General features: G+C 71.8%; 113 protein-coding genes, 1 tRNA gene and 1 pseudogene (2 of these 115 running past the window's edge). 42 read left to right on the forward strand and 73 right to left on the reverse strand.

Going from position 1 to position 110,257, the window contains the following annotated elements:
* Positions 1 to 81: the final stretch of a phosphorothioated DNA-binding restriction endonuclease gene (locus tag DBP14_RS15330; protein WP_129307756.1), read on the forward strand. The gene continues 819 nt to the left of window position 1, outside the view; 81 of the gene's 900 nt are visible here — the last part of the coding sequence; its start codon lies off the left edge, out of view; it ends in the stop codon at positions 79 to 81.
* 28 nt (positions 82 to 109) lie between these two features.
* Here DBP14_RS15330 and DBP14_RS15335 read toward each other — a convergent pair whose 3' ends face one another.
* Positions 110 to 883: a TIGR03943 family protein gene (locus tag DBP14_RS15335; RefSeq protein WP_129307757.1), complete on the reverse strand. Its 774-nt coding sequence runs from the start codon at positions 881 to 883 to the stop codon at positions 110 to 112.
* Positions 880 to 1,821 (reverse strand): permease, encoded by a 942-nt coding sequence (locus tag DBP14_RS15340; RefSeq protein ID WP_241741239.1) that lies wholly within the window; start codon positions 1,819 to 1,821, stop codon positions 880 to 882. The genes DBP14_RS15335 and DBP14_RS15340 overlap by 4 nt, the downstream gene beginning before the upstream one ends.
* 245 nt (positions 1,822 to 2,066) lie before the next feature.
* On the opposite strand from DBP14_RS15340, the gene DBP14_RS15345 reads away from it, so the two are divergent.
* Positions 2,067 to 3,935: an NAD-binding protein gene (locus tag DBP14_RS15345; RefSeq protein ID WP_129311885.1), complete on the forward strand. Its 1,869-nt coding sequence runs from the start codon at positions 2,067 to 2,069 to the stop codon at positions 3,933 to 3,935.
* Between the two features lie 398 nt (positions 3,936 to 4,333).
* On the opposite strand, the gene DBP14_RS15350 is transcribed toward DBP14_RS15345, so the two are convergent.
* On the reverse strand, positions 4,334 to 6,109 hold the full coding sequence (locus DBP14_RS15350; RefSeq protein WP_129311886.1) for a prolyl oligopeptidase family serine peptidase: 1,776 nt from the start codon (positions 6,107 to 6,109) through the stop codon (positions 4,334 to 4,336).
* Positions 6,110 to 6,279: 170 nt separating this feature from the next.
* On the opposite strand from DBP14_RS15350, the gene DBP14_RS15355 reads away from it, so the two are divergent.
* A complete protein-coding gene (locus DBP14_RS15355; protein WP_129307759.1) occupies positions 6,280 to 7,203 on the forward strand; it encodes a class I SAM-dependent methyltransferase in 924 nt (307 codons plus the stop codon).
* 42 nt (positions 7,204 to 7,245) lie between these two features.
* Positions 7,246 to 8,064 (forward strand): SURF1 family protein, encoded by an 819-nt coding sequence (locus tag DBP14_RS15360; protein WP_129307760.1) that lies wholly within the window; start codon positions 7,246 to 7,248, stop codon positions 8,062 to 8,064.
* Positions 8,065 to 8,121: 57 nt separating this feature from the next.
* Here DBP14_RS15360 and DBP14_RS15365 read toward each other — a convergent pair whose 3' ends face one another.
* From DBP14_RS15365 to DBP14_RS15380, 4 genes are all read right to left on the reverse strand, one after another.
* Positions 8,122 to 9,180, reverse strand: coding sequence for a hypothetical protein (locus DBP14_RS15365; protein WP_129307761.1), 1,059 nt, complete (start codon positions 9,178 to 9,180; stop codon positions 8,122 to 8,124).
* Positions 9,181 to 9,328: 148 nt separating this feature from the next.
* On the reverse strand, positions 9,329 to 9,907 hold the full coding sequence (locus DBP14_RS15370) for a SigE family RNA polymerase sigma factor (protein WP_129311887.1): 579 nt from the start codon (positions 9,905 to 9,907) through the stop codon (positions 9,329 to 9,331).
* 568 nt (positions 9,908 to 10,475) lie between these two features.
* Entirely contained in the window at positions 10,476 to 11,531 is a 1,056-nt protein-coding gene (locus DBP14_RS15375) for an aspartate-semialdehyde dehydrogenase (protein WP_129307762.1), read from the reverse strand.
* Positions 11,528 to 12,805 carry an aspartate kinase gene (locus DBP14_RS15380; protein WP_129307763.1) on the reverse strand — a complete coding sequence of 426 codons (1,278 nt, stop codon included), beginning with the start codon at positions 12,803 to 12,805 and terminating at the stop codon, positions 11,528 to 11,530. Before DBP14_RS15380 ends, DBP14_RS15375 begins: the two co-directional genes overlap by 4 nt.
* Before the next feature lie 262 nt (positions 12,806 to 13,067).
* On the opposite strand from DBP14_RS15380, the gene DBP14_RS36050 reads away from it, so the two are divergent.
* Positions 13,068 to 13,376, forward strand: coding sequence for a hypothetical protein (locus DBP14_RS36050; protein ID WP_164992208.1), 309 nt, complete (start codon positions 13,068 to 13,070; stop codon positions 13,374 to 13,376).
* A 17-nt stretch (positions 13,377 to 13,393) separates the two neighbouring features.
* On the opposite strand, the gene DBP14_RS15390 is transcribed toward DBP14_RS36050, so the two are convergent.
* From DBP14_RS15390 to DBP14_RS15400, 3 genes are read right to left on the reverse strand one after another with little or no spacing between them, the layout of a single operon-like run.
* Positions 13,394 to 14,065 carry a DUF5063 domain-containing protein gene (locus tag DBP14_RS15390; protein WP_129307765.1) on the reverse strand — a complete coding sequence of 224 codons (672 nt, stop codon included), beginning with the start codon at positions 14,063 to 14,065 and terminating at the stop codon, positions 13,394 to 13,396.
* Positions 14,058 to 14,657 (reverse strand): recombination mediator RecR, encoded by a 600-nt coding sequence (gene recR, locus DBP14_RS15395; protein ID WP_129307766.1) that lies wholly within the window; start codon positions 14,655 to 14,657, stop codon positions 14,058 to 14,060. Before recR ends, DBP14_RS15390 begins: the two co-directional genes overlap by 8 nt.
* Positions 14,658 to 14,706: 49 nt before the next feature.
* Complete coding sequence (locus DBP14_RS15400; protein WP_129307767.1) at positions 14,707 to 15,051, reverse strand: YbaB/EbfC family nucleoid-associated protein; 345 nt, start codon at positions 15,049 to 15,051, stop codon at positions 14,707 to 14,709.
* Between the two features lie 245 nt (positions 15,052 to 15,296).
* Here DBP14_RS15400 and DBP14_RS15405 point away from each other — a divergent pair, with 245 nt between their 5' ends.
* On the forward strand, positions 15,297 to 16,046 hold the full coding sequence (locus tag DBP14_RS15405; protein WP_129307768.1) for an SLATT domain-containing protein: 750 nt from the start codon (positions 15,297 to 15,299) through the stop codon (positions 16,044 to 16,046).
* Positions 16,047 to 16,406: 360 nt separating this feature from the next.
* Here the strand turns inward: DBP14_RS15405 and DBP14_RS15410 are convergent, their stop codons facing one another.
* Positions 16,407 to 18,275 (reverse strand): serine/threonine-protein kinase, encoded by a 1,869-nt coding sequence (locus DBP14_RS15410; RefSeq protein WP_129307769.1) that lies wholly within the window; start codon positions 18,273 to 18,275, stop codon positions 16,407 to 16,409.
* Positions 18,276 to 18,530: 255 nt separating this feature from the next.
* Here DBP14_RS15410 and DBP14_RS15415 point away from each other — a divergent pair, with 255 nt between their 5' ends.
* From DBP14_RS15415 to DBP14_RS15430, 4 genes are all read left to right on the forward strand, one after another.
* Positions 18,531 to 19,889 carry an aspartate aminotransferase family protein gene (locus DBP14_RS15415; RefSeq protein WP_129307770.1) on the forward strand — a complete coding sequence of 453 codons (1,359 nt, stop codon included), beginning with the start codon at positions 18,531 to 18,533 and terminating at the stop codon, positions 19,887 to 19,889.
* A gap of 605 nt (positions 19,890 to 20,494) precedes the next feature.
* Positions 20,495 to 21,187 (forward strand): GntR family transcriptional regulator, encoded by a 693-nt coding sequence (locus DBP14_RS15420; protein WP_129307771.1) that lies wholly within the window; start codon positions 20,495 to 20,497, stop codon positions 21,185 to 21,187.
* 14 nt (positions 21,188 to 21,201) lie between these two features.
* On the forward strand, positions 21,202 to 23,625 hold the full coding sequence (locus DBP14_RS15425; RefSeq protein ID WP_129307772.1) for a dolichyl-phosphate beta-glucosyltransferase: 2,424 nt from the start codon (positions 21,202 to 21,204) through the stop codon (positions 23,623 to 23,625).
* 91 nt (positions 23,626 to 23,716) lie between these two features.
* Positions 23,717 to 24,367, forward strand: coding sequence for a hypothetical protein (locus tag DBP14_RS15430; protein ID WP_129307773.1), 651 nt, complete (start codon positions 23,717 to 23,719; stop codon positions 24,365 to 24,367).
* A 14-nt stretch (positions 24,368 to 24,381) separates the two neighbouring features.
* Here the strand turns inward: DBP14_RS15430 and DBP14_RS15435 are convergent, their stop codons facing one another.
* On the reverse strand, positions 24,382 to 24,672 hold the full coding sequence (locus tag DBP14_RS15435; RefSeq protein WP_129307774.1) for a hypothetical protein: 291 nt from the start codon (positions 24,670 to 24,672) through the stop codon (positions 24,382 to 24,384).
* Positions 24,673 to 24,812: 140 nt separating this feature from the next.
* Between DBP14_RS15435 and DBP14_RS15440 the strand changes: the two genes are divergently transcribed.
* Together DBP14_RS15440 and DBP14_RS15445 are read left to right on the forward strand one after the other, a co-directional pair.
* On the forward strand, positions 24,813 to 25,058 hold the full coding sequence (locus tag DBP14_RS15440; RefSeq protein WP_129307775.1) for a DUF6400 family protein: 246 nt from the start codon (positions 24,813 to 24,815) through the stop codon (positions 25,056 to 25,058).
* Positions 25,045 to 25,275 carry a hypothetical protein gene (locus tag DBP14_RS15445; RefSeq protein ID WP_129307776.1) on the forward strand — a complete coding sequence of 77 codons (231 nt, stop codon included), beginning with the start codon at positions 25,045 to 25,047 and terminating at the stop codon, positions 25,273 to 25,275. Before DBP14_RS15440 ends, DBP14_RS15445 begins: the two co-directional genes overlap by 14 nt.
* 884 nt (positions 25,276 to 26,159) lie before the next feature.
* On the opposite strand, the gene DBP14_RS15450 is transcribed toward DBP14_RS15445, so the two are convergent.
* The gene (locus tag DBP14_RS15450; RefSeq protein WP_129307777.1) at positions 26,160 to 28,001 is read right to left on the reverse strand and encodes a 5'-nucleotidase C-terminal domain-containing protein; all 1,842 of its coding nucleotides are present in this window, start codon (positions 27,999 to 28,001) and stop codon (positions 26,160 to 26,162) included.
* Between the two features lie 226 nt (positions 28,002 to 28,227).
* On the opposite strand from DBP14_RS15450, the gene DBP14_RS15455 reads away from it, so the two are divergent.
* Complete coding sequence (locus DBP14_RS15455) at positions 28,228 to 28,683, forward strand: VOC family protein (RefSeq protein WP_129307778.1); 456 nt, start codon at positions 28,228 to 28,230, stop codon at positions 28,681 to 28,683.
* Between the two features lie 20 nt (positions 28,684 to 28,703).
* On the opposite strand, the gene DBP14_RS15460 is transcribed toward DBP14_RS15455, so the two are convergent.
* Both DBP14_RS15460 and DBP14_RS15465 read right to left on the reverse strand, forming a co-directional pair.
* A complete protein-coding gene (locus tag DBP14_RS15460; RefSeq protein WP_129307779.1) occupies positions 28,704 to 29,555 on the reverse strand; it encodes a helix-turn-helix transcriptional regulator in 852 nt (283 codons plus the stop codon).
* 12 nt (positions 29,556 to 29,567) lie between these two features.
* Entirely contained in the window at positions 29,568 to 30,320 is a 753-nt protein-coding gene (locus DBP14_RS15465) for a DUF6879 family protein (RefSeq protein ID WP_129307780.1), read from the reverse strand.
* 211 nt (positions 30,321 to 30,531) lie between these two features.
* Between DBP14_RS15465 and DBP14_RS15470 the strand changes: the two genes are divergently transcribed.
* Entirely contained in the window at positions 30,532 to 31,032 is a 501-nt protein-coding gene (locus DBP14_RS15470) for a hypothetical protein (protein ID WP_129307781.1), read from the forward strand.
* Between the two features lie 71 nt (positions 31,033 to 31,103).
* Positions 31,104 to 31,760 carry a class I SAM-dependent methyltransferase gene (locus tag DBP14_RS15475; RefSeq protein ID WP_129307782.1) on the forward strand — a complete coding sequence of 219 codons (657 nt, stop codon included), beginning with the start codon at positions 31,104 to 31,106 and terminating at the stop codon, positions 31,758 to 31,760.
* 51 nt (positions 31,761 to 31,811) lie between these two features.
* Here the strand turns inward: DBP14_RS15475 and DBP14_RS15480 are convergent, their stop codons facing one another.
* From DBP14_RS15480 to DBP14_RS15505, 6 genes are all read right to left on the reverse strand, one after another.
* Positions 31,812 to 32,282 carry a pyridoxamine 5'-phosphate oxidase family protein gene (locus tag DBP14_RS15480; protein WP_129307783.1) on the reverse strand — a complete coding sequence of 157 codons (471 nt, stop codon included), beginning with the start codon at positions 32,280 to 32,282 and terminating at the stop codon, positions 31,812 to 31,814.
* Positions 32,283 to 32,421: 139 nt separating this feature from the next.
* Complete coding sequence (locus DBP14_RS15485) at positions 32,422 to 32,640, reverse strand: hypothetical protein (RefSeq protein WP_129307784.1); 219 nt, start codon at positions 32,638 to 32,640, stop codon at positions 32,422 to 32,424.
* A 20-nt stretch (positions 32,641 to 32,660) separates the two neighbouring features.
* Complete coding sequence (locus tag DBP14_RS15490) at positions 32,661 to 33,020, reverse strand: hypothetical protein (protein WP_129307785.1); 360 nt, start codon at positions 33,018 to 33,020, stop codon at positions 32,661 to 32,663.
* Between the two features lie 155 nt (positions 33,021 to 33,175).
* Positions 33,176 to 33,364, reverse strand: a complete 189-nt coding sequence (locus DBP14_RS15495) for a DUF397 domain-containing protein (protein ID WP_241741241.1) — start codon at positions 33,362 to 33,364, stop codon at positions 33,176 to 33,178.
* A gap of 13 nt (positions 33,365 to 33,377) precedes the next feature.
* On the reverse strand, positions 33,378 to 34,232 hold the full coding sequence (locus tag DBP14_RS15500; RefSeq protein ID WP_129307787.1) for a helix-turn-helix transcriptional regulator: 855 nt from the start codon (positions 34,230 to 34,232) through the stop codon (positions 33,378 to 33,380).
* Between the two features lie 92 nt (positions 34,233 to 34,324).
* Positions 34,325 to 35,608 (reverse strand): adenylosuccinate synthase, encoded by a 1,284-nt coding sequence (locus DBP14_RS15505; RefSeq protein WP_129307788.1) that lies wholly within the window; start codon positions 35,606 to 35,608, stop codon positions 34,325 to 34,327.
* 196 nt (positions 35,609 to 35,804) lie between these two features.
* Here DBP14_RS15505 and DBP14_RS15510 point away from each other — a divergent pair, with 196 nt between their 5' ends.
* Positions 35,805 to 36,656: a diacylglycerol kinase gene (locus tag DBP14_RS15510; protein WP_129307789.1), complete on the forward strand. Its 852-nt coding sequence runs from the start codon at positions 35,805 to 35,807 to the stop codon at positions 36,654 to 36,656.
* Positions 36,657 to 36,831: 175 nt separating this feature from the next.
* Here DBP14_RS15510 and DBP14_RS15515 read toward each other — a convergent pair whose 3' ends face one another.
* Positions 36,832 to 37,341 (reverse strand): MarR family transcriptional regulator, encoded by a 510-nt coding sequence (locus tag DBP14_RS15515; RefSeq protein ID WP_129307790.1) that lies wholly within the window; start codon positions 37,339 to 37,341, stop codon positions 36,832 to 36,834.
* Positions 37,342 to 37,415: 74 nt separating this feature from the next.
* Between DBP14_RS15515 and DBP14_RS15520 the strand changes: the two genes are divergently transcribed.
* Both DBP14_RS15520 and DBP14_RS15525 read left to right on the forward strand, forming a co-directional pair.
* Positions 37,416 to 38,330, forward strand: a complete 915-nt coding sequence (locus DBP14_RS15520; protein ID WP_129307791.1) for an ABC transporter ATP-binding protein — start codon at positions 37,416 to 37,418, stop codon at positions 38,328 to 38,330.
* The gene (locus DBP14_RS15525) at positions 38,327 to 39,895 is read left to right on the forward strand and encodes an ABC transporter permease (protein WP_129307792.1); all 1,569 of its coding nucleotides are present in this window, start codon (positions 38,327 to 38,329) and stop codon (positions 39,893 to 39,895) included. The genes DBP14_RS15520 and DBP14_RS15525 overlap by 4 nt, the downstream gene beginning before the upstream one ends.
* Positions 39,896 to 39,931: 36 nt before the next feature.
* On the opposite strand, the gene DBP14_RS15530 is transcribed toward DBP14_RS15525, so the two are convergent.
* From DBP14_RS15530 to DBP14_RS15610, 16 genes are all read right to left on the reverse strand, one after another.
* Positions 39,932 to 40,534: a Uma2 family endonuclease gene (locus DBP14_RS15530; RefSeq protein WP_129307793.1), complete on the reverse strand. Its 603-nt coding sequence runs from the start codon at positions 40,532 to 40,534 to the stop codon at positions 39,932 to 39,934.
* 103 nt (positions 40,535 to 40,637) lie between these two features.
* Positions 40,638 to 41,858, reverse strand: a complete 1,221-nt coding sequence (locus tag DBP14_RS15535; RefSeq protein WP_129307794.1) for a cytochrome P450 — start codon at positions 41,856 to 41,858, stop codon at positions 40,638 to 40,640.
* A gap of 54 nt (positions 41,859 to 41,912) precedes the next feature.
* Complete coding sequence (locus DBP14_RS15540; protein WP_129307795.1) at positions 41,913 to 42,578, reverse strand: response regulator transcription factor; 666 nt, start codon at positions 42,576 to 42,578, stop codon at positions 41,913 to 41,915.
* Positions 42,575 to 43,924, reverse strand: coding sequence for a histidine kinase (locus DBP14_RS15545; RefSeq protein WP_129307796.1), 1,350 nt, complete (start codon positions 43,922 to 43,924; stop codon positions 42,575 to 42,577). The genes DBP14_RS15540 and DBP14_RS15545 overlap by 4 nt, the downstream gene beginning before the upstream one ends.
* Positions 43,925 to 44,596: 672 nt before the next feature.
* Positions 44,597 to 45,502, reverse strand: coding sequence for an alpha/beta hydrolase (locus tag DBP14_RS15550; RefSeq protein WP_129307797.1), 906 nt, complete (start codon positions 45,500 to 45,502; stop codon positions 44,597 to 44,599).
* Positions 45,503 to 45,942: 440 nt separating this feature from the next.
* Positions 45,943 to 47,136 carry a kynureninase gene (kynU, locus tag DBP14_RS15555; RefSeq protein ID WP_129307798.1) on the reverse strand — a complete coding sequence of 398 codons (1,194 nt, stop codon included), beginning with the start codon at positions 47,134 to 47,136 and terminating at the stop codon, positions 45,943 to 45,945.
* Positions 47,129 to 47,977 (reverse strand): tryptophan 2,3-dioxygenase family protein, encoded by an 849-nt coding sequence (locus DBP14_RS15560; RefSeq protein WP_129307799.1) that lies wholly within the window; start codon positions 47,975 to 47,977, stop codon positions 47,129 to 47,131. Before DBP14_RS15560 ends, kynU begins: the two co-directional genes overlap by 8 nt.
* Positions 47,978 to 48,147: 170 nt before the next feature.
* A complete protein-coding gene (locus tag DBP14_RS15565) occupies positions 48,148 to 48,561 on the reverse strand; it encodes a DUF3151 domain-containing protein (RefSeq protein WP_129307800.1) in 414 nt (137 codons plus the stop codon).
* 505 nt (positions 48,562 to 49,066) lie between these two features.
* Positions 49,067 to 50,089 carry a class II fructose-bisphosphate aldolase gene (gene fbaA, locus DBP14_RS15570; RefSeq protein ID WP_129307801.1) on the reverse strand — a complete coding sequence of 341 codons (1,023 nt, stop codon included), beginning with the start codon at positions 50,087 to 50,089 and terminating at the stop codon, positions 49,067 to 49,069.
* Between the two features lie 141 nt (positions 50,090 to 50,230).
* Positions 50,231 to 50,782 carry an orotate phosphoribosyltransferase gene (gene pyrE / locus DBP14_RS15575; protein ID WP_129307802.1) on the reverse strand — a complete coding sequence of 184 codons (552 nt, stop codon included), beginning with the start codon at positions 50,780 to 50,782 and terminating at the stop codon, positions 50,231 to 50,233.
* 10 nt (positions 50,783 to 50,792) lie between these two features.
* Entirely contained in the window at positions 50,793 to 51,581 is a 789-nt protein-coding gene (locus DBP14_RS15580; protein ID WP_129307803.1) for an aldose 1-epimerase, read from the reverse strand.
* Between the two features lie 70 nt (positions 51,582 to 51,651).
* Positions 51,652 to 52,494: an SRPBCC family protein gene (locus DBP14_RS15585; protein ID WP_129307804.1), complete on the reverse strand. Its 843-nt coding sequence runs from the start codon at positions 52,492 to 52,494 to the stop codon at positions 51,652 to 51,654.
* 71 nt (positions 52,495 to 52,565) lie between these two features.
* On the reverse strand, positions 52,566 to 54,209 hold the full coding sequence (locus tag DBP14_RS15590; RefSeq protein WP_129307805.1) for a polyamine aminopropyltransferase: 1,644 nt from the start codon (positions 54,207 to 54,209) through the stop codon (positions 52,566 to 52,568).
* Between the two features lie 144 nt (positions 54,210 to 54,353).
* Positions 54,354 to 54,878, reverse strand: a complete 525-nt coding sequence (locus tag DBP14_RS15595; protein ID WP_129307806.1) for a DUF2617 family protein — start codon at positions 54,876 to 54,878, stop codon at positions 54,354 to 54,356.
* Positions 54,879 to 55,271: 393 nt separating this feature from the next.
* Positions 55,272 to 55,646: a hypothetical protein gene (locus tag DBP14_RS36385; RefSeq protein ID WP_206739275.1), complete on the reverse strand. Its 375-nt coding sequence runs from the start codon at positions 55,644 to 55,646 to the stop codon at positions 55,272 to 55,274.
* A 160-nt stretch (positions 55,647 to 55,806) separates the two neighbouring features.
* The gene (locus DBP14_RS15610) at positions 55,807 to 56,145 is read right to left on the reverse strand and encodes a helix-turn-helix domain-containing protein (protein ID WP_164992334.1); all 339 of its coding nucleotides are present in this window, start codon (positions 56,143 to 56,145) and stop codon (positions 55,807 to 55,809) included.
* Positions 56,146 to 56,275: 130 nt separating this feature from the next.
* Here DBP14_RS15610 and DBP14_RS15615 point away from each other — a divergent pair, with 130 nt between their 5' ends.
* Both DBP14_RS15615 and DBP14_RS15620 read left to right on the forward strand, forming a co-directional pair.
* Positions 56,276 to 56,683, forward strand: coding sequence for an STAS domain-containing protein (locus DBP14_RS15615; protein WP_241740928.1), 408 nt, complete (start codon positions 56,276 to 56,278; stop codon positions 56,681 to 56,683).
* A 36-nt stretch (positions 56,684 to 56,719) separates the two neighbouring features.
* Positions 56,720 to 57,910 carry a pyridoxal phosphate-dependent aminotransferase gene (locus tag DBP14_RS15620; RefSeq protein WP_129307808.1) on the forward strand — a complete coding sequence of 397 codons (1,191 nt, stop codon included), beginning with the start codon at positions 56,720 to 56,722 and terminating at the stop codon, positions 57,908 to 57,910.
* A gap of 676 nt (positions 57,911 to 58,586) precedes the next feature.
* On the opposite strand, the gene DBP14_RS15625 is transcribed toward DBP14_RS15620, so the two are convergent.
* Together DBP14_RS15625 and clpB are read right to left on the reverse strand one after the other, a co-directional pair.
* Positions 58,587 to 59,117: a YbjN domain-containing protein gene (locus DBP14_RS15625; protein ID WP_129307809.1), complete on the reverse strand. Its 531-nt coding sequence runs from the start codon at positions 59,115 to 59,117 to the stop codon at positions 58,587 to 58,589.
* A gap of 352 nt (positions 59,118 to 59,469) precedes the next feature.
* Complete coding sequence (gene clpB, locus DBP14_RS15630) at positions 59,470 to 62,067, reverse strand: ATP-dependent chaperone ClpB (RefSeq protein ID WP_129307810.1); 2,598 nt, start codon at positions 62,065 to 62,067, stop codon at positions 59,470 to 59,472.
* 138 nt (positions 62,068 to 62,205) lie between these two features.
* Here clpB and DBP14_RS15635 point away from each other — a divergent pair, with 138 nt between their 5' ends.
* Positions 62,206 to 62,619 (forward strand): TIGR03618 family F420-dependent PPOX class oxidoreductase, encoded by a 414-nt coding sequence (locus DBP14_RS15635; RefSeq protein WP_164992335.1) that lies wholly within the window; start codon positions 62,206 to 62,208, stop codon positions 62,617 to 62,619.
* A gap of 216 nt (positions 62,620 to 62,835) precedes the next feature.
* Here the strand turns inward: DBP14_RS15635 and DBP14_RS15640 are convergent, their stop codons facing one another.
* Complete coding sequence (locus DBP14_RS15640; protein ID WP_164992518.1) at positions 62,836 to 63,132, reverse strand: (2Fe-2S)-binding protein; 297 nt, start codon at positions 63,130 to 63,132, stop codon at positions 62,836 to 62,838.
* Between the two features lie 40 nt (positions 63,133 to 63,172).
* Positions 63,173 to 63,340 (reverse strand): hypothetical protein, encoded by a 168-nt coding sequence (locus DBP14_RS36055; RefSeq protein ID WP_164992209.1) that lies wholly within the window; start codon positions 63,338 to 63,340, stop codon positions 63,173 to 63,175.
* Between the two features lie 104 nt (positions 63,341 to 63,444).
* Between DBP14_RS36055 and DBP14_RS15645 the strand changes: the two genes are divergently transcribed.
* The gene (locus DBP14_RS15645) at positions 63,445 to 64,506 is read left to right on the forward strand and encodes a helix-turn-helix transcriptional regulator (protein ID WP_129307813.1); all 1,062 of its coding nucleotides are present in this window, start codon (positions 63,445 to 63,447) and stop codon (positions 64,504 to 64,506) included.
* Positions 64,507 to 64,561: 55 nt separating this feature from the next.
* Positions 64,562 to 65,551 (forward strand): helix-turn-helix transcriptional regulator, encoded by a 990-nt coding sequence (locus tag DBP14_RS15650; protein ID WP_129307814.1) that lies wholly within the window; start codon positions 64,562 to 64,564, stop codon positions 65,549 to 65,551.
* A gap of 3 nt (positions 65,552 to 65,554) precedes the next feature.
* Here DBP14_RS15650 and DBP14_RS15655 read toward each other — a convergent pair whose 3' ends face one another.
* The 8 genes from DBP14_RS15655 to DBP14_RS15685 form a co-directional block, all read right to left on the reverse strand.
* Positions 65,555 to 66,580 carry a LuxR C-terminal-related transcriptional regulator gene (locus tag DBP14_RS15655; RefSeq protein WP_129311890.1) on the reverse strand — a complete coding sequence of 342 codons (1,026 nt, stop codon included), beginning with the start codon at positions 66,578 to 66,580 and terminating at the stop codon, positions 65,555 to 65,557.
* 464 nt (positions 66,581 to 67,044) lie between these two features.
* On the reverse strand, positions 67,045 to 68,151 hold the full coding sequence (locus DBP14_RS15660; RefSeq protein WP_129307815.1) for a substrate-binding domain-containing protein: 1,107 nt from the start codon (positions 68,149 to 68,151) through the stop codon (positions 67,045 to 67,047).
* 228 nt (positions 68,152 to 68,379) lie between these two features.
* Positions 68,380 to 68,535: a hypothetical protein gene (locus tag DBP14_RS36060; protein WP_164992336.1), complete on the reverse strand. Its 156-nt coding sequence runs from the start codon at positions 68,533 to 68,535 to the stop codon at positions 68,380 to 68,382.
* Positions 68,536 to 68,782: 247 nt separating this feature from the next.
* Positions 68,783 to 69,241 carry a helix-turn-helix domain-containing protein gene (locus DBP14_RS15665; protein ID WP_129307816.1) on the reverse strand — a complete coding sequence of 153 codons (459 nt, stop codon included), beginning with the start codon at positions 69,239 to 69,241 and terminating at the stop codon, positions 68,783 to 68,785.
* A gap of 7 nt (positions 69,242 to 69,248) precedes the next feature.
* On the reverse strand, positions 69,249 to 70,430 hold the full coding sequence (gene dnaJ, locus DBP14_RS15670) for a molecular chaperone DnaJ (RefSeq protein ID WP_129307817.1): 1,182 nt from the start codon (positions 70,428 to 70,430) through the stop codon (positions 69,249 to 69,251).
* 33 nt (positions 70,431 to 70,463) lie between these two features.
* Complete coding sequence (gene grpE, locus DBP14_RS15675) at positions 70,464 to 71,111, reverse strand: nucleotide exchange factor GrpE (RefSeq protein ID WP_129307818.1); 648 nt, start codon at positions 71,109 to 71,111, stop codon at positions 70,464 to 70,466.
* Positions 71,108 to 72,967: a molecular chaperone DnaK gene (dnaK, locus tag DBP14_RS15680; protein WP_129307819.1), complete on the reverse strand. Its 1,860-nt coding sequence runs from the start codon at positions 72,965 to 72,967 to the stop codon at positions 71,108 to 71,110. Before dnaK ends, grpE begins: the two co-directional genes overlap by 4 nt.
* 94 nt (positions 72,968 to 73,061) lie before the next feature.
* Positions 73,062 to 74,081 (reverse strand): MraY family glycosyltransferase, encoded by a 1,020-nt coding sequence (locus DBP14_RS15685; RefSeq protein ID WP_129307820.1) that lies wholly within the window; start codon positions 74,079 to 74,081, stop codon positions 73,062 to 73,064.
* A gap of 253 nt (positions 74,082 to 74,334) precedes the next feature.
* On the opposite strand from DBP14_RS15685, the gene DBP14_RS15690 reads away from it, so the two are divergent.
* The gene (locus DBP14_RS15690) at positions 74,335 to 76,617 is read left to right on the forward strand and encodes a (Fe-S)-binding protein (RefSeq protein WP_129307821.1); all 2,283 of its coding nucleotides are present in this window, start codon (positions 74,335 to 74,337) and stop codon (positions 76,615 to 76,617) included.
* A gap of 167 nt (positions 76,618 to 76,784) precedes the next feature.
* Here DBP14_RS15690 and DBP14_RS15695 read toward each other — a convergent pair whose 3' ends face one another.
* Genes DBP14_RS15695 through DBP14_RS15705 form a run of 3 tightly spaced genes read right to left on the reverse strand, consistent with a single transcriptional unit; the run spans position 76,785 to position 79,071 of the window.
* Complete coding sequence (locus DBP14_RS15695; protein WP_129307822.1) at positions 76,785 to 77,108, reverse strand: antibiotic biosynthesis monooxygenase; 324 nt, start codon at positions 77,106 to 77,108, stop codon at positions 76,785 to 76,787.
* A 29-nt stretch (positions 77,109 to 77,137) separates the two neighbouring features.
* Positions 77,138 to 77,833 (reverse strand): response regulator transcription factor, encoded by a 696-nt coding sequence (locus DBP14_RS15700; RefSeq protein WP_129307823.1) that lies wholly within the window; start codon positions 77,831 to 77,833, stop codon positions 77,138 to 77,140.
* Complete coding sequence (locus DBP14_RS15705; RefSeq protein ID WP_129307824.1) at positions 77,830 to 79,071, reverse strand: histidine kinase; 1,242 nt, start codon at positions 79,069 to 79,071, stop codon at positions 77,830 to 77,832. The genes DBP14_RS15700 and DBP14_RS15705 overlap by 4 nt, the downstream gene beginning before the upstream one ends.
* Positions 79,072 to 79,215: 144 nt before the next feature.
* On the opposite strand from DBP14_RS15705, the gene DBP14_RS15710 reads away from it, so the two are divergent.
* Complete coding sequence (locus tag DBP14_RS15710; protein WP_241740930.1) at positions 79,216 to 79,542, forward strand: DUF4190 domain-containing protein; 327 nt, start codon at positions 79,216 to 79,218, stop codon at positions 79,540 to 79,542.
* Positions 79,543 to 79,564: 22 nt separating this feature from the next.
* Here DBP14_RS15710 and DBP14_RS15715 read toward each other — a convergent pair whose 3' ends face one another.
* Together DBP14_RS15715 and DBP14_RS15720 are read right to left on the reverse strand one after the other, a co-directional pair.
* A complete protein-coding gene (locus tag DBP14_RS15715; protein ID WP_129307825.1) occupies positions 79,565 to 79,852 on the reverse strand; it encodes a hypothetical protein in 288 nt (95 codons plus the stop codon).
* On the reverse strand, positions 79,849 to 80,097 hold the full coding sequence (locus DBP14_RS15720; protein ID WP_129307826.1) for a hypothetical protein: 249 nt from the start codon (positions 80,095 to 80,097) through the stop codon (positions 79,849 to 79,851). The genes DBP14_RS15715 and DBP14_RS15720 overlap by 4 nt, the downstream gene beginning before the upstream one ends.
* A 152-nt stretch (positions 80,098 to 80,249) precedes the next feature.
* Between DBP14_RS15720 and DBP14_RS15725 the strand changes: the two genes are divergently transcribed.
* The 5 genes from DBP14_RS15725 (at position 80,250) to DBP14_RS15745 (ending at position 84,550) form a co-directional block, all read left to right on the forward strand.
* On the forward strand, positions 80,250 to 80,507 hold the full coding sequence (locus DBP14_RS15725; RefSeq protein ID WP_129307827.1) for a winged helix-turn-helix domain-containing protein: 258 nt from the start codon (positions 80,250 to 80,252) through the stop codon (positions 80,505 to 80,507).
* A gap of 3 nt (positions 80,508 to 80,510) precedes the next feature.
* Positions 80,511 to 80,912, forward strand: coding sequence for an AraC family transcriptional regulator ligand-binding domain-containing protein (locus DBP14_RS36875; RefSeq protein ID WP_241740931.1), 402 nt, complete (start codon positions 80,511 to 80,513; stop codon positions 80,910 to 80,912).
* Positions 80,909 to 81,757: an SDR family oxidoreductase gene (locus DBP14_RS15735; protein ID WP_129307828.1), complete on the forward strand. Its 849-nt coding sequence runs from the start codon at positions 80,909 to 80,911 to the stop codon at positions 81,755 to 81,757. The genes DBP14_RS36875 and DBP14_RS15735 overlap by 4 nt, the downstream gene beginning before the upstream one ends.
* Before the next feature lie 201 nt (positions 81,758 to 81,958).
* The gene (locus DBP14_RS15740; protein ID WP_129307829.1) at positions 81,959 to 83,425 is read left to right on the forward strand and encodes an FG-GAP and VCBS repeat-containing protein; all 1,467 of its coding nucleotides are present in this window, start codon (positions 81,959 to 81,961) and stop codon (positions 83,423 to 83,425) included.
* Positions 83,426 to 83,500: 75 nt separating this feature from the next.
* Positions 83,501 to 84,550 (forward strand): Yip1 family protein, encoded by a 1,050-nt coding sequence (locus DBP14_RS15745; protein ID WP_129307830.1) that lies wholly within the window; start codon positions 83,501 to 83,503, stop codon positions 84,548 to 84,550.
* Positions 84,551 to 84,667: 117 nt separating this feature from the next.
* Here the strand turns inward: DBP14_RS15745 and DBP14_RS15750 are convergent, their stop codons facing one another.
* The 3 genes from DBP14_RS15750 to dcd form a co-directional block, all read right to left on the reverse strand.
* Entirely contained in the window at positions 84,668 to 84,916 is a 249-nt protein-coding gene (locus DBP14_RS15750) for an SCO4226 family nickel-binding protein (RefSeq protein WP_129307831.1), read from the reverse strand.
* Between the two features lie 138 nt (positions 84,917 to 85,054).
* Entirely contained in the window at positions 85,055 to 85,564 is a 510-nt protein-coding gene (locus tag DBP14_RS15755; protein ID WP_129307832.1) for a phosphoribosyltransferase, read from the reverse strand.
* Positions 85,565 to 85,572: 8 nt separating this feature from the next.
* On the reverse strand, positions 85,573 to 86,148 hold the full coding sequence (gene dcd / locus DBP14_RS15760; protein WP_129307833.1) for a dCTP deaminase: 576 nt from the start codon (positions 86,146 to 86,148) through the stop codon (positions 85,573 to 85,575).
* 513 nt (positions 86,149 to 86,661) lie between these two features.
* On the opposite strand from dcd, the gene DBP14_RS15770 reads away from it, so the two are divergent.
* Positions 86,662 to 86,732 (forward strand) — tRNA-Gly (locus tag DBP14_RS15770).
* A 282-nt stretch (positions 86,733 to 87,014) separates the two neighbouring features.
* On the opposite strand, the gene DBP14_RS15775 is transcribed toward DBP14_RS15770, so the two are convergent.
* Together DBP14_RS15775 and DBP14_RS15780 are read right to left on the reverse strand one after the other, a co-directional pair.
* Positions 87,015 to 87,458: a PIN domain-containing protein gene (locus DBP14_RS15775; protein WP_129307834.1), complete on the reverse strand. Its 444-nt coding sequence runs from the start codon at positions 87,456 to 87,458 to the stop codon at positions 87,015 to 87,017.
* The gene (locus DBP14_RS15780) at positions 87,455 to 87,721 is read right to left on the reverse strand and encodes a CopG family transcriptional regulator (protein WP_129307835.1); all 267 of its coding nucleotides are present in this window, start codon (positions 87,719 to 87,721) and stop codon (positions 87,455 to 87,457) included. The genes DBP14_RS15775 and DBP14_RS15780 overlap by 4 nt, the downstream gene beginning before the upstream one ends.
* 457 nt (positions 87,722 to 88,178) lie before the next feature.
* On the opposite strand from DBP14_RS15780, the gene DBP14_RS15785 reads away from it, so the two are divergent.
* Together DBP14_RS15785 and DBP14_RS15790 are read left to right on the forward strand one after the other, a co-directional pair.
* On the forward strand, positions 88,179 to 89,210 hold the full coding sequence (locus tag DBP14_RS15785; RefSeq protein ID WP_241740932.1) for a hypothetical protein: 1,032 nt from the start codon (positions 88,179 to 88,181) through the stop codon (positions 89,208 to 89,210).
* Positions 89,211 to 89,354: 144 nt separating this feature from the next.
* On the forward strand, positions 89,355 to 90,884 hold the full coding sequence (locus DBP14_RS15790; protein WP_129307836.1) for a hypothetical protein: 1,530 nt from the start codon (positions 89,355 to 89,357) through the stop codon (positions 90,882 to 90,884).
* Between the two features lie 25 nt (positions 90,885 to 90,909).
* On the opposite strand, the gene DBP14_RS15795 is transcribed toward DBP14_RS15790, so the two are convergent.
* Positions 90,910 to 92,445: a SulP family inorganic anion transporter gene (locus DBP14_RS15795; RefSeq protein WP_129307837.1), complete on the reverse strand. Its 1,536-nt coding sequence runs from the start codon at positions 92,443 to 92,445 to the stop codon at positions 90,910 to 90,912.
* Positions 92,446 to 92,692: 247 nt separating this feature from the next.
* Here DBP14_RS15795 and DBP14_RS15800 point away from each other — a divergent pair, with 247 nt between their 5' ends.
* The gene (locus tag DBP14_RS15800) at positions 92,693 to 93,094 is read left to right on the forward strand and encodes a MerR family transcriptional regulator (protein ID WP_129307838.1); all 402 of its coding nucleotides are present in this window, start codon (positions 92,693 to 92,695) and stop codon (positions 93,092 to 93,094) included.
* A gap of 64 nt (positions 93,095 to 93,158) precedes the next feature.
* On the opposite strand, the gene DBP14_RS15805 is transcribed toward DBP14_RS15800, so the two are convergent.
* Both DBP14_RS15805 and DBP14_RS15810 read right to left on the reverse strand, forming a co-directional pair.
* Positions 93,159 to 93,632: a carboxymuconolactone decarboxylase family protein gene (locus DBP14_RS15805; RefSeq protein ID WP_129307839.1), complete on the reverse strand. Its 474-nt coding sequence runs from the start codon at positions 93,630 to 93,632 to the stop codon at positions 93,159 to 93,161.
* A gap of 109 nt (positions 93,633 to 93,741) precedes the next feature.
* Positions 93,742 to 94,572 carry a thioesterase family protein gene (locus DBP14_RS15810; RefSeq protein ID WP_129307840.1) on the reverse strand — a complete coding sequence of 277 codons (831 nt, stop codon included), beginning with the start codon at positions 94,570 to 94,572 and terminating at the stop codon, positions 93,742 to 93,744.
* A gap of 246 nt (positions 94,573 to 94,818) precedes the next feature.
* Between DBP14_RS15810 and DBP14_RS15815 the strand changes: the two genes are divergently transcribed.
* Complete coding sequence (locus DBP14_RS15815) at positions 94,819 to 95,808, forward strand: NAD-dependent epimerase/dehydratase family protein (protein WP_129307841.1); 990 nt, start codon at positions 94,819 to 94,821, stop codon at positions 95,806 to 95,808.
* A 261-nt stretch (positions 95,809 to 96,069) separates the two neighbouring features.
* Here the strand turns inward: DBP14_RS15815 and DBP14_RS15820 are convergent, their stop codons facing one another.
* Positions 96,070 to 97,191, reverse strand: coding sequence for a HAMP domain-containing sensor histidine kinase (locus DBP14_RS15820; protein WP_129307842.1), 1,122 nt, complete (start codon positions 97,189 to 97,191; stop codon positions 96,070 to 96,072).
* 1 nt (position 97,192) lies between these two features.
* Positions 97,193 to 97,975, reverse strand: coding sequence for a response regulator transcription factor (locus DBP14_RS15825; RefSeq protein WP_129307843.1), 783 nt, complete (start codon positions 97,973 to 97,975; stop codon positions 97,193 to 97,195).
* 332 nt (positions 97,976 to 98,307) lie between these two features.
* Here DBP14_RS15825 and DBP14_RS15830 point away from each other — a divergent pair, with 332 nt between their 5' ends.
* The 3 genes from DBP14_RS15830 to DBP14_RS15840 all read left to right on the forward strand — a co-directional run bounded on the left by DBP14_RS15830 (position 98,308) and on the right by DBP14_RS15840 (position 100,558).
* A complete protein-coding gene (locus DBP14_RS15830; protein WP_241741243.1) occupies positions 98,308 to 99,012 on the forward strand; it encodes a glycosyltransferase family 2 protein in 705 nt (234 codons plus the stop codon).
* A complete protein-coding gene (locus DBP14_RS15835) occupies positions 99,009 to 99,644 on the forward strand; it encodes a TIGR04282 family arsenosugar biosynthesis glycosyltransferase (RefSeq protein ID WP_129307844.1) in 636 nt (211 codons plus the stop codon). The genes DBP14_RS15830 and DBP14_RS15835 overlap by 4 nt, the downstream gene beginning before the upstream one ends.
* Positions 99,645 to 99,781: 137 nt before the next feature.
* Positions 99,782 to 100,558 (forward strand): methyltransferase domain-containing protein, encoded by a 777-nt coding sequence (locus DBP14_RS15840; protein WP_241740933.1) that lies wholly within the window; start codon positions 99,782 to 99,784, stop codon positions 100,556 to 100,558.
* On the opposite strand, the pseudogene DBP14_RS37455 reads toward DBP14_RS15840, so the two are convergent.
* Both DBP14_RS37455 and DBP14_RS15850 read right to left on the reverse strand, forming a co-directional pair.
* Positions 100,489 to 100,911 (reverse strand): annotated as a pseudogene (locus DBP14_RS37455) (hypothetical protein); the annotation flags it as partial. The gene DBP14_RS15840 and the pseudogene DBP14_RS37455 overlap by 70 nt on opposite strands.
* Positions 100,911 to 102,212 carry a molybdopterin-dependent oxidoreductase gene (locus tag DBP14_RS15850; RefSeq protein ID WP_206739276.1) on the reverse strand — a complete coding sequence of 434 codons (1,302 nt, stop codon included), beginning with the start codon at positions 102,210 to 102,212 and terminating at the stop codon, positions 100,911 to 100,913. The gene DBP14_RS15850 and the pseudogene DBP14_RS37455, both read right to left, overlap by 1 nt.
* A 163-nt stretch (positions 102,213 to 102,375) precedes the next feature.
* On the opposite strand from DBP14_RS15850, the gene DBP14_RS15855 reads away from it, so the two are divergent.
* From DBP14_RS15855 to DBP14_RS15865, 3 genes are all read left to right on the forward strand, one after another.
* Positions 102,376 to 103,788: a hypothetical protein gene (locus DBP14_RS15855; RefSeq protein ID WP_129311896.1), complete on the forward strand. Its 1,413-nt coding sequence runs from the start codon at positions 102,376 to 102,378 to the stop codon at positions 103,786 to 103,788.
* Between the two features lie 147 nt (positions 103,789 to 103,935).
* Positions 103,936 to 104,358, forward strand: a complete 423-nt coding sequence (locus tag DBP14_RS15860) for a hypothetical protein (RefSeq protein ID WP_129307846.1) — start codon at positions 103,936 to 103,938, stop codon at positions 104,356 to 104,358.
* On the forward strand, positions 104,355 to 104,708 hold the full coding sequence (locus DBP14_RS15865; protein WP_129307847.1) for a transcriptional regulator: 354 nt from the start codon (positions 104,355 to 104,357) through the stop codon (positions 104,706 to 104,708). The genes DBP14_RS15860 and DBP14_RS15865 overlap by 4 nt, the downstream gene beginning before the upstream one ends.
* 46 nt (positions 104,709 to 104,754) lie before the next feature.
* Here the strand turns inward: DBP14_RS15865 and DBP14_RS15870 are convergent, their stop codons facing one another.
* From DBP14_RS15870 to DBP14_RS15895, 6 genes are all read right to left on the reverse strand, one after another.
* On the reverse strand, positions 104,755 to 105,699 hold the full coding sequence (locus DBP14_RS15870) for an MIP/aquaporin family protein (RefSeq protein WP_129307848.1): 945 nt from the start codon (positions 105,697 to 105,699) through the stop codon (positions 104,755 to 104,757).
* Between the two features lie 100 nt (positions 105,700 to 105,799).
* Entirely contained in the window at positions 105,800 to 106,501 is a 702-nt protein-coding gene (locus DBP14_RS15875) for an SDR family NAD(P)-dependent oxidoreductase (RefSeq protein ID WP_129307849.1), read from the reverse strand.
* A gap of 61 nt (positions 106,502 to 106,562) precedes the next feature.
* Positions 106,563 to 107,039: a DUF664 domain-containing protein gene (locus tag DBP14_RS15880; protein ID WP_129307850.1), complete on the reverse strand. Its 477-nt coding sequence runs from the start codon at positions 107,037 to 107,039 to the stop codon at positions 106,563 to 106,565.
* A gap of 5 nt (positions 107,040 to 107,044) precedes the next feature.
* Positions 107,045 to 107,947, reverse strand: a complete 903-nt coding sequence (locus DBP14_RS15885) for a cupin domain-containing protein (RefSeq protein WP_129307851.1) — start codon at positions 107,945 to 107,947, stop codon at positions 107,045 to 107,047.
* 14 nt (positions 107,948 to 107,961) lie between these two features.
* The gene (locus DBP14_RS15890; protein ID WP_241740934.1) at positions 107,962 to 108,339 is read right to left on the reverse strand and encodes a hypothetical protein; all 378 of its coding nucleotides are present in this window, start codon (positions 108,337 to 108,339) and stop codon (positions 107,962 to 107,964) included.
* Between the two features lie 204 nt (positions 108,340 to 108,543).
* Positions 108,544 to 108,780: a DUF397 domain-containing protein gene (locus DBP14_RS15895; protein ID WP_129307853.1), complete on the reverse strand. Its 237-nt coding sequence runs from the start codon at positions 108,778 to 108,780 to the stop codon at positions 108,544 to 108,546.
* A gap of 793 nt (positions 108,781 to 109,573) precedes the next feature.
* On the opposite strand from DBP14_RS15895, the gene DBP14_RS15905 reads away from it, so the two are divergent.
* Positions 109,574 to 110,257, forward strand: partial view of a helix-turn-helix transcriptional regulator gene (locus DBP14_RS15905; protein WP_241740935.1) — the beginning only. It continues 795 nt past the right edge of the window; the window shows 684 of its 1,479 coding nt (coding positions 1–684); its start codon is at positions 109,574 to 109,576; the stop codon falls past the right edge of the window.

The following is a 110,257-nucleotide window of genomic DNA, read 5'->3' on the forward strand; positions in this document are numbered from 1 at the left end:
CCGGTCGCGGCGGCCCACCGGTCCTGGCACGCCGGCCAGGTCTTCCGCGGTGCGCCCCGGACCGCCGCCGCCCCCGTCTGACCGTGGGCCCAGGGCTCAAGGCTCCGGCTCAGGTGTTCCAGGTCTCGTCGTACGGGTCGTGCGGTACCGGGACCGGGTGGGCCGAGGTGACCTTCAGGTACGGGATGAGGCCGTTGTTCACCGGGTCGCGCGTCCGGAGCGGGGTGTAGGTGCCGGTCACCTCCAGCCAGGCGTCGGGGCGGAGGACCGGCGGGAGCTTGCCGGTCAGGGCGATCTTCACGGGGCGGGCGTCCGCCGCGCAGCAGTTGAGGGCCATGCGGACCAGGTAGGGGGCGCCCTTGCGGTCCAGGGCGAGGAAGCCGGTGACGCGGACGGGGCGGTGGTGCAGGGAGCGGCCGTGGTCGTAGGCGGCCCGGCCCGCGTAGTCGACGAGGCTGAGGGGGAGAGGGGTGTCGCCAGGTGGCAGGGCGGTGTAGCCGAACGGTTTCTGGAGGGCCGTGCCGGTGCGCAGGGCGCTGTAGGAGCCGAGGGCGGGCGGCGCGATGAGGATCAGGGCGAGGACAGGGAGGACCAGGAGCCAGGAGATGCGGGGCTCGGGGTGGGCGTGGTCGGGGTGGTCGAGGTGCCCGGCGTGGTCGGGGCGCGTGGGGGTGGGCGGGGCCTGGTTCGCGGGGGTGGGGCGGTTGTGGCGTCGGTCGTACCAGGCCGTCGCCAGTGCGGCCACGATCAGGACCGCTCCCGACGCCAGCAGCAGCGGGCGTAGACCCGCTTTGACGTAGCGGAGGTAGAGGTCGGTCAGGCCCGCGTGGAGGAGGGCCGCGCCGAGCAGGAACAGGGTCGCCGCCTGTGCCGGGCGGTTCACAGCAGCACCGCTGCGGTGACGATGCCGCCCGCCACGGCCAGGGCGAACGTCGCCGGGGCGAAACGCAGTGCGAAACCGCGGCCGAAAGTGCCGGCCTGCATCGCGAACAGCTTGAGGTCGATCATCGGGCCCACCACCAGGAACACCAGCTTGGCCGTCAGGGAGAACTGGGTGAGGGAGGCCGCCACGAACGCGTCCGCCTCCGAGCAGATCGAGAGCAGTACGGCGAGGACGGCCAGGGCCAGGATCGACAGCACCGGGGTGTCCGCCGCCGTACGCAGCCAGGTCGCCGGGGTCGCCGCCTTCAGCGTGGCCGCGGCCATCGCGCCGAGCACCAGGAAGCCGCCCGCGTGCACGGTGTCGTGGCGCACCGAGTTCCAGAACGTCTCCCCCTTCGTCGCGCCCTCGTGCGGGGCGTGCGCGGGCAGTCGTAGCCAGTCCGTGCGGCCCAGCCGCTGCCACAGCCAGCCCATCGCGCACGCCACCAGCAGGCTGCCGAGGAAGCGGGCCAGGACCATCTCCGGGTTCCGGGGGAAGGCGACCGCCGTCGCGGTCAGCACGATCGGGTTGATCGCGGGCGCGGACAGGAGGAAGGCCAGGGCGGCGGCCGGGGTGACGCCCCGGCGGACCAGCGCGCCGGCCACGGGCACCGACGCGCACTCGCAGCCCGGCAGCACCGCGCCCGCCAGCCCGGCCACCGGTACGGCCAGCGCGGGGCGGGCGGGCAGGGCGCGGGCGAAGAAGGAGGGCGGGACGAACACCGCGATCCCCGCCGAGAGCAGCACTCCCAGCACCAGGAAGGGCAGCGCCTGGACGGTCACGGCCACGAACACCGTCATCCAGGTCTGCATCACGGGAGTGCCGAGGGCTCCGCGCAGGGGGGACTGGGCGAGGACCGCGAGGAGGAGGGTGAGGGTGAGGACCAGGGGGGAGGTCAGGCGGCGGGGGCGGTCAGGGTGTGGAGCGGGGGTGGAAGCGGCAGGGGGCGCCTTGAGGGGTGTGGTTGTGGTGTGTTCGGTTGTGGCCACTGGTGTCCCTCCGGCTGTGTGCTCCCTCGCTCTCGGTACGCGGGTCACTGCCGCCGTGTTCAGGCGTTTCTGGAACCGGACGGGTTCTTGGGGCAGTCTTTTCCCTCGTGGCAAGCGTTCCCTTTCAAGCTGCGCCCGGTGATCCGTCGTCGCACATGGTGGTGTGCGGCGACGACGGGCTCGCGCACCGGCTGGCCGCCGAGTTGCGCGGAGTGTACGGCGAGCAGGTCGTCCTCGTCGTACCGCCGCACGAGCGCACGGTGGGCACGCCGGTCGTCGGCCGGGCGCGTGCCGCTTCCGTAGCCTTGTTCGACCGGGTGGTCAGTGCCGCCGTCGGGCGCGGGGCGGGGAACGGGAGCGGGAACGGTTCCGCGGGGGTGGGCCATGGTGGTGGAACGGCTCAACGGGCCGATGCCGAGCGCGTGGTGGAGGCCGCTGAACTGACCGAGGCCGTGTTCGCCGAGGCCGGTGTGGAGCGGGCCGCCGCGCTCGCGCTCGTGTACGAGGACGACGAGACCAACATCCGGGCCGCCCTGACCGCACGCCGGCTCAATCCGTGCGTCCGACTCGTGTTACGGCTCTACAACCGGCGGTTGGGGCAGCATATCGAGCAACTTCTCGATCATACGGCTGCGTTGGCCGCCGGGGACGGGAGTGACGGGGGGTCGCCTCGACCGGACGCCGCTTCTACGACCGTGCTGTCCGACGCCGATACGGCCGCCCCCGCGCTGGCCGCGACCGCTGTCGCCGGTACCAGCAAGGTCGTACAGACCGAGGGGCTGTTGCTGCGGGCCGTGGAGCGGCTGCCGGCCGGGACCGGGCGGCCCGCCGAACCGGGGCTGTGCACGCTGGCGTTGCTGTCGGCGACCAGTACCGATCCCGCCGGGGCGGACGGGTCCGAGGGCAGCGGGGAGCACGGGCCGCGACTGCTGCCGGACGACGAGGAGGTACGGCGGGCCGGGGCGCGGGGCTCCGTGGTGCTGGAGCAGGTGACCTCCTCGGACGGGTCGGTCTCGGGGGCCGCCGCCGGGCGCGGGGTGGGGGCCGCGGTACCGCCGCTGGGTTCGCTGTTCTCGCCCCGGCTGCGGTGGTCGCTGGCCGGGCTGGTGGGGTGCGTCGTCGCGCTCGGCGTCGCCTTGTCGGTGGTGACCGGAATTCATCCGCTGAGGGCGTTCTATCTGACGCTGCTCGATCTGTTCGCCATCGACGATCCGGCGATCGGGGCGTCCCTGGGGCGGCAGATCCTGCAACTCCTGTCCGGGCTGGTCGGGTTGCTGTTGCTGCCGGTGCTGCTGGCGGCCGTCCTGGAGGGGCTGGGCACCTTCCGTACGGCGTCCGCGCTGCGGAAGCCCCCGCGTGGGCTGGGCGGGCACGTGGTGCTGCTCGGGCTGGGGAAGATCGGCACGCGGGTGCTGACCCGGCTGCGGGAACTGCACATTCCCGTGGTGTGCGTGGAGTCCGACCCGGAGGCGCGGGGGCTGGCCACGGCTCGGCGGCTGCGGGTGCCGGTGGTGCTGGGGGATGTGACGCAGGAAGGGGTGCTGGAGGCGGCGAAGATCCACCGGGCGCATGCGCTGCTGTCGGTGACGAGTTCCGACACGACGAATCTGGAGGCCGTGCTGTACGCGCGGTCCGTGCGGCCGGATCTTCGGGTGGTGCTACGGCTGTACGACGACGACTTCGCCACGGCGGTGTACCGGACTCTGCGGGCCGCGCATCCGCTGGCTCAGACGCGGAGCCGGAGTGTGTCGCACTTGGCCGCACCGGGGTTCGCGGGGGCGATGCTGGGGCGGCAGGTGCTGGGGGCGATTCCGGTCGAGCGGAGGGTGTTGGTGTTCGCCGCGGTGGACGTGGGTGGGCATGTGGAGTTGGAGGGGCGGGCGTTGGGGGAGGCGTTCCGGGCCGGGGCGTGGAGGGTGCTGGCGTTGGAGGGGCGGGCTGAGGTCGGCCGGGACTATGTTCTCCGGGCCGGTGACAGGGTTGTCGTCGCCGCGACTCGACGAGGCCTCGCCAGCCTCCGCTGACCCCCGGGGGCTCCGCCCCCTGCCCCCCCTTGGCCCACCCACCCACCCGACTCACTTGGCTGAAAAGTTGCCGCCTCGGGCCGAGGCGCACGCGTTCTCTGCGGCGGGTGGGAGCTCAGGCGGGCGGCTCGCTTGGGTGGGTTGGGGGGGCGCGCTACGACGGATCGCCGCTGCGGGAAGGCACGCCAAAACCGGCGGACGCCCCGGGGGCGGGGGCGCGCTTCGGCGGATTACTGATGCTCAGGGGCACGCTCGGACGGGCGGGTGCCCCGGGGGGTGGGGCGCGCGGTGTGCCGCAGCCCTTGTGGGGTGCGGCGCGCCGTCGTTCGCGGGTGGCCGGGGTGGGCTGTTGGCCTGGGGGTGTGCCGGTTGGGCCGTTGGCAGGGGGCGTCGGAGCTTTACAGCGTCGACAGGGCTCTCTGTGTGAAGGACAGTTCCAGGGTTACCTGTTTGATTCGTTCGTCGACGACCAGGGAGCCGTGGCCGGCGTCGTAGCGGTAGACCTCGTGGGTGGCGCCGCGGGCTTCGAGGCGTTTGACGTAGTTGTCGATCTGGCGGATGGGGCAGCGGGGGTCGTTGACGCCGGCGGAGATGTAGACGGGGGCCTTGACCTGGTCGACGTAGGTCAGCGGGGAGGACGCCTCGAAGCGGTCGGGGACCTCCTCGGGGGTGCCGCCCAGCAGTGTGCGGTCCATCGCCTTCAGGGACTCCATCTCGTCGTGGTACGCCGTGACGTAGTCCGCGACCGGGACGACCGCCACGCCCACCGCCCACGCCTCGGGCTGGACGCCGATGCCGAGCAGGGTGAGGTAGCCGCCCCAGGAGCCGCCGGTGAGGACCAGGCGGGCGGGGTCGGCGAGGCCGGAGGCGACCGCCCACTCGCGGACCGCGGCCACGTCCTCCAGCTCGATCAGGCCGACCCGGTGCTTGAGCGCGTCGGTCCAGGCCCGGCCGTACCCCGTGGAGCCGCGGTAGTTCACCCGGACCACCGCGTACCCGTGGTCCACCCAGGCCGCCGGGCCCGCCGCGAACGAGTCGCTGTCGTGCCAGGTCGGGCCGCCGTGCAGGTCGAAGACGGTGGGGAGGGGACCGGTCGCGCCGGCCGGGCGCTGGACGAGGGCGTGGATGCGGCCTCCGGGGCCGTCCACCCACACGTCCTCCACGGCCACCGACGGCGGGCACGCCATCCCGGGCGGGTCCAGGACCACGCCGCCCGCGGTCGAGCGGACCGCCGGCGGCTCGGCGGCCGACGACCACAGGTACTCCACGCTGCCGTCCGGCCGGGCCGTCGCCCCCGAGACCGAGCCGGGCGGGGTCGGCACCCGGGCCAGTTCCGCGCTCGCCAGGTCGTAGCGGTACAGCTCGCTGCGGGCCTCGTAACTGTGCGCGACCAGCAGTGAGGCGCCGTCCGGGCACCACTCCGCGCTCACGTCGCCGGGCAGGTCCAGGGCGAGGTCGGTCTGCTCCCCCGTCGCCACGTCCCACACCAGCGGCTCCCAGCGGCCCCGCCGCTGGTGCCCGATGAGCAGCCGGGTGTCGCCGTCGACCGGGGCGAAGCCCAGCACCTCCAGGCCCAGCTCGACCGTGCCGCCCTCGGTGTCGTCCAGCTCGGCGACCCGTGTCCCGTCCGGGCGCATCACGCGCAGCGCCGCGTGCATCGCGTCACCGTGCTCGGTGTGCTCGATGACCAGCAGGGAGCCGTCGTGGGAGAGGTCGCCGACGTTCGCCGACTCGCGGTGGCGGTAGATCTCCACGATCTCCTCGCCGTCCCGCGCGAGGTGGATCGTCGTACCGTCCTCGTCCGTCGAGCGGCCGACCACCGCCGTGCGGCCGTCACGGGACAGGGCGAGGCCCGCCGGGTAGGAGGGCGCGAGGCCGGGCACGGCCGGGTCGTCCGCGCCGCCGCCGAAGGGCTGGCGGCGCCAGATGCCGAACTCGTCGCCGTCCTTGTCGTCGAACCACCAGATCCAGGCGCCGTCAGGGGAGAGCACGCCGTCCGTCGTCCCGTTCGGCCGGTCCGTCGCCTGGCGCTGCGCGCCCGTCGCCCGGTCCCACGCGTACAGCTCGTACGTCCCCGTCGCGTTCGAGACGAACAGGGAGCGGTCCGGCGCGTCCTCCGCCCACTCCGGCAGCGACACCCGCGGCGCGCGGAAGCGCTTCTCCCAGTCCGGCATCTCCGGCACGTCCCGTGTCTCCGGCACGTCCCCTGTCTCCGGCGACTTCTGCACCTGCGAACCGCCCGGCGTCCTGCTCTCACTCATGGCACCCGTCATGCGCCCATACTGCCTGGCCGCACCCACAATTCGCTGGCCGCTGTCCGCAGCCTGTGGATAACTTTGCGATCATGTCCACAGAGGCCGCACATCCGACCGCTCCAGGAACCCCGTCAGCCGCTTCAGCCCCCTCCGCCCCCGCAGCCCCACCGGTCACTCCGCCGGTCACTCCCCTGCCTTCCGTCCCCGACGGCTGGCGCGAGGACAACCGGGCCAACTGGGACGAGCGCGTCCCCCTCCACGTCGCCGGCCCCTTCTACGACCTCGACGGCTTCCGCGCGCACCCCGACGTGCTCCGCGACTTCGAGACGGCCGAGGTCGGGGACGTCACCGGCAAGTCGCTGCTGCACCTGCAGTGCCACATCGGCACCGACACCCTCTCCTGGGCGCACCGCGGCGCCGCCCGCGTCGTCGGCCTGGACTTCTCCGCCCCCGCCGTCGAGGCGGCCCGCGCGCTCGCCGCCGACCTCGGGTACGGCTCCGACCGGGCCGCCTTCGTCACCAGCGACGTGTACGACGCGCCCGGGGCCGTGCCCGAGCCGTCGTACGACATCGTCTACACCGGACTCGGCGCCCTGTGCTGGCTGCCCGACATCCGCCGCTGGGCGGAGACGGCCGCCTCCTTGGTCGCCCCCGGCGGCTTCCTCTACCTCGCCGAGTTCCACCCGATCACCGAAGCCCTGGACGACGCCACCGGCACGCAGATCGTGCGCGACTACTTCGCCCGGGACGGCCAGGTGTGGGACGAGCCCGGCACCTACGCCGACGAGGCCGCCGTCACCGTGAACAACCGCACGGTGGAGTGGCAGCACCCGCTCGGCGACGTGGTCTCCGCGCTCGCCGCGACCGGACTGCGCGTCGACTTCCTGCACGAGCACGACGTGTCCCTGTTCCCGCGCTTCGAGAACTTCGAGATCCGCGACGGCTACCACCGCTTCCCCGACGGCCACCCCCGCATTCCGCTGATCTACTCGCTCAGGGCGAGCAAGGGGTGACCCGCGGGCGGGGAACCGGGGCGGGCGCCGTACCGTTGACGCGTGTACCGGTTTCTGCTGACTCCCCGCTGGTGGGGCATCAACGTCTTCGTGCTGCTCGCCATCCCGTTCTGCGTCTTCATGGGATCGTGGCAGCTGAGCCGGTTCGAGGGGCGGGTCCAGGACCAGCGCGCCGCGACCGAGCAGGTCTCCTCCGACCGGCGCGAGGCGGCCCGCCCGCTGGACGGTCTGCTGCCCGTCGACAAGAGCACCTCGGGCCGCCTGGCCACCGCGACCGGCCACTACGACAAGCAGTTCCTGGTGCCCGGCCGGCAGCTCGACGACAAGACCGGCTACTACGTGATGACGCTGCTGCGCACCGGCTCCGGCCGGGCCCTGCCCGTCGTACGGGGCTGGCTGCCGGGCACGCCCGACGCGGCGAAGGCCCCCGCCCCGCCCACCGGCGAGGTCACCGTCACCGGCGCCCTCCAGGCCTCCGAGACACCGGGTGACAACGGGGTCAGCTCACAGGGCGGACTGCCCGCCGGTCAAACGGCCGCGATCAGCTCGGCGTCCCTGGTCAACCTGGTGCCGTACAAGGTGTACGACGCCTGGATCACCCTGAAGCACGCGGACTCCGGCATGAAGGCCGTGCCCGCGACCGCGCCCAGCAACACCGGGCTCGACCTGAAGGCGTTCCAGAACCTCGGCTACACGGGTGAGTGGTTCGTCTTCGCGGGCTTCGTGGTCTTCATGTGGTTCCGGCTGCTGCGCCGCGAGGTGGAGTTCGCCCGGGACGCGGCGCTCGGCCTGGTCCCGGAGACGGAAGAGGCGGGGCGGGCCCCGGAGAAGAACGCGGAGACGGAGCAGGCGGCGCTCTGAGGTCCTGCGCCCGGCCCTACGTCCCCGCCCACGGCCCTACGTCCCGCGCGCCCGGCCCTACGTCCCCGCCAGCACCCCGGTGTAGTACACCGTCCCGGCGCAGGCGTCCGGCACCGGTGCGGACGTCGCCGGTGAGCCGGCCCCCGGGGTGTGGGAGACGGTGATGCTGCCGTCGGCTGTGCCGTCCTCGCCGTAGAGCTGGGTCGAGGTGCCGGTCGTACCGCCCGTGTCCGTGGCGCCGCTCGTGCCGGCGCCCTGGCTGGGGGACGGCTGGGGCGAGGGGCCGCCCGTGCTGCCGCCGGCCGTGCCGTCGCCGGGGGCGGGGCAGGTCTCGGAGGGCACGAAGGCGAACTTCTCCTCGTACGCGGAGCCGGGCTGCAGCACCAGGGCGGCGACCTCCAGGCTGGGGTCGGGCAGGGCGGCCGCCGGGTCCCCGGCCACGTGCCGGACGGTGCTGAGCTTGGTCTGGTCGGCGGCGCCCTGCGCGGTCACGGCGACCGTGCCGGGGCCGTCCACGGTGCAGGCGGTGGCGGAGACGTTGGCGACGCGGAAGGTGCCGTAGACGACGCCCGTGGAGTCGGGGGCGTCGGCGCTCGCGGTGGCGGAGCCCAGCTGGGCCGACGTGCACGCCGGGACGGTCGGGGCGATCGTCCCGGCGTGCGGGTCGGTGCCGCTGCCCGCGGCGGTGCTGCCGTCGCCGGTCGTGTCCGGTTGGGGGGTCTTGCCGGTGTGCTTGCCGGGCCCGGCCGACTGGCCGCCCGGATCGCGCTGGTCGCCGGTGCCGCCGTCGGGGTACTTGCCCTGGTCGGTGCCGCCCTGCGCCTGGGAGGACTGGCCGGCCATGGCCGTGTTGGGGTCGGTGCCGCCCGCGTTGGAGACGTGGATCAGGGCGGGGATCGCGGTGCCGACGAACAGCACGGCGGCCGCCATGCCGACGAAGGCCTGCCGCTTGCGGGCACGGCGGGCCGGGACCGCGCGGCGCAGGTGCTCCAGCGTGCCGTCCTGCGGTTCGACGTCGTCGACCGCCGAGTGCAGCATCCGGCGCAGGGCCAGCTCGTCCGGGGACAGCTCTCGGCCGGGCTCCTCGGGGCCCTTGGCGTCGGGGCCGTGGTTCACAGTTCCGTTCCCAGCGTGCGGTGGCGTGTGCGTGTGCCCGTACAAGCGCTTGTACCGGCGCTTGTACCGGCGTCCATACGGGCGTTCGTGCGGGCGCGTCGGTTCGTGGCGGTCGTACGAGAGGTGGTGCTGCGACTGGTGTTCGCGCTCATGCCGACGCCGCCTCCATGGCCACCCGCAGGGCGGCGATGCCGCGCGAGCCGTACGCCTTCACCGAACCCAGGGATATCCCCAGGGTCTCGGCGACCTGGGCCTCGGTCATGTCCGCGAAGTAGCGCAGCACCAGCACCTCGCGCTGGCGGCGCTGCAGACCCTTCATCGCCTTGATGAGGTCGCGGCGCTCCAGCTGGTCGTAGGCGCCCTCCTCCGCGCTCGCCATGTCGGGCATCGGCTTGGCGAGCAGCTTCAGGCCGAGGATGCGCCGGCGCAGGGCGGAGCGGGAGAGGTTGACGACCGTCTGCCGGAGATAGGCCAGGGTCTTCTCCGGGTCCCGGACGCGTTTGCGGGCCGAGTGGACGCGGATGAAGGCTTCCTGGACGACGTCCTCGCAGGAGGCGGTGTCGTCGAGGAGGAGCGCCGCGAGGCCGAGGAGCGAGCGGTAGTGCGCCCGGTAGGTCTCGGTGAGGTGGTCGACGGTCGTGCCGGCGGCCACCGCCTCCTCCGCGCCGTCACGCTGGCTGGGTATGCGGGTCGGCCGCGTCGCGGGCATGGGCGCGATCACCGGCATGCCGCCGGCGAGACGCGCCCCGAGCGCCGCGCGGGGCGGCCGCAGGGCCGAGTTGAGTTCGAGTACCTCTGCCACGCCTGTTGGACACGTCTGCCCCCGTCAGGGTTGTACGTGCCGGGCATCACATGTGCGACAGCCGACGACGCCTCAGATCCCGTCATGCGTCCCGCTCATCCCCTATGTCCCGGATGACCGGGCGTCCCCACGCCCGTCCATCGCGTCCCCACGCATCGGTCTTCACGTGCCACGCCCCGCAAGGGTGACCGCAAAGACGCTCCCCGCCCTGCGCGTGGTTGCGGAAGGCGGGGAGAAAATCGTCTGTCGCCGGGACGTGTGGTTCAAGTGGTATGGACCACAGCTCCGGCACATTTTCTTACGGTGATCCTACAAAGCCCTTACGTGGGAATGACTGTTCGTCTCGTCACGCCGACGACCCCGGCGCCCCGTCGCGCCGACGACCCCGGCGCCCCATCGCGCCGACGACCCCGGCGCCCCATCGCGGCGACGACTCGTGACCGCGTCGCGGCGACGACTCGTGACCGCGTCGCGGCGACGACTCGTGACCGCGTCACGCCGTCGCTTCGGCGGCCACCAGTTCCGCGATCTGCGCGGTGTTGAGCGCGGCACCCTTGCGGAGGTTGTCGCCGCAGACGAACAGTTCGAGCGCGGTCGGGTCGTCCAGGGCCCGCCGGACCCGCCCGACCCACGTCGGATCGGTGCCGACCACGTCGGCCGGCGTGGGGAACTCCCCGGCGGCCGGGTCGTCGCACAGCACCACGCCGGGCGCGGTGGCGATGATCTCGCGGGCGCCGTCGACGCTGACCTCACCCTGGAAGCGGGCGTGCACGGTCAGGGAGTGCGTGGTGACCACCGGCACCCGGACGCAGGTCACGGCGACCGGCAGCTTCGGCAGCCCGAGGATCTTGCGGGACTCGTCCCGGACCTTCATCTCCTCCGAGGACCAGCCGTCCTCCCGGAGCGACCCGGCCCACGGGACGACGTTCAGCGCGACCGGCTCCGGGAACGGCCCGGTGTTGTCCCCCACGGCCCGCCGTACGTCACCGGGGCTGGTCCCCAGTTCCGTGCCGGCCACCAGGGACAGCTGGGCGCGCAGCGCGTCCACGCCGGCCCGCCCGGCCCCGCTGACCGCCTGGTACGACGACACCACCAGCTCGCGCAGCCCGAACTCGGCGTGCAGCGCGCCCAGGGCGACGATCATGGTCAGGGTCGTGCAGTTCGGGTTGGCGATGATCCCGCGCGGGCGGACCCGGGCGGTGTGCGCGTTGACCTCGGGTACCACCAGGGGCACGTCCGGGTCCATCCGGAAGGCCCCGGAGTTGTCGACGACGACCGCGCCGCGCGCGACGGCGACCGGCGCCCACTGGGCGGCGACCTCGTCGGGCACGTCGAACATCGCGACGTCGACCCCGTCGAACGCCTCTTCGCTCAGGGCCACGACCTCGACCTCCTCGCCGCGCACGGCCAGCTTGCGGCCGGCCGAGCGCGGGGAGGCGATCAGACGGATCTCGCCCCAGATGTCCGCCCGCTGGGACAGGATCCGGAGCATGACCGCGCCGACGGCTCCGGTCGCTCCCACGACCGCGAGCGTCGGACGTGGCTTCATCGGCCGGTGCCTCCGTAGACGACGGCCTCGTCGGTGTCGGAGTCCAGCCCGAAGGCGGAGTGCACGGCGCGCACGGCCTCCGGCACGTCGTCCTTGCGGGTGACGACCGAGATACGGATCTCGGAGGTCGAGATCAGCTCGATGTTGACGCCCGCGTCGGACAGCGCCGTGAAGAAGTCGGCCGTGACGCCCGGGTTGGTCTTCATACCGGCGCCGACCAGGGAGATCTTGCCGATCTGGTCGTCGTAGCGCAGCGAGTCGAAGCCGATGCCGGGGCGGTTCCTCTCCAGCGCGTCGATCGCCTTGCGGCCCTCGGTCTTCGGCAGGGTGAAGGAGATGTCGGTCAGCCCGGTGGAGGCGGCGGACACGTTCTGCACGACCATGTCGATGTTGATCTGGGCGTCGGCGATGGTCCGGAAGATCGAGGCGGCCTCGCCCGGCTTGTCGGGGACACCGACGACCGTGATCTTGGCCTCGGAGGTGTCGTGCGCGACACCGGAGATGATGGCCTGCTCCACCTTCTTGTCCCCTTGCTCGATCGGTTCACTGCTGACCCACGTGCCCTGCAGTCCGCTGAAGGACGACCGGACGTGGATCGGGATGTTGTAGCGGCGGGCGTACTCCACACAGCGGTGGAGCAGCACCTTGGAACCGGACGCGGCCAGCTCCAGCATGTCCTCGAAGGAGATCCAGTCGATCTTCTTCGCCTTCTTCACCACGCGCGGGTCGGCGGTGAACACGCCGTCCACGTCGGTGTAGATCTCGCAGACCTCGGCGTCGAGCGCGGCGGCCAGTGCCACGGCCGTGGTGTCGGAACCGCCACGGCCCAGCGTGGTGATGTCCTTCTTGTCGGCGCTGACGCCCTGGAAACCGGCGACGATCGCGATGTTGCCCTCGTCCAGCGCGGTCCGGATCCGGCCCGGCGTGACGTCGATGATCCGGGCTTTGTTGTGGACCGAGTCGGTGATCACGCCTGCCTGGCTGCCGGTGAACGACTGGGCCTCGTGCCCCAGGTTTTTGATCGCCATCGCCAGCAGGGCCATGGAGATCCGCTCTCCGGCGGTCAGCAGCATGTCGAACTCACGTCCGGCAGGCATCGGGGATACCTGCTCGGCGAGATCGATCAGCTCGTCCGTCGTGTCGCCCATCGCGGAGACCACGACAACCACCTGGTTGCCGTTCTTCTTGGCTTCCACGATCCGCTTGGCGACGCGCTTGATGCCCTCGGCATCGGCTACGGAGGAGCCTCCGTACTTCTGCACGACAAGGCCCACGTGCGCTCCTCGCTCGGTTCGTTTGTGTCGGCTCAGTCTATCGAGCGCCCGAATTTCACCGTCCTGCTCCCGCATGGTGAGACATCGGCACGCCCGCTTCCGGCACATGCCCAGCGCGGCCCGGAGCACTCACAAAGTGCGCCGCGTCACAGCGCGGGAAGGAGTGCGGTGCGGAGTGCCGAGGCGTGCATGAGTAGCGGGGCGGGCGGGATGAGTACGCGTACGGTGCCGGGCGCCGGGGGCGGCGGGATGGAGTGGGGGCATGCATACGACGCCGTCTCCCCTGCCCGCCGTCACCCGCCCGTGGTGGGTGGTACCGGCCGTGTGGACGCCGGTCGCCCTCCTGCTCGCCGTGGTGGGGCAGCTGACGACACCTCTTCCCGCACCCCTCAGTCTGGGCGTGTTCATGCCGCTGGGCATGGTGGCCGCGTCCTGGATCCCCGGCCTGCGGCACAGCCAGCGCATGTGGCTGGCGATCAGCGGCAGCACGCTCGCCTTCTTCTACGGCAAGGCGCTGATGGTCGTCGTCATCGCCGTCGGCATCGTGGTGTGGCTCAAGGTCGGTGACTGAGGCGGGGCGGGCGCACCCTACTTCGACTCGGACTTCGCCGGGCGCATTCCGAGGGGGCCGCCGATCTCCTCCGCCATGACCCGGCCGGCCTCGAACTCCAGGGTCTCGTCGCCCATGGCCTGGTCGGTGTCGAGGCCGTCCAGCTCCTCCAGGGGCTGGTTGAGGCGCACGTGGGCCACCAGCGACTGCAGGGCGCGCAGGGTGGCGGACGCCGTGCCGCCCCAGTTGGAGAAGTACGAGAACTGCCACCACCACAGGGCCTCGGTGGTGCGGCCCGCGCGGTAGTGGGCCATGCCGTGGCGCAGGTCGGTGATGACGTCCGCGAGGTCGTCCGAGATACGGGCCGGCACCGGGGCCGTACGGGGCTCGTACGGGTCGAACACCTCGGAGTAGACGTCGATCGGCTCCAGCAGCCGGGCGAGGTTCTCGCGCAGCGTGTCGGCGTCGCCCTCCGGGCCCAGGTCGGGCTCGTAGCGCTCGTCGGGGACGATGTCCTCGTGGGCGCCCAGCCGGCCGCCGGCCAGCAGCAGCTGGGAGACCTCCAGCAGCAGGAAGGGCACGGCGGAGTCGGGCTCGTCGCCCTTCGCCACCTCGGTGACCGCCACCAGGAAACTCTCGATCTGGTCCGCGATCTGGACCGCGAAGTCGTCCGGGTTCTGCGCTGTGGCGTGCAGCGTGGCGTCAGACATCTAGGAGTCGTCTCCCCTCGAAGGCACGTCCGAGGGTGACCTCGTCCGCGTATTCCAGGTCGCCACCCACCGGGAGGCCGCTGGCCAGGCGGGTGACCTTCAGGCCCATGGGTTTGATCATGCGGGCGAGGTACGTCGCCGTGGCCTCGCCCTCCAGGTTCGGGTCGGTGGCCAGGATCAGCTCCGTGACCGTCCCGTCGGCCAACCGCGTGAGAAGTTCCCGTATACGCAGGTCGTCGGGTCCCACACCCTCGATCGGGCTGATCGCGCCGCCGAGGACGTGGTACTTGCCGCGGAACTCGCGGGTGCGCTCGATCGCGACGACGTCCTTCGGCTCCTCCACGACGCAGATGACCGCGGGGTCGCGACGCGGGTCACGGCAGATGTTGCACAGCTCCTGCTGCGCCACGTTGCCGCAGGTCGCGCAGAAGCGGACCTTCGCCTTCACTTCCAGGAGCGCCTGCGCGAGCCGCTTGACGTCCGTCGGCTCGGCTTGGAGGACGTGGAAGGCGATCCGCTGCGCGCTCTTGGGACCGACGCCGGGCAACCGCCCCAACTCGTCGATGAGGTCCTGGACCACGCCTTCGTACACCGGACCGCCCTTCCTTCAGCTGTCGGTACGTACCGTAGTTGGCCCGGCGTCAGAACGGCAGACCGGGAATGCCGCTGCCGCCGCCGAGTCCCTGTGCGAGCGGGCCGAGCTTCTGCTGCTGGAGCGTCTGCGCGTTCTCGTTCGCCGCGTGCACGGCGGCCACGATCAGGTCGGCGAGGGTCTCGGTGTCCTCCGGGTCCACCGCCTTCGGGTCGATCGACAGCGCGCGCAGTTCGCCGGAGCCGGTCACGGTGGCCTTCACCAGACCGCCGCCCGCCTGCCCGTCGACCTCCGTGTTCGCCAGTTCCTCCTGGGCGCGGGCCAGATCCTGCTGCATCTTCTGGGCCTGCTGGAGCAACTGCTGCATGTTGGGCTGGCCACCACCGGGGATCACGATCAGCTCCTCTTCGTCCTACTCCTTGTGCACGAGCCTACGTGGTCCACGCGGCCATCGCTCCGCCACTCTTTCGAGTGAGAGAGGGGGCAGTCCTATACCTGATCAAGGCCCACTTCCGGGCGGAAAAGCCGGGAAAGGAGCCTCTGAGCCACCCATTGGGCGGTAGGAAGGGTGCCGCGTGTCGGCAGGGATGGTGCAGGGATTGTCACGCGACGTGACCGGTCGTTCGGAGGGAGTGCCGGGTGGGTCATCCGGAGATGCAGCCCGAGGGTCCGCCGCAGGACGGGCCGGGTGAGGGGGCGGCCGGGCTGCGGCCGGGCGATCTGACCGGGCGGTGCCTGCCGCTCGGCGACTGGGGCGAGCCGGCGCGGCGGCTCGACGAGATGTACCGGTGGGTGGAGCGCGGGGCGCTGCAGACCGCCGCGTGGTACCTCGCGGACCGGGTGTGGAAGCGGCGGGGCGCGCGGGTGCTGCGGGGCGGGGCGGCGGCGGGGGCGGTGTGCGGGGCGGCGCTGCCGCTGCTGGATCTGACCGGGGTGGTGGGCGGGGTGGCCCCCTGGGGGTACCTGGCGCTGCTGCTCGCGGTGGCGTGCGTGGGGGTGGACCGGTTCTTCGGGGTGACGTCCGGGTGGATAAGGGACCTGGCGACGGCGCAGGCGGTGCAGCGGCGGTTGCAGGTGCTGCAGTTCGACTGGGCGTCGGAGAGTGTGCGGGAGGTGCTGGGTCCTGCGGAGGGGACGGCGAGTGAGGCGGCGGAGCGGTGTCTGGGGGTGCTGCGGAGGTTCTCGGAGGATGTGAGCGAGTTGGTGCGGACGGAGACGGCCGACTGGATGGTGGAGTTCCGCACGGGCTCCGCGCCACTGGGCCTCCAGGCGTCCATGTCCCCGGCCGCCCGCCCGGACCCCGGGTCCGGCCCCGGCCGCTACCCCCTCCCCCCCACCAACGGCACCCGCCCCAACATGCCCCGCCAACGCCCCCCAGAACCGAGGTAGGCCCACGGACCCGGGCCCGGCTCCCCTCCCCGGCACCCACCGGGCACCGCCCGCAGGAGGGCCCACTCACCGGCGCTCCCCGGGCACCGCCCGCCGGAGGGGGTGGGGTCCACTCCCCGGCGCTCCCCGGGTGCCGCCCGCCGGAGGGGGTGGGGTCCACTCCCCGGCGCTCGCCGGGTGCCGCTGCGCCCACCCGTGCCGCCCCTAGCGGCACGCATGCCCGCAGCTGGGTCGTATTGGGGCCGCTGCCGGGTGGGCGCCGCCGAACGCGCCACAGCTACGACGTGCCCCGTAAGGGGCGCGGGGAACTGCGCGACTAGCCACAGCGGACCCGCACTCGCGAACGAGCCGGCGGCAGCCCTACTGCTTTGTGTAGGTCAGGCTTTCGCCGCCCCCCACCTTCGCTCGCCGCAGCGTCCCGTCCGGCTGCAAAGTGACCTCCGTGGCCTCTCCGGGGGAGCAGGAGGAGAGGGGGTCGCCGGAGGTGACCGTGGAGGGGCCGATCTCCAACGGCCCTGCCCCGCCCGGCTGTTGGGCCAGCTGGGCGGAGAAGACGCAGTGGTACGTCCCCCCACCGGCCGTGGGCCCGTCGGCGATCAGCGTCAACACGGCGTCGCCCACCTCCCCCTGCTGAATCGTCAGCGCACGCGGATTCGACCCGTTGGCGTTCTCGATCGATGCCTGCCACGTCCCGAGATACGCGTCCGGAATCGCCCCCGCCGAAGCAGACGCCGACGCCGACGCTGATGCCGAGGAAGACGTCGTCGGCGACGTACTAGCCGTGGCCGTGGGACCCGGGCCCCCCTTGCCCCCTCCCGTGCCGCCCGCCGTGTCGTGCCCGCCCCGGTTCATCAGCGCGTAGACCGCCCCGCCCGCGCCCAGCGCCACGATCACCGCGATCACCGCGAGCAGCGCCGTGGAGCGTCCGCTCCGCCGCTCGGGCTCCTGCCCGAACCCGGCCGTCACCGGCCCGGGCGGGTACGGCGGGGTGGCCCCGAGCCCGCCGCCGTAGGGGGCGTAGGAGGCGTACGGCGCGGGCGGCGCCGGCGTCTGCTGCGGGTAGCCGTACGTGCCGCCGGCCGGGGCGTACCCCGGAGGCGGCGGAGTCTGCCCGGCCACCATGGTCGGCAGATGGTTCAGCTCTGAAGGCGGCCCACCCGGCACCGGCGTCCCACCCGGAAGCCCCGGAGACCCGCCCGGCAACCCCGGCGCCACAACCGGCACCGGCGGCACGACCGCCCCCGCACCCGCACCCGCCCCCGCAGGTCCCGCAGATCCGACAGCCCCCGCCCCCGCAGCCCCCTCCCCCGCAGGGTCCTCCACCTCCAGCAGGTCCACCGCGTGGCGCCCCAGCTGGGCGACCAGCGCGCTCGGGAGCCACGGGTCGCGGGAGCGGCCGCCGGTCACCGTGTCCTCGGCGCCCGTGCGCTGGAGGATCTGGTCCAGGGTCGGCCGGGCGGCCGGGTCCTTGCGCAGGCACGCGCGGACCAGGTCGGCGATCCCCTCGGGCACTGCCTCCAGGTCGGGTTCGTGCTCGGCGATGCGGAACATCAGCGCGTGCACGCCGCTGTCGGTGCTGCCGAAGGGCAGCGTGCCGGTGGCGGCGTAGGCGAGGACGGAGCCGAGGCAGAAGACGTCGCAGGCCGGGGTGACGCGGTCGCCCCGCACCTGCTCGGGCGCCATGAAGCCCGGCGAGCCCACGAGCGCGCCGGTCCGGGTCAGGCCGCCGTCCGTGACGGTCTCCAGGGCCCGTGCGATGCCGAAGTCGATGACGCGCGGGCCGTCGATGGTGACCAGCACGTTGGACGGCTTGAGGTCGCGGTGGATCAGCCCGGCCGCGTGGATGTCCTTCAGCGCGTTCGCCAGCCCGGCGCCCAGGATCCGTACCGACCGCTCGGGCAGCGCCCCGTGGTCGTGGCCGACGACCTGCTGCAGGCTCGGACCGGCGACGTACCCGGTGGCGACCCACGGCACGGCGGCCTCGGTGTCCGCGTCCAGCACCGGCGCGGTCCAGTGCCCGCCGACCTGCCGCGCGGCCCGCACCTCCTGCCGGAACCGCGCCCGGAACTCCTCCTGCGCGGCCAGCTCCTCGCGGACCAGTTTCACGGCGACGGTACGGCCCCGGTCCGAGCGGGCGAGGTACACCTGCCCCATGCCGCCCGCGCCCAGCCGCGCCAGCAGCCGGTACGCCCCGATCCCCTGCGGATCGCCCGGCCCGAGCTTCTCCATGGCCGCCCCGCCTTCCCCCCACATGTGTGCAACGGACCGAGAATAGTGCGGGCCCCCGGGGAGTCGTACGGCCCTCCGTCTACGGTTCCGTAACAGGGTTCGACGACAGGCGACCCCGACCCGCCCCGCCCCTCCGGCGCCCGGGGCGGGCGTACCGCGGGAGGCGTCCACCCGACAACCTGTCGTAAAAAGCCTCCGCCCACAGAACAAGACGCCGATACCGCTTCCGCATGGCGGACATTTACGCTCGCCGACATGACCCCTCAGCCCCACCCCGAAGCCGGCGCCGTAGTGAAGGCCACGGACCGTGCGCACGTGTTCCACTCCTGGTCGGCCCAGGAGCTCATCGACCCGCTCGCCGTCGCCGGCGCCGAGGGGTCGTACTTCTGGGACTACGACGGCAAGCGGTACCTGGACTTCGCCAGCGGGCTCGTCTACACGAACATCGGCTACCAGCACCCCAAGGTGGTCGCCGCGATCCAGGAGCAGGCCGCGCGGATGACGACGTTCGCGCCCGCGTTCGCCATCGAGGCGCGCTCGGAGGCGGCCCGGCTGATCGCCAAGCGGACCCCCGGTGACCTGGACAAGATCTTCTTCACCAACGGCGGCGCCGACGCCGTCGAGCACGCGGTGCGGATGGCCCGGCTGCACACGGGCCGCCCGAAGGTGCTGTCGGCGTACCGCTCGTACCACGGCGGCACGCAGCAGGCCGTGAACATCACCGGCGACCCGCGCCGCTGGGCCTCCGACAGCGGCACGGCCGGCGCCGTGCACTTCTGGGCGCCCTACCTGTACCGCTCCCGCTTCTATGCCGAGACCGAGGAGCAGGAGTGCGCGCGGGCGCTGGAGCACCTGGAGACGACGATCGCCTTCGAGGGTCCGGGGACGATCGCCGCGATCATCCTGGAGACCGTCCCCGGCACGGCCGGGATCATGATGCCGCCGCCCGGCTACCTCGCCGGAGTGCGGGAGCTGTGCGACCGGCACGGCATCGTGTTCGTCCTCGACGAGGTCATGGCCGGGTTCGGGCGGACCGGCGAGTGGTTCGCGGCCGGTCTGTACGACGTCGTCCCCGACCTGATGACCTTCGCCAAGGGCGTGAACTCCGGGTACGTCCCGCTCGGCGGTGTCGCCATCTCGGAGAAGATCGCCGACACCTTCGGCAAGCGCCCCTACCCGGGCGGCCTCACCTACTCCGGGCATCCGCTGGCCTGCGCCGCCGCCGTCGCCACGATCAACGTGATGGCGGAGGAGGGAGTCGTGGAGAACGCCCGGCGGCTCGGCGAGAGCGTGGTCGGGCCCGCCCTGCGCGAGCTGGCCGAGCGGCACCCCAGCGTCGGCGAGGTGCGCGGCACCGGCATGTTCTGGGCGCTGGAGCTGGTCAAGGACCGCGAGACCCGCGAGCCGCTCGTGCCGTACAACGCGACCGGCGAGGCGAACGCGCCCATGGCCGCGTTCGCCGCCACCGCCAAGCAGCACGGCCTGTGGCCCTTCGTGAACATGAACCGCACCCACGTGGTGCCCCCGTGCAACGTGACCGAGCCCGAACTGAAGGAGGGCTTCGCGGCCCTCGACGCGGCCCTGACGGTCGCCGACGGCCACACCACCGCATAGGCCTGGCCCGGCCGGGCTCAGCAGCGCGTCACCGGGCCCGGCGCCGCACCGACCGGCCGGCCCTGGCGCCCTGGCAGTGGCCCGGCCCGGTGTCGCGTCGGCCTGTCGGCCGAGCCGGGAACCGCCAGGAGGACCCACCGGGAAACGATCCGCCGCATCCGGGCCACCACCTCACTCCGCCCGCGCGAACGCGCCCCTCAGGGGCGCGGGGAACTGCGCGACAAGCCACGGACACCCCGCACCCGCCGACGAACGGAAGCCGCCGGGCGGGGGCGCGGACGACGCCGGGCCGGGCCGCAGACACCGCCGGGCCAGGCCGCAGACACCGCCGGGCCGGGCCGCAGACACCGCCGGGCGGGGGCGCGGACGACGCCGGGCCAGGCCGCAGACACCGCCGGGCCAGGCCGCAGACACCGCCGGGCGGGGGCGCGGACGACGCCGGGCCAGGCCGCAGACACCGCCGGGCGGGGGCGCGGACGACGCCGGGCCAGGCGCCGGACCACCGCTGACGTCGGCGGCAGCCGAACGCGTAAGGTGGCGTGCTCGTACGTGTAGGCGAGTACGTGCGAGCATGTCACCCGAACGCGTGAGGAGAGGCCCGGACGATGCCCGGCAACGTCGCCGTGACACGCAGCACCCTGCGCCAGCAGATCGCGGACGCCCTGCGCGACGAGGTGCTGGCCGGACGGCTGCAGCCGGGCCGCGCCTTCACCGTCAAGGAGATCGCCGACCAGTACGGCGTCTCCGCGACCCCCGTCCGCGAGGCGCTCGTCGACCTGTCCGCGCAGGGCATCCTGGAGGCCGACCAGCACCGCGGCTTCCGGGTCCCGGAGTACTCCCTCGCCGACTACCGGCACATGATCGACGCCCGGGCCCTCGTCACCAACGGCATGTTCAGCGCCCTCGGCGACGGCCACCCCGCGTTCCGCGTCCCGGAGGACCCCCGTACCGCCGCCGCCCTGGCCGCCGTGCGCCGGCGCGGCGAGGAGGCGCAGCGGGCCGCCGCCTCCGGCGACCTGACCGTGCTGATCGGCTACGACCTCAGGTTCTGGCGCGAGCTGAGCAATCTGTTCGGCAACCCCTACCTCGCCGACTTCCTGCACCGGCTGCGCGTGCAGTCCTGGGTGTGCGCGGTGCAGCACCTGCGCCGGCTGCCCGACATACGCGGCCGGCTGTGGGCCGGGCACACCGACCTCGTCGACGCGCTCGCCCGCCGGGAGGCCGAGGGCGCCCGCGCGATCGTCGCCGCCGCCAACGCCCACGCCCTCGACCTCATCGAGCGGCTGGCCGCCGGATGAGCGACCGTACCGGTATGGGCACCGGCACCGGCGCCGTCGACCTGTCCGTCGTCGTCCCCGCCTACAACGAGGAGACCCGCCTCGGCCCCACCCTCGACGCCATCACCGGCTACCTCACCGAGACCGCGGGCCGCTGGGGCTCCTGGGAGGTGATCGTCGCCGACGACGGCTCGACCGACGGCACCCGTGAGGTGCCCGAGCTGCACCGGCCCGGCGTCCGGCTCGTCACCGGTGACCGCAACCGGGGCAAGGGACACGCCCTGCGCCTCGGCGTCGCCGAGTCCCGCGGGCGGCGGGTACTGGTCACCGACGCCGACCTGGCCGCGCCGATCGAGGAACTGGAGCGGCTCGACAAGGCGCTCAGCGAGGGCAACGCTGCCGCGATCGGCTCCCGGTCGGTGCCGGGCGCCGACATAGCGAACCGGCAGCACCGGGTGCGCGAGCTGATGGGCCGCGCCGGGAACGTGCTGATCCGCGCGGTGGCCGTGCCCGGGATACGGGACACGCAGTGCGGGTTCAAGCTGTTCGAGGGCGACCGGGCCCGGGAGGCGTTCGGCGCCGCCCGGCTGGACGGCTGGGGCATCGACGTGGAGGTGCTGCACCACTTCCACCGGGCCGGGCTGCCGGTCGCCGAGGTCCCGGTCCGCTGGAGCCACCAGCCCGGCTCCAAGGTCGGCCCGCTCGCCTACCCCCGGGTCCTCACCGACCTCGCCCGCATCCGCGCCCGCACCCTGAGCCGCGCCCACCTCCTCGCCGCCGTGCTGTTCCTGCTGATGTCGGTGACCCTGTACTCGGGCCGCTTCTTCGACCCGGCGCACCGCTACCTGACCGACTCCATGCAGGACCAGAACCAGTGGGAGTGGTTCTTCGCGGTCACCGCCCACAACGTGGCCCACCTGCACAACCCGTTCTTCACCGACCTCCAGGGCTTCCCCGACGGGGTCAACCTGATGGCGAACACGGTGATGCTCGGCCTGTCGGTGCCGTTCGCGCCCGTCACGCTGCTGTTCGGTCCGGCCCTCGCCCTCAGCCTGTGCATGACCCTCGGCCTGGCCGCCACCGCGTTCGCCTGGTACCGGCTGATGGCGAAACGGGTCGTACGGCACCGGGCCGCGGCCTTCGTCGGAGCGTCGCTCGCCGCGTTCGCGCCGCCGATGGTCAGCCACGCCAACGCGCACCCCAACTTCGTCGTCCTCTTCATGATCCCGCTGATCATCGAGCGCACCCTGCGCCTGGCCACGGGCGCCCGCGTGGTCCGGGACGGGACCGTGCTCGGCCTGATGACGGCCTACCAGATCCTCCTCGGCGAGGAACCGCTCCTCCTGGCGGCCCTCGGCATGCTGCTGTTCGCCGCCGCCTACGGTGCCCTGCGCCGGGACGTGGCCCGAGCCGCCTGGCGGCCCCTCCTCCAGGGCCTGCTGATCGCCGGCGCGGTCTGCGTCCCGCTCGTCGCCTACCCCCTGTACTGGCAGTTCGCCGGACCGCAGAGCTACGCCGGCATCGCGCACGGCGACAACGCCGGCAACAGCCCGCTGTCGATGCTCGCCTTCGCCGAACGCTCCCTGATCGCGGGCGACGCCGACACGGCGAACGCGCTCTCCCTCAACCCCACCGAGCAGAACGCGTTCTACGGCTGGCCGCTGATCGCCGCCGCCTTCGCGATCACCGTACGGCTCTGGGACCGCGCGCTCGTCAAGGCGCTCGCCTTCACCGCCCTGGCCGCCGCCGTGCTCTCCTTCGGCCAGAAGATCCGCATCCCGCTCACCGACACCGTCGTCCCCGGCCCCTGGGCGCTGGTCGCCCACAAGCCGCTCTTCGAGTCGGTGATCGAGGGCCGGGTCGCGATGATCTGCGCCCCCGCCCTCGGCATGCTCCTCGCCCTCGCCCTGGACCGCGTCGCCGTCTCCCGCGACCGCGCCACCCAGTACCTGGGCCTCCTCGGCGTCACCCTCGCCCTGCTCCCGCTGATCCCGGCCCCGCTGAAGTCCACCGACCGGGCGCCGGTCCCGGAGTTCATCGCCGCCGGCATGTGGAAGTCGTACGTCCGCCCCGGCGAGTCCCTCGTCCCCGTGCCGCTGCCCGACCCGGGCGCCTCCGAGGGCCTGCACTGGCAGACGGCCGCCCACCTCGGCTTCCGGATCCCGGGCGGCTACTACAACGGCCCCTGGGGACCGGACCACATCGGCATCTACGGCGCCGCCCCGCGCATCACCTCCAACATGCTGCGCGACGTCCGCTACACGGGCGTGATCCCGGCCCTCGGCAAGGACTGGCAGACCCAGGCCGAGCAGGACTTCGCCTACTGGAAGGCGGGCTGCCTGGTGCTGGCCCCGCAGCCCAACGACGGCGCGCTGCGCACGGTCCTGAAGAAGCTGACCGGGCGGGAGGGCACGTGGACCGGCGGGGTATGGGTATGGGACCTGCACAAAGGGACCTGAGTCCGCCGCGCACCGACTACTCTTCCTGACCACTACCGGCGCCGTCCCGAGACCGGGGACGGTGGCCGCGTCCCGATCCGAGGAGCCCTCTTTGGCCTGTGACCTGTGGCTGGTACCGCTCGTCGACGTGTTGTGCCACACCCCGGACAACCCGTTCGCCGAGGAACTCGCGCACTACAACAAGGCACTCGCCGAGGCCGGGCTCCCGCCGGTGCCGGTGTACCAGTACATGCCGGGCCTGTCCGGCGAGGTCGCCCCGGTGGCCGGCTTCGACTACGACGCGCTGCACTTCCTGCGCCGCGCCTATCTGCTCAAGGTGTGCGAGCTCCCGGTCACGCCGGTCGACGAACTCGGCGGTGACTACGAGCAGTTGCTGGAGATGTTCGAGTCGACGGCCCAGCAGTCCCACCTGGTCTGGCACTACGACCACGCGGGCGCCTACGTCCCGGTGGAATTCCCCAGCCCGCTCTCCAACGACGAACTCCTCTCCGGTGGCGGCCCACTGGGCTCCTCGCACGCCCTGCTGCGTGAGCTGGAGTACGTCGCGCCGACGATCGGCATCGACCCGGCCAACCCGCCGACGGCACCGGAACCGCCCTCGGCCCCCACGGAGTTGGAGGAGCCGGCGGTCCCGGCGCCGTACGATCCCAGCCCGTTCGCCCGCGAGCGGCACGTCTGGCTGGGCCTGCACGCGGCGGCGACCCGGAGCCTGGCGCAGGGGTCGATGATCGTCTTCAGCTGAGGCGGGGCCGCCGCTCAGCGGAGCTGTGACAGACCCGTCTCCAGGTCCTCGCGGTTCATGATCGGACAGACCTCGACCTCGGCGTTCAGCTGCATGAGGAACGGTTCGCCGATCGGCGGCAGCTGGGAGCTGTCCTGCATGTCCAGCACGAGGAGCGCGGTGCGCTTCCCGCCGAGGGTCCCGAAGTAGGCCGCCTCCGGCTTGAGCTGGTCCAACGTCTCCTTCATCAACTCCGGCAGCTTGCCGCTCCGGATCGCCTCGTTGCCCTTTTCGGTGTCCAACGTCGCCTTGAGCAGTACGCGCATGGCACATCACCTTCTCGGTCGCCGCCAGAATATGCCCGATATGTCTATTGAGACGGTGCAAAGATCCCGAAGATCACGAACCCTGTGATTCGCCCCACCTCCCCTTGCCCCGGCCGGAACGCCTCCCTACGTTCGATTCCATGGCCCCCAGCGACCCCGCACCGACCTTCGACTTCGCCGTCGACCTGAGCGGACACGAGATGCTCCGGCGCACCCACGTCATGGCCGCGATCGAGCCCGGCTGGGACCCCGTGGCGGCCATGCGGCGCGAGGAGGAGGCGCGGGCGCTGCTGTACTCCGGCCTCGACGAGGAGCAGCAGCGGATCTACGACGAGCTGGTCGCGGCCGGCGTCCTGCCGCCCGGACCCGGCGATGCTGCCGCTTGATCCGCAGGCCGACATCGGCCGCCGGGCCTGGCTCCCCTGCCCGAACTGCGACGACCGCGCCCACTGCACCACCTGCCGGCGGGGCGCCCCCTGCACCGCCCACTGGCGCTACCTGCTGTCGAACACCGGCAGCCTGCTGCACCTGCAGTGCCCGTCGTGCACGCACGTCTGGACGCACGAGACGAACTTCGGCGCAACACGCGGGACGCCGGGGTGAGCGCGGGCCCCGGGTGAGCGCACAGCCCGACCCGCAGACCACTCAGGTGAACGCCGACATCACGTGACCGTGGGGCCACTCGCTTCTTTGGCCAGTGTCGGGCTGGAGCGAGCGAGCGGCCCGGAAAGTGGGTGGCTCCGACCGGCGTTCGCGGTCAACCGTAAGCTGCGTCGCCACCGTCGGCCGACGTTCGCACTCGCCCGTCACCTGCACGCCGGGCCGGCTTAGCGGCTTGCGGTGGGTGGGTAGCTGGGGTGCGCGGCAGGCTCTCGCAACTCGGGTCGGGCTCGGGTCGGGCGCATGTCCGGGCGGGTTCCCGAAGCGAGGGTAGGAGTGAAGTGGTTGGAAGTTTTGGGCGCAGGCGAGGGCCTTCCGGCCAGGCATCTCCCTCCCACCTCACGGCCCAAAACTTCCAATCGCCCCTTATCGGGGGGCCGGTGGGGGTGGTGGGGTCTGTGTGATCGGCCGCGCGCATCGGGGTCCGGACACGCCCCCAGCCACCCACTCACCGCAAGCCGCTAAGCCCACCCGGCGTCGTTGCGAGGCGCGACCGCGCAACCCCTCACCCCGGCCCCGAACGCAGCCGGCCCAAGGGACGACACCGCCCAGCCGGCCACTTTTCCCGGGCTGCCCGCTCGCTTCTCCCCCCGGGCTGGAGCGAGGTGTGTCAAGGGGGGCCCGGAGGGTCCTCGGCGAAGCCGACGCGCAGCGCCCTTGACTCACCTCGCGGAAGCCCGACACTGGCCGAAGAAGCGGGCGGCCCTACAGCCACATCACGACCGGCGGCGCCTCAACCGACCTCTCCCCTGCACGGGCGGGCCCCACGGCGACCTCAGGACCAGGGGTGCGTGTCCCAATCCAAGGGCGCCCGCATCCGCCCCCGCTCAGAACACCGGCGTGCCGTCCTGGGTCAGCTTCCAGTTGACGGCCGCGAAGTCCGCCGGGTTCAGGCTCTTCTTCTCGGTGACGTAGTCGATCATCAGCTGGCGGATCTCGTCGGCGGAGCTGTAGGCGATCTCGGCCGAGGCGATGTGCGGGTAGCCGGAGCCGCCGTTGGCCCGGTAGTTGTTGACGGCGACCACGAAGACCTGGTCGGCGGCGACGGGGGCGCCCTGGTAGCTGAGGTTCTTGATGCGGGAGCCCTCGGGCTGGGCGATGTCGATCTCGTAGTCGACGCCGGAGGCCACGTCGTACATGTAGTCCCAGAAGCTGTTGGCGTTGGTGAGGGTCGCGGTGTCGACCTTCGTGCCGGACGGGACCTGGTGGTAGTACTTCGCCGCGTACTCCAGGTAGTCCTTGAGCTGGGCGCCCGTCAGCTTCTTGCCGTACAGCGTGTTGTCGTAGACGTAGAGCCCGGCGATGTCGCGGATGGTGACGTCACCGGCGGGGATGTCGGCGGTGCGGCTGAAGGGGGCGGCGACGGAGATCAGCGGGAGCGCCGCGTCCGCCGCCGACAGCCCCTTGGCGACCTCCTTCATCTGGACCTCCTGGATGAAGTCCATGACGGGGACGTCCTTCCAGCAGGAGTCGGCCGCCGAGAGGTCCTCCGTGCAGGTGCCGACCGGGGTGTTGACGTACTTCACGACCAGCTCGTGGTCGGCGTCGAGGAGTCGTACGACCTCCGGGTCCTCCTCCACCCCGTTGGGGTTGAGGGTCTGCGCGGCCACCTTCGTCACCTTCCACTGCCCGCGTTCGAATTCGAGGTCGAAGTCGAAGACGGTGAGGCGCATGCCGTAGCAGTACGGCTCGGAGAGGACGACCTCCTTGCCGGTCTCCTCGTTCTTCACCGTGTAGGAGGAGACCTCCACGTGGGTGTGGCCGACGAGGATCGCGTCGATGCCGGGCACCTGCTCGGCGACCAGGTTGGACGCGTTCTCGATGTACGGCAGTTCGTCGCCGTAGGACGAGGACCCGTCCAGGCCCGAGTGGTCGGTGAGGAAGACGACGTCGCAGCCGAGCGCGCGCAGCCGGGGCACGTACTTCTTCGCCTGCTCCACCAGCCCCGGGAACACCATCTTCCCGCCCACGTTGTCCTTGTCCCACAGCGCGATACCGGGGTTGGTGAGCCCGAGGATGCCGACCTTGATGTCCGGCGCGCCGGGGACCCGGATCCGCTTCACGGTGTACGGCGCGAACGCGGGCCGCAGCGTCTTGGCGTCCAGGGCGTTGGCGCCCAGCAGCGGGAAGCGGCACTGGCTCTCGAACTTGCGCAGCAGCTCGATGCCGTAGTTGAACTCGTGGTTGCCGAGGGCGGCGGCGTCGTAGCGCATGTGGTTCATGGCGACGGCCATCGGGTGCATGGGCCCCTTGTGACCGCCCGCCCCGCCCGTACCGGTGATGGGGTCCACGCGCGCGTAGTAGTACGCGAGTGACGTCCCCTGGATGATGTCGCCGGCGTCGACGAGCAGCACCCGGTCCTCGCCCTTGGCCTCCCGCTGCTGCTTCACGAGGGTCGCGACCCGGGCGACGCCGACCGAGTTGCCCTGGGCGTCCTTGTAGGGGGCGTCGGTGTAGTAGTCCCAGTCGAAGACGTGGCTGTGCAGGTCGGTGGTGCCCAGGATGGAGAACGACCAGGTGCGGTGGTGGTGTCCGTGGCCGTGGTGAGCGGGCTCGACCGCCGCCTCGGCCGTACCGGTGCCGACCGCGCTCGCCGCGGCGACGGCGGCGCCCGTGGCGGCGGACTTCTTCACGAACTCCCGGCGGTTCATCGGGTTGCTGACGGGCATTCGGGGCTCCTGGGGGCTGCGGGAACGGGCTGCGGTACGACTGCGGAACGGCTGCGGAACGGCTGGCGCGCGAACGGTACGGCGGAGGCTACACGCGTAGAGCGTGCCGCCGGGCGCCCTGTCCTTGAACCAGAAGTAGGTCATGTCCGGGTCAAGGCTAGGTCATACGGAGGGCCCACGGCCGCTCCCGGGGCCGTCTGTCAGACCCCCCTGGGATGCTCCGGACATGGAGATGACAGTGCAGCTGACGATCGACTGCTCCGACCCGCGCCGCATGGTGACCTTCTGGACCGAGGCCCTGGACTACGTACCCGAACCCCCACCGGGCGAGCACGCCACCTGGCGTGACTACTGGACGTCCATCGGGGTCCCCGAGGCAGAACTGCCGCCCGGCGCCGGGGATCTCCCGGAGTCGATCGTCGACCCCACCGGCCGTGGACCGAGGGTCTGGTTCCAGCAGGTCCCGGAGCCGAAGACGGCCAAGAACCGCTGGCACTTCGACCTGAAGGTCGGCGGCGGCCGCGACGTCCCACTCGACATCCGCACGGAACGCGTCCGGTCCAAGGTGGCACGCCTCGTCGCTTCCGGCGCCACCATCCTCCAGATCAAGGACGACCCGGACACCGGTTTCTACGCCACCGCCCTACAGGACCCCGAGGGCAACGAGTTCGACGTGGTCTGAGGCCGGTTGTGGCCGTCCCATCAGGGGGGCCGCATCTTCCCTCGCGCCGCAGCGATGACGCTCTGCGCGTCAGAGCCGTACACGGCGGAATCGCGGAGTGTGTTCCAGACACGCAGGTAGGTGGTCACGCAGTCGGCGTCGTCCAGCCACAGTTCCGCATGCCAGTCCTCGGTGATCACGAGCCGGTCGTCCAGGATCCAGAAGCCATTGGCAGCCGGGACCTTGAGCGGGGCGGTGAGCGGGACGACGCCCAGCTCCACGGCATCCAGTCCGATGACACCCGCGAGTCGGTCCAGTTGGCCGGCGAGGACTGACGGCGGACAGATCAGTGCGTACAGGGCCGCCTCCCACACGAGGACGTGGAACTTCCGCCCCGGTTGGTACAACCACTCCTGGCGCCGCATGCGGGCGCGGACCGCAGCGTCTGTGTCGCGGGCCGAACCCTGGAGGTCTGCGTACCGCAGGAAGATGTGCCGTGCGTAGTCGGCTGTCTGCAGCAGGCCGGGTACGACGGACTCCTCCCAGGCATGGATGGCCCGGGACCGCCCGACTTCGAGGTTCCACGTGTCCTGCACGGGCCGATGCCCCGCGGCGAGTTGTCGGCGCCACGAACGGATGCGGGACTCGAAGGCCTTGAGCCGGGCGTTCAGTTCGTCGAAGACGTCCGGCCTGCCGACACCTCCGGCCCAGGCCCTCAGGTCTTCGCTGGTGGCGGTCTGCCGGCCGTTCTCCAGCTTGTAGATCTTGGAGTGTGACCAACCGAGTCGCTGAGCGAGCCGCGTGCCGGTGAGCCGTCCTCCCGGGGCCGACAGCCGGAGTTCCCTCAGGCGCAGCCCGAGAGCCTCCCTGGCCTGCTGGAAGTCGGTACTCACTGCTCCCGCTCGCTACTGGTCGGCTCCGAGGCGCGCCGCGAACTCGTCGTACGGGACGGACCCGTGCACCGCCGCGTCGCGGACCTGGCAATAGCGCAGGACCTCGGCCGGCTCCGTGATGATCTCGACGTCATGGAAGGCGTCCTCGTCGTCGAAGCGAAGTACGGCGACCAGCCGACTGTCGAAGATCCAGAAGTCTTCGCAGGGCAGCCGGAGCCGCTCCGCGTCCTCACGCCACAGGTTCCGCACGTCTTCGCCCGTGGCCGCGTTGCACCTCGCATAGCTGAGCAGGAACAACTGTCCTTCGGTCGGCGGGTTGTCGACGAGGCGTGCCCGCCCCACGTACTTACCGCCGTCCGTCTGCCGACGGATGGTCGTGCACCACTCGCTGTCGAGATCGCACGGCGCCATGCCGGTGGCGAGGAACTCCGCAAACCCAGGATCCTCCCGGTCCGATGCGTAACCCCGCCGCGTCTCCAGGTGCCATGCCGAATGCTCGAACGTCTCGAAGAGCTGCCCGAACTCCTCCGGATCGATCAGCTTGGGCACTCGGGTGACCTCCTTGGGCCCGTGATTGACGAGGAGTTCGCGGGGCACGACCACCGCAGCGTCTCCTGGGCCGAAGTGCTGGAGCCGGGCGATGTCCTCGGGGTTGGTGAGCGGTGTTCCCTGGACGATGATCTCACCGGAGTCGAGATCCTCGTGAACGGCGGGGCAGCCACCGTTCTTGCTGTCGGTGCCGTTGAAGCGCAGTCGTCGTGCCACGGTCGCCTCCCATGGTGTGAAGCCCTGTCCTCATCAGCATCACCGGCCCTGAGCCCCCCGCACACAGCGTGCACCCGTCGGCGTGAGACCACACGAGAACATTCAGCCGGACGGGTAGAACATTCGGGAACATGCCGTCGCGGCGGACAACTCCCCCTCCCTACCGTGCTGTCCGTGGTCACAGCAAGGAACTCGGACGAAGGAGTAGTCCATGACCGTCACGCTCGACCGACACGCGACCACCCGCACGCGGAACCCGAAGGAACTCCTCAACGCCGTCCAGCCCCACATCAAGCACCTGACGATCAACGTACTGGACAGCGGCACGACCCTGTGGGACCGCGAGGTCGCCCTGCTCCTCCGCGACCACACGATGGTCCGCGACATGGCCGAACGCATCATCGGGAACGCCGTCATGTACACCATCGGCTGCATCGAGCACCCCGAGGTCCACCTGGGCGTCGGCAAGCTCGTCGACATCGGCGTTCACCAGCTCATCCTCGACACGCCAGTGTGGTGGGCCCTCTGCGACGTCTACAACGAGGGCCGCTACAAGCACCACGCCCCGTTCATCGAGCGTCGCCGCGACGGCCTGTGCCTGCGTACAGCGGACTTCCTGAAGTCCATCGGCTTCGACGTCGACGAAGAACTGTGGGCGCTCGACGGCACGGACTGCTCGCCGTGCGACAACAAGGTCCCCGACAGCCACTGAACGGCCCTACCCTGGCCCCTGTCCTCGGCCTGCCGGAGGACAGGGGCCAGCCCATGCGAAGGGGAATCACCGTGCCCGCACGACACGACATCTCCGCCGAGAGTGAGCTGTGGGACACCTACGCCGCTTCTGCCTTCAAGGACGACGCCGAGCCCGGGTTCTGCTGGACCCAGTACACCGGTCACGGCCCCGGTCCGGAACTGCTCGGCAACCCGCGGTCCGTCCTGGAGATCGGCTGCGGAACGGGCCGCGCCCTCGCCCACCTCGCTCAGAACGGTGTCGCCGCCCGGGGAGTCGACCTGTCCCCCGTCATGGTCGCGAAGACGACCAGGAGGTGGGCGGGGACGGGCGCGGAGTTCGTATGCTCAGAGGCTTTGACGTACCTGAGCGAGCACGAGGACACGTACGACGCCGTCTATTCCGTCTTCGGAGCCGCCTGGTTCACCGACCCGAGCCGTCTCTTCCCCCTCGTGCGACAGCGGCTCGGGCCGGGTGGTGTCTTCGTCTTCTCGCAGCCACCGGCCATCCCCGGCGCGTACGGCCCTCAGGGCATGTACAAGGGGGGCTTCGCGGGGAAGGCGATGTTCACCTACCGCTACAGCTACCGTCCGGCGGTGTGGGAGCGCCTGCTCACACTAGCCGGCTTCGCCACGGCCGACGCCCGCGTACTCGACGCCCCGCACCCCGGGCACATCGGAACGCTCCTCGTCCGCGCGGTCGTGCTCTGATCCATGCCAGGTGGCGGTTCGCCATGAGGCGACCATGTGGGTCGCCCTCCCTCAGACCAGCCACTTCCCGTCTCGCATCAGGGTCCGTCCAGCCATCTCGGGAACCGTTCCCCACGCCTGCAGCACGTGCGGGGTGACCCGGAAGAAGACATACGAGGGGTGGTCCTCGCGAGGGTCCCAGCCGTCCTTGGCTGCGAAGGCATCGCCGACCTCGGTGGGAAGGTCCTCGCGGGTCAGCATGCGCGCGGTGCCGTGGATCAGAACCACGTCCCGGCTATGGCCGAAGCTGAGCCGGACCCGGCCCGAGGAGCACAGGTTGCGACCAGTCGGGTTGGTGTCGCGGGTGGACAGCCACACCGCCTCGCCGTCCCACCAGAAGGCCAGCGGAACGAGGCACGGCTCGCCGGTGGCGTCGGCCGTGGCGACCCATACGTCGTTGTCCCGAGCGAGCCTTTCAAGCGCTTCGAGCTTCCGCTGCTCAGCGCTACGGGGCCCGCTGGGATGAGAGTCAACTGCCGTCATGTGAGGAGGTTATGGCGGCCGGTGCCCGGCCACATCCGGCGGCGGACCTACGCCGCACGGCGGAGGGCTGCTTTCGTACTGCGCGTACTCGAACAGCCCGACACGGCAGCGGGCATCCAGGCGGACTGCGATTCATGCCCTACCTACGGCACTCGGGGCGTTTGGTCTCCGGGACGATGAGGGTGGCCGTTTCGTCGTCCAGCGCGTAGCAGAGCTGGGCGTGCAGGACTTCGGCCTCGGCGGGGGTCAGGCGGAGGGATGCGTCCGAGTCGAAGAGTCCCTCTCGACGGAGCCAGAGGTCGATGGTGATGGTTCCGTCGCCCTGCCGGTGAACCGGCTTGCTGGGTACGCGACTCACGTGAATGCGCGGTGCCTCGTTCACGCGGCCACCGCCACGGGGGTGCCGACGCGGTGGCCGTGGATGATCCAGGGGCCCACGTCGATCCCTTCGAGGGCGAGGACCAGTGCGGCCCGGCGTTCCCGTCGCGCCTCCTCTTCCTCGTGCGCGCGCAAGTAGGGGCGGACCAAAGGGCCGTTGTCGGCGAGGGGAGCGTCGTGGTGCCCGTGCATTCGGATGCGGGGCGGGAAGGCGAGCGGCAGCGCGGTGCGGTGGATCAGGAGGCGGAGGCCGGTGAGGGTGCGCGGGGGCGTCGGTGCGTCCCGCCTGCGGCGCCGGCCGGTGGGTGGGAGGAGGAGGGGCAGGATCAGGGTGAGGGCAAGCCGGATAAGCTCGGTCATGCTGACGCTCCTTGGGCAGCGTTGGCTCCGCCCCGGGGGTGCTGGAGACACCACCGGGGCGCTTCACGTCGGACGGTGATCATGCGACTACCGTCTGCCGTTCAGGCTAGCGCCAACACTGATGGCGCATCAACATTGATGCGCAACTCGGACGGTCAGAGCAGGTCGTCGAATTCGCCCGCCTTCGCCCCGGCGAGGAAGGCCGCGAGCTTGGCGCGCGTGGTGGTGACGACGACCGCGGGGTCGTCGCTCTCCCTCACCAGCACCTGGCCGTCCAGCACCGCGAGTTCCAGGCAGTTGCCCGACTGTTCGGAGTACGACGACTTGCGCCACGGGATGTCCAATGGGTTCACGCCCTCAGAGTTCATGCAGCACCGTGCGGATGAAGTCGCGCGAGGGCCCCGGCTCCAGGGATCGCTGCTCCATGCGGTCCAGTACAGCGCGGTAGTTGGTCAGATGCGTCTCCGAGTCCAGGAACGTGATGCCGTTCGGCACGTCGATCTGGACCGTGTCGAGTTGGCGCACGGGACCGCCGGCGTACAGCGTCGAACTGCCCGCGCTGGGGAAGCCGCCCGCGGAGAAGGGGATCACCCGGAGTGTGACCGCGTCCCGCTCCGACTGCTCCAGCAGGCGCTCCAACTGTCGCCGTACGACCGCACGGTCGCCGAACAGCATCCGCAGCGCGGCCTCGTGGAGGAGGAAGGAGCAGTCCGGCGGATCCGCCCGGTCCAGCAGCACCTGGCGCCGCACGCGGAAGGCGATCTGGCGGTCCAGCGCCTCGGCGGACAGCGGAGGTTCGGCCTCCCCGAACACCGCGCGTGCGTAGTCCTCGTGTTGCAGCAGGCCGGGCAGGTGCGTGATCTGCACGTGCCGCAGGCTCGCGGCGTGGTGTTCCAGCTCCGCCAGGTCGAGCAGGTACGAGGCGACGGAGTCGCGGAACTCGTCCCACCAGTGGGATCCCGCCCGCTCCCTGGCCATGTCCGCGAGCGCGTCGACGTAGGCCCGGTCGGGACAGCAGTAGTTGCCGGACCACACGCGAACGCGGTCGGCGCTCACCCCGAACCTGGCCGACTCGGTGTTGCTGATCGCGGTCTTGTCCACGCGGTGCAGCGCGGCCGCCTCGGTGAGGGAGAGTCCGACCTGCTCGCGCATGCGGCGCAGTTCCGCGCCGAGCCGCCGCTGCCGGGCGGTGGGCAGCTTTCGGACGGGCATGTGTACATCTCTCCCGGAGACACGAGGATGGCCGGTGCGGCTCACCGCACCGGCCATCCCATCAGATCCTTGAGCCCTCGAAAAGGCGGGACCTAGAGGAACGAGTTGATCTCGATCGTCTCGTCCCGGCCCGGCCCCACGCCGATCGCGGAGATCGGCGCACCGGACATGTCCTCCAGCGCCTTCACGTACGCCTGCGCGTTCTTCGGCAGGTCCGCGAAGGTCTTGGCCTTCGTGATGTCCTCCGACCAACCGGGCAGGTTCTCGTAGACCGGCTTGGCGTGGTGGAAGTCGGTCTGGGAGTACGGGAGTTCCTCGACGCGCTTGCCGTCGATCTCGTACGCCACGCAGACCGGGATCTGCTCCCAGCCGGTCAGGACGTCCAGCTTGGTGAGGAAGAAGTCGGTCAGGCCGTTGACGCGGGTCGCGTAGCGGGCGATGACCGCGTCGAACCAGCCGCAGCGGCGGTCGCGGCCGGTCGTGACGCCCCGCTCACCGCCGATGCGGCGCAGCGCCTCCCCGTCCTCGTCGAAGAGCTCCGTCGGGAACGGGCCGGCGCCGACGCGGGTCGTGTACGCCTTCAGGATGCCGATCACGCGGCTGATCTTCGTCGGGCCGACGCCCGCCCCGGTGCAGGCGCCGCCCGCGGTGGGGTTGGAGGAGGTGACGAAGGGGTACGTGCCGTGGTCGATGTCCAGGAGCGTGCCCTGGCCGCCCTCGAACAGCACGACCTTGTCGTCCTCCAGCGCCTGGTTCAGGACCAGGACGGTGTCGGCGACGTACGGGCGCAGCTTGTCCGCGTAGCCCAGCAGCTCCTCGACCACCTGGTCCACGGCGATCGCGCGCCGGTTGTACAGCTTGGTGAGGATCTGGTTCTTGACGTCGAGGGCCGCCTCGACCTTCTGGGTCAGGATCGACTCGTCGTAGAGGTCCTGGACCCGGATGCCGACGCGGTTGATCTTGTCCGCGTAGGTCGGTCCGATGCCGCGGCCGGTCGTGCCGATCTTGCGCTTGCCGAGGAAGCGTTCCGTCACCTTGTCGACCGTCACGTTGTACGGCGTGATGACGTGCGCGTTGCCGCTGATCAGGAGCTTGGACGTGTCAACGCCTCGCTCGTTCAGACCGCTCAGCTCGGAGAGCAGGACCGACGGGTCGACGACGACACCGTTACCGATGACCGGCGTACAGCCGGGGGAGAGGATTCCGGAAGGGAGGAGGTGGAGTGCGTACTTCTGGTCGCCCACGACGACCGTGTGGCCGGCGTTGTTGCCGCCCTGGTATCGCACTACATAGTCCACCGAGCCACCGAGCAGGTCGGTCGCCTTCCCCTTGCCTTCGTCACCCCACTGAGCACCGAGCAGCACAAGTGCGGGCACGCGCGTACACCCCTTCCGGGCGGGGCATGTCCAAGGTCAGGGGCGTGGGCGTATGGTTCACCGCCGCGTGCCTTCGCGACCGCCGTTGGCCGCAAACCGTCGGACCGGGTGCCCCGGAATAGACGAAGCCCCTGGCGCAATAGCGCAAGGGGCTCTTGCACAAAGATGCTACCCGAGGAAGCGAGGCAGGACCGAGGTGGCGACTTTCGCGACGTCCGATCAGCTGCTGGTGATCATCGATCCGGCGTCCCGGGAGCGGGACGGGGAGTCCGTCCGCATCGCGAAAGACGTGCTCAGCGCGGGTGCGACGACGAAGGTCTGCCTGCCGGAGGGCCCGGAGGAATTCGCCCGGGCGCTCGGCCGGCGGGGATCCCGGCGCCCGGTCGTGGTCGGCGACGACCGGGCGCTGGTCCGTGCGGTGACCCTGCTGCACCGGCGGCGGGAGCTGACCGGCTGCGGGCTCGCGGTGGTGCCGGTGGGCGGCGCGGCGCTGGCCGAGTCCCTGGGGGTGCCCGCGGGCGCGGTGGCGGCGGCGCGGGCCGTGCTGGAGGGGCGGGAGCGGCGCCTGGACCTGCTGGTCGACGAGAGCGACGGGGTGGTGCTGGGCGGGCTCGGCATCCCGCCCGCCCCGGTGCGGCAGCCGGTCCCGCACCAGATGGAGGCCCAGCCTTCCGGCCGGCCCTGGCTGCGGACGACGTACCGCTCGCTGGTCCGCACTCTGGCGGCCCGGCCCAGCCCGGTCGTCCCGGCGCCGGGGCCGTCCCGGCTGCGGGTGCAGGTCGACGGCGAGACGGTGGTCGACCTGGACGAGCCGGTGGAGGCGGTGTCGGTGACGCCGGGCGCGTGCGGGGTGGCGCGGGTGGAGGTCCGGCCGCTGTCCGTGGGCGCGGCGGCGACCCCGCTGCTGGTCTCGGGTACGACGGTGACGGTGACCGGCGCGGACTTCCGCTACCGCGCGGACGCGCACGTCTCCGGACCGGTACGGCGGCGGACCTGGCGGGTGGTGGAGGGCGCGTGGGGGCTGACGCTGCCGGCGATCACCGGCTGATGCGGCGACCGGTCGGCTGATCCGGACCGGCGGCGGTCTAATGCCGCTGACGGCCGGCGGCTGCCGACTTGGCCCAGCGGCGTGCCGACCCCGCCCAGCGGCCTGCCACCCCGGCCCGGCGCCGCCCGGCGGCCTGCCACCCCGGCCCGGCGCGACCGGCTGAGGCCCCCGCCCGTCACTTCCCGAAGGTCTGTTCCCGGTGTACGCGCCAGCGTTCCATCATGGCCGCGATCTCGGTGTCGATGAACTCGAAGAAGGCCAGGGTCTCGGTCATGCGGCGGCCCGCCGGGGTGTCCGCGCCGAGGCTCGTGACGCCGTCGCGCAGGGCCGTCTCCCAGCGCTTGAGGACGGCCTCGCGGTTGGTGAGGGCCTCGTACCACTGGTTGCTGTGCACCCGGTAGCGCTCGCGCCGTGAGCCGGGTTCGCGCTCGCGGGCGACCATGTGCTGCTGGGCGAGGTAGCGCACCGCCCCGGACACGGCGGCCGGGCTCACCTTGAGCAGTTCGCCCAGCTCGGCCGAGGTCAGCGAGCCGGAGTCGGAGGCGAGCAGGGCCGCGAAGACGCGGGCCGGCATCCGCTGCATCCCAGCCTCGACGAGCTGCGCGGCGAAGCCCTCCACGAACTGCGAGACCACCTCGGGGTCCCGGCCTTCCCGGTCTCCCCCGTCTTCCACCGCTTCCGTCATGGCCCCACCCTATCCGAGGGTTTATACGGTTCCTTAACTTCACAAATTTCTGAACACAGCGTACGTTCCGAAGCATGACGAAGGCCATCACGGTCGCCGGACTCCACAAGTCCTTCGGCCGTACCCACGCCCTGGACGGTCTCGACCTCACCGTCGAGACCGGCGAAGTGCACGGCTTCCTCGGCCCGAACGGCGCCGGCAAGTCCACGACCATCCGGGTCCTGCTCGGCCTGCTGCGCGCCGACTCCGGCGCCGCGCAGGTCCTCGGCCGCGACCCCTGGCGCGACGCGGTCGAGGCACACCGCCGGATCGCGTACGTCCCCGGCGACGTCACCCTGTGGCGCAACCTCACCGGCGGCGAGGTGATCGACCTGTACGGCAGGCTGCGCGGCGGACTGGACGCCCGCCGGCGGGCCGGGCTGATCGAGCGGTTCGAGCTGGACCCGGCCAAGAAGGGCCGGACCTACTCCAAGGGCAACCGGCAGAAGGTCGCCCTCGTCGCCGCCTTCGCCTCGGACGTGGACCTGCTGATCCTCGACGAGCCGACCTCGGGCCTCGACCCGCTGATGGAGGAGGTCTTCCAGAGCTGCGTGAAGGAGGAACGCGACCGGGGCCGTACGATGCTGCTCTCCTCCCACATCCTCAGCGAGGTCGAGCAGCTGTGCGACCGGGTGAGCATCGTCCGCAAGGGCCGCACCGTGGAGAGCGGCTCGCTCGCCGAGCTGCGCCACCTCACCCGGACCAGCGTGACCGCCGAACTCGCCGGTCCGCCGAACGGGCTCGCCCACCTGCCCGGCGTGCACGACGTCGACGTCCGGGGCAACCGGGTCCGGCTCCAGGTCGACACCGACCGGCTCGACGGCCTCCTGCGCGCCCTCGGCGAGACCGGCGTCCGCTCCCTGACCTCGACCCCGCCGACGCTGGAGGAGCTGTTCCTGCGGCACTACGAGGAGGCGTCCGGCTCCGAGGCCGCCGAGGTGGCCCGGTGACCGCCCTCGCCGGCACCGGCACCCTGGTGCGCTTCTCACTGCGCCGCGACCGCGCCCTGGTCCCCGTGTGGATCGCCGTGAACGCGCTGATGGTCCTGTCCATGCCCGCCTCCCTGAAGGGCCTGTACGGCACTCCTGGCGCCCGCGCCGACCTGATGCGGCAGATGAGCGCCAACACGTCGCTACGGGCCCTCGTCGGCCCGGTGTACGACGACTCGCTGGGCGCCCTGACCGCCTGGCGCGTCGGCGTCTACGCGGGCGCTCTGGCCGCCGTGATGAGCCTCCTCGTCGTCGTACGCCACACCCGCGACGAGGAGGAGAGCGGCCGTCAGGAGCTGCTCTCGTCCGGCATGGTGGGCCGCCGGGCGCCGCTGACGGCGGCCCTGCTCACGGCGGCGGCCGCGAACGGGCTGCTGGCCCTGCTGATCACGGCGGGCCTCGCCGCACAGGGCGCCCCGGGGGCGCTGGCGTTCGGACTCGGGGTGGCCGGGACCGGGCTGGTCTTCGCGGGCGTGGCGGCCGTCGTGGCCCAGCTGACCGAGAGTGCCCGCCTGGCCCGGGGGCTCACGGCGGCGGCGCTCGGCGCCGCGTTCGTGCTGCGCGCGGCCGGCGACTCGGCCTCGGACGACGGCTCGTCCGTCCTGACCTGGCTGTCCCCGCTGGGCTGGCTGGAGAACGTGCGGGCGTTCGCCGGGAACCGCTGGTGGGTGCTGGGCCTGTTCGCGGCGGCGGTGCTGGCACAGGGCGCGGTGGCCTTCGCCCTGGCCGGGCGCCGGGACCTCGGCATGAGCTTCCTGCCCACCCGGCCGGGCCCGGCCACCGGCCGCCTCGGCACGGCGGCCGCCCTGGCCTGGCGGCTCCAGCGGGGCAGCGTGCTCGGCTGGTCGGCCGGCTTCTTCCTCGCCGGTGTCGTCTACGGCGGGGTGGCGACCGGGGCGGCCGATCTGGTCCGGGACAACGACCAGGCCCGGCAGATCTTCGAGCGGATGGGCGGCGGGGGCGGCCTCACCGACGCACTGCTCGCCTCGCTGATCGGCATGCTCGGACTGGTCGCCGCGCTGTACGTCGTGCAGTCGGTGCTGCGGCTGAGCGGCGAGGAGGCTTCCGGCCGGGCCGAACCGGTCCTCGCGGGCGCGGTGGGCCGGCTGCGCTGGGCCGCCGGGCACCTGGTCGTCGCCTTCGGCGGCACGGCCCTCATCATGCTCCTGGCCGGTCTCGGCTTCGCGGCCGGCTACGGCGGGGACACCGGCCCGGTGCTGGCCGCCTGCCTGGTGCAGGTCCCGGCGGTATGGGTGATCGGCGGGACCGCCGTCCTGCTGTACGGCGTGCTGCCGCGCGGGGCGGTCGCCGCGTGGGCGGTGGCCGGCGCCGCCCTGCTCGTCGGCTGGGTCGGCCCGGCCCTGAAGGCCCCTCAACTGCTGCTGGACGCCTCGCCGTTCGGGCATCTGCCGAAGCTGCCGGGCGGGCAGATGGAGTGGGGGCCGGTGGTGAGCCTGACGGGGCTGGCGGTGGTGCTGGTCGCGGCCGGACTGGCGGGGCTGCGCAGGCGGGATCTGGCGGGGTGAGGAGGTTCGGGGGCCTCGCGGGCTGAGGGGTGCGGCTCAGTCGGCGTACTGCTTGAGGTCGGCGGTGTCGAGTTCGATGCCGAGGGGGTCGGGGAGGGTGAGGGTGGCGCCGTAGGACTTCTTCACGGCGGTGGCGTAACCCTCCCCCGGCTTCGGGTCGCTGAAGACGGTGACCGAGCAGTCGTCACGGTCGACCAGCAGATAGAAGGGGATGCCCGCGGCCCCGTACGCAACGGGCTTCTCCCGCCGGTCGCGCCGGTCGGTGTCGGAGTCGTGGGAGGTGACCTCCAGCACGAGCAGCACGCCCTCGGTCGGGGCCCATTCACCGTGACCGGCGAAGTGCGCGGCCGGCACGAGCACACCGTCGGGCCGTGCACGCCCCTTGCGGTACTGGGCCACCTGCAGTCCCTGCCCCTGGTACAGGTCCAGGTCGGGCCTCGACTGCATGCACTGTCGCATCAGCCACATCACGATGGTGTTGTGGTCGCCGTCCGGCACTGGCTTGACCCCGATCCGCCCGTCGATGAACTCGAACCTGACGGCGTCGTCGGTCTCCCGGGCCGCGAACTCGGCGATCCTCTCGAACTCCTCGACCGACATCTGTGACGTGTGCGACGTGCGCTCTGCCATAACCGTCATGGTGCCCCCTTTCGCAGGCGCACACCAGCTTGCCGGGCCTGCGCGGGCGGCGGGACGCCCTCGCACGATGATCAGCCGGACGGGTGCCAACCGGCCCCCCGCCTCACCCCACCTCCACCCGCAGACCCTTCAGCCCGCGCATCACGAAGTTCGGCCTGCGTTCCGGTTCCTCCGTGAGGGTCAGGTTCGGGGCCTTGACCAGCAAAGCCGTCATCGAGGCGGCCAGTTCGACGCGGGCCAGGGGGGCGCCGATGCAGTAGTGGATTCCGGCGCTGAAGGAGATGTGCGGGTTGTCCCGGCGGGTCAGGTCGAGCCTGTGCGGGCGTTCGAAGACGGCCGGGTCGTGGTTGGCGGAACCGAACAGCATCGCGATCTCCGAGCCCCGCGGGATCGTCGTGCCGTCGATCTCGATGTCGTCCAGCACCCACCGCTCGAACAGCTGGAGCGGGGTGTCGTAACGCAGCAGTTCCTCCACCGCCGAGGGCACCAGGGAGTGGTCGGCGCGCAGGGCCGCCAGCTGGGCCGGATTGCGGAACAGCGCCCACCAGCCGTTCGTCGTGGCGTTCACAGTGGCCTCGTGACCGGCGTTCAGCAGCAGCACCGCCGTGGAGATCATCTCCTGCTCGGTCAGCCGCTCCCCCTCGTCGTACGCCGCGATCAGCCCCGAGATCAGGTCGTCGCCGGGCTCCTTGCGGCGGGCCGCGATCAGCTCGCGCAGGTAGTCGGAGAACTCGACCGACGCCCGTACCGCCTTCGCCGCCGTCTCCTCGGACGGGTTCAGCTCGTACATCCCGCAGATGTCCCCCGACCAGGGCCGCAGCTGCGCCCGGTCCGCCTCCGGGATGCCCAGCATCTCGGCGATCACCGCCACGGGGAGGGGTTCCGCCACGTCGGTCAGCAGATCGCCGCCGCCCGCCGCCACCAGGGACGCCACCAGCTCGTCCGCCAGGGTGTGCACGTACGGCCGCAGCCGCTCCACCGTGCGCGGGGTGAACGCCTTCGACACCAGGCGCCGGATGCGGGTGTGGTCCGGCGGCTCCAGGTCGAGCATGCCGTGGTCGTTGAGCGTGTGGAACGGCTCCTGCTCGGGCGGGGGCGCGGTCCGGCCGAAGTCCTCGTGGGAGAAGCGGTGCTGGTAGGTGCGGCCCAGCCGGCGGTCCCGCAGCAGCGCCGACACGTCCGCGTGGTGCGGGACGAGCCACTGGTCGCTCGGCTCGTAGCGGATCACCCGGCCACGGGCGCGCAGCTCGGCGTACGCCGGGTAGGGGTCGGCCACGAACGCCGGGTCCCAGGGGTCGAAAGCGAGGTCCGAAGCAGCTGCCATGGACGGACGCTAGCCCGCCGCCACCCCGCCTGACCAGGGGACGGGCTGTGGTGCTCAGCCCGGGGCGACCAGGCGGGCCTCGTAGGCGAAGACCGCCGCCTGGGTGCGGTCGCGCAGGCCCAGCTTCACGAGGATGCGGCTGACGTGGGTCTTGATCGTCGACTCGGCGACCACCAGGCGCTCCGCGATCTCCAGGTTGGACAGGCCCTGCGCGATCAGCACCAGCACCTCCGTCTCCCGCTCGGTCAGCTCGCCGTAGGCCGCCTGCGCGGTCGGCATCAGCCGGGGGGTGTCCGCCAGCCGGGAGAACTCGGTGATCAGCCGCCGGGTCACCGACGGCGCGAGCAGCGCCTCCCCCGCGGCCACCACCCGCACTCCGTCGGCCAGCTGCCGCGCCGAGGCGTCCTTCAGCAGGAACCCGGAGGCACCGGCCCGCAGCGCCTGGTACACGTACTCGTCCAGGTCGAACGTGGTCAGCACCAGCACCTTCGCGGCGGCGTCGGCGGCGACGATCTCCCGGGTCGCCTCGATGCCGTTCAGCTCGGGCATCCGGATGTCCATCAGCACCACGTCGGGGCTCAGCTCCCGCACCCGCTCGACCGCCTCCCGGCCGTTGACGGCCTCGCCGGCGACCTCGATGTCCGGCATCGCGTTCAGCAGCACCGAGAAGCCCTCGCGCACCATCATCTGGTCGTCGGCGATCAGTACCCGGATCGTCATGCCCCGTCCTCACTCGCGGCGCCGGCCGGCAGGAACACCGTCACCTCGTAGCCGCCGTCTTCCGCCGGGCCCGCCGTCATCTCACCGTTCAGCATGGTCACGCGTTCCCGCATGCCCGTGATGCCGTGACCGGCACCGGGCGAGGGCTTGATGAGGTTCGGCGCGGGCGGGGGGCCGTTGACGACGCGCAGGCCGAGGCCGCCGAGGACGTACCCGATCTCGACGCGGGCGTCCGCCCCCGGCGCGTGCCGCAGCGTGTTGCTCAGCGCCTCCTGCACGATCCGGTACGCCGACAGCTCCACGCCCTGCGGCAGCTCCCGCACCGCGCCGGTCACCGTCTTCTCCACGTCCAGGCCGGTCTCCCGCACGTTGGTGAGCAGCGCGTCCAGGTCGGCGAGGGTGGGCTGCGGGGCGTCGGGGGCCTCGTAGTCCTCGGCCCGTACGACGCCCAGGACGCGGCGCAGCTCGGTCAGGGCCGCCACGGCGTTCTCCCGGATGGTGGCGAACGCCTTCTCCAGCTCCGGCGGAGGATTCTCCACCCGGTAGGGGGCGGCCTCCGCCTGGATGGCCACCACCGACATGTGGTGGGCGACGACGTCGTGCAGCTCGCGGGCGATGGTGGTGCGCTCCTCCAGCAGCGTGCGCCGGGAGCGCTCGTGCGCGGTGACCGTCTGCTGGGCGGTCACCTCCTGGCGCGCCTCCCGGCGGATCTTCCAGGCGGTCACGGCGAGGAGGACCAGCGCGGAGAAGACCAGCATCGGGGCGGCGTTGTCGCTGTAGTGGCCGGTGCCGAGGACGCTCCCGCCGAGGAAGCCGTAGACCACGGTCAGCAGCCACATCCAGGCCGCCGTGCGGGGCCGGGTGCGTATCGCCACGACGGTGAGTACGACCAGGTGGGACAGGAAGCTGCCGGGCAGCCAGGGCCAGTCGCCCCACTCGGTGCCGCCGACGACCGCGGTGAGGGTGGCCCCGGCGAGGGACGCCCAGAACGCGCCGGCCGGACGCACCAGCGTCAGCAGGACGGGCGCCGCCGCGAGCAGCGCGCACAGCAGAGACGTCACGCCGCCGTCGTCCGCCGTCGTCTGCGCCAGCAGCATCGTGAGCAGGGCGAGGAAGCAGACCACCGCGTGCGGGGCCCAGGCGGCGTACTCCAGGGCCCGCCCCGACAGCCGGCGCGCCAGCGGGCCGTCGGTGCCCGCGCGGGGTAGCGGGCGGTAGGCGAAGGCGTCCTGGAACAGGTCCTGCCGCAGCCCGCGCAGGGCATCCACGGCAAGCCGGAACTCGGGGCTACGCGGCCGGCCGGCCCCGCCCGGCGGTGGCGTCTGCGTGTGCGTCGTCTGGGTCACGGGTAAGACGGTAGGCCGCCGCGGGGGTCCGGTCGTCCCCTCGGAGAGGGGTCCTTGGGGGTCCGTCTCAGGTACTACGGGGGTTCGGGGGGGGTAGGGCCGGGTGCTCGCGGCCGGGGGGCGGGTGCTCTCGGGGCCGGGGGCCGGGGGCCGGGCGAGCGCTCCCGTGCCGCCCCGAGCGGGCTCTCCTTGTGGCCCCCCGATCGGGTGCTTCGTGCGGCGCGGGGCCGGGTGCTTCGTGCGACGCGGGGCCGGGTGCCCCGGGCGGCGCCGGGCCGGGTGCCCCGTGCCACCCCGAGCGGGCTCTCCGTGCCGCCCCGGCTCGGGCGCTTCATGCCGCCCCGGGCCGGATGCCCCGTGCCACCCCGAGCGGGCTCTCCGTGCCACCCCGGCTCGGGCGCTTCATGCCGCCCCGGGCCGGATGCCCCGTGCCACCCCGAGCGGGCTCTCCGTGCCACCCCGGCTCGGGCGCTTCATGCCGCCCCGGGCCGGATGCCCCGTGCCACCCCGAGCGGGCTCTCCGTGCCACCCCGGCTCGGGCGCTTCATGCCGCCCCGGGCCGGATGCCCCGTGCCACCCCGAGCGGGCTCTCCGTGCCGCCCCGGCTCGGGCGCTTCATGCCGCCCCGGGCCGGGTGCCCCGTGCGGCGCCGGGTCGGGTGCCGGGTTTCATTCACCAGGCCAGTTGGGCGATCTCCTCCGCCACCACCGCGCAGGCGTCTGCCGCCGGGTCGATCAGGGGGAAGTGGCCGACGTCCTCCAGCAGGGTCAGGCCCACCATCTCGCCGGCCTTGGCCGCCGCGTCCGCGTATGACTCGGCCACCGCCTGCGGTACCTCCAGGTCCGTACGGCCCTGGACCAGGGTGGTCGCGATGCCGGTGGGGAGGAGCAGCGCGGGGTCGGCGTACGGCTGCCGTCCGGCGAACTCGTCCTCTCCGCCCAGGAGTTGGAGTGCAGCGTGCTCGCAGACCCCCAGCTTCTCCGCCACGGTGAAGTCGGCGATGGGGGCCAGGGCGACCACGCCGCGCAGCGGGGCGGGGCGGTCGGTGCGCCAGGGGGCGTCGGCGGGCAGCACGTGGCGGGCCGCCGCCCACAGCGCCAGGTGGCCGCCAGCGGAGTGGCCGGTCAGGACCGTGCGGCGGGCGTCCGCCTGCGGGAGCGCGTCGCGGAGCAGGGCGGGGAGTGCGTCCAGGGCGGCAGCCACGTCGTCGAAGGTGTCCGGCCAGCGGCCGGCCGGCGGGGTCGCCGAGCCCGTGTTCTGGGCCGGTACGAGGGGGGTGGCGGGGCCCCTCCGGTACTCGACGTTGGCCACGGCGAAGCCCCTACGGGCCAGGTGGTCCGCGAACGGGGTGAGGTGGCGGCGGTCGTAGCGGGACCGCCAGGCGCCGCCGTGCAGGACGACGACCACGGGGGCGGGGGCGGGGGTGGCGGTCGGGGTCGGGGTGCGCGGGGCGTAGAAGTCGATCACCTGGTCGGGGTGGTCGCCGTACGGGGCCGTGGCGTCGGGGTCCACCGGAGGGTGCGAGAAGGCCGACTCCTCCTCTGCGGCGGCGCGGGATGCGGCGGCGTCGTCCGGCATGCTCCAACCTCTCGGTGGCGGGGGGGGTATGGCGGGGCTGTGCGGTGCTGGCCGGGACGGTATCAGGGGGGTGGGGGTTACGGTCCATCGCCGTCTGCGGGCGCGCTGTGGCTTGTCGCGCAGTTCCCCGCGCCCCCCTTACGGGGCACTAGGCCGTTCTCGCCCGCGGGTCAGTCGTGGCTTGTCGCGCAGTTCCCCGCGCCCCTTGCGGGGCACTGTGGCGTTTTCGGCTGCGGGTGCGTCGTGGTCGCTCGCGCAGTTCCCCGCGCCCCTGGGGGGGTTGCCGCTGCGGCCCGCTTCATGGCCACCTAGCTGCGGGCATGCGTGCCTCCCCCAGTGCCTTAAGGGCCTGGGGGACCCCCAGGGCGGCACGGGTGGGCGCAGCGGCACCCCGCAGCGCGGGCAAGTGAAATCCGCCCCCGGCCCACCCGTGCACCCGGCTACTCGGCGAGCACCTCCCCGAGGACCCGCGCTGCCCGGTGGACGTCGGTGAAGCTCACGTACAGCGGGGTGAAGCCGAAGCGGAGGATGTCGGGGGGGCGGAAGTCGCCTACGACGCCCTGACCGATGAGCCGCTTCATGACCTCGCCCGCGTCGTCGCAGCGCAACGCGACCTGGCTGCCGCGCTCCCCGTGGGCCGCCGGAGTGACCGACTCCACGCGCCCGGGCACGGTGTACGCGGCCACGCAGTCGAGGAAGAAGTCCGTCAGGGCAAGGGACTTCGCGCGGACCGCCTCGACGGAGACGGCGGCCTCGTCCCAGACCTCCAGCGCCGCCTCCAGGGCCAGCATGGAGAGGATGTCCGGGGTCCCGACCCGCCCCCGCACCGCGCCCGGCGCCGGCGCGTAGGACGGGCTCATCCCGAACGGCTCGGCGTGGGAGTTCCAGCCGGGCAGCGGCGAGTCGAAGCGGGGCTGCAGGTCGCGGCGGACGTACAGGTACGCCGGTGAACCCGGACCGCCGTTCAGATACTTGTAGGTGCAGCCGACCGCCAGGTCCACCCCGTGCTCGTCCAGCCCGACCGGCAGCGCGCCCGCGCTGTGGCACAGGTCCCAGACCACGAGGGCACCGGCGGCGTGCACCGCGGCCGTCAGGGACGGCAGGTCGTGCAGGCGGCCGGTGCGGTAGTCGACGTGGTTGAGCAGCACGGCGGCGGTGCGGTCACCGAGCGCCGCCGGCACCTCCTCCGGGGACAGTGCGCGAAGGGTGCGGCCGGTCATGCGGGCGGCGGACTCGGCGATGTAGCCGTCCGTCGGGAACGTCGTCGCGTCGACGAGGATCTCCGTACGGTCCTCGCCCGCCATGCGGACCGCGGCCACAAGTGCCTTGAAGACGTTCACACTTGTCGAGTCGCCGACGACGATCTGCCCGGGGCCCGCACCGATCAGCGGGGCGATACGGTCACCGATCCGTTCCGGCGCCGTCCACCAGCCGCTCTCGTCCCAGGAGCGGATGCGCAGCTCGCCCCACTGCCTGCGGACGACGTCCTGCACGCGGTCGGGGACGTGGCCGGGCAGCGCTCCGAGCGAGTTGCCGTCCAGGTAGACGCCGTCGTCGAGGACGAAGCGGGAGCGGAGCGGCGCCAGGACGTCCTCGGCGTCCAGTTTCTCGGCGCGCAGGGCGAGTTCAGACATGGGCCCTCGCCGTCCACAGCTCCGGGAACACGTTCTTGCGGGCGCGCTTCTCCAGCCAGGCCACGCCGGCGGAGCCGCCCGTGCCGGTCTTGGAGCCCATCGCGCGGCGGGTGGCGACCAGGTGGTCGTTGCGCCATCGCCAGACCAGTTCCGCGACGTCGGTCAACGCCTCGCCGAGACGGGCGAGTTCGTCGGCCTCGTCGCCGGAGTAGATCGCCGCCCAGGCCGCTTCGACGGCGTCCGAGGGCTCGTAGCGCTGGGACACGTCACGGCGCAGCACCGACTCCGGGACGGCATGGCCGCGGCGCGCGAGGAGCCGTACGACCTCGTCGTACAGGCTCGGCTCGTGCAGCGCCTTCTCCAGCTCGGCGTGCGCGCGGGGGGCGCCGCGGTGCGGGACGAGCATGGACGCGGACTTCTCGCCGAGCAGGAACTCCAGCCGGCGGTAGGTGGCCGACTGGAAGCCGGAACCTTCACCGAGGGCGGAGCGGTACGAGTTGAACTGCGCCGGGGTCAGCTGGCCGAGCGGCGTCCAGGAGGCGTTGAGCGCCTCCAGCTCCCGTACGGAACGCTTCAGCGCGGCGATCGCGGTCGGCACGTCGTCCTGGCGCAGGGCGTGGGAGGCGGTCTCCCACTCGTGCACGATGACGGTGAACCACAGCTCCATGACCTGCGTCGTGACGAGGAAGACCATCTCACCGGGGTCGTCGGTGAGGGTCTGCTGGAGGTGGGTGAGCACGTCCGCCCGGACGTAGTCCTCGTACGGCGTCGTACCGGCGAAATCGAGATGCGGGGTCTCGGGCTCAGCGGCCTCGGCCGGAGTGTGAGCCTGTTGGGACATCGCTGTCTCCTGTGTTACTCAGGGTAGCGGTCCGCCCCTGCCGATGCCGGCACGGGGGCCCCGGTCCCCAAGCGGAATCCTCCGCAATCCCATGGGATACCGCAAGGCCCGTCCGTTGCGGGACGGGCCACGGGCCACACGGGCGGGCGCCGGCAGCGGCGGTACGGCGGTCAGCCGAGGGTCTGGGCCGCCGTCGGCGAGGAGTCCTTCAGGAACTGGCTGCAGCGCTCGTACTCCTCCTGCTCGCCGATGGACTGGGCGGCGCGGGCGAGGGCGTGCAGGGCGCGCAGGAAGCCGCGGTTCGGCTCGTGCTCCCAGGGGACCTCGCCGTGGCCCTTCCAGCCGCTGCGGCGCAGGGCGTCGAGGCCGCGGTGGTAGCCCGTACGGGCGTAGGCGTACGACTCCACGACCGCGCCGCGCTCGAAGGCGTCGTCGGCGAGCTGGGCCCAGGCGAGGGAGGAGGTGGGGTACTTCGCGGCGACGTCCGCGGGGGCCGTGCCGGCGGCGAGGAGGTCGCGGGGCTCGGGGGCGTCGGGGAGGTGGGTCGGGGGCGGCCCACCAAGAAGGTTGTCGTGAATCGTCATACCCCCAGTTTCCCGCACGGCCCGCTGCGCGTGCTCCGCCGACGCCGGTGCCGGTGCGGGCCGGGGCTGGGTCCCACTCACCGGCGCTTGCCGGGTGCCGCTGCGCCCACCCGTGCCGCCCTGGGGGTCCCCCAGGCCCTTAAGGCACTGGGGGAGGCACGCATGCCCGCAGCTAGGTAGTAGTACGGCCGCTGCCGGGTGGGGGTGCCGCCCAACGCTCGCAGGCCCGCTACGACGTGCCCCGTAAGGGGCGCGGGGAACTGCGCGATCAGCCGCAGCGCGCCCGCAGGCGACGACGGCGCCGGTGGGGCCGTGCCCCGTAAGGGGCGCGGGGAACTGCGCGATCAGCCGCAGCGCGCCCGCGGGCGACGACGGCGCCGGTGGGGCCGTGCCCCGTAAGGGGCGCGGGGAACTGCGCGATCAGCCACGGCGGGCCCGCGCCTTGGGGGGATGGGTCGGACCCCGGGCCAGGAGGCGGCACCGGGGTCCGGGAAGTAACCCGGGGTTACTTGATCTTGTTGCCGGCCGACCGGAGGTTGTTCGTGGCCTCGACGACCCGCGCCGCCATGCTCGCCTCCGCCAGCTTGCCCCACGTCCGCGGGTCGTACGTCTTCTTGTTGCCGACCTCGCCGTCGACCTTCAGCACGCCGTCGTAGTTCTTCAGCATGTGGTCGGCCACCGGCCGGGTGAACGCGTACTGCGTGTCCGTGTCGAGGTTCATCTTCACGACGCCGTTCTCCAGCGCCGTGAGGATCTCCTGCTCGGTGGAGCCGGAGCCGCCGTGGAAGACGAAGTCGAACGGCGACTGCTTGCCGAACTTCGCGGTGACGCCGTCGGCCAGCTCCTTCAGCAGGTCGGGACGCAGGACGACGTTGCCCGGCTTGTACACACCGTGCACGTTGCCGAACGACGCGGCCAGCAGGTAGCGGCCCTTCTCGCCGAGGCCGAGCGCCTCCGCGGTGCGGATCGCGTCCTCGACCGTGGTGTAAAGGGAGTCGTTGATCTCGTGCGAGACGCCGTCCTCCTCGCCACCGGTCGGCGTGATCTCCACCTCAAGGATGATCTTCGCGGCTGCGGCGCGGGCCAGCAGCTCCTGGGCGATCTCCAGGTTGTCGGCCAGGGTCTCCGCCGAGCCGTCCCACATGTGGGACTGGAACAGCGGGTTGCGGCCGGCCTTCACGCGCTCCTCGGAGACCGCGATCAGCGGACGCACGTACCCGTCGAGCTTGTCCTTCGGGCAGTGGTCGGTGTGCAGCGCGATGTTGACCGGGTACTTCTCGGCGACGATGTGCGCGAACTCGGCCAGCGCGACCGCGCCGGAGACCATGTCCTTGCTGTACTGGCCGCCGAGGAACTCGGCGCCACCCGTGGAGATCTGGACGATGCCGTCGCTCTCGGCCTCCGCGAAACCGCGCAGCGCGGCGTTCAGGGTCTGGGTCGAGGTGACGTTGATGGCCGGGTAGGCGAACTTGCCTGCCTTCGCCCGGTCGAGCATCTCGTTGTAGACCTCGGGGGTTGCGATCGGCATGTGTCCGCTCCTTGTGTTGCGGGGTGTGTACTGCGTTACGGCCCTGACCTAGACCTGGGGAATGACGTCATCGTCGCCCCCATCTTTCCAGAGATGACGCGATGGTCCACGTCCCGGTCAAGTCCAGGTCAAACCGGCGCGTCAGTCCAGACCCAGTTCATCCTTCGAGAAGGCGAACCGGTACGGAACGCCCGCGCCGGCCTCGATCTTCTCCGCCGCGCCGGTCGCCCGGTCGACGATCGTGGCGACGGCGACGACCTCCGCGCCGGCCTCGCGCACGGCCTCCACGGCGGTGAGCGGCGAGCCGCCCGTGGTGGAGGTGTCCTCCACGACCAGCACCCGCCGGCCCTTGATCTCCGGGCCCTCCACGCGCCGCTGCAGGCCGTGCGCCTTCGCGGCCTTGCGGACCACGAACGCGTCGATCCGCTTCCCGCGCGCGGCGGCGGCGTGCAGCATCGCGGCGGCGACCGGGTCGGCGCCCATGGTGAGCCCGCCGACCGCGTCGAAGTCGAGGTCGGCGGTCAGGTCCAGCAGCACCTGCCCGACCAGGGGGGCGGCCTCGCCGTCGAGGGTGATGCGGCGCAGGTCGACGTAGTAGTCGGCCTCCAGACCGGAGGAGAGCGTCACCTTGCCGTGCACCACGGCCTTGTCCTTGATCTGCTGCAGCAGCGCACCGCGCACGTCCGTCGTCATGCCGCCAAGCTTAGATGCGGCGCCAGCTCCAGGTGGTCGTGGCCTCCAGCGGCTCCAGCATCGTGACCAGGCGGGGGTGGGTGTTCAGGCCGTTGGGCGGGCCGGTCTGCGGCTCCACGCAGACCGCCTCGGCCTGCTCGTCGTAGACGACCACCCACTCCTCGCGGCTGGCCACCTTCAGCTCCAGCTGTCCGGGCCAGGTGAGGGTGACGTCGACACCGCCGGGCATGCCGAAGCAGTCGTCCCAGGGACCCGGCTTCGGATCGATCCTGTTGCCGGTGGGCAGGTGGTCGGCGCCCCGCTCCTCCTGCCAGGCGGGCGTGAAGTCGAGCCGGGCGTCCTGGCCGCCGAGGTTCCGGTTGAACCACGGGTGCCAGCCGACCTGCGCCGGGAACGAGGAGCTGTGCGCCTCGACGGACATCGTCAGGGTCAGACTGTCCTCGGCCAGCGCGACGACCTGCGTGACCAGGCCGGGGTGCGGCCAGGGGTCGACCAGTTCGTACGACAGGACGGCCTCGTCGGCGGTCTTGCGGACGGTCTGCCAGGCGCCGTCGCGCGCGGTGCCGTGGATGGCGTGCGGCGGGGAGTTCAGCGGCATCTGCCGGACGGTGGCCCCGTCCAGGAAGCGGCCGTCCCGGATCCGGCCGCACCAGGGGACCATCGGGAAGCAGCCGTACCGCTCGCCCTGCCGCAGCAGCTCCACGCCGCCGATCCGGAGCCCGCCGATCCGGCCGCCCTGGCCGGGCCGTACGGTCACTTCCGCGTCGCCCGCGGTCAGCGTGATGTCTTCGTTACTCACGGAACCGACCCTACTGGGGCGATCAAGAGGGCGTTCGCCGTACGAGGCCGTACGGACGGATCACCGGGGCTCAGCGGCGCTTGCGCAGGGCGCGGCCCAGCACGATCGCCGAGGCGACGGCGAGGGCGGCCGCGGGGGCCGCCCAGCGCAGGACGGCGGCGTTCGCGACGCCGGACTGGGGGGCCGGGACGGGGGCGTAGCGGCCGCGCGGCGGCGCGTGGTCGACCTCTTCTGCGCTGCGGCCGATCATCGTGCGGCGGGCGTGGGCCGCTTCGGCGGGGGGCTCGACGGGGGCGGTGAAGTCCTCGGCGAGCCCGCCCTCGGAGCCGGCGCCGGCTCCGGAGTCCGGTTCGGAGGCCGCTTCGAAGCCCGTTTCGGTGTCGGCGGCCGGGTCCAGGGACGGCGGGGGGACCTCGGTGTCGTAGACGGAGAGGTGCCCAGCCTCCGGCGCCTCCCCCGGCTTCTCCGGCTCGGGTGCCGTCGGCGGCTCCTCGGGGAGTACCGCCAGTGACTCCAGGAAACGGTTCAGCAGGCGGGTCGTCGCCGAGGTCACCGCGTCCGCCGGGAGTTCGGTGACGCGGCCGTCCGCGTCGGCCGTGCCCTCGACGGTGACGGTGGAGCCGCCGTCGGTGTCCGCGAGGCGCAGGGTGAGGGCGAGCTTGACGGAGCCGGTGCCACGGGCCTCGGTCGCGTCGCCCTCGATGGCGTACGTGCCGTCCTCGCGGGGCGTGATCCGGGCCGTGCCGCGATAGGTGACGGAGTGTCCGCCGACGCGCAACTTCAGCCTTCCGGCGACGGGTTCGGCCCCGGCGTCCTGCTGCAGCCCGGGGACCGCCCGGGCGACCCGGGCGGGGTCGGCGAGGGCTTCTCTGAGCCGCGAGGTCGCTGCCGCTACGTAGACCTGGTGCTCCATGGTGGGTGAGAGTACCCAGTCGGGGCCGGAACGTACCCTCCCGTGAGCGGGCGTACGCGGGGCGCACGGCTTCAGTAGCGCGGATGCACCAATGTCGACGGCGGCAGTCCCGGGATCCGGGTGCGGGCCGCCGCCCGTCCGTCGGCCGTCAGCTCCCCCTGGGTCAGCGTCCGCGGTCGTGGCCCGCCGGGGTCCAGCGCCAGCGGGGGTGGGATGCGGCCGGGTGCGGCGAGCAGGAAGCCCCATTCGTGCGGTGCGCGGGAGCCGCCGGCGCCGGCCGAGCGGTCGGGGCCGGCGGCGAAGCCGGTGTCGCGGCCGAGGACGCGGTAGGGGGCGGTGGCGAAGCCGGCCGCGCGAAGGGTGGCCTCCACCGTCCAGAAGGCGCGCGGCCGCGTGGAGACGGTGCCGGCGTGCACCACGAGGCGCCCGCGAGGGGCGAGAACGCGGCGGACCAGGCCGTAGAACTCCTGGGAGTACAGCTTGGCGCTGGCCGTGATCCCGGGGTCGGGCAGGTCGGCGACGACGACGTCGTACGACGCCGGGGGCGCCGCCCGCAGCCAGGTGAGGGCGTCGGCGGTGGCGGCGCGCACGCGGGGGTCGCCGTAGGCGTGGCCGTTGAGGGCGGAGAGGCCGGGGTCGCGGCGGGCCAGGCGGAGCAGTCCGGCGTCGAGTTCGACGACGTCGACGCGGCGCACGTCCCGGTGGCGCAGGACCTCGCGGGCGGCGAGGCCGTCGCCGCCGCCGAGGATCAGCACGCGCGCGTGCGGGCCAGTCAGCGCGGGGTGGACCAGGGCCTCGTGGTAGCGGCGTTCGTCGTGGCCGCCGACCCGGAGGCGGCCGTCCAGGAACAGGTCGAGCGGACGGCCGTCGGCGCCGCCGGTCAGCACGATCTCCTGGACGTCCGTCTGCAGCGCGACCCGGACGTCGGCGCCGTACACCGCGCGCCGGGCCGCCCGTTCGAAGTCGCCGGCGAGGGCGGCGGCGGAGGCGAGGACGGCGAGGACGGTGACGCCGACGACGAGGAGGGTCCAGCGGGCGCGGCGGGTCAGGTCGCGGCGGAACAGGCCGAGGACCAGGGCGCCGCCGGCGACGACGTTGACCGTGCCGGTGACCAGGGCGCCGGTCAACTGGCCCAGGAACGGCAGGAGGAGGAAGGGAAAGGCGAGGCCGCCGACGAGGGCGCCCACGTAGTCGGCCGCGAACAGGTCGGCGACCGCGCCGCCCGCGTCCTGGCGGCGGATCCGCTGGATCAGCTCCATGAGCAGCGGGACCTCGGCGCCGATGAGCAGACCGATGGCGAGGGAGAACGCGACCAGCAGACAGCGGGGGCCGTCGGCCCACAGACCGCCCCAGCCGCCGGTCCAGGCGAAGACGGCGTAGAGCGCCATCGCGCTGCAGCCGCCGACGAGGGCGAGGGCGATCTCGATCGCGCCGAAGCCGGCCGCCGCGTGCCAGCGGAGCCGTTTGGCGGCGAGGGAGCCGATGCCCATCGCGAAGACCATGACGGACAGCACGACGGACGCCTGGGTGACCGAGTCGCCGATCAAGTACGAGGCGAACGCGACGAGTTCCAGTTCGTAGACGAGTCCGCAGGCCGCGCAGACGAAGACGCACACGAGGACCAGGAACCGCCCGGTGCCGGGCCGGACGGGCAGCCGGGCGGGGCCTGTCCAGGGCGGGGCCCCCGGCGGCGCGGGGGCGTGCGGTTCGATCACGGTGCGACGTTACGTCACGGGATCGGTACGCTTCGTCACCCACACGTGTGGAACTCGGGCGAGTTGACATGCGGCGGGTTTAACCGCGACGACAGCGTCCCGAAATCACTTCGGCACAGCTTCTCTTGGTCCGTCGGCCGCCGCTCAGCCCTGCTGGGCCACCGCGACCCGCGCGCCCACGCGCGTGCGGGTGGCGACCAACTGGCCGTCCTGCGGGTAGGCGTGCCAGGTCCGCCAGTGCACCTGGCCCTCGTGTCGCTGGGCGAGCATCGCGGTGAAGGCGTGCGGGCTGCCGGGGAACACCCCGGCCAGGCCGTGCGGGTGGTCGGTGACGAGCGCCAGCAGCTCCTGGGCGCGGCCCGCGAAGGAGCCGGGGCCGAGCACTTCGACGCGGGCCGCGAACTCGTACTCCCAGTCGCCGATCCGCTTGGCGACGCCGAGCGGCAGCGGGGTGCTGGAGCCGGGGATGCAGGCCACCGTCTCCGAGCAACTGCCCCGCTCCTCCTCCAGGAGCACCTGGTGGGACGCGCCGAGCAGTCTCAGCTGGAGCTTGGCCCCGACGAGTTCCAGATCGAGCGTGGCCAGGGCGGGCAACGGCTCGCGCCCGAGGGCCCAGGCCAGGTCGGCCGCGCGCGTATCGGTGTAGGAGGTGTTCAGGGTCGTGAGCATGGATCGGCTCCGCTAACACGCAAGGAGGGGGGAGATCGGCCGTGCCGGCCGATCGGCCATGTCAGCCCGTCAGCCCGGCCGGGCCCGGCCGGGGAGGGGAGTCTGCGGGACGTCCGAGGGGCTGCGTCGGTGAAGTAGAGGGAATCATGAACGGCGGGGCCGCCACAGCGTTTTTACCCAACTTCGGAGGGTTTCCATCCCCTAGAGGGCTCCACAGCTCAACTGTTCAACTACGGCGCCCCCGAGGAACCCTGCGAGGGCATGTTCGGACACGGACCGGACCGTGCGCGCCGGACGGGCTGGGCCGGACGGCACGGGCCCGGGTGCGGCGGTGGGCGCCCGCCGGAGTCGTCCCCGGCGGGCGCCTGTACGTGGAAGCTCAGCTGCCCCGTGTCAGCTGCCTCCCCCGCATCCGCCGCCGCCACCGCAGGACGAGCCGCCGCCGCAGGAGGAGCCGCCCCCGCAGGAGGAACCGCCGCCGCACGACGAGCTGCCGCCGCACGACGACGAGTGGCCGCCGCCGCAGGAGTGGCCCGAGTGTCCTCCGTGGTGCCCCCCGTGGTGGCTGTGGTGACCCCCGTGTCCCCCCGAGGAGGAGCCGGTGTCGGCCGCGGTCCCGGCCCACCAGCTGTTGCCGCTGTCGTACCTGGAGGACGAGGCCGAACCCCGCCGCGAACCCGCGCCCCGGCCGTGGCGCCTCCGGTTCACCCGGCCCACGGCCACGAAGAACACGACGACGACGGCCACCAGGATGATGCCTACGGTCATGGCGACACCCTCCTTCCCTTCCCCGGAAGCGACCCCCCGTGGGCGCCTCGCCGGTCCCGCGTCTGGCGCGGTGAGCCAGGGATGCCCGGCCGTCACGGCCGCCAAAGCAGAGTTGAGGAACTTCTGAGCGTCAACTCCGGGAAACCGGGGGAAGAGCGGTTCAGCGGTGCTGCCGGGCGGCCGGCTGCCTGACGCGCTCGGTCTCGTCCTGCACGAGCAGGGACAGCAGGGAGGCCACGGCGAGGCCGGCCTCCGCCGGATGGCGCAGCACCTTGTCGGGCTCGATGGAGTACGTGTTCGTACGCCCGTCCCTGCGGTGGGAGAGGTAACCGTCCCGCTCCAGATCCGAGATGATCCGCTGGACGGCGCGCTCGGTGAGCCGGCAACGGGCGGCGATGTCACGGATGCGGACGTTCGGGTTGTCGGCGATGGCCGCAAGCACACGCGCGTGATTGGTGATGAACGTCCATCCGGTGTGGGGTTCGGGCACTCCAGCCATGCCCAGCATTTTACGGTCCAGCATTGCCGGAACGCAGATACATGACATACTTTTCCGGTAACGGATGACCTGATCTCGCGAGCGAGCGTTCACAGAGAGGGCCGGAAGGGTGCACTGCGACAAGGCCGACATGCCGACGACCCCGGGCCAGGCGGGCGAGCCCCTGATGCCCGAACAGGCGACCGAACACGTCACCGAGCGGGCGACGGAGCAGGCGACCGAGCAGGCAGCGATGTCCCAGTACGCCGTGCACGGTGCCTGGGTCGTCGTCGCGCGGGGCGACTACGACATGCACTCGATCGCGCCCCTGGCGAAGGCCCTGGAGGACGCGGCCGGCAAGCGCCCGAAGGTGATTCTGGACGCCTCGGGGGTCACCTTCGCGGACTCGACGTTCCTGAACCTGCTGATCCGCGTCCACCACTCGGGCACCCTGCGTCTCGCCGCGCCGTCACCGCAGGTCCGGCGGCTCTGCGAGATCACCGGCGCCGACGCCGTCCTGGAGATCCGGGGGACGGTGGACGAAGCCGCCTCCTCCTGAGGGCACGGTTGAGGAACCCCGGAGCTTGGGCGGAGGATGGCCGCCATGACCTCCACCGCGCGCCCCCACCTCAACCGCCGGCTGGCGGAGTTCGGTACGACGATCTTCGCCGAGATGTCCGCCCTCGCCCAGTCCACCGGCTCCATCAACCTGGGCCAGGGCTTCCCCGACACCGACGGACCCGAGGAGATCAGGGAGGCGGCCGTGCGGGCGCTGCGCGACGGGCGCGGCAACCAGTACCCGCCGGGCCCGGGCGTCCCCGAGCTGCGCACCGCGGTCGCCGCGCACCAGCTGCGCCGCTACGGGCTGTCGTACGACCCCGACACGGAGGTCCTGGTCACGGCGGGTGCGACGGAGGCGATCGCGGCGTCCCTGCTGGCGCTGCTGGAGCCGGGCGACGAGGTCGTGGCGCTGGAGCCGTACTACGACTCCTACGCGGCGAGCATCGCGATGGCGGGCGGCCGGCGCGTCCCGGTGACCCTGCGCCCGCACGACGGCGCCTTCCGGCTCGACCTGGACGAACTCCGCGCGGCCGTCACCGACCGCACCCGTCTGCTGCTGCTCAACACCCCGCACAACCCGACCGGCACGGTCCTCACGCGCGCGGAGCTGACCGCGGTCGCTGAGCTGGCGGTGGAGCGGAACCTGCTGGTGGTGACGGACGAGGTGTACGAGCACCTGGTCTTCGACGACGCCGAGCACATCCCGCTGGCCACGTTCCCGGGCATGCGGGAGCGCACGGTGACGATCGGCTCGGCCGGCAAGACCTACTCCTTCACCGGCTGGAAGGTGGGCTGGGTGACGGCCGCCCCGGAGCTGGTCTCGGCGGTCCGCTCGGCGAAGCAGTTCCTGACGTACGTCGCCTCGGGGCCCTTCCAGTACGCGGTGGCCGAGGCGCTCGCCCTGCCCGACTCCTACCTCGACGACTTCCGCCGGGCCATGCTGGCCCGCCGGGACATCCTGGCGGAGGGGCTGACCGCGGCGGGTTTCGAGGTCTTCCGCCCGGCCGGCACCTACTTCATCACCACCGACATCAGCCCGCTCGGCGAGAAGGACGGCTTCGCCTTCTGCCGCTCCCTGCCCGAACGCGCGGGCGTGGTCGCCATCCCCAACGCGGTCTTCTACGACGACCGTGCGGCGGGAGCACCGTACGTCCGGTTCGCCTTCTGCAAGCGGGAGGACGTCCTGCACGAGGCTGCCGACCGCCTGCGCCGGCTGAGCCGCTGAACACCGGTTTCCGCGAGAGAGGCACCCCATGGCCGCACTGGGCAGGCTGCTGAGGAGCAAGCGGGCGGGGCAGGCGGGCCTCGCCTGGCACGCGCCCCGGCTGGCCGCCCGGAGACGATCTCCCTGACTCAAGGGGCACGGCCCGCACCGCTACCGAACGCTTGCCCAGTGCTCCACCCTTCAAGGTGGCGGTGACGGCATCCTGCCCGTAGCGGCCCAAAGGGTCGCAGCGGCTTGGCCAATCGCTTTGTCGGACGACGCAGTTGTCCGGCCGACCGCCGGACGGGCGGGAAGTCAGGCCTGCGGAGGCCACGTAAGACCGCCCCTCACCGGTCGGCAGAGGCCCGTGAAACAGGAACCCGCGGTGGTACTGCGCAGCAGTACGGACCGGAATCACCTGCCCTCAGGCAGGTGAGGGCGTCAAGTCTTCCAGCTGTTCGCTGGACCGGCCGGTGAGCCTCGCCGAAGGCGAGGCCGTACCGGACTCCGCCGAGCCTCGCGACGTCCTGGCCGCCGCCTGCGGTGTGCTGGCGCGCGGTCGGCTGAACGGCTTCTACAAGCGCCGCTGAGCAGCCGCCGGGCACCGGCAACCGGCCGTCCGCGCGTCCACGGCACAGCGAAGGGGCCGGAGAGCGGTGGTGGCTCTCCGGCCCCTGTTGTCGAGCCGGGTGCGCGGTTACTCCCCGTCTTCCTCGGGCTTCTCCGCGTCGTTGATCTCCTCTTCCAGGCCCAGCTGCTCCGCCAGCCACTTGTCGAACTCGATCGCGGCCCGCACCCAGCTGACCGTGGAGGAGACGAAGTGGTTGAGGTCGACGCCGGTGCCGATCAGCATCTGGGCCTCGCCGATGAGGCGGACGGTGCCGTCGTCGTGGGTGTGGGTGTACACCTTGGGCCACAGGGTGCGGCGGTTCCAGTCGTCGACGGACTCCAGCAGCTGCTGCTTCTCGCCGATCTGGTGGGGGCGGTCGTAGAAGGTCCGCACGGAGAAGACCGACTGCTCGGCCTCCCCGCGGAACATGAAGTACGTGCGGAACTGCTCCCACGGCGCCGCGAGGTCACCCTCTTCGTCGACGACGTACTTCAGCTCCATCTGGTCGAGGAGCTGCTTCACGAGATCCTGATCCGGGACGACGGGGCCCCCCGGTCCTTGGGGCTGCGGTTCGGGCTGGCCCCCGAAGTTTGGGATCGAGGACGGGTCGATGCTCACCGTGTAATTCCCTTCATGCGGATTCCGCCATCCTCTCCCATGCGGGGAGGGGGGGTGCAAGCCCCGACGGACCTTGTCAGCCGTGGGCTGACAGGGACGGGCGGGGCTGCCCCGGGGGACGATGCGCCCGTGCGCGTACGCAGAGAGGTGCGGTGGTTGCTGTGGGCCCTGTGGCTGTGCTGCCTGGTGTTCGACCTGTGGGCCTTCCGGGTGCTGTACCTGCTCTACACGAGTGACACCTGAGCCGACGCCAAAACCCCGGCGCGGGTCGCGCCGGGGTCTCGGGGCCGGGTGTATGGCCGCGGAGCCGGGTGTATGGCCGCGGAGCCGGGTGTATGGCCGCGGGGCCCCGCTACAGCGTCTTGCCCGTCGCCGGGCCGACGAGCAGGCCCTCGCCGAAGCGGTCCACCCGGACCGTGTCGCCGTCCTTGATCTCGCCGGAGAGGATCTCCTTGGCGAGCCGGTCGCCGATGGCGGTCTGGACGAGCCGGCGCAGCGGGCGGGCGCCGTAGGCCGGGTCCATGCCCTCCTCGGCGAGCCAGGCCAGGGCGTCGGGGGTGACGTCGAGGGTGAGGCGGCGTTCGGCGAGCCGGGCCGCCAGGCGGTCGATCTGCAGGCGCGCGATCCGGGCCAGCTCCTCCTTGCTGAGCGCGGTGAAGACGACCAGGTCGTCCAGGCGGTTGAGGAACTCCGGCTTGAAGGAGGTCCGAACGGCCTGCAGCACCTGTGCCTTCTTCTCCTCCTCGCCGAGGACCGGGTCGACCAGGTACTGGCTGCCCAAGTTGGAGGTGAGCACCAGGATGGTGTTGCGGAAGTCGACCGTGCGGCCCTGACCGTCCGTCAGGCGGCCGTCGTCCAGCACCTGGAGGAGGATGTCGAAGACCTCCGGGTGCGCCTTCTCCACCTCGTCCAGCAGGACCACGGTGTACGGCCGCCTGCGCACCGCCTCGGTCAGCTGGCCGCCCTCCTCGTAGCCGACGTATCCGGGCGGGGCGCCGACCAGGCGGGCCACGCTGTGCTTCTCGCCGTACTCGGACATGTCGATGCGGACCATGGCCCGCTCGTCGTCGAAGAGGAAGTCGGCGAGGGCCTTGGCCAGTTCGGTCTTGCCGACACCGGTCGGGCCGAGGAAGAGGAAGGAGCCGGTGGGGCGGTCGGGGTCGGCGATGCCCGCGCGGGAGCGCCGTACGGCGTCGGAGACGGCCCGCACGGCCTCGGTCTGGCCGATGAGCCGCTTGCCCAGCTCGTCCTCCATGCGCAGCAGCTTCTGCGTCTCGCCCTCCATCAGGCGCCCGGCGGGGATGCCGGTCCAGGCGGCGACGACGTCGGCGATGTCGTCGGAGCCGACCTCCTCCTTGACCATGGTGTCCTTGGCGACCTCTTCCTCTGCTTCGGAGGCGGCCTCCAGTTCCTTCTCCAGCTGCGGGATCTCGCCGTAGAGCAGCTTGGCGGCGGTGTCGAAGTCGCCGTCGCGCTGGGCGCGTTCGGCCTGGCCGCGCAGGTCGTCGAGCTTCTCCTTGAGTTCACCGACCCGGTTGAGGGACTGCTTCTCCTTCTCCCAGCGGGCGGTGAGGCCGCGCAGCTCCTCCTCCTTGTCGGCGAGGTCGCGGCGCAGCTTGTCCAGGCGGGCGACGGAGGCCGGGTCGGTCTCCTTGGCGATCGCCAGCTCCTCCATCTTCAGCCGGTCCACGGAGCGCTGGAGTTCGTCGATCTCGACGGGCGAGGAGTCGATCTCCATGCGGAGCCGGGAGGCGGCCTCGTCGACGAGGTCGATGGCCTTGTCGGGCAGGAAGCGGGAGGTGATGTAGCGGTCGGAGAGGGTGGCGGCGGCGACCAGGGCGCTGTCGGCGATCTGCACCTTGTGGTGGGCCTCGTAGCGGCCCTTCAGACCGCGGAGGATCGCGATCGTGTCCTCGACGGTCGGCTCGGCGACCAGGACCTGCTGGAAGCGGCGCTCCAGCGCGGGGTCCTTCTCGATCCGCTCGCGGTACTCGTCCAGGGTGGTGGCGCCGACCATGCGCAGCTCGCCGCGGGCCAGCATGGGCTTGAGCATGTTGCCGGCGTCCATGGCGGAGTCGCCGCCCGCGCCGGCGCCGACGACGGTGTGCAGCTCGTCGATGAAGGTGATGATCTGCCCGTCGGAGTCCTTGATCTCGGCGAGGACGGCCTTGAGCCGCTCCTCGAACTCGCCGCGGTACTTGGCGCCGGCCACCATCGCGCCCAGGTCGAGCGCGACCAGCCGCTTGTCCTTCAGCGACTCGGGCACGTCGCCCTTGACGATGCGCTGGGCGAGCCCCTCGACGACGGCGGTCTTGCCGACGCCGGGCTCGCCGATGAGGACGGGGTTGTTCTTCGTACGGCGGCTGAGCACCTGCACGACCCGGCGGATCTCCTGGTCCCGGCCGATGACCGGGTCCAGCCTGCCCTCGCGGGCGGCGGCGGTGAAGTCGGTACCGAACTTCTCCAGGGCCTTGTACTGGCCCTCGGGGTCGGCGGTGGTCACGCGGCGTCCTCCCCTGGCCTTGGTGAAGGCCTCCTGCAGCTTCTTCGCGTCGGCGCCCTGCTTGACGAGCACCTCGCCGGCCGCGCCGCCCTTCGCGGCGATGCCGATGAGCAGGTGCTCGGTGGACAGGTAGTCGTCACCGAGGTCCCGCGCCCGCTCGGCGGCGTCCGCGATGACGGCGAGCAGCTCCCGGTTGGGCTGCGGCGGCGCGACGGTCGACCCGGTCACGCTGGGCAGCGACGCGAGGACCCGCTCCGCCTCCGATCGTACGGCCGCCTGGTCGGCCCCGGCGGCGGCCAGCAGGTCGGTGATGTTCTCGTTGTCCTGGCCGGCGAGCAGCGCCAGCAGCAGGTGGGCGGGGGTGAGGTCCGGGTGCCCCTCGGTCACGGCCCGGTTGGTGGCCGCGTTGATCGCGTCCCGGCTCCTGTTGGTCAGCTCGGCGTCCACGTGTGCGTTCTCCTCCTCGGCGTCCCACTACTGACTCGTCCCACTACTGACTCAGCCAACATGCACAAAGTTGAGTCTACTCCACTCAAGGAGATGCCCGCAGCGCCTTCGGGGCCGGGTTTCGCTAGGTTTCCCGCCATGACGTACTCCCTGGACCCCGCCGCCCTCGACGAGGCGTACCTCGCGTTCTGGCGGGAGCGGCACCTGTGCACGCTGACGACGATCCGGCCCGACGGCAGCCCGCACGTGGTGCCGGTGGGGGTGACGTTCGACCCGGCCGCCGGGCTGGCCCGGGTGATCACGAACGGGTCCAGCACGAAGGTGGCGTACGTGCGGGCGGCCGCCGGGTCCGGGGGCGCGCGGGTCGCGGTGTGCCAGGTGGCCGGCCGGCGCTGGGCCACACTGGAGGGACGCGCGCACGTCCGCACGGACCGGGAGCGGGTCGCGGCGGCGGAACGGCGCTACGCCGAGCGCTACGGACGGACCCCGGCGCCGAACCCGGCACGGGTGGTCATCGAGATCACGGTGGAGCGGGCCCTGGGCCGCGGCTGAGGCGACGGGGACGTGCCGGGGGGGCGGAGGAGCCGGAGGGGCCGGAGGCGGCGAGCACGGCGGGCCCTGCCCGCGCAGGACTGTTTTCGGCCACCGTGGAACCGGCCCATACCCTGAAATGTCCCCGGAAATTACAGCGGCGTCACCGTGTTCAGGTCACGGTGACGCCGCTGCGGGGGGAAGTACCTGAGCGATCTTTACGACGGGGGAATCGCGTCAGGCACTGCGGGGGGTGGCCGAGATGGTTCGTACGTCGGGCACCTCCGGCTCGGTCAGCCGGTGGTCCCGCTGGTCAAGATTCACAAAGATCATTCCGTACCGGACGGCGCACCGCACGGGCTGGGGCGCGCCACGCGGCTTCCGCAGGCACCGGTACGCCCGCACGTCCTCGTCCTCGTCCCGCGTGACGACGACCGGCTCACCGAAGACGGTCACCATCAGCGAGTCACCGCTGTGGGGGATGGCGGTGACCAGGTCGATGAAGTGCCAGCCGGAGCGGTAGGCGGTGGCCATTTCACGCCGGAAGGACCGGTCGTCGGGTGGAGTGGTCACGTCAGCTCCCGGCCCCGGCCGTCGGCGCGTCGTGGGCCGCGGAGACGGTGGGCCACTCGGTGACCGCCTGAGCACTGCCCTTCGCTCCGGAAACGCCGGCCAGTACCCCCACGGCTATGAGGGCGGAAAAGGCGGCGCCGAGCACCGAGCGAAGCAGTCTGTTACGCATAGTCGGCTTCGTCCTCACTTGAAGGTCCCCTTTTCCCCCGTCAGGTACGACGATGGCTCATTCGGGCACGTGATGGCCACACAATCGGTGCATCATGTTCCTGCATGTTCAGGACCCTGGGGGGTGGAGATTTAGTGATGAATCGGGTGAAAGCCTCACATCCTCATGCGGTAACCGATTTGTGCGAGGACGGAAGCCGTCTTTACGCCACCGCGCTGCGCACCGGGCGGGTCGCCCGCACCGACGCCGAGGCCGTCCCGTGCCTGATGGAGTTCGCCCTGCTCCACCCCGACCCCGACGATCCGACCTGGCTGCGCCCGGTGCCGCCGGCGGTCGCCCTCGCCCGCAGGCTCAACCCCATCGAGCAGGAAATCACCGAGCGCCGGCAGCTGTCGATCGAACTCGCCGACGTCTTCGAACCGTTCATGGCGCTGGGCGCCGAGGTGCACGCTCCCAGCGACTCCATCACGGTCCTGGAGGGCGGCGAGCGGATCAACGCGGCGCTCAACCTCGCCACCAGCCAGTGCCAGAAGGAGCTGCTCACGGTACAGCCGTCCGACCGCATCTCGGAGAGCAGCTTGTTGCAGGGGCTGGAGCGGGACCGGGCATTGATCGAACGCGGAGTCAAGATCCGCAGTCTGTACCAGCACACGGCCCGGTACAACCCGGAGAAGCTGGCGTACGCGGCCCGGCTGTCGGACGGCAAGATCGAGTACCGCACCATCGACGAACTGGTCGAGCGGCTCATCATCTGCGACGGCGCCGTCGCCTTCATTCCGGCCCGCGAGGACCAGCGGATCGCCCTGGAACTGCGCCACCCCGGCCTGGTCCGCTATCTGATGAAGGTCTTCGCCTACCTGTGGGACCGGGCCGTCCCGATGAGCGCGGGCGGTCCGTACGAGGTCGACTCCGACGGCATCACCGAGATCCAGCACTCCATCGCCAAGCTGCTCATCGAAGGCCATGTCGACGAGGCCATCGCCCGCCGGCTCGGCATGAACGTGCGCACCTGCCGCGCCCACATCGCCAAGCTGGCCCAGGCCCTGGGCAGCGGCAGCCGCGCTCAACTCGGCTTCCTCATCGCGCAGTCGGGAATGCTCGACAAGGAGAACCCGGAACCCGGTCCGGGCACGGGCACGGGGGCAGGGACGGGGACGGGCGAGTGATCGTCCGGAACCCGGCACCAGGCCATGCGGCCGGCCGGCGGCGGGAGGCGGCCACGTGACCACGGCACCGCACCGCGAGCACGGCGTCGAGGACCTGTGCGACGCGGGCACGAAGCTGTACGAACGCGCACTGCGCGACGGCGGTGTCCGCGCCGAAGAGGCCACGGCCGTCCCCTGCTTGACCGACTTCGGGCTGCTCCACCCGGCGCTGGACGACCACGAACGCCTCGTACCGGTCGCCCCGGCGACGGCCCTGCACCGGCTGTTGCGCACCTCGGCGGCGCGCATCGCCGAGGAACGCGCCCGGGAAGCGCGGCTGACGGAGACGTTCGAGTCGCTCCTGCGGGTCGAGGCCGAGGACGTCACCACCGTCCCCGGATCCCCGGCGCTGCGGCTCCTGAGCGGGACGGAACAGATCAACCGTGGCATCACGGAGGCCATGACCGAGGCGTGCCGGGAAGCCCTCTGCGTCCAGCCCCACTTCGGCCTGGCCGGGCTGAACGGCCAAGCCGCCGAGTCCATCGCCATGAAGCGGGACCAGGCGCTGCTGGACCGCGGCGGCCGCATCCGCACGCTCTACCAGGACACCCGGCGCCACATCCCCGCCATCACCGGCTACCAGGAAGCGATGCGCGGCGACGTGGAGGCCCGCACCCTGGACGAAGTCACGGAGCGGATGTTCATCTTCGACCGGCGGATCGCCTTCCTCCCCGCGAACGAGGACCGCACCCTCGCCCTCGAAGTCCGCCAGCCCGCCCTCGTCGGCTATCTGGCCGCACTCTTCGACCGCCTGTGGAACCTGGCGACCCCGATGTACCCGCGCCCCGTCCAGCGCCCCTCCCTGAATGGCGTCACCCCGCGCCAGCGCGCCATCGCCGCCCTCCTCGTCGAAGGCCACACCGATGCCGTCATCGCCGACCGGCTCGGGATGAACGTCCGTACCGCGCGGGTGCACATCGCCAAGCTGGCCGCCACACTCGGCAGTGAGAGCCGGGCCCAACTCGGTTATCTCATCGGGCAGTCGGAGATCCTCGACCAGGAGTGAGCGTCAGTGGACGCTCTGGGCGCCCTGGCCCGGCACACCGAGCGCGGCGGCGCGGACCAGGCCCACCTGGGCGATCCGCACCCCGAGCTGGGTCCGGCTGGCGGCGCCCAACGTCTCCGACAGGCGGGCGATATGGGCGCGGCAGGTGCGCACGCTGATGCCGAGGCGCTCGGCGATGACCGCGTCCTGGTGGCCCTCGGCGAGCAGCGCGGCGATGGACTGCTCGCGGTGCGAGATGCCCTCGATGCCGGTGTCGGGCAGCGGGGCGGTGAGGGGGACGGCGAGGCGCCACAGCCGTTCGAAGACGGTCACCAGGTACTCGACCAGGGCCGGGTGGCGCAGTTCCAGGGCCATCGTGCGGTCCGTGTTGGCGGGGATGAAGGCGACCTTGCGGTCGAAGAGGATCAGCCGGTCGATGACCTCGTCCAGGGTGCGCGCCTGCACGGCGTCGCCCATCAGCTCAAGGTAGTTGAGCAGCCCCTGGCCGTGCCGGGCCACGTGCGTGTAGAGGTCCCGCATCCGCACGCCCCGGCCGCGCAGGGCCAGCGCCCGGTGCAGGCCCTCGGTCAGCTCTTCCTCCCGCCGGATGCCGCCCGGCTGCACGGTCAGCACCTCGGTGGTGCACGCCTCGGTGGCCTCGTCCATCGCGGCCTGGATGCGGGACAGTCCGTCCAGCACCCGGATCGACGTGCCCTCGCCGGGCCCGGAGAGCGCCTGGAGCCGGCTGCCGAGACCGGCGTACCACTCGAACGCGGCCACCGCCGAGCCCACCCGCCGCTGGCTTTCCCTGACCTCGTCGTGGACCCCGCGCAGCAGCCGCGTCATGACCTCCTGCGGGGAGGTCGGCACCAGCCAGTCCATGTCGTCGGGGTCGGGGTGCAGCAGGGCCAGTTCCAGCAGACAGGGCACGGACTCGGCGTCCGCGCGCGCCACCCGCCCCCGCCGCACGGCCCGGGAGTACACGCGGTCCCCGGCCTCGCACAGTCGGTCGGCACCGTGGGGATGCTCCTCCGTCCCGTGCCCGGCCATCGCCCATTCCACCCCCGGTTCGAACGCCACTTCCGCAGCGCAACTATGCGCGGCGGCGACGGGCTCCGCAACACGGCTCTCCGGGGCGTGACCGTCGTAAAGCGGTGTTATGTCCGGTTATTTACCGGCCTCCGCCCCGGGCGGTGCAACAAGATGACGGTGGTGTCCCGTATGCCGTCGGGGCATCGTTGGTCCCGCTTCCCACGGGTGCCCGGCACCCGAGGCGGCCCGGCCGAGACCCCCCCCCTTTCGGCTGGGCCGCCGTATCGCGTCCACGGGGGTGACGCGATACGGGAGGGCCGCTCAAGGGGAGGGTGGACGGGGGGCACGGCGCGGCGGGCCACGGGATTTCCGGCGGCTCGCCGCGCCGTCACGAGACCCACCGGAAAGGGTGAACGGCCGACCCGGCGACCGGTGCCGGAACGGGCCGACGCCCGGCCGCTGCTCGGGACCGACGACGGGGCCTACTTGAGGCCGATGGCCGCGCAGTCCGCCTTGTACTTCGGTGTGCAGATGTCCGACACCGTGTAGATGCCGTCCTGGATGACCGTGTCCTTGATCTTGCCCTTGGTCAGGGCGCTCACCTGGACCAGCTGGGCCGGGATGTTCTTGTCGGTGGGGCTGTCCACCGTGTCCTGGGTGAGGGAGTCGAACTGGATGTCCTTGCCCTGCACCTTGGCGACGGCCATCTGGGCGGCGGCCTGGGCCTCGTCGGGGTAGGACTTGTAGACGCTCATGTACTGCTCGCCGGCGACGATCCGCTGCACCCCGGCGAGTTCGGCGTCCTGGCCGGTGATGGGCGGCATTTTCGTGACGCCGGCCGCCTTCAGGGCCTTGATGATGCCGCCCGCCATGGCGTCGTTGGCGGAGTAGACGGCGGCGATGTTGTCCCGGCCGATCTCGTTGATCGCCTTGGTCATGTTGGCCTCGGCGTTCTGCGGCTTCCAGTCCTTGGTGTCGAAGCTCGCCGCGATCGTCACCTTGCCCTTCAGCTCGGACAGGGCGCCCTGCTTGAACTGCTTGGCGTTGGGGTCGGTGGGCGAACCGTTCATCATGACGATCTTGTCGGACGTGTCGACGCCCGCGCCCAGCGCGTCCAGCAGGCTGCGGCCCTGCACCTCACCGACGAGTTCGTTGTCGAAGGAGATGTACGCGTCGATCGGGCCCTCGGCGAGCCGGTCGTAGGCGATGACCGGGATGCCCGCGGCCTTGGCCTTGCCCACCTCGCCGGCGATGGCGTGCGAGTCGACCGCGTCCAGCAGGATGACGTCGACCTTGTCGTCGATCATCTTCTGCATCTGCTCGGCCTGCTTGGCGGTGTCCGATTCCGCGTTGAGATACTCGACCTTGCCCTGCTTCTTGGTGAGTTCGGCCACCTTGTCCCGAATGATGGGGTAGTCGAACTTGTCGTAGCGGGTGTTCTCCTTCTCCGGGAGCAGCAGCCCCACGGTGACATCGTCGCCCTTCGTCGGGCTCGCGCTCGCGCTGTCCCCCGTCGCGTTCAGCATGCCGCAGCCGGCGAGCGAGAGGGTCATCGTGGATGCGGCCACGGATATGGCGATACGACGCATTCGGGGGCTCACTTCAGGTGCGTTCCGGACGTGGGTGCAGCTATACGACCCAGGTGTCTGAAAAGCCAACGCGGATGCGACACCGGCGTCAAGCGGAACTACTTAACGAGTGCGCAACAGCACGCACCGCTGCCCTGTGAAGGCCGAACGGAACCCCCTCCAAACGCCCTTTACGGACTCTCCACTTCCGCTTTCCGGAGAACGGCGGGATCCGGTCACCGGTCCGCGCTAGCCCCGTTGCGGCGCGAAGACGAAGAAGTCCCTCGCGTCCAGCACGCCGTAGCCGTCCGCCGTGAACTGCAGGGCCGAGCCGGACCCCAGCGACCTGCTCCAGGAGACGGCCTCCGGCCGACGGCCGCCGCCGGAGTCGCAGCCACAGCGCATCCTGGCGCAGACGACGGAGCCGTTGCAGGCGACACCCTGGACGCACCGGGCACCTCCGGGCAGCCCCTGGCGGCCTCGCGCCGCAGCGCGGCCCCCCTCGCCTGTTCGGGCCGCCTGCGACGGCTTTCGCGGGGCACGTACGTCGATGTCGGCATGGGCGGCTGACCCGACCGCGCAGGAACACGCGCGAGGGGCCCGGAGATGTGCTTCCCGGGCCCCTCGCGCGTGGTGCTGTTCCGTCCGGGGACTAGTCCGCGGACTGCTGGCGCTTCGGCCGCCACACCACCAGCGCGCTGGTGTGCTGGACCTCCTGGTACGGGACCAGGTCGCGGCGGTAGGAGGCGTGGACCGCGGCCTCGCGCTGCCGCATCGCCGCCGCCGCGCCCTCCAGCGCCGACTGGAGTTCCGCGACGCGGGACTGCAGCGCGGCGACCTGGTTCTCCAGCTCGATGATGCGCTTGATACCGGCCAGGTTGATGCCCTCGTCCTGCGACAACTGCTGCACCTGGCGGAGCAGTTCGATGTCGCGGGCCGAGTAGCGGCGGCCCCGGCCGGCGGTACGGTCCGGGGAGACCAGGCCCAGGCGGTCGTACTGGCGCAGCGTCTGCGGGTGCAGCCCGGAGAGCTGGGCCGCCACCGAGATGACGTAGACCGGGGTCTCCTCGGTCAGCTCGTAGGGGTTGCGTCGACGGCCGTGTGCGTCCATGGGGCGGTCAGTCTCCCTTCGCTGCCTCGAACAGCTCGGCGCGCGGGTCCTCGCCTGCGGTCGCCTCGCGGTACGCCTCCAGGGCGTCCCGCGCCTTGCCCGACAGGTCCTTGGGCACCCGCACCTCGACGGTGACCAGCAGGTCGCCGCGAGTGCCGTCCTTGCGGACCGCGCCCTTGCCCCGCGCCCGCATCGTACGGCCGTTCGGCGTGCCCGGGGGCAGCTTCAGCGTGACGGCCGGGCCGCCGAGCGTCGGCACCCGGACGTCACCGCCGAGGGCAGCCTCGGCGTACGTCACCGGGACGGTCACCGTGAGATTGTCGCCCTTGCGGCCGAACACCCGGTGCTCGCCCACGTGGACGACGACGTACAGGTCGCCCGCCGGGCCGCCCCGCTCGCCGGGCGCGCCCTTGCCGCGCAGCCGGATGCGCTGCCCGTCGGTGACGCCGGCCGGGATGCGGACCTGCATCGTCCGCGAGGACCTGGCGCGCCCGCTGCCCTTGCACTCCGCGCAGGGGTGCTCGGCGATGAGGCCGCGGCCCTTGCAGTCGGGGCACGGGTCGGTGAGCGAGAAGCCGCCGCCCGAGCCCCGCGCCACCTGCCCGGTGCCGACGCAGGTCGGGCACACGCGCGGTGTGCCGTTCTTGTCGCCGGTGCCCGAACAGGCCTTGCAGGGCGCCTGGGAGGACATCCGAAGCGGCACCGTGGCGCCCTCGATGGCCTCCGTGAAGCTCAACGTGACCTCGGACTCGATGTCCTGGCCGCGCCGGGGCTGGGTGCGCGTACCGGTGGTGCCGCCCCGGTTGAACAGGCCCCCGAAGACGTCACCGATCCCGCCGCCGCCGAAGCCGCCCGACGACCCGCCGCCCTGGGCGCCGCCCCCGAAGAGGTCGCCCAGGTCGAAGTTGAACGAGCCGCCGCCCGCACCCGGCCCGGGGCGGAAGCCGCCGTTGCCGAACAGGGCGCGCGCCTCGTCGTACTCCTTGCGCTTCTTGGGGTCGCCGAGGACGTCGTTCGCCTCGGAGATCTCCTTGAAGCGCTCCTCGGCCTTGGCGTTGCCCTTGTTGGCGTCCGGGTGGAACTCGCGGGCGAGCTTCCGGTACGCCTTCTTGATCTCGGCCTCGGTGGCGTCCTTGGGGACGCCGAGGACCTTGTAGTAGTCCTTCTCGATGAAGTCCTTGGTGCTCATCCCCGACGTCCCTCCTCTCCCGTGAATGCGATGTCAGCCCTCGTCCGGGCCACCGCTCTCCTTGTCGTCGGCCGCCTCGGCCGGCTCCTCGGCCTTGACGGTCTGGGCCCCGGGCTGCGGTTCGGCCACGGCCACCCGCGCGGGGCGGATGGTGCGCTCGCCGAAGCGATACCCGGGCTGCAGGATGGCCACGCACGTCGTCTCGGTGACGTCCGGCGCGTACGAGTGCATCAGCGCCTCGTGGATCGTCGGGTCGAAGGGCTCGCCCTCCTTGCCGAACTGCTGCAGGCCCATCTTGGCCGCCACGGTCTCCAGCGACTCGGCGACGGACTTGAACCCGCCGACCAGTTCGCCGTGTTCGCGCGCGCGGCCGATGTCGTCGAGCACGGGCAGGAGTTCGGTCAGGAGGTTCGCCACGGCGATCTCCTTGACCGCGACCCGGTCCCGCTCGACCCGGCGGCGGTAGTTCTGGTACTCGGCCTGGAGGCGCTGGAGGTCCGCCGTGCGCTCGCCAAGCGCCGTGCGCACCTGGTCCAGCTGGGCCAGCAGACCCGCGTTCTCGTCACCGTCCCCGGCCGGGGCCGCCCCCTCCTTGGGGGCGGCCTTCGGCTCGGCGTCGTCGGGGGTCGCGCCGGAGGGGACGTCGGGCTTCTCCTCGAAGCCCGGGGTCTCCTCCGTCACGCGGCACCGTCCTTGTGCTCGTCGTCCACGATCTCGGCGTCGACCACGTCGTCGTCGGCCTTCGGGGCCTCGGCGCCGGCGGACGCGCCGCCCTCGGCCTGGGCCGCCTGGGCGTCGGCGTACATGGCCTGGCCCAGCTTCTGGGAGACGGCCGCGACCTTCTCGGTGGCGGTGCGGATCGCGGCTGTGTTGTCGCCCTCGGCGGACTCGCCCTTGAGCGCGGCCTTCAGCTCCTCGACGGAGCCCTCGACCTCGGTCTTGATCTCGGCGGGGACCTTGTCCTCGTTGTCCTTGAGGAACTTCTCCGTCTGGTAGACGAGCTGCTCGCCCTGGTTGCGGGTCTCGGCGGCCTCGCGACGGGCGTGGTCCTCCTCCGCGTACTTCTCGGCCTCCTGGCGCATCCGGTCGACCTCGTCCTTCGGCAGCGAGGAGCCGCCGGTGACGGTCATCTTCTGCTCCTTGCCCGTGCCCAGGTCCTTCGCGGTCACGTGCATGATGCCGTTGGCGTCAATGTCGAAGGCGACCTCGATCTGCGGGACACCGCGCGGGGCCGGCGGCAGACCGGTCAGCTCGAACATGCCGAGCTTCTTGTTGTACGCCGCGATCTCGCGCTCGCCCTGGTAGACCTGGATCTGCACGGAGGGCTGGTTGTCCTCGGCGGTGGTGAAGATCTCGGACCGCTTGGTCGGGATCGTCGTGTTCCGCTCGATGAGCTTGGTCATGATGCCGCCCTTGGTCTCGATGCCGAGGGACAGCGGGGTGACGTCGAGCAGCAGGACGTCCTTGACCTCGCCCTTGAGGACACCGGCCTGGAGGGCGGCGCCGATGGCGACGACCTCGTCCGGGTTGACGCCCTTGTTGGCCTCGTTGCCGCCAGTCAGCTCCTTGACCAGCTCGGCGACGGCGGGCATACGGGTGGAGCCGCCGACGAGGACCACGTGGTCGATCTCGGACAGCTGGATGCCGGCGTCCTTGATGACGTTGTGGAACGGCGTCTTGCAGCGCTCCAGCAGGTCGGCCGTCAGCTGCTGGAACTGGGCGCGGGTGAGCTTCTCGTCCAGGTGCAGCGGGCCCTCGGCGGACGCCGTGATGTAGGGCAGGTTGATCGAGGTCTCGGTGGACGAGGACAGCTCGATCTTGGCCTTCTCGGCGGCCTCGCGGAGGCGCTGGAGGGCCATCTTGTCCTTGCTGAGGTCCACGCCGTGACCGGACTGGAACTGCTTGACCAGGTAGTCGACGACGCGCTGGTCCCAGTCGTCACCACCGAGGTGGTTGTCACCGTTGGTGGCCTTCACCTCGACGACGCCGTCACCGATCTCCAGCAGCGACACGTCGAAGGTGCCGCCACCGAGGTCGAAGACGAGGATCGTCTGGTCGTCCTTGTCCAGGCCGTACGCCAGAGCGGCGGCGGTCGGCTCGTTGACGATGCGCAGGACGTTCAGACCCGCGATCTCGCCGGCCTCCTTCGTCGCCTGGCGCTCGGAGTCGTTGAAGTAGGCCGGGACGGTGATGACCGCGTCCGTGACCTTCTCGCCCAGGTAGGCCTCGGCGTCGCGCTTCAGCTTCTGCAGGATGAACGCGGAGATCTGCTGGGGGTTGAAGTCCTTCCCGTCCAGCTGGATCTTCCAGTCGGTGCCCATGTGGCGCTTCACCGAGCGGATGGTCCGGTCCACGTTCGTGACCGCCTGGCGCTTGGCGACCTCGCCGACGAGCACCTCGCCGTTCTTGGCGAAGGCGACGACGGACGGCGTGGTCCTGGCGCCTTCGGCGTTGGTGATGACGGTGGGCTCGCCGCCCTCCAGAACGCTGACGACGGAGTTAGTCGTGCCCAGGTCGATGCCGACCGCACGTGCCATGGTTGATTCCTCCAGCTGACTTGAGTGGAACAGGCTCAAGTGTGCATGACCCTCGCCGCTGGGTCAACAGACCTGAGTCAGCTGGACTCAACTCTTATCCGTTCCTTACACGCAATGAGCCCGTGACCTGCGACGGAGCATCGCGCCGGGGCGTGTGCACGGGCACCCGAAGGAGTACGAGGACGGCCAGCAGCGCACCGCCGCCCACCCACAGGGCACCCGCCGTCCCGGTCCATCCGGTGTGTACGAGCACCCCCACGAGCACCGCCGAGAAGCCGGCCGCGCCCAGCAGAACGACGGCGCCCTGCGGGGTGATCCCGAGGCGCCGCAGCCGGTGCGCGAGGTGGTCGGGGCCGCGCCGGTGCAGCGGACGCCGGGCCACCCGCCGGGAGAACACCACCAGGACGACGTCGGCGGCGCCGACCGCGCCGAGGCAGAACAGCACGCCCGCGCTGGGCGCGAGCGAGTACCCCGCGCGCGTGAAGACGGCACCGGCGGACAGCAGGAACCCCGTGAACAGCGACCCGCAGGCACCGAGCCCCACGCGCGCGGGGTGCCAGTTGTGCATCAGGAACCCGGTCAGGGCGGCGGCGAACACGCTCAGCAGGACGGCGAGCCCGTCCATCACCTCGGCGGCCGCACAGGCCCCGCAGCCGAACGCGGTGATCACCCCGACCGTCCCGGCCAGCCCGTCGGCGTGGTCCAGCCCCCGGAAGGCGAGCGAGGAGAAGGCGATCCAGCCGACGGCCAGCATGCCGCCCAGGAAGCCCGTCTCGTCGTACGGCACCACGCTCGCCGCCGCCACCGCCGTACCCGTGATCAGCACGCGGGGTCTGAGCGGCCACACGTCGGCGATCAGCCCCAGGAGGGCGACCGCCCCGCCGGCGACGAGCAGCCGGCCGACGCCCTCGCCCAGCGGAGCGACGCCGGTCCACTGGCCGGCCCAGGTGACGCAGCAGGTGACGGCCACGACGGCGACCCCGCCGAGCACCGGCACCGGTCGCCGGCACCGGCGGTCGACGATTCCCGCCCGCAGTCCGGGCATCCGCAGCAGCGCCGCGAGCAGGGCGGTGAGGAGCAGGGCGGCGGAGGCTGCGGCGATCCCGTATAGCACAGGTCTAAGTTAGGCGCGAATGTAGCAAAACTGGATGAATAACACGATCGGATTGCCTACCCATGGCACAGGTGTGCCGCGGAAACCTTCCGTCACCTCGGGGAAGGCTCCAGGAAGGCGCCCCTCAGCGACTCAGATCACCCCGCGCCCGGCTGCATCCCGACGGAAGATGGGGGTAGTCTCAGACGGACTGCATAAGTTACCGCTTAGTAATGTAACTCAGTAATCTTTCAAGGCCGCCTCAGGAGCCCCCATGCAACTCGCCGCGATCATCGTGTCGCTGGTCCTGACCGTGGTCGGCGTTGCCCTGCTCGCCCGTGCCATCGGTCAGTTCGTCCGGTACTTCAAACTGGGCCAGCGCGTTCCCGCCGGCACCCGGACGGACAACCCGTACCAGCGCAGCGTGACCCTGGTCCGGGAGTTCCTGGGCCACACCCGGATGAACCGGTGGGGCATCGTCGGCTTCGCCCACTGGTTCGTGGCCGTCGGGTTCCTGACCCTGCCGCCGACCCTCGCGCAGGCGTTCGGCCAGCTCTTCCAGGCGGACTGGACGCTGCCGGTCATCGGCGACTTCCTCCCCTTCGAGATGTACACCGAGTTCATCGGTGTGATGACGACCGTCGGCATCGTCGTCCTGATGACGATCCGCCTGCTCAGCCTGCCGTCCCGGCCCGGCCGCAAGTCCCGCTTCGCCGGCTCCAAGGCCGGCCAGGCGTACTTCGTCGAGTACGTCATCCTCACCATCGGCCTCGCCATCTACGTCCTGCGGGGCCTGGAGGGCGCGCTGCACCACGTGGACGGCTACGAGGCCGCGTACTTCGCGTCGTACCCCCTGGTCCTCGCCTTCAAGGGCCTGAGTCTGACGGCGCTGCAGAACCTCGTCTACTTCGTCGCGATGGTCAAGATCGCCACCTCGTTCATCTGGATGATCGTGGTGTCGCTCAACACCAACATGGGTGTGGCCTGGCACCGCTTCCTCGCCTTCCCCAACATCTGGTTCAAGCGTGACGCGAACGGCGGTACGGCCCTCGGCGCCCTGCAGCCGATGACGTCCGGCGGCAAGCCGATCGACTTCACCGACCCCGGCGACGACGACGTCTTCGGCGTCTCCCAGGTCGAGCAGTTCTCCTGGAAGGGGCTGCTGGACTTCTCCACCTGCACCGAGTGCGGCCGCTGCCAGTCGCAGTGCCCGGCCTGGAACACCGGCAAGCCCCTCTCCCCCAAGCTGCTGATCATGTCCCTCCGGGACCACGCCCACGCCAAGGCGCCGTACCTGCTCGCGGGCGGCGGCAAGACGATGGAGGGCGAGGAGAAGGCGTCCGAGGAGCAGCTGAAGGACGTGCCCGCGTCCGCCCTCGCCGAGGCCGAGCGCCCCCTGATCGGCACCGCGGAAGAGAACGGCGTCATCGACCCGGACGTCCTGTGGTCCTGCACCACCTGCGGCGCCTGCGTCGAGCAGTGCCCCGTCGACATCGAGCACGTCGACCACATCGTCGACATGCGCCGCTACCAGGTCATGATCGAGAGCGCCTTCCCCTCCGAGGCGGGCACGATGCTCAAGAACCTGGAGAAGAAGGGCAACCCCTGGGGCCTGGCCAAGAAGCAGCGCCTGGAGTGGACCAAGGAGGTCGACTTCGAGGTCCCGGTCGTCGGCAAGGACATCGAGGACCTCACCGAGGTCGAGTACCTGTACTGGGTCGGCTGCGCCGGCGCCCTGGAGGACCGCGCCAAGAAGACCACCAAGGCCTTCGCCGAACTGCTGCACATCGCGGGCGTCAAGTTCGCGATCATGGGCGGCGACGAGAAGTGCACCGGTGACTCCGCCCGCCGCCTGGGCAACGAGCCGCTGTTCCAGGAACTCGGCATGGAGAACGTCATGTCCCTCAACGCCGCGTTCGGCGAGGAGATGGACGATGACGGCAAGGTGACTCCCGAGTCGGCCAAGCCGAGGTCGGCGAAGAAGATCGTCGCCACCTGCCCGCACTGCCTCAACACCCTCGGCAACGAGTACCCGCAGCTCGGCGGCGACTACGAAGTCATCCACCACACCCAGCTGCTCCAGCACCTCGTCGACGAGGGCAAGCTGATCCCGGTGACCCCGGTCGAGGGCATCATCACCTACCACGACCCCTGCTACCTGGGCCGCCACAACAAGATCTACACGCCCCCGCGCGAGATCATCGGCAAGGTCCCGGGCCTGCGCAACGAGGAGATGCACCGCCACAAGGAGCGCGGCTTCTGCTGCGGCGCCGGCGGCGCCCGGATGTGGATGGAAGAGCGCATCGGCAAGCGCATCAACAACGAGCGCGTCGACGAGGCCCTCTCCCTCAACCCGGACATCGTCTCCACCGCCTGCCCGTTCTGCCTGGTCATGCTCACCGACTCGGTGAACGGCAAGAAGAACGAGGGCGCGGCGAAGGAGTCCATCCAGGTCGTCGACGTCGCCCAGCTCCTCCTGGACTCCGTCCGGACGCCGGTCGACCCGGCGGGCGAGACGGAGCCCGAGAACGAGCCCGAGCCGGAGCCGGTGAAGTAACACCGGCCCCTAAACCCGACGGCGCCCCCTGACTCGCACAGGCAGGGGGCGCCGTCGCATTTCCGACCAGCCGGACGTGCCCCCAAAGGGGCGCGGGGCTGTGCCTACAGGCGGCTTCGCCGCATGGGCGCGACCAGCCACGACGGTGCCGCGCTCTACCGGAATGTTCAGCCCTTGGGCGCAGCCTGCTGCACCACATCGAACGACCACAACGTGGCCCCGCCGGCAGCAGGCTTCGGCCGCTCACCGCCCTCTCCACCACCGCCGTGGGCCCCCTTCGTCGACCCCTCCATCCACGCCCGGAACGACTCCTCGTCCCGCCACCGCGTGTACACCAGGTACTGGTCGGTCCCCTCGACGGGCCGCAGCAACTCGAACCACTCGAACCCGTCGGAGCCCTCCACGGCATGCGCCCGCGAAGCGAACCGCTTCTCCAGCACCTCCCGCTGTTCGGCCGGCACGGTCAACACGTTGATCTTCACGACGCTCATAGCCCCATCCTCCCCCGCCAGGGTGCGCGTCAGCCGGCCAGGCCGGGCACGACCAGCCCGGACTCGTAGGCGATGACCACCGCGTGGGTACGGTTCTGCGCGCCGAGTTTGGTCAGGACGTTGCCGACGTGCGTCTTGGCCGTCTCCAGGCTGACCGTGAGGAGTTCGGCGATCTCCGGGTTGGACCGTCCGGTGGCCATCAGCCGCAGCACCTCCTCCTCCCGGCCGGTCAGCGCCGCCTTCGGCAGGGCCTCGGCGGAGTCCCGGGGGCGGGCGGTGACCATGCGGCTCAGTGCGGCCGGGAAGAGGATCGCCTCTCCGGCCGCCGCCACCCGCACGGCCTCCGCGATCTGCGGGACGGGGAGCCGCTTGAGCACGAATCCGCTGGCGCCCGCGCTGAGCGCGGCGGTGACGTAGCCGTCGTTCTCGAAGGTCGTGATCACCACGACCTTCGGCGGCGGCACGGCCGTGCCGGCGAGGAGCTGCCGGGTGGCGTCGATCCCGTTGAGGCGCGGCATCCGCACGTCCATCAGGACGACGTCCGGCCGCAGTTCCCGCGCCCGCTCGACCGCCTCGACGCCGTCAGCCGCCTCGCCGACCACGGTGATCCCCAGCTGCACCGCGAGCAGCGTGCGCAGGCCGATGCGGGCCACCTGGTCGTCGTCCGCGATCAGGAGGGTGATGGACTCCTCCCGGCCGGTCTCCCGCTCGTCGGGGGCGGTCACGGCGTCGGCCGTACCGGCAGCCGGACCGCCAGCCGCCACCGCTCGGCCCCGTCCGGGCCCGCCGAGAACTCGCCGTGCAGGAGCCGTACCCGCTCGGCGAGTCCGGGCAGGCCGTGCCCCGAGGTCGGGAAGGACCCCGCCGGGGCGGCGGCCCGCTTCCCGGTCCGGTTGACCACGCTCAGCTCCAGTACGTCCGGCGCGGACCGCACCCCGACCTGGATCGGGCCGCCCGCCCCGTGCCGCAGCGCGTTCGTCAGCCCCTCCTGGAGGATCCGGTACGCCGCCCGGGACAGCGTCCCCTGCACCTGCGCCAACTCGCCCGTCAGCTCCGGCTCCACCACCGCCCCGGCGTGCCGCAGCCGGTCCATCAGCTCGGGCAGGTCGGCCAGGGTGCGTTGTGGCGCCGTACCCGCCGCCTCCTCCCGCAGCACGCCCAGCGCGTAGTCCAGGTCCTCCAGCGCGGCCCGCGACGACTCCTCGATACTGCGCAGCGCGGCCCGCGCCGCCACCGGGTCGGCGGTGAGCACCTCGCCCGCCACCGCGGCCTGGATCGTGGTCGCGGTCAGCGTGTGCCCGATCGAGTCGTGCAGTTCGTGGGCGAGCCGGTTGCGTTCGGCCAGGCGCAGCTCCCGCTCGGCGGCCAGCGCCAGCCGTTCCGCCGCCGACGGCCCCAGCAGCCTCGGTGCCAGCCATCGCAGGGCGCCCGAGACCGCCGCGCACACGGCCACCGCCAGCAGCAGGCAGCAGAGCGCCGCCACCCAGCTCCCCCAGCCGCCGGTCAGCCGCACCGACCAGTCGAACAACGTCAGCCCCGCCCGGGAGTCGAGCCAGTTCCCCGGCAGGACGACACCCGCGACCGTCAGCACTGCGGTCAGCAGCATCCCCGTCCACCCCAGTGCCACGTACAGCACCAGCCAGAGCGGGGTCCGCAGGCGATCGGCACCGGACGGGCCCGCCGCCCCCGCCCGAGGGGCCTCCGGCAGCGGCACGCCGAGCAGCTTGCGGGCGCCGACGACCAGCAGCCGCCGTGTGACACCGGCCAGCCCCAGCGCGCCGATCAGCGCCCCCCAGACCAGCAGGACCACCACGATCCCCAAGCCCTCGGGGACGGAGGGCCAGAGCAGCACCGGCAGCGCGGCCAAGGGCAGTAGCGGAAGGCTCGCCAGCGCGCCGCCGTAGGCGAAGAGCGCGCCCGCGTAGGTGAAGCCGCTGAGCAGCGGCCGTAGTCCCCGGATCATGAGCGTCAGTATCGCCGGACGGCCGGGCGGCGCCCTCCCCCGATCGGGGGAGCGACATCCCCCTCTTCGCCGCGATGTCTCCCACGGGGTCCGCGTCCCATGATCGTGCCCCGACCACCTCACAGCAGCAGAAGGAGACGGCGGATGAGCACGCAAGCAACGAACGACAGGAACGGACTGGCCGTGACCGCCATGGCACTGGGCACCATCGGCCTGGCCGGCTCGATCGTCTCCGTCGGCGGCCTGCTCGGCGTCGTCGGCCTCGTCCTGGGCGTCCTCGCGCTGAGGAAGGCCGCACGGACCGGCGTCGGCCGGACCCAGGCCGTCACCGGACTCGTGACGTCGTGCATCGCCATCGTGATGTCCGTCGCGGTCGCGTTCCTCGCCGTGTGGTTCGCCCACCGGACCCAGGACTGCTACCAGTACAACCACGTCCACCAGTGGGCCCGGTGCGTCCAGCAGCAGTTCTGACGGCCGGCCCTGAGCGAGAGCTCTAGTTCAGCCGCTCCAGCCGCCGCCCCCGGCTCTCGGCCACCCTCAGGACGTCGTCCAGGGCCTGGGTCAGGCATTCGGCGAGGTAGTGGAGTTCGCCGGCGGGCAGGTCCGGGAGGATCTCGCGGGCGTGCGCGAGGAGTTGGCCGCCCATGCCGAGCTGGACCGACTCCGTGGCGTCGGCCAGCCGGGACAGCGGGCCGTGGCTGTCATCGCTGATCAGGAAGCACGGTTTGCCCTCCGACCCGGTCCACGGCAGCAGGCGCGGTGCATGCGGTGCGTATGTCACGCGGCCTCCAGCCCGTGGGTCCACGACGCCCCGAGCGCGCCCACGTACGGCCGCACCGACCGGGCTGCGGTGGCGTCGAGCGGGGTGTCCAGGCCGTACGGGCTGCGGTGGGCGGGGAGGGACACGGGCGGATCCGGTCTCGGGGCGATCAGAAACACGGGTGCCTCGTACTGCGGGCGGTGCCTTCCGGTCGGGATCAGCACGCGGCCCAGGACGGCGGCCAAGCGCCGGATAAGGTCGGTCATGTCATCAGCTCCTTGGGCTGGTGGCCACGCCCCCGGACGGCTCCACCCGTCGCGGGGGTCTTTCGTGACCACTGTATTGGCAGTCGGGTGTGGTGTACTAGCCCTGGCAGGGATCGCACTGATGTGCCCAGTACAGGCAGAGTGGCGGGGTGATGCAGTTCGTACCAGACATCCCCCGCTGGCGGCAGGTCGCCGAGGTCATCCGCAGTCGCATCAAGGACGGCACGTATCCACCGCGTAGCCGCGTGCCTTCTGTCCAACAGCTCATCGCGGAGTTCGGCGTAGCAACAGCGACCGCACAGAAGGTGCACAAGGGTCTGCGTGCCGAAGGGCTGATCTACACCGAACCCGGCCTCGGCTCCTTCGTGGCCAAGCCCCCCTCCCCCGAGGAACCCGAGCGCCCGGCGTAGGGCATGACCACCTCCATGATCCGCGGCGCGAGCCTCCGCGGCTTCGCCGGGCTCGTGGAGTCGCTCGGGGGTGATCCGGGCGAGCTGGTCCGGCGGTTCGGGATTCCCGTGGAGGCGCTCACCTCCGACGAGGGGCTGGTGCCGATCACCGGTCACGATCTGATGCTGGACGCGGCGGCCCGCGACCTGCGCTGTCCCGGCTTCGGGCTGCGGCTCGCCCGCGCCCAGGACTACGACTCGATGGTCAAGGAGAAGACCCTCGCCGACCGCTGCAAGGCCGACCCGCGCTGGCTGCAGATCCTGCCGTCCACCGAACTGGCTCCGTGGAAGCGGTTCTGGCCGGTCGTGCCGACGTACGCGCACGGGGGCATCTCCTACGGCGAGATCAAGGGCGGCCGGCGATGAGCGCGCGCACCGGCGCGAGGGCGGGCTCGGGTGCCGTCGTCACCGGCGCCGGCCGCGGGCTCGGCCGGCGGATCGCCGCGCTGCTCGTCGAGCGGGGCCACCGCGTGCTGGTCACCGACGTCGACGGGGACGCCGCCCGCGCCACCGCCGCCGGGCTGGGGCCCGAGGTGTCCTGGGCCGCCGTCGACGTACGCGACGAGGCCCAGGTCGCCGCCGCGCGGGACCGGATCGTGGCCGAGGCGGGACGGCTCGGCGTGTGGGTGAACAACGCCGGTGTGCTGGTCACCGGGCCCGCCTGGGAGCAGCCGGCCGAGGTGCGCCGGCTGATGCTGGAGGTCAACGCGCTCGGCACCGTCAACGGCACGGTGGCCGCGATCGGGGCGATGCGCGGCTCGGGAGGAGGGCACATCGTCAACATCGTTTCGCTGGCCGGCCTGACCGCCGTACCCGGAGAGGCCGTGTACGCCGCGTCCAAGCACGCGGCGATCGGCTTCAGCCTCAGCACGCTCGCCGACCTCCGCGTGGCCGGGATCAGGGACATCCGGATCTCCTGCGTCTGCCCGGACGGGATCTGGACGCCGATGCTGCACGACAAGCTGGACGACCCGGCGTCGGCGCTGTCCTTCTCCGGCACGCTGCTGACGCCCGAGGAGGTCGCCGGGGCGGTGCGCGCGGTCCTGGACCGGCCGCGGCCCGTCACCGCCGTACCCGCGTGGCGGGGGCTCCAGGTGCGCCTCGCCGACGCGTTGCCCCGGTTCGGACTGCGCGCGGTGCCGCTGGCGGTGGCCCAGGGGCGGAGGGTGCAGCGGAGGATAGCGCGGCAGGCGGGGCGGCGCGACGGCTGAAGCGGCCCCAGGGTTCCCTCCAGCCCCAAGAAACTCAAAAATTACCGAACGTACGTGCAACCCTTACTTCGTGAGGGCGGTCTCCTGTGCGCTGACGGCTTCGTGAACCCTGGGACAACCCACGGCGAACACGGACAGTCCGCACCCCATTGACTGCGGATGCCCGCCAGGCATCCCCCGCATGCCGCAGGAGAAACCCGCATGCACATGCACCGGCGAATCGCTCTCGCGACGGCCACCGCGGCCGCGCTGACGGGCGGTCTGCTCACCTTCGTCGCCTCGCCCGCGTCGGCCGCCGACTCGGCCCACGTGGCGAAGGCCGACTTCAACGGCGACGGCATCGGCGACATCGCCACGTCCGCGCCCACCGCCTACGTCAGCGGCCACAAGGGCGCCGGCGCGGTCGTCGTCCTGTACGGGTCGTCGAGCGGCGTCACCTCGTCCAAGCACAAGACCCTCAGCCAGGACTCCCCGAACGTCCCGGGCAGCGCCGAGGCCGGCGACGGCTTCGGCAGCGAGACGGCATACGGCGACTTCAACAACGACGGCTACGACGACCTCGCCGTCGGCACCCCTTACGAGAAGGTCGGCACCGACACCAACGGTGGCGGTGTCACCATCCTGTGGGGCTCCAGCAGCGGCCTGACCGGCAAGTCCACCGGCCTCGCCGACCCGTCCCCCGGCACCCACGACTTCTGGGGCAAGGACCTCGCCGCCGGCGACTTCGACGGTGACGGCAAGGCCGACCTGGTCATCGGCTCCAACTCCAGCACCCTGGACCTGTACCGGGGCGGCCTCAAGAGCCACGGCACCATCAACCCGCCGATCGAGCCCGGCACCAACGACTACCCGTACGGTCCGCTGAGCCTGACCGCCGGTGACGTCAACGGCGACGGCCTGACCGACCTGGTGGTCGACGGCTACGAGACGAACACCGCCATGGGCTGGAACACCAACTACTGGCTGCCCGGCTCCACCACCGACGGCCTGAGCGGCTCCACCGCCAAGGCCTTGAAGCCCGGCATCATCACCGCCATCGGCGACATCAACAAGGACGGCTACGCCGACATCGTCAGCGGCGCCGGCTGGGACAACGTCACCGACGACGGCACCCCCATCCCGGACTCCTCCAACGGCGGCCGGGTGAACATCACCTACGGCTCCTCCGAGGGCCCGGCGTCCACCACCGCCATCAGCCAGAACTCGGGCAACGTCCCCGGCACCAACGAGAAGGGCGACGGCTTCGGCTGGGACCTCGACCTCGGTGACGTCAACGGCGACGGCTACCAGGACCTCGTCGTCAGCACCCCGGACGAGGACATCAGCGGCATCAGCAACACCGGCCAGGTCACCGTCCTGTACGGCTCCGCCAAGGGTGTGAACACCACCTCCGGCGCCCAGGCCTTCGCCGAGAGCACCGCCGGTGTCCCCGGCACCGCCGAGAAGAACGACCTGTTCGGCGCCGACGTCAAGCTCGACGACGTCACCGGCGACGGCAAGGCCGACCTGGTGATCGGCTCGTACGAGAACGACGGCAACGGCGGCATCACCTTCCTGCGCTCCAACGGCTCGAAGATCACCACCTCCGGGGCCGGCATCATCTCGCCGACCTCCGTGAGCATCAACACCACGGGCGCGCCGCAGTTCAGCTCGAACTTCGCCGACTGATCGGCTCGTCTCCGCGAGGTTGACGGCCGAACCCCGAGACAACCCGGAACGAGCCTGCTGACGGCCCCTTAGGGGATGTCACAGGTCGGCCGCAAAGCCGGGCCCGCACAGCCGGGCCCGGCACCTCGCTGTCCGGGACCAGGTACGTTCGAGGACGTGGCTGGATTCAGGATCGGACGCGGGGGCCGAGACAACCGCACCCCCCAGGGACAGCAGGCCCCGCAGGGACAGCAGGCGCCGCGGGGGCCGTCGTACGGCAGGCAGGGACCGTCGTACGGCAGGCCGTCGGTGCCCCCGTCGCCGTACCCGCCGCAGGGGCAGGGGCAGGGGCAGCCGTACGGCTACCCGGGGCCGGGCGGCGGGGACGGCCCGGAGTACTTCGACGACGGCGGCTACGGCCAGGGCGGCTACCCGGCACCGGGGCAGAGCGGCCGGCAGAGCCCGCACGCCGCCCAGACGCCGCACGACCCGTACGCGGCGAACGCCCCGGGCCACACCCAGGCCTTCTCCGTCGACGAGGCCGCCGGCTACACGCAGGGCGCGACCTACCACGCCGGCGCGGCCGCGCCCGCGGGCCCCAGCGGTCCGCCGCTGCACTGGAAGGACCTGCTGCGGGGCGTCGTCCTCTCCCCGAACCAGACGTTCCTGCGCATGCGGGACTACACGATGTGGACCCCGGCGCTCGTCGTCACGTTCCTCTACGGCCTGCTCGCCGTGTTCGGCTTCGACCACGCCCGCGAGGACGCGATCAGCGCCACGCTCTCCAACGCGGTGCCGATCGTGCTGGTGACGGCGGTGGCGATGGTGCTGAGCGCGTTCATCCTCGGCGTGGTCACCCACACGCTGGCCCGTCAGCTCGGCGGCGACGGCGCCTGGCAGCCCACGGTGGGCCTGTCCATGCTGATCATGTCCCTCACGGACGCGCCCCGCCTGCTGTTCGCCATGTTCCTCGGCGGCGACGCCGGCTTCGTGCAGCTGCTGGGCTGGGCCACGTGGATCGCGGCGGGCGCCCTGCTGACCCTGATGGTCTCCCGCTCCCACGACCTGCCCTGGCCGAAGGCGCTGGGCGCGTCGGCGATCCAGCTGATCGCCCTGCTGTCGATCGTGAAGCTGGGCACGTTCTAGTGCCGTGACCGGAAACGGTCACCAGAGGGGTGTGAAAAAGACCCCCGGTCCACTGGACCGGGGGTCTTTCGCTTCCCGCCTTGGCTTTCCGCCTGGTGCTCCAGGAAGTCCGCGTCCTCACACGGTCAGGGGAACCGGGTGGACTTCGTCGGCCCGATGACCAGCACGTTCGTGGATACGCTGGACCGCTTCGGCCGAGGGGGCCTCGGAGAGGCAGTAGACCGTGCCGGACTCCGGGTCCGCCCAGGCCTTCTCGAAGTGGACGCCTTCCTCCTGTTCAATGGCGAGATCGGCCCCATGGGCCTGCTTCAGCTGGTCGGCCGTGATGCCGTTCATCCCGTGGTGAACGTCCATGAACTTGGGCATGATGTCGCGGCTCCTTCCGGCTCTCGCGGCCCGGCGAGTGCCGGGTCGCGCCCGCCGGCGTCATCATGTCCATCCTGTGCCCGTACGCCCCTGACGGCGACACGGGCAGGCCGAACAGCTGTCGCGCGCAGGCGCAGGTCAGAGCGCTTCCCTGTTCACCTTGGGCGCCGAGCCCGTCCTGTGCACCGGCGGCAGGACGCTCCACGGGAAGTTGATCCACTCGTCGGTGCGCTTCCATACGTACTCGCACTTCACGAGGGAGTGGGACTTCTCGTAGATCACGGCGGAGCGGACCTCGGCGACGGTGTCGAGGCAGAAGTCGCGGACCAGCTTGAGCGTCTTGCCGGTGTCGGCGACGTCGTCGGTGATGAGGACCTTCTTGTCGGAGAAGTCGATCACGTTCGGCACGGGCGCGAGCATGACCGGCATCTCCAGCGTGGTGCCGACGCCGGTGTAGAACTCGACGTTCACGAGGTGGATGTTCTTGCAGTCCAGGGCGTACGCCAGGGCGCCCGCGACGAACACGCCGCCGCGGGCGATGCTCAGCACGATGTCGGGCTCGTAGCCGTCGTCGGCGATGGTCTGCGCCAGTTCGCGGACGGCGTTGCCGAACAGCTCGTAGGTCAGGTTCTCCCGGACGTCGCTCATCTGTCCGCTCACACCTGGGTCCGATGGAAGTTCAGGAAGGACCGGGAGGCGGTCGGCCCGCGCTGGCCCTGGTACCGGGAGCCGTAGCGCTCGCTGCCGTACGGGAACTCGGCCGGCGAGCTGAGCCGGAACATGCACAGCTGGCCGATCTTCATGCCGGGCCACAGCTTGATCGGCAGCGTGGCCAGGTTGGACAGCTCCAGGGTGACGTGGCCGCTGAAGCCGGGGTCGATGAACCCGGCGGTGGAGTGCGTGACCAGGCCGAGCCGCCCGAGCGAGCTCTTGCCCTCCAGCCGTGACGCGAGATCGTCGGGCAGGGTGATGACCTCGTACGTGCTCGCCAGCACGAACTCCCCGGGGTGCAGGATGAACGGCTCGTCGCCGTCCGGCTCCACCAGCCGGGTCAGGTCGGCCTGCTCCACGGAGGGGTCGATGTGCGGGTACCGGTGGTTCTCGAACACCCGGAAGTACCGGTCCAGCCGTACGTCGACGCTGGACGGCTGCACCATGGATTCGTCGTAGGGATCGATCCGGACCCGCCCGGCGTCGATCTCGGCCCGGATGTCCTTGTCTGAGAGAAGCACGTCCCGAGGATACGCAAGGCGCGCGGAGCCGTGACAACCACGGCGCCCACGCGCCCCGTCCTTCTCACACGCCCCTATCGCTTCTCCAGGGCGACGGGCACCGCACTGCGGAGCCGGGCACACCTGGGACACCTCACGAGCCGACCCGGACCGAGTCGCTCGGCCTGCTGCATCGGGAACGAAGCGGCGCTGAAGACGTGCCCGTCCGCACAGCGGACCACGGTGCGTTCCATCAAGTCCCTCAAGTCCCTTCCCCAAGAGCCGTATCCGGCTTGCTGCCCTGCCGACAAAAGGCACATTACGGGATCAAAGACTCGACTCTCCAGGCGGCACTCCGGTCCACCCCGGGACCCTTCCCACACCTCCACCGTACGCCCCAACTCCACGCCCCGGCACGGGGATCCCCCCGCCCCACAACGCACCGGGCCCCCGGGCTCCGAGCACCGGGGGCCTGCCATGAGGTACAGTGAGCGAGCATCCGGACACCCCGACCGCTCGGGCCGTCCGTATCACGCGGGTGTAGTTTAATGGTAGAACATCAGCTTCCCAAGCTGAGAGCGCGAGTTCGATTCTCGTCACCCGCTCTTCTCGAAGCCCCAGGTCAGCGACCTGGGGCTGTTTCATTGGGAAGCCTTTGCTGCGTTTTTTGGGTACTCCTGTACCCCCGAGATTGGGCACACAGAGGGCACGCGCGCCTTGGCACATCGCAGCGGGGCGCTGAACTGCACTTTCACGTAGCTGAGCCGGATGCGAGTCCTCAGCCCGCTGTTCCTCGGCGATGGCGGACCTCCGTCCCGCGTGTCTTCGTCGTGGGCGGTGCCCAAGCCCCTTGTGGAAGCAGGCACTTGACCGCTGTGGCGCCTGCGTCAGAGCGGGAGGTCATCGGGAAGTACACGGAACGCTTTGTAACGGCCCAGCGGGCGTACGGCCCGGAAGTCTCGTCGGTCCAGGGTGAGAATCGCGTCCGTGTCGTAGTCGGCGGCAAGCGCCACGTTCACTGCGTCGGCGAGGTCGAGGTCCAGCGCGCGGTAACGGACACGGACGGACTGGGCTGCGCCCAGGTGACCCTCCGTGATCTCCGGCATGACGACACGACCCCGGCCGATCCAGCGCCGCAAGTCGTCGACCGCGCTGAGGGCAGCCTCCCTGCCGAGCTCACGTGTCGCCACGTGATCCAGTTCGGCCAGCAGGAGCGGAGACATGACCAGCAGGCCCGCCGCCATGATCGCCTCGTTCGCCGCCCCATGTTCCGGGTGAGCCGAGTCCAGCGCTGCCAGAAGGCCGGACGTATCGGCGATGACAATGATCACGCGGCGGATCCGGAGCCCGAGCCGGTCCCACGCCCGACGGCATCGGCGACCGTGTCGCGGACCTCCGCCTTGGGCAGCGTGCGCCCCGGCCCCTCGAAGGTGCGTGAGAACAGCGGCTCGTCCCAGACCCGGTTCGCCATGGCTGCAAGGTGGATGCCCTGGCGGATGATCTCGGCCTCGCTTATGCCCCGGCGCTTGGCGGCCTCCTTGATGATCGCCAGGTCCTCGGGGTCCGCGTAGACGTTCGTGCGCTTCATGGACATGTACCAAGAGTAGTCCATGTACCGGATTGGTGTATCCGGCACTCCTTCCCATGTCGTGTTGCTGAGGACCAGCCGAGCCGACCTCCCACGCCCCTTTCGGGTGCCAGACTGTTCCTGGGGAGAGGGGTATGTCATGGGGTTCGGTTTCCGTGTCGGTGTACCTGGGATGAGTGTGCGGGTCTCGACTCGTGGAGTGCGCACCTCGGTCGGGCCACGTGCGGCGAGGCTCAGCGTGGGTAGCGGCGGCGCCAGGATGTCGACCGGGCTCGGCCCCTTCTACGCGTCGAGTTCCCTCGGCGGCAATCGACGGCGCACGAGTACACGGCGTACGGCACGCTCTCGTACGGTCGCCCCCTCAGCCGCGCAACTGGACCGGGCGCGCCGTCAGGCGGAGCGGGCTCAGCAGGAGGCGGAGCGCGATGCCGCCATCGCTCAGTTGCGCGAGCTGAGACGGCAGATGACCAGCGTCCACCTGGAGTCCTTTCCCGCGGCGCATCCGCCCGTCATCCCGGACGCCCCCCAACTGAGCCTGTCATGGGCGCTCGCCGAAGCCCGGACGTTCCACCTTCAGGGCGTGGGGCGGCTGGCCCGCGCGGAGAGGGCTGCGGCCAGGCAACGCGCGGAACAGGACGCGCCCGCCTACCTGGCCGCCGAGACAGCGCGACTGGGAGCGATCCACCGTCAGTTGACGGACGAGGCCGAGCACTGGTGGCAAGCCCTGCTCGCCAATGACGAGGACACCGTCTGCGAAGCGGTGAACACCGCCTTCTCGGACAACCCGGCCGCCGGCTGTGCCGTAGGCGTGGACGGCTCGGTGCTGTCCGTCGTCGTGCGGCAACAGGACCTCGACTCCATGCCCGGTCAGACGCCCGGGCGCACGCCCGGCGGACGCCCGACGCTGAAGAACCTCACCAAGCGGGAGCGCGTTCTGTGGTGGCTGACGTCCATGGGTTCCAACATCGTCGCCACGCTGAAGGAGGGCTTCGCCACCGCACCCGGCATCACAGCCATCGACCTCGCTGTGCTGACCCGCCTGCCTGACAACCGGCGCCTCGGCTTCGTGGCCTACGGCCGCTGGACGCGCCAGGCGATCGAGTCCTCGCCCTGGCGGGAACCCGAGGACGCCCTGCGCTTCCAGGACATCGGACACGACGTCGCCTGCTCCGTCACCACCACCGCATCGGGCAACCTGTCCAGCGCGATCAAGCCGCTGGAAACCACCCGTGTGCCCGGCCTCCGGGTCCTGCTCGACCATGCTCAGGACGAACCCGGTGCCGGCGAACCGTCACTCGCCGACATCGACGCCACCCTCGGCGCCGGCACTCCACCCGGCGACCGGACGCCACTCACCGATCCCTACCGGATCAAGCCGTTCGCCACCACGGTCAACAGCGGTTCAATCCGGCGCACACGACCACCTGAAGGAGCAGGTATCTGCGCTGGTCAGGGCCCATGGAACCCGCCCGAGCGCCGTCGCTTGCCAAGCTGAGAGCGCGAGTTCGATTCTCGTCACCCGCTCTTCTCGAAGCCCCAGGTCAGTGGACCTGGGGCTTTGTTCGTCGGGGCGGTGGTGGCGGGGCGCTTCGCGTGCGCTACGGTGGCTCGCTTTTGCCGTACATCTCTGGGGGGTTTGATGCGGAGAACCACGACGGTCGCCGGTGTCGTCACCGTGCTCGTGCCGTTTCTTCTGGCCGGGGCTTCGGCGGCGTCGGCCGCCGGGTCGGGGGCGCTCACCGTCAGGACGTTGGACCGGGGCGGCAAGCCGGTCTACGCCCAGGTGGCGGTCTACAACACGAAGACGAACGACTTCAGGTACATCGAGAGCAACAAGAAGGCGTCGCTGCCCAAGGGCAGTTACGAGCTCGTCACGTCCTACGGCAACGGCGAGGTCGGCGTCGTCGGCGGTCACAGTGTGAAGGTCTCCGGGGCCACGACGACCACGTTCGACGCCCGCAAGGGCCACGCGGTGAAGGTCTCGCTCAGTCCCAGCCCGGGCAGCGGGTACGACCACACGGTCACCGCGGCGGTCTGCGCCACCGACAACGGTCCCGCCAGCATGAGCATGTCGGCCGCCTCCGGTGAGCTGTACGTCATCCCGAACAGCAGCAAGGCGTACGAGCTGGCCTACGGCACCGTCTACCAGCCGCGGTCGGCGACCGGCGGGGACTTCTGGCTGGCCTCCGCCCGGCACAGCCATGGCGTGCCGTCCGGAGTGTCCGCGACACTCAAGAGGTCCGGGCTGACCACCCTCAAGGTGTCGGCGCGTTCCGGGCCGGACAGCGGACACGCGCGGTTCTCGTTCAACGGCGCCTCGACGGGCTACGACGCCTGCGCGTCGAACACGGACATCCTCGACTTCGAGCGTGATCTGCCCGACTCGTTCAGCGTCCACCTCCAGGCCGGCCAGTGGGAGGTGGGACAGCAGAGCCACGACCTCATCTTCGACGGGTTCCACACCTACGCCGCCGGCAAGACGACCGCGCTGACCCTCGGGCACGCGGTCTGGGGGCCCAGCGGGCAGTTGCCGCACACCTGGTACCACCAGCTGTACTTCGGGGACGTCGACATGTTCAGCGACCCCGAACTCACGGCGGGAGGGGGGCTGGCCTCCGGCTCCCTGAAGCTGACCCACGGGAGCAAGACGCTCTACTCGCGCAGCTACAGGTCCTCGCAGGACATCGCCCCGCATGTGCGGATCCCGGGATCCGGCTGGTACACGGTCACCGAGACCGCCCACCGGGGCGGCCTGCCGTCCGGCTCGCTGTCGACGACCTCCAGCCTCTCCCTGCACTTCTACGCCGACGCCGGCAAGAACCGGCAGATCCGGGACTACATCACCCGGTTCTGGCCCGAGGGGCTGAACTCCAGGAACCAGGCCGCCGCCCGTTCGACCACGACCGTCGAGCTGGGGATGCAGCGCCTCGGGACGAACGACGGCTCGATCGGCCGGCTGTCGGACGGGGTGAAGTCCGTGCACGCCTGGTACACGACCGACGACGGCGTCCACTGGCACGCCACCACCGCGAAGCTGTCCCACGGCAAGTGGACCGCCGCCGTCCACAACCCCGCCTCCGCCGGCCGCGTCGGTCTGCGCTCCACGGTCACCGACACCCACGGTGACAGCTCGACGACCACGGTCTACAACGCGTACGCCGTGCGCTGAGGGCACCCGCAGCCCGGCAGTCGCATCAGTGGTTCGCCCCCAGCCGGCCCGCCAGGCGTTCGCGGATGGCGGCGCTCGGCTGGTTCAGGCCCTCGATGGTGACCGTCTTGCCGCGCTGGGCGTACTTCGTCTCGATGGCGTCCAGGGCGGCGACGGAGGAGGCGTCCCAGACGTGGGTGCCGGAGAGGTCGATGACGACGTCGTCCGGGTCGTTCTTGTAGTCGAACTGGGTGACCAGGTCGTTGGAGGACGCGAAGAACAGCTCGCCGGTGACCGAGTAGACGACCTGGGTGCCGTCCGGGTCGGTGACCGAGGTGACGTGGGTGAGGTGGGCCACCCGGCGGGCGAAGATGATCATCGCGGTGACGGAGCCGACGACCACGCCGATGGAGAGGTTGGAGGTGGCGACGACGACGATCACGGTGATGACCATGACCGTCGTCTCGCCGACCGGCATCCGCCGGAGCGTGGCGGGCTTCACCGAGTGCCAGTCGAAGGTGCCGACGGAGACCAGGATCATGACGGCGACCAGGGCGGCCATGGGGATCCGGGAGACGACCGGGCCGAGCACGATGCACAGGATCAGCAGGAAGAACCCGGCCAGGAACGTCGACAGCCGGGTACGGGCGCCGTTCTTGACGTTGATCATGGTCTGGCCGATCATGCCGCAGCCGCCCATGCCGCCGAAGATCCCGGTGACGATGTTGGCGATGCCCTGACCGACCGCCTCGCGGGTCTTGTCGGACCGGGTGTCGGTGAGGTCGTCGACCAGCTTCGCGGTCATCATCGACTCCATGATCCCCACCAGCGCCATGGCGAAGGCGTACGGGGCGATGACCGTCAGGGTGTGCAGGGTGAACGGCACGTCGGGGAGGCCCGGCACCGGCAGCGCGGAGGGCAGCTTGCCCTTGTCCCCCACGGTCGGTACGGCGATCCCGGCGGCCACGGTGATCACGGTGAGGATCACGATCGCCACCAGCGGCGCCGGCACCGCCCGGGTCAGCCTCGGGAACAGCACCATGAGCACCAGACCGGCCACGACCAGCGGATACACCGCCCACGGCACGTCGTGCAGGTTGGGTATCTGGGCCATGAACAGCAGGATGCCGAGGGCGTTGACGAAGCCGACCATGACGCTGCGCGGCACGAACCGCATCAGCTTGGCGACGCCCAGCGCGCCGAGGACGACCTGGAAGGCACCGGCGAGCATGACGGTGGCGACCAGGTAGCCCAGCCCGTACTGGCGGGCTATCGGCGCCACGACCAGGGCGACGGCGCCGGTGGCGGCGGAGATCATGGCCGGGCGTCCGCCGGCGAACGCGATGACCATGGCCATGGTGCAGGCGGCGTACAGCCCGACCTTCGGGTCGACGCCCGCGATGACGGAGAACGAGATCGCCTCCGGGATCAGCGCGAGACCGACGACCAGACCGGCCAGCACCTCGGTGCGCAGGACCGTCGGCGAGGTCAGCCACACGGGCCTGGGCAGGCGGGACCCGAGTGATTTAGGTGACTTGGGCGGCTTGGGCGGCTTGGGCGCTGCGGGCAGCGTTGAGGACATGCGACCGTTTCCGTCAGGCGCACGCGTCCCCGGATCCGGTACGCGCCCGCGTCGTCTGTGACGTCATGCCGAAGACACACATGACTCACGTACACGAACGGTCGGAGTCCTCGGCGATCCGGTCGGCCACCTCGGTCGGGCATCATGAACCGGAAGTCTTCGAACACCACAGACTCTACCCTGACGTAAGGGGAGAGTACGAAAGACGGCCGTGAACGGCGAAGGACCAGCGAAGGATCATGGGGCGATGACGGACCAGGGGCAGATGCAGATCGGTGAGGTGGCCGAGCGGACCGGTCTGTCGCTGCGCACGATCCGCCACTACGAGGAAGTCGGCCTCGTCGTCCCCTCCGCCCGCAGCAAGGGCGGTTTCCGCCTCTACACGGAGTCGGACGTCGAGCGCCTGATGGTGATCCGCCGCATGAAGCCGCTGGACTTCTCCCTGGAGGAGATGCGGGATCTGCTGGAGATCACCGACCGGCTGGGGCGCGCCGACAGCCCGCCCGACGGCGAGGAACTGGCGCGGCTGCGCCGCCGCCTCGACGCCTACCGGGAGACGGCCGACGCCCGCTGTGAGTCCCTGCGCGCCCGCCTGGCGATGGCCGAGGACTTCGCGGACACCCTGCGCGCCCGTCTGGGCGGCGCCTGAGGCACGGCCGACCGCGGCGGCGCACTCCGGCGACCGCCGCGGCTGTGGTCCCTCCGCGTGGGGCTCAGCCGAACTGGCCCGGCTGGTAGTCGCCGGCCGGCTGCTGGACGATGACGTTCACGCGGTTGTAGGCGTTGATCAGGGCGATGAGGGAGACCAGCGCGCCGAGCTGCTCCTCGTCGAAGTGCTGGGCGGCGTTCTCCCAGGCCTCGTCGGTGATGCCGCCGGCCGCGTCGGCGATCCGGGTGCCCTGCTCGGCCAGCTCCAGCGCGGCACGCTCGGCGGGCGTGAACACCGTCGCCTCCCTCCAGGCCGCGACCAGCAGGAGGCGCTGCACGTCCTCGCCCGCCTTCATGGCGTCCTTGGTGTGCATGTCGGTGCAGAACCCGCAGCCGTTGATCTGGCTGGCGCGGATCTTCACCAGCTCCTGGGTCGCCGCCGGCAGCGCCGAGTCCGTGACCGCCTTGCTGCCCGAGTTGAGGTAGCGGAGGAACTTGCCTGCGACCGCGTTGCCGAAGAGGTTCATACGAGCGTCCATCGTCAGCTCCTGTGCCGTTGTCGTTCGGTGTACGCCTCTCTGACAACTGGGCCGGACGCGATGTGACAGGGTGCCGATGTGACCTGCGTCACTCACTTCGCCCGCATGCTCACTTCGGCTGCGGGCGGACCGTGAGCATCTGCTGGGCGTGGCCCACCGGGCCGTTGACGTCGTGCAGGACGGTGCTGGTGACGCCCTGCCCCGTCGGCCCGAACGCGACCGTCGTGTCCAGCCCGGTCCAGCGGCCCTCGGGCTGCCGGTGCAGATGGAGCGTCAGGTCGACGTTGGGGAACATCCACGCGGTCGGCGCCTCGCGTACGGCGATGCCGTTGGCGGTGTCGACCAGGGCGACGTACGACGCGAGCGGGCTGCTCGGCTCGTCGGCGACCAGGTCGAGGGAGGTGGAGATCCACGCGGTCGTACGGCCCGGCCGGGGCGGCGCGAGCGGCCGTACGTCCAGGGAGGCGATGTACCCGCCGGGCCACAGGGACGCCATCGGCCAGGGGGCCAGTTCCTCGGGCGGGGTGAGCCGTTCGGGGCCGCCGCCCGCGACGGCCGCGGTGTCCCCGGCGGCCAGCAGCCAGGCGCGGGCCCGGACCACGGGGCGGTCGGCGACCCGTACGACGGCTTCGAGCAGCTCGATGGTGCGGCCGGGCCGGACCGTCTCGACCCGGATCTCGCACTCGTCGAGGGCCGGCCGCCCCAGGATGTCGTAGCTGATCCGGGAGAGGAGCAGGCCGCCGCCCTGCCCGGGGCGTGCGGCGAGGTGGTGGTCGATCGCGTGCACGACGAGGCCGCCGAGCGGGCTGAAGTGCAGCTCGTCGGGGTCCCAGGCGCCACTCGCGTGGACGGTGGGCTTGTAGCGGTGCTCGTCGATGCGCTCGTAATAGCTGCCGGTCTGCGCGGGAGGGTGGGCTGCGGGGCGGGGCGAGAGGGACATGCCGCCATGGTAGGAAGCGGTCGGAACGCCGGATCACCGGATTGCCGGGTCACCGGATCACCGGGCCGCGTGATTACCAGGTCGCGTGATCACCCGGCCACCCGGTCACCGGCTCACCTGATGACCGGGCCATCCGCTCACCGGCTCATCCGATGACCCGGTCACCCGCGCCTGGGGTCTTACGGACCGGTGACGTACCCCGCGCCGACGCCCGCCGGGCGCCCCCGTCCGTCCTAGCGTGACGGTATGCGCGTACTGGTCACCGGCGGTGCCGGGTTCATCGGGTCCCATGTCGTCGACGCCCTGCGGGCCCGCGGTCACGAGGCGGTCGTGTACGACGTCCGGTCCGGCCCCGGCGCCGACGTGCGCAACCCGCTGGCCGTGGCCGAGGCGCTGGCCGGGGTGGACGCCGTCTCCCACCAGGCGGCCATGGTCGGCCTCGGCAACGGCGTCGCGGACGCGGCCGAGTACGTCTCCCGCAACGACCTCGGCACCGCCGTCCTGCTCGCCGCCATGGCCGACGCGGGCGTACGGCGGCTGGTGCTCGCCGGGTCGATGGTGGTCTACGGCGAGGGCCGCTACGAGTGTGCCGAGCACGGCGTCGTACGGCCGGGACCGCGTGCCGTGACCGACCTGGAGGCGGGCCGGTTCGAGCCCCACTGCCCGCTGTGCGGCGCGGAGTTGGCGCCGGGGCTGGTCGGTGAGGACGCGCCGGCCGACCCGCGCAACGTGTACGCCACGACCAAACTGGCCCAGGAGCACCTGGCCGCCGCCTGGGCCCGCTCGACGGGCGGTACGGCGGTGTCCCTGCGCTACCACAACGTGTACGGCCCCCGGATGCCCCGCGACACCCCGTACGCCGGCGTCGCCTCCTTCTTCCGCTCGGCGCTCGGCCGCGGTGAGGCACCGCGCGTCTTCGAGGACGGTCGGCAGCGGCGGGACTTCGTCCACGTCCGGGACGTCGCGGCGGCCAATGTCACCGCGCTGGAGGCGGAGAGCCGGCCGGGAGCGCTGACGGCCTACAACACCGGCAGCGGCGAGCCCCGTACCGTCGGCGACCTGGCGCACGCCCTCGCCGCGGCCTGCGCCGGCCCCGCGCCCGTGACCACCGGCGAGTACCGCCTCGGCGACGTCCGGCACATCACCGCCGACTCCGGCCGCCTGCGGTCGGACCTCGGCTGGAAGCCGGAGATCGCCTTCGCGGAGGGCATGCGGGAGTTCGCGGCGGAGGGGTGAGCGGGGAGGGCGGGCCGTCGCTTGTGGAGCACGGCGCGGGCGGGCGGGCGCCCGGGGAGCGAGCGGGTCGGCGCGCGCCCGGGCAGCACGACGCGGGCGGGCGCCCGGGGAGCACGACGCGGGCGGGCGCCCGGGGAGCACGACGCGGGCCAGCGCCCGGGGAGCACGACGCGGGCCGGCGCCCGGGGAGCACGGAGTGGGCGGGCCGGCGTCCGGGGAACGAGCAGGCCGGCGCCCGTGGAGCACGGCGCGGGAGGGTGGTCACGCCTGGGCGGCGTCACCCGTCGGGAGGGTTACCTCGAAGCGGCAGCCGCCGGGGATGTTGCGTACGGTCGTACGGCCGCGGTGGGCCTCGACGATGCCGCGGACGATGGCCAGGCCCAGCCCCGCCCCGGCCGGCGGTGTCCGCGCGTCCGTGCCGCGCCAGCCGGTGTCGAAGACGCGGGGCAGGTCCTCCTCGGGGATGCCGCCGCAGCCGTCGGTGACGGAGAGCACCACTCCGTCCGGCGCGCGCTCTGCGGCGATGGCGACCGTGCCGTCGGCCGGGGTCCGGCGGATGGCGTTGACCAGGAGGTTGGCCAGGACGCGGCTCATCTCCTTGCCGTCGACCTCGACCGGCACCGGTTCCACCCGGTCGCCGACCAGCCGTACGCCGTGCTCGCGCGCGAGGGGGCCGACTCCGGCGAGGGCGTCGCCGACCAGGTCGTAGAGGGAGATGCGGGCGGGGCTGAGGGGGAGGGTGCCGGCGTGTATGCGGGAGAGTTCGAAGAGGTCGCCGACCATGTCGTTGAGGCGTTCCACCTCGGTGCGGATCTGCTTGAGGTAGCGGTCGGGGTCGGCGGCGACCCCGTCCTCCAGCGCCTCCGACATGGCCCGCAGACCGGCGAGCGGGGTGCGCAGGTCGTGCGAGATCCAGGCGACCAGTTCCCGCCGGGAGGTCTCCAGCGCGCGCTCGCGCTCCCGGGACGCGGCGAGCCGGGCGCTGGTGGCGGCCAACTCCTGGCTGAGCGCGTCGAGTTCGGCGGTGGCGGGGACGGGAGGCGCGGCGAAGGCGCCGCCCTCGCCGAAGTCCCGGGCCGCGTCGGTGAGTTCACGGCTGCGCGCGACCACCCAGCGGCCGAGGAGCAGGGCCGTGGCGAAGGAGACCACGGCGGCCATGGCGACGACGGTGGTGACGACCCTGAGGTCGTGCGGGGACAGGAACATCGCCCAGGCCACGGCCATGGTCCCGGCGAGCATCGCGACCACGCCGACGCCGGACACCACGCCGAGGGACGCGGTGAGGGAGCGGCGGCGGATCGTCCGCAGGACGACCGCGCCGGCGAGGCCGGTGGCGGCGGCGCCGAGGAAGGCGTAGAGGGCGATCAGCAGGTTGGCACGCATCTCAGCTCACCTCCCCGGCTGGGGCCGGGTGACTGTCCCCGCCCTCGTGCCGGTCGCCGGTGGGGTCGAAGCGGTAGCCGACGCCCCACACGGTCTGGATCAGGCGGGGCCGGGCCGGGTCGTCCTCGACCTTGCCGCGCAGACGGCGGACGTGGACGGTGACGGTCGACAGGTCGCCGAAGTCCCAGCCCCACACCTCCCGCATCAGCTCCTCGCGGCCGAACGCACGCCCCGGATGCCGCAGGAGGAAGGCGAGGAGGTCGAACTCCCGGAGCGTGAGGGCGAGTTCGGTGCCGTTCTTGGTGGCACGGCGGGCTGCGGGGTCGACAGTGAGACCGGCCGCGCCGAGCGGGGCGCGGGGGCCGGCCGGGCGCGAGCGGCGCAGGACCGACTCCACGCGCAGCACCAGTTCGCGCGGGCTGAACGGCTTGGTGACGTAGTCGTCGGCGCCCACCTCCAGACCGAGGATGCGGTCGTCCTCGTCGCCGCGCGCGGTGAGCATGATGACCGGCACCGGGCCCCGCTCACGCAGCCGCCGGCACACCTCCAGCCCGTCCATGCCGGGCAGCATCAGATCCAGCACCACCAGATCCGGCCGGTGCCCGGCCGCCCGCACGAGAGCGTCGGGCCCATCGGCGGCCCGGTCCACGACATACCCGGCCCGATCGAGATACCCGGCGACCACCTCGGCGACGGTGGGATCGTCGTCAACGACGAGAACCCGCCCGGGGCGGGGCTGGGGGGCAGGGCTGGGCTGGGGGGCGGGGGCGGCACCGGACGCCATCCCAGGAACCGACTGTGAGGCCGGCGTGGAGGCCGGTCCCGGGGCCGGGGTGGGGTGGGGGCTCGGAGGGTGTGGGGGTGCCGGGTCGGGGGGCGGCGGGGTGGGCGGCTGCTGCATGTTTCCACCCTCGCACCGCGCGGGCGCGAAGGCGTGAGCAGGCGTTCGGTGTCCGCGTTTCGTAAGGTGCCGCGGCCCAGTTTGTCCCGGTTCACGTTCGTAGGGTGAGCGTCGTGACCACCTCACCCTCACCGATGGAACCCCCGGGACGCTCGGCGTCCCCGGCGTCCCCGGCGTCCCCAGCATCCGAGGAGCCCTCCCGGCCTGCGGTGCCCCTGCCCCCGGGTCCCTCCGTGGACGTCGTCCTGCCCTGTCTGGACGAGGCCGAGGCGCTGCCCTGGGTGCTCGGCCGGATCCCGGCCGGCTGGCGTGCCCTCGTCGTCGACAACGGCTCCACCGACGGCTCGGCCGGACTCGCCCGCGCGCTCGGCGCGACCGTCGTCCACGAGGAGCGCCGCGGCTTCGGCGCCGCCTGCCACGCCGGGCTGACCGCCGCCACCGCCGACATCGTCTGCTTCTGCGACTGCGACGCCTCCCTCGACCCCGGCCTGCTCGTACCGTTCGTCGACGCGCTCCGCGACGGCGAGGCCGACCTGGTGCTGGGCAGGCGCCGCCCGCGGGGCAGGGGCGCCTGGCCCGCCCACGCCCGCGCCGGCAACCTGGCCCTCTCCCTGCTGCTGCGCCGCCGCACCGGGCTGCGCCTGCACGACCTCGGCCCCCTGCGCGCCGCCCGCCGCGAGGCCCTCCTCTCCCTCGGCCTGACCGACCGGCGCAGCGGCTACCCCCTGCAGATGGTGGTCCGCGCGGCCGACGCCGGCTGGCGCGTCCGCGAACGCGACGTCCCGTACCGCCCCCGCACCGGCGCCTCGAAGGTCACCGGCACCTGGCGCGGCACCTGGCAAGCGGTACGCGACATGAGCCGCGTCCTGAACGAGGGTCCGGCGCGGCCGGCGCGAGCAGCGGCGGGGAGGCCCGGGTGACCGCACGTACCAGCCCCACCACCCTGCTCGTCATCGCCAAGGAGCCCCGGCCGGGGCGGGTCAAGACGCGGCTCTGTCCGCCGTTCACCGGCGACCAGGCCGCCGCGCTCGCCGAGGCCGCCCTCGCCGACACTCTGGACGCGGTGGCCGCCACCCCGGCCGGCCGGCGCGTCCTCGTGCTCGACGGCCGGCCCGGCCCCTGGCTGCCGCCCGGCTTCGACGTCGTACCGCAGTGCGCGGGCGGCCTCAACGCGCGGCTCGCCGACGCCTTCGCCCGCTGCACCGGACCGGCCCTGCTGATCGGCATGGACACCCCACAGGTCACCCCGGAGCTGCTCACCGTGGACCTCGACGGCTACGACGCCTGCTTCGGCCCGGCCGAGGACGGCGGCTTCTGGGCGCTGGGCCTGGCCCGCCCCGACCCCGCCCTGCTGCGCGGGGTGCCGATGTCGTCGCCGCTGACCGGGCAGGCCCAGCGGGAGCGGCTGCGCGCCGCCGGACTCCGGGTGTACGACCTCCCGCGCCTCCGGGACGTCGACACCGCCGCCGACGCCCACGCCGTCGCCGCCCTGGCCCCGCACGGCCGGTTCGCCGCGCTGCTGTCCGAGTGCGCCCCGGCGGGGTCCCGATGAACACGGTGCCGCGCCTGCTGAGTTCGCCCCCGCCGCAGACAACTTCCCACTCCCGGCCACCCGCGGCCGCCGACGGCGGGTCGGTCCCGCTGGGGGCACCCGCACCCGACGCCGAAAGCGTCACCGGTGGTGCGGGTGTGAACACATCCGCCGAAGGCGCGGCCGAGGCGGCCGCGCACTGGGCCACCGGCCCCTACGCCACCGCCCTGCGCACCGGCCGGGGCCCCCTCTTCCTCCGCCACCCCGACGGCTGCCTCCTCCCCCTCGACATCGAGCGCTGGTGCGCCCGCGCCGACGCCGTCGACCGCGCCGTACTGGACCGCTGCGAGGGCCCCGTCCTGGACGTCGGCTGCGGCCCCGGCCGCCTGGTCGCGGAACTCGCCACCCGGGGCCGTACCGTCCTCGGCGTCGACGTCAGCGAGGCGGCCGTACGCCGCACCCTCGCCCTCGGCGGCCAGGCCCTGCACCGCTCGGTGTTCGACCCGCTGCCCGGCGAGGGCCGCTGGGGCACGGTCCTGCTGATGGACGGCAACGTGGGCATCGGCGGCGACCCCGCCGGACTGCTGCACCGTACAGCCCAACTCCTCCGCGCCGGCGGCCTGCTGATCGTAGAGACAGCGCCCCTGGACATCGACGAGCGCGCCCACGTGCACATGGTCGGCGCACCCCACGGCCGTACGGCCGCCGGCGCCCCGTTCCCCTGGGCCCGGATCGGCACCCCGGCCCTGCTGCGGTACGCGGCCCGGACCGGATGGCGCCCCGCCGCTCAGTGGGCGGCCGGCGACCGCCGCTTCGTGGCCCTGCGCACCCCCGACACACGCCGCGCACGACGGGCGCGCAGCGCTCGCAGTGCGAGCAGCAGTGCCGAGCCGCCGAAGAGCACGGCGGTGATCAGCAGCCAGCGGCCGAGGTAGCCGTCCGCCGACCGCCCGGTGAGCAGCCGGTAGCGCCGGTCGACCACACCGAGGCCGAGGACGAGCGGGGACCACACGAGCAGCAGCAGTCCGGACAGCACGGCCGGCACCCGCACGTACGGCGTCCAGGTCCGCCGCCCGGCCGTGCCCAGCGCACGCACCAGCGCCCGGTCGGCGACCGAGTACAGCGGCAGGAGCACGAGGTCGTGCAGCAGCGCGGCGCCCACGATCCACAGGGCCACGCCGCGCCAGTCCCCGGCGAGGAGCCGTACCGCCGCATAGCCGGCGAGCGCGAACGAGCAGGTGAGCAGGAGCAGTTGGAGGGGACTTCCCACCGGAACACGGGGTCGCATCAGAGGTCTCCGAAGGTCAGCCTGGCCACCCACTTGGTGCAGAGCACGCCGGGTGCGGCGGGCACGATGATCCGGGCCGGGTAGCCGTGGTCGGGGGACAGGTCCTCGCCGTTGACCCGCAGGGCGAGCAGGGAGCGCGGGTCGGCCACCTGGTTGGCGCGCAGCGCCCCGCGCCGGAAGGCGCCGTGCCGCTGGAGCGACTCCACGAAGAGGTCGGGCGGCTCGCCGTCGAACCCGGCCAGTGCGGCGAGGTCCCGCAGCCGTACCCCGCGCCACCACTGGTCGGCGGTCGACCAGCCCTCCACGCAGGCGATGGGCAGCGAGGAGCTGTACTGCGGGAGGCGCAGCAGTTCGGCTCGGCTGAGCCGGCGCGTCCCGGCGGGCCCGACGACGACCAGCCGCCACACCTCCTCGCCGGTGTCCTTCGCGCGAACGCCCGCGTACGCGGCGGTCTTGTTGATCTGGAAGGCGTTCGGACCGCTGCCGGGATCGGACCCGCCGTGCGGGGCCAGCAGGGCCGTACGGCGCAGCGGCCCGCCGAGGCTCTGCCCGACGGTCGTCACGAACAGCGCGAGCGAACCGCCGCCGACGAGCCACAGTGCCCCGCGCCGGGAGACGGTCGGGGGCCCGGGATCCGGCGAGACGAGGCCCCCCTCGACGAGGCCCCCGTCATCCACGCGCCCCGCACCGGCCGACTCACCCCCGTCCTCGCACGGCTCGCCCTCGTCCCGCATCCGGCGTCGTACGGTCCGGACCGCCTTCGGCGCCTTCAGCGCGGCATGGGCCAGGAAGGCGGCGAAGAACACCCAGGCACCGTAGAAGTGCAGCGGGTAGAAGGAGCCCGGGAAGACGTAGTCCAGCTGGACGTTGAGGACGCCGGTGGTGAACTCGAACAGGCCGCCGCCGACGAGGAGCAGCAGCGACACCCGCTCCAGCGCGTGGGCCAGGGACCGGGCCGGCGGCAGGGCGAACAGCCTCGGCACCACCGACCACAGCTTGGCCAGCAGGACGGGGATCAGGGTGATGCCGAGGGTGACGTGGAGGCCCTGGGTGAACCGGTACAGCCACACCGGTCCGGTCGGCCAGGCGAACAGGTAGAAGCCGAGGAGGCCCTTGTCGGGGGTGGTGTCGTTCACGCGGGACAGGCCCGGGTTGTAGGCGGCGTACGACACCAGCCCCGTCACGAAGAGCACGGTGACGCCGACGAGGAGGACGAGGCCCAGCACCGAGGTGAACCAGGGGCCACGCAGGGGGCTGCGCCAGAAACCGGGGGAGGACGGAAGGCGCGGATCGTCTCGCATGTCCCGACGGTAGGCCTGGTCAGGCCGGGAAAAGGGGTCCGACCGATGACGAAACGCTGACGTCCGGGCCGTACGGCGGCTCCCCGCGCCCCGCGCGTCCTAGCGTGCCGGTGTGACCCGGATCCCCTCCCCCTCCCGCACGCTCCGCACGCTCCTCCCCGACGTGAACCGCGCCGGCCGCCGGCCGCCGTACGGCGACCTGGCGGCCGCCTGGGCCGCCGCCCTGCTGGTGACGGCGGCCGTCCTGGTCGGCCGGCACATCCAGTTCACCCGCCACACGTTGTTCGTGCACTGGCCGCCGGTGCTCGCGGAATGGGACCCGCACGTCGGCCCGGGAACCCCCGCGGCCGTACTCCTGGCGGTGGCGGGAGTCGTCTACGGCCCGGCGCTGGCCGCCCGCCTGCCCTGGCGCCCGCTGCTGGTGACGGCCTGGGCGGCGTCGACGGCCTGGATCTTCTCCCTGGCCCTGGTCGACGGCTGGCACCGGGGGGTCGCGACCCGGCTCACCACTCACAACGAGTACCTGACGGTCATCGGCCGCTTCCACGACATCCCGGCGACCCTGCGGGACTTCACCCACCACATCGTTGCCGGCACCCCGGGCCCCTGGCCCGCGCATGTGGCCGGCCATCCGCCCGCCGCCACGCTCACGTTCGTCCTCCTGGACCGGATCGGGCTGGGGGGCGGCGGCTGGGCGGGGACGTGGTGCGTCGTGCTCGGCGGCTCGGCGTGCGCGGCCGTACTGGTCGCGGTCCGCGCGCTAGCGGACGAGACCCTGGCCCGCCGGGCGGCACCCTTCCTGGTCCTGGCCCCGGCGGCGGTCTGGCTGGGCACCTCGGCCGACGCCTACTTCACGGCGGTGTCCGCCTGGGCCCTGGCCCTGCTGGCCCTGGCCCTCACGCGTGGTTCAACGGCTCCTTCCGCCTCCCGTCCGGCCGCCCGGTCGGCCGCCCGTGGGTCCGCGTGGGCGGCCGGCTCCGGTCTCCTCCTCGGCCTGACCTGCTACCTCTCCTACGGCCTCACGCTCGTCGCCGTCATCGCCGCGGCCATGCTCCTGCTGTGCCACCGGGCCTCCGTACGCCCGGCCCTCGTCCTGCCCCTCCTCGCGGGCCTGGCGGTCGTCCCCCTCGCCTTCACCCTGGCGGGCTTCGACTGGTGGACGGCGTACCAGCTGCTGGTCACCCGCTACAACCAGGGCGTCGGCGGCACCCGCCCCTACAGCTACTGGGTCTGGGCCAACCTGGCCTGCACGGTCCTCATCACGGGCCCGGCGACAGCCGCCGCCCTCCCCCGCACGGCAACAGCCTTGGCCCACAGACACCCCACCCCCGCCCTGCCCGACGGCACCCCGCACCCGGCCGCGCGGCACCTGGCCGTCCTCGTCACCGCCACCCTCCTGGCCGTCCTGATCGCCGACCTCTCGGGCATGAGCAAGGCGGAGACGGAACGCATCTGGCTCCCCTTCGCCCTGTGGCTCCTCCCCGCCACGGCCCGCCTCCCCCACCCCCGCGCCTGGCTGACGGCCCAGGTGAGCCTGGCGCTACTGCTCAACCATCTGCTGCTGACGGGGTGGTGAGGAGGCGGTCGTCCACCGCTGTGGACAGGCGGTCCCCATTCCAGACGTGCCGGAAAGTACTTGCATTCACGGAAAGTAGTATCCATGATGAAAGTGACCACACGGGCGGTGCCGACCAACCGCCCCGGCCGTAATGGAGGTTCACGCATGAATGCCACGGGGGACGAGTCGATGGAGCTGCTTCGGGTGGCGCGCAAGGCGCGCGACGACGCCCGGGCGGCCGGGGCCGTGCGGTCACCGGTGTACGCAGTGGGGCAAGGCCTCGCCTGTGCCGCCGGGTTCAGCGCGCTGGGGCTGGCCGACGTGTGGCCGGGCTGGTCGGCGTGGCTGCTCGGAGCCGGTGTGCTCGCGCTCGCCGGGTTCCTCGTGCTCCTCTGGGCCGGCGTGCATCATGGCGGGACGACTCCCTGGTTCGGGCAGCGCCGCAGGTGGGTGGCGTCCCTCGTGCCGATCGGTGTCGGCTTCCTCGCCTGGGTGCCGTACGGACCGTCGGGGTGGCTGGTCGCCTTCGGGGTGGCCGGCGGGGTGGAGTACGTGATGCGGGGCGTCAGAACAGGAGCGGCGCAGTGAGTGACGGCGGTGGGAGACGCGCGACGGATCCGGCCCTGGACCGGGACCTGCACCACCCCACCCGGCTGGCCCTCGTGGCCTACCTCTCCGGTTGCGGCGAGGCCGAGTTCGGTGTCCTGCGGGACTACTGCCAGGTGTCCGACTCGACGATGAGCAAGACGCTCTCCGCGCTGGAGAAGACCGGATACGTCAGTGTCCGCAAGGGGCACGTCGGCAAGCGGCCGCGCACCTGGGCGGCGCTGACGTTCGCCGGCCGCAGGGCACTCGCCGGCCACCTCGCGGCCCTGGAGGAGATCGCGGCAGCGGCCCGGCGGGCGGCGGCCGCGGACACCTCCGCCGACGGCAGCTGAGCAACGACTGCCGTCGGCTTGCGAAGAGGGGGCCGGGGAAGGGGAGTTACTCCTCGTCGGAGGTCGTCGGGCGGGTGCGGCCCGGCTCCGGGAGCTCTGCGAGCTGGCCGCGCTCGTGAAGGACGTCACCGATGAACAGGTCGTACGCCAGGACCCCGATCACGCCGCCGATCAGCGGCCCCACGATGGGAATCCACCAGTACGCGCTGAACGAGCCCGCCAAACTCCCTGGGAACGCCAGACTGTTCCAGCCCTCGGCCCAGGTGAAGAGGCGGGGTCCGAAGTCGCGGGCCGGGTTGATGGCGTAGCCCGCGTTCGCGCCGAAGGACATGCCGATCGCCGCGACCACGAAGCCGATGACCACCGGTCCGAGGTTGGCCTTCACGGCGGTGTTGCGCAGGTCGATCACCGCCACGATCAGCATCACCAGGAACGCCGTGCCGACGATCTGGTCGACCAGCGGACCCCAGATGCCGCCGTGGAAGTACGGGGCTGGGAAGGTCGCGAAGATGGAGAACGAGGCGAGCGTGTGCCCGTTCGTCTTCGGCCCCTTCATCGCGCCGTCGAAGGCGCTGATCGCGTCATGGTAGACGGCGTAGACCAGCGCCGCCCCGACGAAGGCGCCCGCCACCTGCGAGATGATGTACGGCACCACCTTGGCCCAGGAGAAGCCGCGACGCACCGCGAAGGCGAGGGTCACCGCGGGGTTGATGTGCGCGCCGCTGACGCCGCCCGCGACGTACACGCCGAACATGACGGCGAATGCCCAGCCCCAGGCGATCAGCAGCCAGTCACCGGCCGCGAGGAAGATCGTCGTGGGGGTGGCGGCACGGCCCGATCCGGGCAGTGCGGCGACCGCCATCGCGACCACACCACAGCCGAACGCGATGAGTACGAATGTTCCGATGAACTCCGCCAGGCACTCACCCAGCAGACCCCCTCGCCTTCTGAGGTGGGAGGGCTTGATCAGCGGAGGGATCTCGACAGCCATGAAGGCCCCCTTTGAGAGGCGAACGCGGCCACCCTGTCGCGTGTCATGTGACCGCCATCACCCATAGTGGCGCAGAAACGCTCTTCACGCAGGATGCGCGTCAGCTGTCGAGGTCGTCGGCGTAGTGCCGGAAGCCCCGGCGCTCCCGGTGCATGCCCCACAGCGTCGCCGCGAGCACGTCCGGATCCTTGCGTACGTGCCCCGGCGTGATCGCCCCCGGGATGATCAGCTGGCCGACGTGGATCCCGTCGCCGGCGAGCCGCTCGTGCAGCAGGTGCCCGTACGCGCTCTCCGCCGCGAACGCGATCGAGGTCCCGGCCCGCTCCGGATGCGGTACGGCCGCCGTGCCCCCGTTGACGAACAGGATCGTCCCGCGCCCCAGCGCGCGCATACCGGGCAGCACCTGCTGTACGGCGGCGACGGGGCCGTACACCGAGAATTCGATCGGCCCCAGCAGCTCCCGGGGCCCGGTCTCCAGCACCGGCCGCATGAAGTCCCGGTGCGGTACGGGGCTGTACTGCAGCACCTCGACCGTGCCCAGCGCGTCCGCGGCGGCGTGCAGGGCGCTCGCCAGTTCGTCGGGCCTGCGCACATCGGCCCGGAAACCCCGCGCCGTGATCCCGTCGGCGGCCAGCTCGTCCACGAGGACCGCCAGCCGATCCGGATCACGGGCGACGAGCGCGACCCCGAACCCCTCCCGCCCGAACCGCCGCGCGACGGCGGCCCCGAGCCCGGGGCCGGCACCCACGACGGCGACGGTGGTCGGTCCCGAATGGCCGTCAGTACTGGCACTGGCACTCATGACAGCCACCCTTACCGCAGAAACTCGCGGCTCGCCTGTCCACAGCGGTGACCGGCCGAGATCACACGTCGGCCTCCCGGGCCAGCCGCTCCAGCCGGCTTCGGTGTCTCTGCCACCAGGCCCGGTCCCCCGCTGCCAGGTTGTCCTTGCCTCGCAGGTACCCGACGGAACCGTCGATCAGTTGCCGCACGATGTCGGCGTGGCCGGCGTGCCGCTGTGTATCGGAGATCACCCGTGCCAGGACGTGGTGCAGCGTGACCTCCCGACGCTCCTCCGGCCACCAGGGGACGTGGCCGACCGCGTCGAGCGTCAGCTCCGCGACGGTGGTGTCGGAGTGCGCCCACGCCTGGCGATACAGACCGACGACCTGTTCCCCTGACTCGTCCGCGGCGGCCCACGTGTCCGCGTTGGGCTCCGGATTCTCGGTGCACCACCAAGGTGGTGGCCGCTCGCCGAAGAACGGCCGCCCGAACCTGTCTCCGAGATACCCCAGCTCCATGCCGGTCTTCCAGCCGACACTGACAACCGAGAAGGACATGAGAGTCAGGTCGTGTACTCGACTTCTGTCAGGGCGGCCCGGCGCACGTCCAGGGTGACGCGGGTGAGGTCGAGGTGTTCGAGGTAGGTCACGAGCGCCTGCCGGGTCTCGCCCACCAGGCTTGTGAGCTCGGGACCATGGAGGTCGCCGGGCCTGATGACGCGGCGGAAGCCAGGGTCGGCGATCGCACCTTCGAGGAGCTTCTCGGCGAGCCAGAGGGGAGTCCGCTCGCGGAGGGCGAACGTGAGGTGCACGCTGTGCTCGTCCGGGTCGGCGACGTGGGGATTGTGGACCCAGCCCCTGGGCAGGAGCAGGGACTGCCCGGTGCGGAGATCGATCTCGATGTCCGGCCCTGCCGCCTCCCACTCCGGGATGTACGTGTCCCGCCAGACCCGCCACGACTCGTTGTACGCCCGCGTCGGCGCGTCCACCGGCAGCTGCCAGAGCTGCCAGCGCTTGACGCCCGACATCTGCACGATGACGGCCATCTGCTGATCCCAGTGGTGCCGGAGTCCCTGGTTTCCTGGTGGGGTCAGAAACGCGTGGACGTAGTTGCTGAAGCCGGTCTCCACCTGGATGTTCCGCGAGACGCGCGCGAGGAAGGGGATCACCCGCTGAAGGTTGCCCAGGCGGAGTGTGAAGCCCTTGTCGTAGAGGCTGCGCAGCTTCACCGGGTCGGTGCGCCCACGGGTGATGTAAGCGTTCTGGTTCAGGGACGGCCCGGGCGCCTTGACGACGGCGATCTCACCGGCCGGCACACAGCCGGTGTCGATGTACTCGTCGAAGAGGCCCGTGGTCACCGTCTCGTCGAGCGCGGTCCTGCCACGCTCGAAGACACGCGGCTCGTCAGGCCAGACGGCCAGGAGTTCGGTCACGCCGTCCGGCGGCAGCAGGAGGCTCAGGGACATGGGTGTCCTCCGGTTCACGAGTGGGGCAACGGACAGGCCAGAGCGGGGTGATGGCGGTTCGGGCAGCACACGACGCAGATCGAGACGATGTTCTGGGAGCGGTTGTAGTACACCCAGCTCACGTCGACACCGAGCGGCAGGACGTCGCTGACGTACGCGCGGCTCACCTCCAGTCCGGTATACGCCTGCCTGCCGCCGTCACGCTCGTACGGCGGGTTCGCGAGGTAGTGCTTCGTCATCCACTCCAGCGCCACCGCCGGGTCGGCCCACGTCCGGTCGGACGAAGCCTGGCTGCGCTTCATCAGCCAGTGGCCCGACATCAGCGGCGGCAGAACGGAGGTGGGGAACTCCGCGGTGACCTCCCGGTAGCGCTGGAGGGCACGCTCAGCCACCTTGTCGTCCGGCCCGAGCGGCGCGGGCGGGTCGGGGTGAGGAGGCCGGCGGTTGCCTTCCCGGTGATAGCTCTCCGGCGTCCCGCTCCAGGGACCGTAGCCATGAAAGTGCCCTGACCAGCTCATATGCGCCCTTCCTCGGGGTGCGGGCCGTCCCGCGTGACGGAACGGCCCGCCTGTCGGGTGCTGTGGAGGGGGGTCAGGTTAGAGCTTCAGACCCCGCCGCCTGGCGTAGCCGCGCACGAAGTCGTCGAGTTCCGTCTCGGTGAACCGCAGTTCCCTCCCGACACCTTCCGGCTTGCTGTCGCGGAGTGCGTACGCGGGGCCCGCACTCGGGATCACGGCCAGTTCGACGCACGACTCGTGTTCGCCCTGGAGGTTGCCGCCGCAGAAGGTCTCGAAGCCCGCCATGTCGACGGAGACGCCGTAGATACCGCTCATTCCTTGCTCCTTCTCTGTGTTGTGGGTGCGGAGACCGTCGCCCCGACCCATCGGGTGCTGCTGACCCGCCTCGCCGCCGGCTTCCGTTCCGTCGCGTCCGGGCGGACCCGCCGGGCCGCGACGCGGCGGTCCACGGCCCGGTGGGTGTCTTGAGTGCGCGACCCTGACCCTGCGGTCGCCATGGGGGTGCGTCAGCGTGGGGCCCGCGGCGGCACCAGCGCGAGGACCTGACAGGACACCGAGGCCGTCCCGCGGCAGGACGCGGGCCTCCGGGAGGGCGCCATCCGCTCGCCGGACGTTCACCGGCACACCGCTTTCGCTGCCCGACAGCGTGGACACCGGCACGGCGGGAACGCCGTCGTGAGCGGCAACGGGCCCTCATGGGGCAGGACGCTCACCTGGCCACGTCTTTCGGTGACGATGCCTTCCCGGTCAACGGTGTAGACACGGAGAGTCATCCGTGAGGGATTTTGCTGGGCTGTACCGTTTGACATGTCGACGCTCCTCAGCAGCGTTGGCCATGCCCCCGTACCGGTCGCACGCTCGCGGGGGTTTTGTGTGTCCGGAGGGTGATGGCTCGGGCGCTCTTCTACGGTTCCAAGAACGGGTGTTCATGTCGCGGGCAGCGATGACCAACTTTTCTGGGCACCCCGCTGCCGCCTGGCCAGCGCAAACGCACCGTGAAACCGGCCGTGCTTGGACGCTCGGTGTCTTCCGCGACACGTGACGGTGGATCAGGGCAGTGACCGACCCGCTACTTTGAGTGCGCCAGGCCGCGCAGCGAGAGGTCGCCATGAACGCAACCAGGAAGCCCGGTTCCAAAGGACAAAGGGACGCCCTCCGGCACGACATGACCGCCACCGGCTGCGCCACGGCGGACATCGCGGTAGAGATGCGCACGCGCTTTCGGATGCGAGCTCGTGAAGCGTGGCGCCATGCTCACGGTTGGACGCTCCAGGAAGCGGCCGACCGCATCACCCAAGCCGGCAGCCACCGCCCGGGCGAAGCTGTCGCTGCTGACGCCTCGCTGGTCGGCAAATGGGAGAAGTGGCCCGCACCATCGTCTCGGCGCCCGAGTCTGTCTGTCCTGTTCGCCATGGCTGATGCCTACGGGTGCCGTGTCACAGAACTCCTGGACCTGGAAGACCGGAAGTCCCTGCCGGACACCGATCTCCGTGTCCTCAGCGGTGGCGTCGACGTGGCCGCCGAGCCCCGGCCCCCGGTCAACTCACTTCTTGTCCGTGTGCCGGCTCCGCCCGCATCCGACCTCGTCCGTCTCGCCGCTGACGAATCCGCCACGTGGGCGCAGTGGGCGGAGGCGACAAACGTCGGTGACCTCGCCGTCGAGCAGCTGATGTCGGAGACGCGCGCTCTGGCCTCCGACTACCTCACATCGGATCCGGTCGCCCTGTTCCCTCGTGCCAGGGCGTTGCGCGACCGTGTGTTCGCGCTGCTGGAGGGTCACCAGTACCCTCGC

The sequence above is a fragment of the Streptomyces sp. L2 genome (assembly GCF_004124325.1).
In the GTDB taxonomy this organism is placed as follows: domain Bacteria; phylum Actinomycetota; class Actinomycetes; order Streptomycetales; family Streptomycetaceae; genus Streptomyces.

Coding starts and splice junctions, on each gene's coding strand:
- DBP14_RS15725 (WP_129307827.1), top strand. CDS start 80,250: ATGCAGTTCGTACCAGACATCCCCCGCTGGCGGCAGGTCGCCGAGGTC.
- DBP14_RS15610 (WP_164992334.1), bottom strand. CDS start 56,145: ATGGCTGGAGTGCCCGAACCCCACACCGGATGGACGTTCATCACCAAT.
- DBP14_RS15655 (WP_129311890.1), bottom strand. CDS start 66,580: ATGGCCGGGCACGGGACGGAGGAGCATCCCCACGGTGCCGACCGACTG.
- DBP14_RS15515 (WP_129307790.1), bottom strand. CDS start 37,341: ATGACGGAAGCGGTGGAAGACGGGGGAGACCGGGAAGGCCGGGACCCC.
- DBP14_RS15425 (WP_129307772.1), top strand. CDS start 21,202: ATGGGCACCGGCACCGGCGCCGTCGACCTGTCCGTCGTCGTCCCCGCC.
- DBP14_RS15565 (WP_129307800.1), bottom strand. CDS start 48,561: ATGACGATTCACGACAACCTTCTTGGTGGGCCGCCCCCGACCCACCTC.
- DBP14_RS15420 (WP_129307771.1), top strand. CDS start 20,495: ATGCCCGGCAACGTCGCCGTGACACGCAGCACCCTGCGCCAGCAGATC.
- DBP14_RS15345 (WP_129311885.1), top strand. CDS start 2,067: ATGGTGGTGTGCGGCGACGACGGGCTCGCGCACCGGCTGGCCGCCGAG.
- DBP14_RS15455 (WP_129307778.1), top strand. CDS start 28,228: ATGGAGATGACAGTGCAGCTGACGATCGACTGCTCCGACCCGCGCCGC.
- DBP14_RS36060 (WP_164992336.1), bottom strand. CDS start 68,535: ATGCGCTGTGGCTGCGACTCCGGCGGCGGCCGTCGGCCGGAGGCCGTC.
- DBP14_RS15640 (WP_164992518.1), bottom strand. CDS start 63,132: ATGGCCACCGCCTACCGCTCCGGCTGGCACTTCATCGACCTGGTCACC.
- DBP14_RS15435 (WP_129307774.1), bottom strand. CDS start 24,672: ATGCGCGTACTGCTCAAGGCGACGTTGGACACCGAAAAGGGCAACGAG.
- DBP14_RS15790 (WP_129307836.1), top strand. CDS start 89,355: ATGCGGAGAACCACGACGGTCGCCGGTGTCGTCACCGTGCTCGTGCCG.
- DBP14_RS15720 (WP_129307826.1), bottom strand. CDS start 80,097: ATGACCGACCTTATCCGGCGCTTGGCCGCCGTCCTGGGCCGCGTGCTG.
- DBP14_RS15635 (WP_164992335.1), top strand. CDS start 62,206: ATGACGTACTCCCTGGACCCCGCCGCCCTCGACGAGGCGTACCTCGCG.
- DBP14_RS15795 (WP_129307837.1), bottom strand. CDS start 92,445: ATGTCCTCAACGCTGCCCGCAGCGCCCAAGCCGCCCAAGCCGCCCAAG.
- kynU (WP_129307798.1), bottom strand. CDS start 47,136: ATGTCTGAACTCGCCCTGCGCGCCGAGAAACTGGACGCCGAGGACGTC.
- DBP14_RS15785 (WP_241740932.1), top strand. CDS start 88,179: ATGACCAGCGTCCACCTGGAGTCCTTTCCCGCGGCGCATCCGCCCGTC.
- DBP14_RS15690 (WP_129307821.1), top strand. CDS start 74,335: ATGCAACTCGCCGCGATCATCGTGTCGCTGGTCCTGACCGTGGTCGGC.
- DBP14_RS15805 (WP_129307839.1), bottom strand. CDS start 93,632: ATGGACGCTCGTATGAACCTCTTCGGCAACGCGGTCGCAGGCAAGTTC.
- DBP14_RS15665 (WP_129307816.1), bottom strand. CDS start 69,241: ATGGACGCACACGGCCGTCGACGCAACCCCTACGAGCTGACCGAGGAG.
- DBP14_RS15535 (WP_129307794.1), bottom strand. CDS start 41,858: ATGGCAGCTGCTTCGGACCTCGCTTTCGACCCCTGGGACCCGGCGTTC.
- DBP14_RS15645 (WP_129307813.1), top strand. CDS start 63,445: ATGTTCAGGACCCTGGGGGGTGGAGATTTAGTGATGAATCGGGTGAAA.
- DBP14_RS15860 (WP_129307846.1), top strand. CDS start 103,936: ATGAATGCCACGGGGGACGAGTCGATGGAGCTGCTTCGGGTGGCGCGC.
- DBP14_RS15885 (WP_129307851.1), bottom strand. CDS start 107,947: ATGTCCCTGAGCCTCCTGCTGCCGCCGGACGGCGTGACCGAACTCCTG.
- DBP14_RS15735 (WP_129307828.1), top strand. CDS start 80,909: ATGAGCGCGCGCACCGGCGCGAGGGCGGGCTCGGGTGCCGTCGTCACC.
- DBP14_RS15500 (WP_129307787.1), bottom strand. CDS start 34,232: ATGCCCGTCCGAAAGCTGCCCACCGCCCGGCAGCGGCGGCTCGGCGCG.
- DBP14_RS15750 (WP_129307831.1), bottom strand. CDS start 84,916: ATGCCCAAGTTCATGGACGTTCACCACGGGATGAACGGCATCACGGCC.
- DBP14_RS15615 (WP_241740928.1), top strand. CDS start 56,276: ATGCCGACGACCCCGGGCCAGGCGGGCGAGCCCCTGATGCCCGAACAG.
- DBP14_RS15370 (WP_129311887.1), bottom strand. CDS start 9,907: ATGCCGGTGATCGCGCCCATGCCCGCGACGCGGCCGACCCGCATACCC.
- DBP14_RS15540 (WP_129307795.1), bottom strand. CDS start 42,578: ATGACGATCCGGGTACTGATCGCCGACGACCAGATGATGGTGCGCGAG.
- DBP14_RS15550 (WP_129307797.1), bottom strand. CDS start 45,502: ATGCCGGACGACGCCGCCGCATCCCGCGCCGCCGCAGAGGAGGAGTCG.
- DBP14_RS15415 (WP_129307770.1), top strand. CDS start 18,531: ATGACCCCTCAGCCCCACCCCGAAGCCGGCGCCGTAGTGAAGGCCACG.
- DBP14_RS15880 (WP_129307850.1), bottom strand. CDS start 107,039: ATGTCCTTCTCGGTTGTCAGTGTCGGCTGGAAGACCGGCATGGAGCTG.
- DBP14_RS15520 (WP_129307791.1), top strand. CDS start 37,416: ATGACGAAGGCCATCACGGTCGCCGGACTCCACAAGTCCTTCGGCCGT.
- DBP14_RS15850 (WP_206739276.1), bottom strand. CDS start 102,212: ATGCGAGACGATCCGCGCCTTCCGTCCTCCCCCGGTTTCTGGCGCAGC.
- DBP14_RS15780 (WP_129307835.1), bottom strand. CDS start 87,721: ATGTCCATGAAGCGCACGAACGTCTACGCGGACCCCGAGGACCTGGCG.
- pyrE (WP_129307802.1), bottom strand. CDS start 50,782: ATGACGACGGACGTGCGCGGTGCGCTGCTGCAGCAGATCAAGGACAAG.
- DBP14_RS15490 (WP_129307785.1), bottom strand. CDS start 33,020: ATGACCGAGCTTATCCGGCTTGCCCTCACCCTGATCCTGCCCCTCCTC.
- DBP14_RS15895 (WP_129307853.1), bottom strand. CDS start 108,780: ATGAGCGGTATCTACGGCGTCTCCGTCGACATGGCGGGCTTCGAGACC.
- DBP14_RS15595 (WP_129307806.1), bottom strand. CDS start 54,878: ATGCTCACGACCCTGAACACCTCCTACACCGATACGCGCGCGGCCGAC.
- DBP14_RS15585 (WP_129307804.1), bottom strand. CDS start 52,494: ATGGAGCACCAGGTCTACGTAGCGGCAGCGACCTCGCGGCTCAGAGAA.
- DBP14_RS36385 (WP_206739275.1), bottom strand. CDS start 55,646: ATGACCGTAGGCATCATCCTGGTGGCCGTCGTCGTCGTGTTCTTCGTG.
- DBP14_RS15450 (WP_129307777.1), bottom strand. CDS start 28,001: ATGCCCGTCAGCAACCCGATGAACCGCCGGGAGTTCGTGAAGAAGTCC.
- DBP14_RS15695 (WP_129307822.1), bottom strand. CDS start 77,108: ATGAGCGTCGTGAAGATCAACGTGTTGACCGTGCCGGCCGAACAGCGG.
- DBP14_RS36875 (WP_241740931.1), top strand. CDS start 80,511: ATGACCACCTCCATGATCCGCGGCGCGAGCCTCCGCGGCTTCGCCGGG.
- DBP14_RS15445 (WP_129307776.1), top strand. CDS start 25,045: ATGCTGCCGCTTGATCCGCAGGCCGACATCGGCCGCCGGGCCTGGCTC.
- DBP14_RS15810 (WP_129307840.1), bottom strand. CDS start 94,572: ATGTCCCTCTCGCCCCGCCCCGCAGCCCACCCTCCCGCGCAGACCGGC.
- DBP14_RS15740 (WP_129307829.1), top strand. CDS start 81,959: ATGCACATGCACCGGCGAATCGCTCTCGCGACGGCCACCGCGGCCGCG.
- DBP14_RS15660 (WP_129307815.1), bottom strand. CDS start 68,151: ATGCGTCGTATCGCCATATCCGTGGCCGCATCCACGATGACCCTCTCG.
- DBP14_RS15440 (WP_129307775.1), top strand. CDS start 24,813: ATGGCCCCCAGCGACCCCGCACCGACCTTCGACTTCGCCGTCGACCTG.
- DBP14_RS15745 (WP_129307830.1), top strand. CDS start 83,501: ATGTCACAGGTCGGCCGCAAAGCCGGGCCCGCACAGCCGGGCCCGGCA.
- DBP14_RS15825 (WP_129307843.1), bottom strand. CDS start 97,975: ATGGCGTCCGGTGCCGCCCCCGCCCCCCAGCCCAGCCCTGCCCCCCAG.
- DBP14_RS15560 (WP_129307799.1), bottom strand. CDS start 47,977: ATGTCCCAACAGGCTCACACTCCGGCCGAGGCCGCTGAGCCCGAGACC.
- DBP14_RS36050 (WP_164992208.1), top strand. CDS start 13,068: ATGCATACGACGCCGTCTCCCCTGCCCGCCGTCACCCGCCCGTGGTGG.
- DBP14_RS15875 (WP_129307849.1), bottom strand. CDS start 106,501: ATGAGTGCCAGTGCCAGTACTGACGGCCATTCGGGACCGACCACCGTC.
- DBP14_RS36055 (WP_164992209.1), bottom strand. CDS start 63,340: ATGCGTAACAGACTGCTTCGCTCGGTGCTCGGCGCCGCCTTTTCCGCC.
- DBP14_RS15710 (WP_241740930.1), top strand. CDS start 79,216: ATGAGCACGCAAGCAACGAACGACAGGAACGGACTGGCCGTGACCGCC.
- DBP14_RS15870 (WP_129307848.1), bottom strand. CDS start 105,699: ATGGCTGTCGAGATCCCTCCGCTGATCAAGCCCTCCCACCTCAGAAGG.
- DBP14_RS15800 (WP_129307838.1), top strand. CDS start 92,693: ATGACGGACCAGGGGCAGATGCAGATCGGTGAGGTGGCCGAGCGGACC.
- DBP14_RS15375 (WP_129307762.1), bottom strand. CDS start 11,531: ATGAAGCCACGTCCGACGCTCGCGGTCGTGGGAGCGACCGGAGCCGTC.
- DBP14_RS15350 (WP_129311886.1), bottom strand. CDS start 6,109: ATGCCGGACTGGGAGAAGCGCTTCCGCGCGCCGCGGGTGTCGCTGCCG.
- dnaJ (WP_129307817.1), bottom strand. CDS start 70,430: ATGAGCACCAAGGACTTCATCGAGAAGGACTACTACAAGGTCCTCGGC.
- DBP14_RS15410 (WP_129307769.1), bottom strand. CDS start 18,275: ATGGAGAAGCTCGGGCCGGGCGATCCGCAGGGGATCGGGGCGTACCGG.
- DBP14_RS15820 (WP_129307842.1), bottom strand. CDS start 97,191: ATGCGTGCCAACCTGCTGATCGCCCTCTACGCCTTCCTCGGCGCCGCC.
- DBP14_RS15480 (WP_129307783.1), bottom strand. CDS start 32,282: ATGACGGCAGTTGACTCTCATCCCAGCGGGCCCCGTAGCGCTGAGCAG.
- DBP14_RS15530 (WP_129307793.1), bottom strand. CDS start 40,534: ATGACGGTTATGGCAGAGCGCACGTCGCACACGTCACAGATGTCGGTC.
- DBP14_RS15355 (WP_129307759.1), top strand. CDS start 6,280: ATGTCCACAGAGGCCGCACATCCGACCGCTCCAGGAACCCCGTCAGCC.
- DBP14_RS15755 (WP_129307832.1), bottom strand. CDS start 85,564: ATGAGCGACGTCCGGGAGAACCTGACCTACGAGCTGTTCGGCAACGCC.
- DBP14_RS15470 (WP_129307781.1), top strand. CDS start 30,532: ATGACCGTCACGCTCGACCGACACGCGACCACCCGCACGCGGAACCCG.
- DBP14_RS15705 (WP_129307824.1), bottom strand. CDS start 79,071: ATGATCCGGGGACTACGGCCGCTGCTCAGCGGCTTCACCTACGCGGGC.
- DBP14_RS15620 (WP_129307808.1), top strand. CDS start 56,720: ATGGCCGCCATGACCTCCACCGCGCGCCCCCACCTCAACCGCCGGCTG.
- DBP14_RS15390 (WP_129307765.1), bottom strand. CDS start 14,065: ATGTCTGACGCCACGCTGCACGCCACAGCGCAGAACCCGGACGACTTC.
- dnaK (WP_129307819.1), bottom strand. CDS start 72,967: ATGGCACGTGCGGTCGGCATCGACCTGGGCACGACTAACTCCGTCGTC.
- fbaA (WP_129307801.1), bottom strand. CDS start 50,089: ATGCCGATCGCAACCCCCGAGGTCTACAACGAGATGCTCGACCGGGCG.
- DBP14_RS15815 (WP_129307841.1), top strand. CDS start 94,819: ATGCGCGTACTGGTCACCGGCGGTGCCGGGTTCATCGGGTCCCATGTC.